Origin of the sequence: Streptomyces sp. NPDC018833 (assembly GCF_044390825.1) — a bacterium.
Taxonomy (GTDB): Bacteria; Actinomycetota; Actinomycetes; order Streptomycetales; family Streptomycetaceae; genus Streptomyces.
Genome location: NZ_JBIRZM010000026.1, coordinates 1 through 85,633, shown reverse-complemented (window position 1 = coordinate 85,633; position 85,633 = coordinate 1). Strand labels below are relative to the sequence as shown.

Genomic DNA, 85,633 nt, shown 5'->3' with positions numbered 1-85,633 from the left:
TAAGTCCCTTCGGGCGTCTCGCCGTCGGGGGGGGGTGGGGGGCAGGGCACAAGGGCGCTCTACCCTTGTGCCCTGCCCCCCGGGTTTGCCAGGCTCCTCTAGCCGGTAAGAAGTCCGGCCAGGATTGCCTTGCGCCCCATAAAGGCAGTGCGACGTCTGCGCGTCTCCTGGACGTCGAAGTCACGGTTCGCCCGCCTCCGTAAGACAACGCCTCCAGAACGGCACCGCTGAGGAGAGCGCTCACCGCGAGTCGGGGCACGGGCAGCAACTACGGGGCAGGGGCACGGCGACGGGCATTGCGGCGTTCTTGGTCGGCTCCCGGTTGCGTGCGAACGGTGCTGTGCGAGCAAGCCCGTGCCCCTGAGCGCCTCGCAAGGAGTCGCTCAGGGGCACGCACGCCAACCCTCTTCGTGTGAAGCCACGTCGGTGAGGTAGAGAAGAGGAAGGGGTGGGGTGAGGCCGGAGTGGCCCCACCCCACCTGTCTCAGTTGGCGGACCAGCTGTCTTGCAGCTTGTCGAGGTCCGCGTCGCTCAGCTCCAGCGACAAATCGTCCGGCGAAACGGGTGCCCACGCACAGCTGTTGAGGACGTGGTCCTCCCAGTCGTCCAGGGAGTGCTCGCTCCCGTCCTGGCAGACAAACACCCCGTCCTCCACAAGGAGATCCTTGACCGGGCTCCAGGCCTGGTCGTCGGTCGCAACAGTGGTGGGGCTGATGGTGGTCATGGCGCTCCCTGCGGGCTTGGTGGAGGGCCCGCTGTGGGGCTCGCTCCGAGCTGTGTGCTGGCGTCGGAGGTCACGCAGGCGCAATAGGGCGGAGTGTCAACCGAGCGCGCTTTTGGCTCGGTTGACACTCCGACCGCGTCTGCGAGGCTGACAGAGCCAGGGCACAGCGGGCCCTCCGCCTGGGCGCGCCAAGACTCGGCGGCCTTCCTGCGGATCGACAGCGGAGGTCGAGCCATCGGCTGCAACAAGGAAAGCCCCCTTGCCGACCGTCTCTTCTCCAGCCTGCTGCCGGGAATCCTTCGCTACTGGCCACCGAAGAGACCCGTAGTGGAAGAACGCTGCCTCCCTCACACCGTGAGGTGTGAGGGAGGCAGCTCGCAGGGGCTAGCTGTCGAGGCCGAGGTCCTTTCGCATCCGGGAGCTCAGCGCCTCGAGCTTCGGCTCGGACTGACGGAGAAGCGCGAGTGCCGTCCCAGCGTTCTCATCCTCCCTGGCCTCACCCTTCTCCAGCCGACAGATCGCTCCGTAGGCGTGGGCGAGGAACCGATTGAGGTCGCGGGAAGCCTGCAGCACGGGCTCTGACGCCACCATCTGCGCATCGGCATAGCCTGCACGGTGAGCATTGCGATGCTGGCCGAGCTGCCAGCTATCGTCGCTGCCGAGGGCGAAGACGCCCTTGTGCAGGTACTCCTTGAGCGCGGTGTGGAAGGCGCGGGTCTCCCGGTTCATCGTCTTGTACGCGGCACGCCTGGCTTCCATGAACCTCTGGTCGCGCGCAGTGGCCGGCGTTTGCTCCCAGTGGCGCAGGACCCTCGCTGAAATGGCCAACGCGGCCATGACGCAGAGCGCCATTGCTGCGATTCCGTACACGCTGGGGTCGTTCACTGTTTCTTCCTCCTTGGTCGGTGCCACCCCGGCAGACGGCATCAGCCGCTTGAGGGGGCTTACGGTGGGGGCGTGCCGGACCCGGTTGCTGCGGGTCCGGCACACCCCTTCTCACGCCGAGTGAGATCGGCGGATCAGGTGGCGGGGCGCTCCGTCAGGCCGGGCAGGCCGTACAGGCGCTTGCCTTCGCCGAAACTGAGGTGCTCGAGTTCGACTCCGGTCACCCGGTAGCGGCGCAGTCGCGTGCCCGAATCCCGCTCGGTGTTCCGCAGGTGACGAGGGTCGAGTTCCTCGATGACGACTGAGTCCCTCGCGCCGGGCAGGTTCTTGCCTCCGCGGATGGACGCCTTGAGGACCTTGTTGTTGATGGGGAAGGGCACCGGGGCAGCCCGCCAGACGGTTCCCCGCAGGCTGGACAGGCTCTCGGCGCCGTAGCCTCGCTCCTGACGGGGTGTCATGGGCTCGTCTTCAATAGTCACCAGCCCCTTGAAGAGGTTCATGGCTCGCCCCTGGTTGACGATCTCGCCGGTGTCGAGCGTGAAGTTCGGCGAGAAGACGGTGGACGCGGGGTACTCGGCGATGCGGACCGCGTTGATGTACGTCTCCACCAGCGGCAGGACATTGACGCGGATGTGACGGGCGGCGGCGCGGTCGAACTCGTCGAGTTCCTCCGCCTTCCTCGCCAGTTCCGCCGTCACCTCGCCGACGGCGCTCCAGGTGGCGTCATCGAACGGGGTGCTCCAGTCAGTCTTTCCGTGCCGCTCCTTGACCTCGAGCAGGGTGTTGAGGAAGGGCCGCGTCGAGTCGGTGTAGCCCGACTTCCGGCTCTCCGTCTGCAGGTAGATGTGCAGCGCGGTGAATCGGCCGTTGGCTGCCATGTTGGGTTCGATGGCGTAGTAGGGACCGTCCCCGTTACGGAAGAGGTAGAGGTCCACCTCTCGTCGCGTGTGCGTGCTCTGGAGGTTGTTGCGAAGGGCGCCACGTACGGTCTCGGCGGTCGGCTCCAGGCTGTCACCGGTCAGGTGGAGGTACTTTCGGGGCAGGTTGGTGAAGCGCGGCTCGTTCCGCTCCCCGAGTCCGGCGACCTTGGTCGTGGGCAGCGGTTCGGTGACCGGGTTGACGCTGATGAGCAGGTGCGGGCCAGCCGCGACGACGTGGTGCCCGTCCATGTGCGTGTCGGTCACTTCGCCCAGGCCCAGCAGAGGGGCGAAGCGCAGTTCCACGGCACCGCTGGCAGCGCCGTGCCCGAGCTGGTCGAAGACCTTCCGGTAGGTCTTCAGGGCGTTGGCGAGGTCGCGAGTGAACTGCTCGCGGCTGGTGTTGGCTCGGTCCTTCCAGCCGTAGGTGTAGGGAGTCAGGGAGATACGGACTCCGTCGAGGACGTCCACATGGTCGTTGACGATGCGCTGGTGCATCGCCACCAGGTGCTCGGATTTCGAGGAGTAGCCGATGCTGGACACCCGCACGCGTGCGCCGAGTGCCTTGTCGGCCAGGTCGAGGTAGGTGTCGAGGTACCGGTAGCTCATGACATCGTTGTCGAGGTACGGGAAGATGGTCCCCGGCCGGTGCGCCTCGCGGCCCATCGCGACCCGCAGGCCGAGCTCCTCCGCAGCGAAGCGGACAGCCACCATGAACTCGGTCAGCCCCCGACGGGTGAACTGCCAGATGTCGAGCCCGGCCGCCTGCGAGCAGAAGTCGCAGCCGTTGTAGCAGCCGATCTGCGCAGACAGGTACTGCAGCCGCGAGAGGGCTTCAGTGGGCAGCTCCTGGAGCTGGGGAACCAGCGCCCGCACCTTGTCCAGCCGTGCCAGGGGGAACTGCTTCACCAGGTCTTCGAGGGTCACGGACATTACTTGGCTCCTTCATTGCAGGGGAGGAACAGTCGGTCGAAGGCACCCAGGAGTGCGCGGCCGTGGGAGGAGAGCTCTTCCGGGCCGCCGAAGGGTGCTGCGGGGCCTGCGGTCAGGCCCTCGAACGTTCCGAGTTCGGCGTTGGCCTCGCAGGTCACGCCGCCGGCCGGGACATTGGCCAGCAGGACAAGCCCGTTGTCGCTGTCGGCCTGGATGGGGTTCGCACCGGGTCCGTGCCAGGTCAGGCGCGTTCCGTCGAACCGGTAGAGGCCAGATCCGCGGAAGCCGGCGGGCGTCTGGACGCGGCGGCGTGCTCGCACCTTCACGTAGTACGGAGCAGGTGTGTTCCCCTGAGCGGACGCAACGGTCTGGGTGTTGAACGCCCCCGCCTCGGGAAGCCAGCGCACCGGGTGGTCGAGCATCGTGGTCAGATGCGCGACCACCAGCGGGGGGTAGCCGGCGAGCAGCTGATTGACCCCGGAGACCTCCGTGGTGCCCTGCATCCGGGCGTTGATCTCGTTGATGACCGGGCCATCGGGCGTCCAGATCGTGTCGATGCCCCACAGGCCCACCAGGCCGTAGTGCTGCCAGGCCCAGGTACCGATGCGGACAGCCGCCTCAACCAGGTTCTCGACGTCGGTGGCCGGGAACGGAGTGGCCCATTGATGCCCTGCTCCCTTGGCCGGGCCGATCCCGAGCTCCGATACCGCCATCGCCGTATGGGAGGGCCGGTCGACGTACACCTGCACGCCGCCCTTACCGTCAGGCAGCGACAGGACCGTGGTGTTGGAGCTCCAGCCCTCGACGAATGCCGAGACCTTCCACGGGCCGCTCATCGCAGCGGCCGGCTCCATTCCCCGCTCGTCGTCGACGAAGACCGTGCCCCGGCCACCACCGTTGTGGCCTGCCTGGATGACGATGCGCTGAGTGCCGACGGCCTGGCGCATCTTGTTCAGGCTCGGCAGTCGGTCCGAGTAGATGGCGGATCGGATGAACAGCTTCGGAGACACCCCCGCACCCCGCAGGATGTCGTCAAGGGCTGTCTTCTCCTCCAGCACGTGACGGACTCGGGCCTGCAGCCCAAGCACGCGTCCCTCAGGGCCCGCGAGGGACCTCAGTTCCCGCGTCTCCCACCAGCCGATGGCGACCGGAGGCCGCGAGAAGCTGCGTGCCACCTGCATGGACCGCTCCGCGATCTCCTGCCACCAACGGTGCTTGCGCTCACCGCTCTGTCGGATGCCCTGCGTACTCTCAGGGACGATCGTGTGCCCAGCTTCGGCCGCCGACCAGGGCTGGTAGTAACCCAGAGCGACGTGCGGTCGAGCAGCGGTCACCTGTGCGGGCCCGGTATAGGCGACGCGTCGGGCACTGGTGTAGCGATCGAGGTTGATGACCGGACGGCCATCCAAGGCAACGGTCAGGGCCTCATTGGCCTCGTCGGCTCGTGCGCCAAGCGCACCAGGACCCGAGCGAATGGGAATGCGCAATGCCCTTCTCCCCTTCATCTTTTTCTGCTCCGGGGAGGGGCTGGCCGCCCTGTTGGCGGCACCGATCGCGGGCCCCTGCCCGGTGATCGACCGACCGCACTGCGCACGGGAGGGGGGCAACCGAGCGGTTTTTGCTCGGTTGCCCCCCGAGTGGGCGTAGTGCAGGCTCGGGCACCGGGCAGGGCTGCGATCGAGCCAACGGGGCGGCCAGTCTGGTTGGCAGAGCAGATGGGAAGAGGGGTCATTGCACGCCGCTACGCTTCCTGTCAGCGTGCAGCGATGACCATTTGCCCAGATGGTGCGGGGCAGCTCATGGATCGGCAGGAAGACAGCCAGCAAGGGCCGTCAGGACTCCCTTACAGTCGCCTCGCCCGTAGTTCGGCGAAAGCGTCCGGGCGTTAGGCTGCTGCGCAACAGCGCTATGTATCGCCTGTGCAGCTCAGGGAGAGTCTTGGTGACTGAGGAAGCATTCCGCCGTATCAAGATCAGGGTGGGGGCTGTGATCTTCCAGGGCGAAGAGGTTGCGCTGATCTGTCGCACGAACGCCCTGGGTACCAAGCACTACACCTTGCCTGGTGGCAACGTTGAGGCCACCGAGGATCTACCTGCTGCGTTGCATCGTGAACTGTTGGAGGAGTTGGATCTGGACCTCTGCGCGATCCCATCGCCGCCACGCTTCACCTGGATTTTGGACTCGATGGTCTCGCGCCCCGGTGGCACTCCCCCACGTAAGGTTCATCTCGTCTATCGCATACAGATCAGCAGCAGCATGCGGACGCGTCTGCGCGTCTACGAGGATGACGAGCACCTCGGGGCCGGGCAGGTCGTCTGGGTGCCTTACCGCCAGACCGCCAGCCTTCACCTGTTTCCGCCAGTCCCACTGGCTCAGCTGCAGGCTCCTGAGTCCGCCGTAGACGCTGCATCATGCCTACTTCCTCCGCTGAGCGACGAAAACTACACCTGGGCCTAACGCAACTGGCAGACAGAATGCGCTACGCGGAGTCAAGACCCAGCTTGGAGGTTTAACGCTCCTCGCCAGGCCTTGCGCACTGCCTACATCTCTAGCGGTGGGAATCCTCAGTCAACCGCGAGATATCTTCGCGCGCGAAACGCCCGAACCTGCCAGGGGAGAGTCCGCGGCGCTCGGCCGTCACCTCAAACCTGCCCACTGACCAGGACAAAAGCTCAGCGGCTTCTTCGCTGGTCACACTGCTCTCAAGCCACGCCTGACGCTCCTGAACAACCCCCGCGACTACTGAGTGCGCCAGCACATCGAGGCCCTCGGTCGCATACAACGGCCACCCACGGAAGTCACCAACTGGCCGCAGGTAACCGCGCTCAGCTAGAAGCTGGACGTCAGATCGATCGATATCCAGCCCAGTACGCTGAGCCAAATGTTCCGCAGCCTTCTCTGAACCCAAACCAGGATGGTCTCCGACGACAGCCAAGATCTCCTCTACCTTGTCGGGCAACGTCTTGGCCAGCTCCTCAGACCAACGGTGATGCTCGGTATCCGGCTCCGGGATCAGCCCACGCTCACGCGCACGCTTCACCTGCCAGTTCTTCAAACCCAGATAACGACCCAGCTGAATCGGCCCAAAGCCCTCTGCGCGCCGCTCCCTAGTCGACTTCGGCTTGGTCTCCGCAGGGGGTTGGGAAGCGGGTTCACGTTCTGTGCCGACCGCGGCCAGGATCTCTCCGACCCGGTCCGGCAGGGTCATGGCCAAAGTCTGGGACCAGCGGTTCTCCTGGACGTCAGGTGGGGGGATCAGTCCACGGTTTTGAGCACGTCGCAGTTGCCACTCTTCGATGCCGAGCCAACGAGCGAGCTGAACAGGGCCGAAGTCGCGTCGGTTCTCACTCACAGGGCGTCCCCTTCGGTCATGGGTGTTGACGGTGCCCGCTCGCCGGCGACGGGGCATCCTTCAGTGTCTCGTGCAGCACTGACAACGGCGCGGGGTGTTCCTGGTGTACCCGCGATAGATGCGCCAACGGCGGCTGCCGCAGAGGCGGCGGCCGCCAGTCGGCCGACATCGGTCCTACGCCCAGCCCCTACTCGGTGTGGCGCGCCGCCAACGCGCTCCGCAGCTCACCCCAGCGCAGATCCTTGGCGACCTTGGATGCGGGCACCCAGATCTGCATTCCCTCCAGGTCTCGCCATTCAGCGAGCGTGAAGGAGTAGCCGTTCATCTGGCCGGTGGAGGCGACGTTCGCCCGCCACAACACCCCCATGGTGTCCAGGGCGTGTTGGAATGCCACCTGTCCCTGTCCTCGGGTCACATCACGGGCAGCCCGTATGCGGGAGCGCAGCTCCTCACGTTCCGGCACCACAGCACCACGCCGTTCACCAGCCATACGTTCGGGGCGGGTGACTTGAGGAGCGATGCGATCGCTGCGCTCCTCAGCGTTGACCAGCCGGTAGGCGCGCTCGATGTCGCGGACGACGGGCCAGGAGCGGTGGTAGTCGAAGGCATCACGCACCAGCCAGCCGGTCCATTCGACGCGGCTGACGGTGAGGTGGATATGTTCCTCGCCGTGTCGGATAGCGACCCAGGGGCAGTTGCCGTAACCCATGCGAGTCACGTAGCGCTCGGCGATCTTGCCCCAGTCGGTGTCGGACAGGATGCGGTCTTCTGGCGCGGTGCGCAGGGCGCAGCGCCAGATGGGGCGGGTTAGATCGGCTCGGCGTGCGGTGTGGGTGTCGATGAGGTGAGCGAGCTGGTCCGTAGTGCCGGGCACATTCCCAGCGACCAGGCGCGGGTTCTCGTGTTCTTCGTGGCGTCCGGGACCGAAGTCGTAGCGGATGGCGCCTGCGGCGCGGCGACCTTTCGTGATCTTCGCGATCATGAGTGGCCGCGTCCCGACGGCTCCGGGGCCGTGGGTAGGCCGCGGACCGCCAAGGCGGCATTGCCTAGATGAGCGACCGCGGTCTCCACGTTCGGAGGCAGCTGGCCTCCCTCACGGGCCAAACCGACCAGCATCCGCAGGGCGTTGGCGGCCTCAACCAGCTGGAGGTAGGCGTCCTCGTTGACCTCCGGCACCCGCGGAATGTCGCCGGGCACGCCCGGATGACCTTGAAGGGCCTCTTCGACCACAGCCCGAACCCAGGCGCCCAGTTCCTTGCGTTCGGTGCCGGCGCGGGCCTGCTGCCAGCGCAGAAGCTCCTCTTCGTTGAGGCGCACGCTCACACAGTGACTGCGCTTACGCCCTGATGTCCCCCGCACCAACTCTCCGCTCCTCTCCCCCACTTGCCTGCACGCGCCTGCTGGCTGCGCATGCCCACCGACCCTAACCGGCCATCCGCAGAGCCTCACCCTGCGCGGGAGCCCACCCCTGCTCGCGAAGCGAGCATCGAGCTCGGCAATAGTGATAAGCGAAGCCCTATTGCATAGCTCGCTCCCCTTCTCCCTCTGGAGGGGGGAGGAGGGGAGCGTCGTACTGCGGCACGTACCGCGCCGTACTGTTCGCGAAGTGGTGCGGCACCAGGCGCCCCGGCACCTCTTCCCCGCCGCCGGGGCCACGAGCGACCCGCACGGTGCGCCCGGCGCCGGGTGACCTCACCCGGCGCAGAGCCGCCCCTCCAGCCCGCCGGCACCGGGGGTTGAGGAACATCGGAACGAAAACCGGCGCTAAGCCTCTGGAGGGCTTGAGAGCGCTTTGACCTGGGGTTCGGCGGGGGCGGAGCCTTCGGCAGTCGTGTTGATCACTGACTGTCTGGAGGCCCGGGGTGCCGGTCGAGTTTCTGACGGATGAGCAAGCCTCGAAGTATGCGGCGTACGACGGGGCGCCGTCCCGTACGGAGTTGGAGCGGTTCTTCTTCCTGGACGACGCGGACCGGGCGTTGATCGAGCCGAAGCGGAGGGCCCACAACCGGCTCGGGTTCGCGGTGCAGATGACCACGGTGCGGTTCCTCGGGGTGTTCCTGGACGATCCGACGGACGTGCCGGCGGAGGTGGTCGACTACCTCGCCGAGCAGTTGGGCGTCGCGGACGCGTCGGCGTTGAAGGCGTACGGCGAGCGGGAGAACACCCGGCTCGATCACGTCCGTGAGCTGCGGCGGGTCCTGGAGTACACGGAGTTCGCCGAGGCGGAGGCGGAGCTGCGGACGTGGGTGGATGCGCGGGCCTGGACGACCGGGGAGGGCCCGAAGGCACTGTTCGACGCGGCAGCGGGGTGGCTGCTTGAGCGGCGGGTGCTGCTGCCGGGGTGACGACGCTGGCCCGGCTGGTGGCCGCGGTGAGGGAGGCGGCGAACCAGCGGCTGTGGGACACCCTCTACGGGCTGCTGAGCACTGGTCAGCGGGCGGTACTGGACTCCCTGCTGACGGTGCCGCCGGGCGCCCGGGTGTCGGAGCTGGACCGGCTGCGCCGGGGTCCGGTGCGGATCTCCGGACCCCAGATGAAGTGGGCGCTGGAGCGGGCGGAGGAGATTGCGGCCTTCGGGATGGGCGACCTGGACGTGTCGGGGATACCGCCTCGGCGCCTGGCGGAGCTGTCGCGGTACGGGGTCGACGGCAAGGCGTCGCTGCTCAGGCGGCACGGCGACTCCCGGCGCCTGGCCACGCTGCTGGCCACTGCGGTCTACCTGACGTCCCGGGCGGTCGATGACGCCCTGGACCTGCTGGAGGTGCTGATCGCGACGAAGCTGCTGGCCAGGGCGGAGCGGGAGACGGCGAAGGAGAAGCTGAAGACCCTGCCACGGGTGGAGAGGGCGTCGGCGAAGCTGGCTGCCGCGTTCCAGATCGTGTTCGACACCACCAGCGAGCAGGTCGACACCAGCACCGGGGAGATCAGCCCGCCCGAGGTGGAGACGCTGGAGGCGATGTGGGAGCGGATCGAGCAGGTCGTGCCCCGGCACGAGCTGGCGGCGGCGATCGCCGCGCTGTTCGAGCTGACCCCGCCGCTCGACTCGGACGCGGACGAGGCATGGCGGGCCCAGCTGGTCACCCGGTTCAGCACCGTGCGGCCGTTCCTGAAGCTCCTGGTGACAGTGGTCGACTTCGGCGCCACACCGGAGGGCGTGGCGGTCCTGAAGGCGTTGAAGTCGGTGCCAGACCTGATGGGACGCAAGAAGGTCGGCCCGGCGGAGATCGACACCGGCCTGCTCACCGGGTCGTGGCGGCGCCTGGTGCTCTCCGCGCCGCACCTGGAGCCGGGCACGGTCGACTGGAAGGCGTACACCTTCTGCGTGCTGGAGCATCTGCACCGGATGCTGCGGAGCAAGCAGGTGTTCGCGAAGAACTCCTCCAAGTGGGGCGACCCCCGCGGGAAGCTGCTGGACGGAGACGCATGGAAGCAGGCCAAGCCAACTGTGCTTGCCTCGCTCGGCCTGCCCGCCGGGGCGGGTGAGCACCTGGCGGCGCAGGCCGCGCTGCTGGACGGCACCTACCGTGAGGTCGCCGCGCGGGTGCCGGCGAACTCCCAGATCGTGTTCGACGACGACGGCCGCCTGCACTTCGCCGCCCTGGAGCCGGAGCCGGAACCCGCCTCCCTGCGCCAGCTGCGGGAGGCGGTGGAGGCGATGCTGCCCCGGGTCGACCTGCCGGAGGCCCTGCTGGAGGTGTTCTCGTGGACCGGCGCCGACCAGGCGTTCACCTCGGTCACCGGCGGCGAGGCGAGACTGAAGGACCTGCACGTGACGATCGCCGCGCTGCTGGTCGCACACAGCTGCAACGTCGGCTACACACCCGTCATCGGGGCCGCAGACGCCCTGAAGTATGGCCGCCTGTCCCACGTCGACCAGACGTATCTGCGACTGGCGACGTACCGGGCCGCGAACGCCACGCTGATCGACTACCAGGCATCCATCCCGCTCGCGCAGGCGTGGGGCGGCGGCCTGGTCGCCTCCGTGGACGGGATGCGGTTCGTTGTCCCCGTGCCGTCGGTGTACGCGCGGCCGAACCCGAAGTACTTCGGGCGCCGGGGCGGGGCGACCTGGCTGAACATGATCAACGACCAGGCCGCGGGGCTGGGCGGGAAGGTCGTGGCCGGCACCCCGCGCGACTCTCTGTACGTGCTGGACGTCCTCTACGACCGCGACGGCGGCAAACGCCCCGAGATGATCGTCACCGACACCGCAAGCTACAGCGACATTGTCTTCGGGCTGCTCACCTTGGCGGGGTTCACGTATGCGCCGCAGCTTGCTGACCTGCCGGATCAGAAGATGTGGCGCATCGACCGGGCCGCCGACTACGGCGCCTTCCAGGACGCGGCCCGCGGCCGGGTCGACCTCGCCAGGATCGAACGCCACTAGGAGGACATCCTTCGGATCATCGGCTCCATCCACACCGGCGCCGTGCGCGCGTACGACGTGATCGGGATGCTGTCCCGCGACGGCCGACCCACCCCGCTCGGCGACGCGATCGCCCACTACGGGCGGATCGCCAAGACCCTGCACATCCTGCGCCTGGCCGACGAGCCCGGCTACCGGCGGCAGATCAAGAGCCAGGCGAACCTCCAGGAGGGCCGCCACTCCCTCGCCCGGAAGATCTTCCATGGCCGGTCCGGGCAGCTCTACCAGCGCTACCAGGACGGTATGGAAGACCAAATCGGCGCCCTGGGCCTGGTCCTCAATGCCCTCGTGCTGTTCAACACGCGGTACATGGACGCCGCGGTGAATCAGCTGCGTGCGGACGGCTTCGACGTCCGTGACGAGGACGTGGCCCGTCTCTCGCCGTTCGTGCGGCATCACATCAACATGCTCGGCCGGTACTCCTTCCAGCTCCCCGACCTGCCCGGCGGCCTGCGTCCGCTGCGCGATCCCGACGCCACCGACGAGGAGTGACCGGCCCTGGCCTGTGCCGCCGGATGGGAGGAACCTGGAGTCATGGGCGGGAGGTACGTCCGGCGGTGCGGCCAGTACGGCAGGGAGCTGCCCAAGGGCAGCAGGCGGTCGCACCGGTACTGCGACTCGGCCTGTCGTACGAGGGCCTGGCGGGTGAGCCGGGCCCGCTGGGCAGCGGTCGGAGCCGGCGGTGAGGCATACCGGGCCTGATCGAGGGCCGGAGGCACCCGTGGCCCCGCTTACGCTGCCCGGAGAGACGCTGAGTCTGAGACCTCTTCACCCGTGGAGCACCCGTTCCCGCGTGGGTGGAACGAGATCGGACCGGCTGGCGTCCAGCCGCGCCACAACATATCGACCGGCACCGTCTGCCGTCACCGGTGGCGGCAGAACTGTCCGTCAGGCGATAGAAGTCGCCTGCCCCTCCTGTCAGCGGCAAAGCTCGGACCGGAGCCGGGCAGCCAGGTCGACCGCCGCCTCGATCTCCTCGCGGCGGATGGACACGCTCTCGACGTTGAGGCCGAACGGCACCTCGAGCCGTCGGCAGAAGGTCATCAGCTCGCGGGCGGTCGCCAGCGCATGCTCGAACGATGCCTGCAGCGTGTCATCGGCGTGCTGGAGTTCGTTGTGGATCCAGCGGGGCACGTCCACGCCGAGCCACCTCAGGAACTCCAGCGTCTTCATCGACCCGCAGACCGAGAACGTGAACACGATCGGGACGGGCGCCAGATCACGGGCGGCGCACTCGTAGCGGTAGTCCGAAACCAGGTCCTTGGCGGCGTTGACGTCGTAAACGACCTGGGTGACGAAGTAGGAGCAGTCGGCCTCCTGCTTCGCGAGCAAACGCAGGTGCTCCGTACCAGTGCGCGTGTGTCGCTCCGGGATCGCGACGCCGCCAAGCAGTAGGTCGGGCCTGAGTTCGGCCCGCAGCGACTGGGCGCGCGACAGAGTGGTGGCAACCGGCGTCTCCCGCGACGCCGCGCCCACGAAGACCGAGAGGACCCGGTCTGGCTGCTCCGTGAGCCAGCTTCGGAAGTCGCTCTCGTCGTACTTGCCGACCGCCCGGTAGACCACGACCGGCAGGTCGAGCTCTCCGAAGTGCCGGGCGAGGTACTCCGCGGGGTCCATCGTCGGCGTGAACGGGAACGGCCGCTCGGCCGGGTTCCGGTCGCTCTCGTCGTCGATGTCGTAGAGCACGAGCCCGTCGGGCTCCAGGCCGTCGAGCCGCTTGCGGGTGATGTCGGCGATCTCCTGAGCCCGCTCGGGGGTGGTCGTCTGCCTGGGCGGCGTCACCGCGAAGAACAGAAACTCACCTGCCCGGTCACAGATGCGCTGCTGGAGGTCCACGGCAGCCACCCTAACCGGCCGGCTCGTTCCGTCGTGCTCCGAACGCAGCCGTAACGCCTTGCTACTGACAGTTCCCCGGCACCGTGACTACGTCCCCGCGGGTGCGCCGGGCGTCGCCGGGGGCGAGCAAGCTGGTGAGTTCGGCAATCGCCTCGGGCGACGGTTTGAAGTAGCGGCGGACGTTCTCCGGCTTCTTGTGCCGGGACTTCGCCATCAGCATCAGCAGCGAGGCGCCCTGTTCACCAAGATGGGTCAGGGCGGAGTGACGGTACTCGTGCAGGTCCCAGCCCGTGCCCGGTCCGCGCACGGCGGTGTGCTCGTCGAGCAGAGCGCGGGCCTGCCCGTACGACAGCCGGGCCAGTCCGGTGTCCGGGCAGACGTCACGGGGGCTGACGACTTTGCCCGGCCCCGGGCGGCGGTGGGTGACGAATACCGGGCCGTGGGTGCGGCCTTTCAGCAGACGGGGCAGGAGCCGGGCGGTGCCGGCGTCCCAGTACACGGGCTCCAGCACGTAGTCCTCGCGCGCCTGGCCGCGGCGGCGGGCCTTGGTCCGGGCGCCCTTCGCCTTGACCGGGCAGCGGCGCGCGGCGAGGTCGAGGTCCTCGATGTTCACGCCGAGGATCTCCTCGGCCCGCCCGGCGGTTTCGTAGAGCATCCGCCACAGCGTCTTCTCCCGCAGGTGTACCTCGCGCCGTGCGATCAGCCGGTCGACCGCCATCTTCGAGCGGGCTGGGGTCTCGGAGTCCGGCACCGCCAGCCGCTTCGCCCAGGCCGGGACCATCGGCCCCTCGTAGCCGCGCTCCCGGCACCAGCCCAGCCAGGACAGCACCCCCGCCCGGCGGGAGTTCCACGTGTTCACTGCGGCGGTGCCCCACAGCAGTTCCAGGGCCTCGCCGATCTCGTCGTCCGCGACCGACGCCAGCGGCCGGGCCTCGCCGAGTCGTTCCGCGGTCTTGCCCACCCCGATCCCGTAGTTCCGGACTGTGTTCGGGTTGCCGAGCGAGTCCAGGAACACGTCCGCCGCCGCGCGGACGGTCAACGCCTTCCCGGCCGGCAGCTGTTGTGAATGTCCGTAGTTGCCTGCACGGATGAGCTGGGGATTCGCCGCCGCGTGCAGGCAAGTTCGAACTCGCCGGACATCCCGAAGTCACCTGCACTACGGTCGACTTGGCCATAGTCGTGTGCACGACGGGGGGCTTCCGGATGGTCGATGGACCGGTGGCCGAGCGCGGGGTGCTCACCGCGCCAGACGAGCTGTGGGATGCCGCGGTGCGGCAGGCCGAGGTGATAAGGCCGCTCGCCGAGAAGGACACGGTGGGGCTGGCGGACGCGGATAAGGCCGCCGCGATGCTTCAGATCTCCCGGCGCCAGGTGTACGTGCTGGTCGGACGGTGGCGGGCGGGTGAAGGGGTGGTATCGGATCTCCTGCCGGGCCGCTCCAGCGGCGGACGCGGCGGTGGGCGTCTGCCCGATGAGGTCGAGACGATCGTTCAGGAGGTCCTGCGCACCCGGTACCTGACGAGGCAGCGCCGCACCGTCGCAGCGATCTGCCGGGAGATCACACGCCAGTGCCGGGCTCGCGGCATGCAGGTTCCCTCGCGGGGAACGGTGCGGCGCCGGATCGCGCGGCTGGACCCGGTCGCCTCCACCAGCGCGCGGGAAGGAAGCGAGGCAGCCCGACCGCTGCGATCGGCGGGCGGCGTGCCGCCGGAGGTCACCGAGGTGTTGGAGCAGGTCCAGATCGACCACACGCCAGTGGATGTGATCGTGGTCGACGAACAGCACCGGCTGCCGATCGGCCGACCGTATCTGACGGCGGCGATCGACGTGGTCAGCCGCTGTGTGGTGGGCCTGGTGGTGACGCTGGAGGCGCCATCGGCGACCTCGGTCGGGCTGTGCCTGGCGCATGCGGCCACCGACAAGCGGCCGTGGCTGGAGCGGCTGGAGGTGGATGCGGTGTGGCCGATGAGCGGCAAGCCGCGCGAGCTGTACGTGGACAACGCTGCGGAGTTCAAGAGCGAGGCCCTGCGCCGCGGCTGCGACCAGCACGGCATCAAGCTGCGCTACCGGCCGCCCGGTCAGCCGCACTTCGGCGGGATCATCGAGCGGCTGATCGGCACGATGATGGAGATGGTCCACGAGCTGCCGGGCACCACGTTCTCCAGCACCGCCGAGCGCGGCACCTACGACAGCGATGCCAAGGCCGCTTTGACCCTGCGGGAGTTGCAGCGGTGGCTGGCCCTGGCGGTGGCCTGCTACCACGGCCAGGTACACGAGGCGCTGGGCCGCACCCCGGCGGGGGTCTGGGCGGAGATGGCCGCGGTGGCCTCGCCGGTGACGGTGACCAATGAGACCGCGTTCTTGGTGGACTTCCTGCCGGTACTCCGCCGGACGTTGTCGCGGTCGGGGTTCGTCATCGACCACGTGCAGTACTACAGCGACGCGCTGAAGCCGTGGATCGCCCGCCGCGAAGAGCTGGGCCGCTTCGTCCTGCGTCGCGATCCGCGCGACATCAGCCGCATCTGGGCCCTGGACCCGGACCAGGATGCCTACGCGGAGATTCCCTACCGGACGCTGTCGCGGCCGCCGATCAGCGCCTGGGAGCACAAGGCCGCCATCGCACGGCTGCGCGAGCTGGGCCGCGCCGAGGTCGACGAGAACGCGCTGTTCGCCATGGTGGCGCAGATGCGCGAGATCACCGAGGTCGCCGCGGCCAGCACGCGCAAGGCCCGCCGCGATCGCCAGCGCCGCACCGAGGCACCGCCCCAGCCGAGCCCGGCACCTTCGCCCAAGCCGCCTGCCCCGCCGACCGGCTCAGACGGGGAGGTAGCGGCCAGGCCGTTCGAGGTGATCGAGCAGTGGTGAGCGAGGACGGACCGGCGGACTTGTCGCACCTGCACCCGGCCGCGCAGCAGATCGCGCGACTGCCGGACGCCGAGCGGCTGCGGTACATACGGGCGGACCGGTGGATCGGCTACCCGCGCGCCACCGGAGCGCTGGAGCGGCTGGAGACGCTGCTGGCCTGGCCGTCCAAGCAGCGCATGCCGAACCTGCTGCTGATCGGACCGACCAACAACGGCAAGTCGATGATCGTGGAGAAGTTCCGCCGCACCCACCCGCCCATCTCGCACCCGGACCGCGAGGAGATCCCGGTACTGGCGATGCAGATGCCCTCCGACCCGTCGGTAATCCGCTTCTACACCGCGCTGCTGGCCGCGCTCGGCGCCCCACTGCGGGCCCGCTACCGGCTGGCCGACGTGGAGCAGCTGGCGCTGCGGCTGCTGCGGTCGGCCGGGGTGCGGATGCTGGTGATCGACGAGCTGCACAACATCCTCGGCGGACGCGGCGACCGCCGCCGGGAGTTTTTGAACCTGCTGCGGTTCTTGGGCAACGAGCTGCGTATCCCGCTGGTCGGTGTCGGCACCCGGGACGCCTACCTGGCCATCCGGGCCGACGACCAGTTGGAGAACCGGTTTGCGCCGCTGACGCTGCCCCGCTGGGAGGCGGACGCCGACGCCTGCTCACTGCTGGCCAGCTTCGCCGCCTCGTTCCCGCTGCGCAGGCCCTCGTCCATCACCTCGGCAGAGATGACCGGCTATCTGCTCACCCGCAGCGAGGGCACGATCGGCGAGCTGGCCCATCTGCTCACCGACGCCGCGGTGGCCGCCATCGAGTCCGGTGAGGAGGCCATCAACCAGCGCACCTTGCTGCTGGCGCCGTACGCCGGGCCGACCGAGCGGCGCCGGCTGTTCGAGCGCGAGCTGACGTGAACCCGGTACGGCGCTGGCCGCTGCACCCGCAGCCCAGCCTTCTGGAGTCGCTGTCGTCGTGGCTGGACCGGCTGGCATGCCTGTACGAGATGCCGGTGAAGGACTTGCTTACCCGCAACCTCGGCCTGGTCGACCTGGACGTCCCGGCCGACCTGGACTACGACCCGCCGATGGCAGGGCTCACCGCGCTGGCCGAACGTACCGGGGTCGAGCTCGCCCGTCTGCGGGCGATGACGCTGGCCGGCTGGGAGCCGTGGCTGTTCGACAAGCTCACCGTGCCGATACAGGCCACGCAGCCGATGTTCGACGCCTACGTCCGGGATAACTCCGTGCTCCTGGCCCCCGGGGAGGCCGGCACCAACCAGGTCAACCGCTGGAAGCGCTGGCCGGGACCGTGGCTCGGATACTGGCCGCTGCACCGGGCCTGCCCCGTGTGCGCCGCCGACCCCGGGCGCGGGCGGACCCTGCTGTGGCGGCTACCGCTGATGACCGGCTGCGTCGAGCACGGGTTCCGCCTGGAAGACGCCACCGCAGTCGAGCTGCAGGTCACTCTCGGCGGCGAAGGACCGGCCCCCGTGCCACTGGAGGAACCGCTGGCCACCGTGGACCGCTACACCTACGAAGGACTCACCACCGGGCGGGTCACCCTGCCGGGCCGCAGCGTGCACGCCGGGGTGTGGTTCCGGCTGCTGCGCTGCCTGCTGGACGAGGTCAGCCTCTCCCTGAGCGGCCGAAGCAGCCACGGCCGGGCCACGCTGGAACAGGTCTGGCAGGCCGCCGGCCGCGAAGAACGCGCCGGGCTGACCACCTGGCGGCCCTACGAGCATCTGGAGCCGAGCGTCCAGGAGGCGATGCTGCATGCCGCCGGTACCGCCCTGCAGTTGGTCGCCGATGGGACCGTTATCGCGTTCGGGCGCCTCGCCTCCACATTGCGGCGGGAGCACCGGCACGTCTACGACGGCGACCGGCCCTCCCCGCACCGCAGCTCCTGGCAGGAGGCCATGGCCGAGATGGAGGCGGCCCTCGTTCTGGCGCGGACCGACCGTGACGCCGCCCGCCAGCTCTTGATCCTGCTCACCCTCGGCTGCCGCACCCTCGACCGGTTCGAGGAGGAACGCGCCTTCCTGTTCGGCGTCGGCGTACCTGCCGAGTTCATCCCGAGTGCCCGCGAACTCGGCCGCACCGATCTTGTCTGACCCCGCGTTCCACATCCTTGGAAGTGGAACAGGACGCCCGATGCCCCGTCAGGATGTCGGCGTCCTGCGGCGATCAACCCGGCGACCGTTCCGCAAATCGTTCCACAATATATGTTCCAAAAGGCCTTTACGGAGACGACTTCCGGTACGGTACGGCCATGCCAACCGACCAGCGGCACCCCGTCCAGGGACTTGAACTCGCGTACGCCCGCGTCTCCACCACCAAACAAAGCCTGGAACGCCAACTCGATGCCCTCGGGGCAGCGGGCATCCCGGACGAACGGATCTACGTCGACAAGAAGAGCGGCGCCACCGTCGAGCGCCCGGGCTTGACCGATCTGCTCGCCTACGCCCGGCCCGGCGACACCATCGTCGTGCACACTCTCGACCGGCTCGGCCGCAACCTGCGCGAAGTCCTCAACCTGGTCCACGACCTGAACGAGAAGCACATCGGGGTGCGCTCGCTGGCCGACCCGCTGCCGATCAACACCGCCGACGAGGGCATCGGCCGCGTCGCCTTCCTGCTGCTGGCCCTGTTCGCCGAGATGGAACGCACCTTCACCGCCGAACGCGCCGCCCATGCCCGCGCTGTCGCCGAAGCCGCCGGCCGCCGTATCGGCCGCCCTGTCGCCCATCCCGCCGAAAAGATCGAGTACGCGCGACTGCTGAAACAGCAGGGCAGCAGCCTCGGCGAGATCGCCGCCAAGACCGGCATCCCGAAGACCTCCCTGCACCGCTACCTCCAGGGATAGCCCGTGCCGGAGCCGATGATCCGCCGTCAGTACGTGCAGGCGGCTTCGCAAGCCGACCGCGGCGATGAATGTCGGCATGCGACCGTTGACCGACACTCCACCAACAGCCTCTTCGGCATACCGGGCAGTTGAGGCGGTGAAGGACCAAACGGGTTCGCCGGAGCATCAGCGTGGCGTGCCGTCGGGGCTGATGCGAGTGAAGCGTCCTACCGTCATCTCGATCTTCGTTCCGGGTTGCTCGGTGGAGGTGGCGATGAGGCTCCTGGTGCGGCGCTCGCGTGTGCGGACCGGTATGGCAGCCGGGCTGGTGGCCGCGGTGCTCTCGGTGGGGTTCTCCGCTCCCTCGGCACAGGCAAAGGATCCGGTCTCGCGCTGGATCGTGGTGTTCAAGGACTCCGTCCCGGACCCGGGCAAGCTCGCGACGGCGCAGGCCGCCCCTTACCGCGCGAAGGTGAACCACGTCTACGACGTCGCCGCCGGCGGACAGGCCCTCAAGGGCTACACCGTCGACGCCACAGCCGAGCAGATCGCAGCCATCCGCACCGACCCCCGAGTCGACTTCATCGAACCCGACCGGGTAGAGCAAATCCCGGAACCCCCCAAGGCTGCGGCCACCACAACCGGACACAAGCCGCCGCCTGGGCGGCACGGGCGTGGCGGCGTACCGTTCGCCGGTGACCCGCTGCGCGCCGAGCAGTGGGGACTCTTCCAGATCGGCGCAAGCACCGCGACCAGGGTTCCGTCCCCGCCACGTGTGGGCGTGGCAAACCTGGACACCGGCGCCGACCTCAACCACCCCGACCTGCGCGTGGCAGGCGCACTCAACTTCAGTGATAGTCCCACCGCAGGGGACCTCAACGGCCACGGCACGCATGTCGCCGGGATCATCCAGGCGCCGAACAACGGCATCGGCGTTGTGGGGGTGGCCCCGGGCGTCAAACTGTGGTCGGTCAAGGTCGTCAACGACGACGAGTCCTTCGAGTTCTCCGATGTCGCCGCGGGTCTGGCCTGGGTGACCCACAACGCGAAAGCGAAGAACATCCGGGTCGCCAACATCGAGGTGGCCACCGCCACGGACAGCCCGGTACTTCGCAAGGCCGTCCAGGTAGCTGCCGCGGCCGGGGTCATTCTCGTAGCCGCCGCAGGAAACTTCGGCACTACCCAGTTGCAGTACCCGGCGGCCTATCCTGAGCTTCTCGCCGTGGCCGCAACAGACCAAGACAACCAGCGGGCCGACTTTTCCAGCTACGGTGCAAACTGGGTGGACATCGCTGCCCCGGGGGTCGACATCTGGTCGACGGGACCCACATACCCAAACAGCCAGGGACTCCTAACCTACGACACGCTCAGCGGCACCAGCCAGGCCGCGCCCTTCGTCGCCGCAACCGTCGTGCTGTGCCTGTACTCCGGCCACTGCAAGGGCGACTACCGGCGCGTCTTCGACCGAATCGGCCGGGACTCCCTGCCCATCGCCGGGACCGGCACCGAGTACCGGTACGGTCTGGTCCAGGCCACCTGCTACTGGCAGAAGAACGCACCTTCCTGCCGCCACCGATAGGGCCCAGCAGCCCGGCGCGCGTAGCCCCAGGACACCTGCCCTACGTCGCCAGGTCGAGGCAGCTGTTCATGTCGACGCGGAAGGTGCCGTAGGCACCCCCACGGCAAGGTGCGACTGAACATGTCCCGGCGCTGTGCAGCCGACTCCGGTCATCCGCGCAGCCGACTCCAGAATCTGACAGCTGTACGACGGGGGGCACCGCTTCCCCCTTGCCACAGATAACAGGGCCGCTTCACGCAGCGGCCGGAGAACGTCACCGCAGGTGACGCATCAAGCTACCGCAGATATTGGGGTGTTATCCGTGGGACGACTTCAGACCGGTCCCACGACCGACGCTCCCTCAGCCGCCCACCAGGGGCGACGGAGGCTTAGCGCCGGTTTTCGTTCCGATGTTCCTCAATCCCCGCACCCGGCTCCCCCGGAGAGTCCGACGACATGCCCGCCTCGCGGAACTCGGCGCAGAGCCCTGCGGCTACCTGGACCGGACCGAAGAGGCCGGCCACAAGGCCCCTGACATGGGAACGGCTCCTGCGGCACGGGATGCCCACCGCCGAAGAGACGCAGCTGCTTGAGATGTCACGGCAGTTGCCGGTCCGGCAGCAGTACACCGCCAGGCGCCCCGCACCGGACCTCCGAGTCGCCGGAGGTCACGGTGGCCGTCATCCCTGGCAACCGTCTAGTACGCCACCAAGTGCGGCGTGACGGGGACGACCCGCCGACCGGTGGAACCATCGCACCGGCCCTTCAGTCCTTCGACGCGGGGGCTGACCTGACACAGGGCCAACTCTCGTGCCAGCACAAAGACTTCGTCACCCCTGCGGCACACCCGTTACGGTGCGTGTGGTCGGATAGGGACGACCCAGGAGGAGCAATCCTCCCGTGAAACACAACAGGCCCCACTGGGGCCTGTCGGTCCGTTACCCGGGTGGCCGCCCGGAACAGCGGACGCACACCTGCATCTACGACGGGGAGGTGCGCTCAGTGAGCAGCGTACGGGTTCTGGCGATACCGCCACAGCATTACCGGGTCCACGCCGCGGCCAGCGTCACCACACGCCGCCAACGCCCCGGCTCCCCCTGACATGACTGCGGCCGCCCCTATCGGCACAGGGAACGGCCACTTCACGGACTCTCGCCCGAGTCATCTCACCACCAGAGATCAGGAACTCAGCCCAAACGCTGAAGGTGCTTCAGCAGGCGTGTGCAACCACGCCGCCAGCCGCAAGCTCGAGTCGTACGACCTCCGACCGGCCGTCACGCATCGCTGCGGCACTGAAGCCCTTTCGCTCACCTGAAGGGGGCATGCCACGTGCAGTACCCGCTTGATCCCGCTCGATCCGAGGAGATCGGCACGCGACGGCCGTCCCCCGCCGGGAACGACGCCCGGGCCCGAAGTATCGCCAGGATGCTGGCCACCATCCGCGCCCAGGACACCGATGTCGATCCTTTCGAGGTCCAGGCCGAGGACGAACTGCCCTACGTCCAGCTCGGACACTGGATGGGCCTGGCCGACGTGAGCGCGACAGCGAAAGAGCTGTACTGGATCCTCGCCATGCACCTGAACTACAAGCGCGGCGACCGGTACGTATGGCCGAGCACGGAGATCCTCGCCATGCTGCTCGGCTACTCCCGGGGCGACAAGATCACGCCCTTCACCCGCGAGCTGGAGAGCATCGGCGCGCTCACCGTCATCAAGGTGCCCGACGGCCGAGGACCGCAGAAGAAGAACGTCTACAAGCTCCGCCGCACCCCGCCCGAGCACTACACCGGCCCGCGCTCGCTCGGCGAGTTCTACGAACGGCTCGGCAAGGCATACGACGGCGCCGTCCTCGACGACATCCAGCACCTTAACTCGATCGAACCAGGAGGTCAGACCGTGTCCCCCGAACCTGGGGGACACGTCTCCCCTCGATCGGGGGGGCACGTAGGCCCCGAATCGGGGGCATACGTAGGCCCTCAGTTGGGGGCGGTAACTACAAGAAGCATTAACAAGAAGAAAGACAACGAGGGAGCGCCTTCGGCGCGTAGCGCCACTGACGCCCGGAGGGCTTCTACAGGTAGTAGCGCGCGCGAGAACGGCGGCTCCGCCGCGTCGACCGGCGCCAAGGCGCCGAAGAAGTCCCCCTCCGCCAAGAACCAGGTCCGCATGACCCAGCAGCAGGGGGCAGACGTACGGACGGTGGAGCAGGGCTACCCGGCCGAACTCGCTGCCTGCATGCCCGGCTACCGCCCGCCCGCTGTCCGCGACGCCATCCTGGCCACCCTGGGCCGCGCTCCCTCCCAGCGCACCGCTGAACAGCTTGCCGCCCGTGTTGAGCGGCGCTGGTACGCGTGGGGCTTCGACGAGAAGCACCGCGAGGGCGCGATCCTCAGCTACCCGGGTGTCGTCATCAGACTGATCAGCCTCCAGCCGTGCGGCAACGACCGGTGCGAGGACGGGCAGGTCATCGACACAGGCGACCCGTGCCGTGCCTGTGCGGAACGGAAGATTGATCGGCGCAGTGACCGCCGCAATGGTGTACCCGTACAGCGGACCGCGGATCCTCGGCCGGCACCCTCCTGGTGGGAGTGCGGGCAGTGCCGCCGGCCGGGCCGCGACGGCGCACCTGCCGACGGCCTGTGCGGTTCGTGCCGCAACGAAACCGAAGACGCGGCGCCCTCCACCGCTCATCCGGCGGACGAACCGGCCCGTGGAGACAGACTGCGGAAGGAAGAAGCCGCAGCATCCTGGACCCTGACACTCCAGGATGCCTACGAGGAGCACGAGCAGCGGGGGCACGAAGCAGCCCGGCGCCACGAGCGAGTGGCTGCCGCGGCCGCCCGGCGGGCAGCTGACGAGGAAGAGAGCCGCCTCCTGCGTGACGAGCTCACTCAGCAGTACCCCGAGCTCGCCTCCTACCGACAGACCTAGCGAAGGCGGAAGTGCTGTGACCCGATGGCCACCAGAGGGGGCGCCGGGCCTCGAGCCGGCGCCGTCGTGGCCCCTATTGACTTCGCTCGGACCTTGCCGGCTCGAGCATCAGCATTCTGAGGGTGTCTGATCTCAGCGGTCTCGTCCGTGGACACCTGCGGACCGTACGTCCCAGGGGCCAGCCCCTGGACCCCGCCAGCGCCCAGGCCGCGCTGGACCGGCCATGGCATGGGGGGCTCCTCGCCCCCCAGACCCCCTCGCCAGGCGCTTTGGCGCCCTGGACCCGCCCGCCCGCATGCCCTGCGCGGCCTCCCTGACGGTCGCCCGCGCACCCCTCGGGCGCTGGGCGCCCTCACTGGGCAAGCGGGACCGAGTACGCGGGTTGCGCCTTGGCCGGGCGGGGCAGTCGGCCGAGACCCGCCCCTCCCCTTGCTGCCTGCTGCGTGGCTGCCGTGTTCCGGACCGTACGGGCGTCGACGGTCGCCACCTGAGCTCCGTACCTTCCGAACGGTGAGGAGGCCACAAGAGAAGGGGCACTCACCTGCAGGTAAGAACACGTCCACGGTGCTCGCCGACGCGCACGGCGTGAGCCACGACGATGCGGATGCCGGGCAGCGGGATCCAGCAGCTGGGGTGTGACGTCGGAGGGAAACGCGCGGCCTCTATAAGTAAGAGGAGCCTGCCCAATTATGCCCTCTGACCTGCGGATTCACGTGAGCAAATGTCGGCGGCCGCCGACATTCAGAGGTCGGTAATGTCGGCCGCCGCCCACATTCAGACGTGAAACTTGTGAATGAACGCATGCTTTCACGGAAACTTGCGTCCATTCACAAGTTTCTGCTGGACGGTGCGCCGGCTCAAGGTGCGTCGGCAGCTCTACCCGTTCGGGGTCGAGTGTTGACGTCCGCCGACGCAAAGTTGTGAATGAACGCAACGCTTCGGCGCGTAACTTGCGGCTGCTCGCAACTTTTGCCGTACAGTGCTCAGCACCTGTACGCGAAAGGATCATGAGATGGGCGAACCCGCACGACCGCTACGGCGTCGCAGCAGGGGGCCGACCCCAGCTGGGCGCCCGGCGCTCCAACCAGCCGACGCCGGCAACAACAGTGATCTGGCGCGCCTGATTGCGGAGCAGATCGGCTCCGGCCCGGTGCACGAGGTCAAAGCCGTCGTGTACCGACGCACCGCGCATGACTTCCTCGGTGAAGAGGGGTACTCCCTCGTCAGCAACTACTTCCTGCGCAGGGTGCTGCCGTACTGCCTGACGCACCACATCATCACGCCGCTCCAGGGCGCGATCCTGTCGAACATGATCGGTCGGCAGAAGAGGGGGAAGATCCAGACCACCCACGCCGAGATCGCCGACGAGATCGGGGTGCAGCGCACGAGCATCGGCGCCCCTCTCGACCGCCTGTGCGAGATGAACCTCATCCGTAAGCTGAAGCGGAGCACCTTCGAGCTCAACCCGCGCGTTGCCTTCAACGGCAACGGCAACGAGCAGGCGGACTTCCTGGCCAAGCTGCGCGCCATGCAGCTTGAGTCCAACTTCCCGGACGAGCTCGGCGAAGCACTGACCCTGTTTTCCAGGACTGAGATCGGTTGACCAGAGGGAACTTGCCATGCTGATGACCACTACAGGACTGATGGGCATGCTCCACGAGCTGGAGCTGACCCCCACGGCGATCAATGTGCTCTCCGTGATGGTCAAGTACGCGGAGCCCGGCGGTGCCGTCGACATGAAGCAAGCGGAGATCGACGAGGTTCTCGGCGTGGGACAGGCGTCCATGAGCCGCGCCATGGCTCTGCTCGTGGAGCGGGGTCTCGTGCTGCGGTCGGGCAACGGCCGCGGGCACCGCTACGCGCTGAACCCCGCCATCGCCGGCTACAGCTCGGAGGACGAGTTCAAGAGCGAGATGAGCAAGCAGCTCGCTGTAGGCGGGCCGCCCCCCATCCTGGTGCCCGAGTACCAGAAGCGCCCGCCGAAGCCGGGCTCTGGCAGCCTGCACGCGGTGGCGTAGTGCCCCCGGAACGCAGTGAGGCCCCGGCGGGATTGCCGGGGCCTTCTGCACCTGTACGCGAAAGCGTGTCCTCAGTATGCCGTCCCTGGCCGTACAGAGCCAGTGATCTTCGGCCATGCGGCGTCCTCGGCGTAAGTGATAACAGGCTCACGCGCCCTCCCCTTGTCCGAGGGTATGGGTGCCCGGCAGGCACCCATACCCTCGTCGCGTCCCACTGACCAGGCACGCAGTGCCCCTGGGACGTAGTGGCGCCGTCCCTTCCCGCGCGTGCGTGGAGAGGAGCGTGAGGCACGGAACCGGCCACTCCACGTATGACGGGTCAGGTGGGGAGCACAGCGGAGCGACCAGGGTGGGCTTTCGAGCGCTTGAGCCCGTTATCACTTTGATGCGCGCGGTGGACACTGCAAGTCCCCCGCACTCCCCCGACCCACCGCTGGCAGCTCTCCCCCCTGGAGGATGAGGACGCGCTTCGCGCAGCGACAGCAAAGGAGGGCCGCCTGCATGCACGGTGGCCCTCGCTGCCTCTGGCTTCCGCCACGCTCACCTAGCAGACTCTGAACAGCAGACACCGGGGCCGCCGGCAGTCCACACTGGTAGTGCGCATGAGGAGGTGCAGAGCAGATGAGCGTCGCCGCGATCGAGATCGGCCACACCGGGCCGTGGACCGTCGCCGACGTCCTCGCGCTCCCCGAAGACCGGCGCTTCCGTTATGAACTTCTCGGGGAGTCCCTCGTCATGTCGCCCGCTCCCGGAGTGCGCCATCAGCGGGCGAGTTTCCGGCTGCACGTAGCCCTCGACACTGCCGCTCGCGCGGTGGGAGCACCGGTCGAGATCCTTGAAGCGATCAACGTCATCCTCCCGTCCGGCCTGGTTGTGCCGGACATCGTCGTCGCCGACGCGGGAGCCACCGCAGAGGACGGTGTCAGCATCGACGCCGAAGCGGTACAGCTCGTCGTCGAGCTGGTCTCCCCCGGCAACAGCACCGTCGACAGGCGCTTCAAGCCGCTGCTCTACGCCGAGGCCGGTATCCCTGCTTACTGGCGGCTCGAATTCGAACCCGCCCCGCGGCTCATCATCAGCGAACTGGACAACGGCCGGTACACCGAGCGCGCCACCGCACTGGCGGGAGCCGTCACCACCGTCGACAACCCGTTCCCCTTCGAAATCGATCCTGCCGGCCTCGCTCGCCAGTAACCGCGGCGCACCTCAAGTCGGATGTCTCGACCTGGAGGGCCCTGGGCGGCTACAGACCTCGCTCGCCGGCTCCGCCCGCTGCGCAGGACACACCGTGGGACCCCGGCTCCTCGCGCAGGCCCTACGGCACGCACGGCCCCGGCGGGATCTCACAACAGCTGCGCAGCCGTGAGCAGCTGCGGGTGGTATCCCGCAGCTCCCACGTCGTCCGACGCGAGCCCGGCTTGAGCCAGAACCCGGAGCAGCAACACGTGACCGGCACCGCGCACCCACGCCTCCAGCGTGGCAGCCGCAAGCCGCCCCCTGGCCGCCATGACGGCAGGATCCGCCTCGTCTTCGGCGTCGGCCCGCACCGCCTGAAACTCGCGCACCGCGCGCTCCATGCACCCGAACTCTTCCCGCAGTTGCCCCTCAGGCCGAACGGCCGGGAGCCTCCTGATCGGACGCCACCTCGGATTGTCGGGCTCGGCCTCGGCCTGCTGCGCGATGTACTCACCTGCTCCGCGCCGGAGCTGCTCCATCCTCTTGGGCAGCTCCCACCCTTTTCCACCGTGCTGTGTGAGGGCCTCCTTGAGGGGCATGATCTGTGCCTCGTACGCGCGGGCCAGACCGCGCGCCTGCAGAGGGGTGCCGGGCGGGGTGGCCCCCGCCCCACCGCCACGTGCCGGCGAGTGATGCACAGAGACCCACAGCGCCGCCTTGCCGCCCTGGGTGCCCACCACCAATGCCTGCCGTTCCCCCAGCCAGGCCGCGTACGCGGCCTGTGTACCTGAAGTGGTCGGCCAGATCTCGGTGACGGCCTCACGCGTGCGCCGAGCCTGCGGTCGGCGCACCACCTTCACCGCGGCAAGCGAGGGGGCGAGGCTGTCAAGAGTCTGACTCTGCAGCTCTCCGCCGCGGGCCGCGGTGTCGAGCACCGTGTTCACGATGGCGAGCATCCGGTACAGGCTGAGTATGCGCAGCCTGCTGGTCCGCCCATCGCTCCACGCCGTCGGGTTCTCGAGCAGCGTCGTCATGTGGTTGCGAAAGGCCGCCCGTGCCCAGTTGGGGAGGGTCGGCTTGAGCTCGTCACGCGACATGGAGCGTGCCCCGCAGGGCACCTTGGCCTCCTCCGCGAAGCGGCGCAGACACTTGCGGCGCACACGCTGCGAGGCGTGCGCGGCCTTCCTGGGCGCGCTGTGCTCCTGCCGACGGAACACTCCCTCCCCCGCCAGGTCCAGGTAGGGGTCGGCACCCGGGCCGAGAAGATCACGGAGAGAACCCCCGTATCGCTCCCGGTAGTCCGGCAGCTCCAGCGCCAGCATCAGGTCCCCCTTGACCCAGGTCAGCTGGCGCACGAGAGCGTCGCGGGGCGAGCCCGAGGGCATCGTCCTCTCCACGGCTCGAACGGTCTTCTCGTAGAGCTTTTCGAGCGCTGCGACGGCGGGTGCCGGCGCGCCGTTGTCGTTCACAGTCCTCCTTAGAGCCCGTTATCACTTTCATCATGCCAGAAGCAGTCCGGGGGAAGGTCTTGTCCGGGTGTGAGTAGATGGGGTACAGGAAATCCCGGTGAGAACGATCATGGTCGGCTAGCACACCGTCCTGGGGCGTCGCTGAGGTTCACGGAAAGATCGTCGAGCGGGTGCAGGCGCTGGCTACGGTCTGCCTCGTGCCGGTGGAGTTTCTGACTGATGAGCAGGCCGAGGCGTACGGGACGTTCACCGAGGTGCCCACGCGCCCGGAGCTGGAGCGGTTCTTCTTCCTCGACGATGACGACCGCGATCTGATCGCGCTGCGTCGTACGGACGCGCACCGGCTGGGCATGGCGGTGCAGATCTGTACGGTCCGCTATGTCGGCCGGTTCCTTGGTGAGGACCCGCTCGCGGTGCCGTGGGAGGTCGTGGAGTACCTGGCCGGGCAGCTCGGCATCCTGGATGCCTCGTGCGTGAAGCGGTACGCCGAGCGGCGCTCGACGGTGTACGAGCACGCGGACGAGATCCAGAAACGGTTCAAGTACCGGGACTTCACCGACCGGAAGTGGGGCCGGGAGTTCCGCAGCTTCCTGTACGGGCGGGCGTGGACGCACGCAGAGGGGCCGGTTGCGCTGTTCAACCACGCGGTGACGTGGCTGCGGAAGAACCGGGTGCTGCTGCCGGGCGTCTCGGTGCTCGCCCGGCAGGTGTCCGAGGCCCGTACGGCGGCCGAGCGGCGCCTGTACGACGCGGTGGCTCGGGCGGCGTACCGGGCCGATCCCGTCCTCGCTCCGGCCCTGGCGGAGCTGCTGGTGGTGCCGGAGGGCAGGCGGGTCTCGGAGCTGGAGCGGCTGCGTACGCCGCCGGTGAAGTCGACGGGCACGGCGATGGTGCGGGCGATGGAGCGGGTGGAGGAGATCTCCGCGTTCGCGCTGGGCCGGGTGAACCTGTCGCGGGTGCCGGTGAACCGGCTGTCCGCGCTGGCCCGGTACGGGCAGCTGAGCAAGGCACAGACGATCGAGCGGGCGCCGGAGCCGCGGCGGACCGCGCTGCTGACGGCGGTGGTGCGGCAGCTGGAGGCGCAGGCGGTCGACGACGCGCTGGACCTGTTCGCGGTGCTGATGGCGAACCGGCTGATCAGCCCGGCTCGGCGGGCGTCGGACCGGGAGCGCCTGGCGATGCTGCCGCAGTTGGAGAAGGCGGCCCGGATCCTGGCGAAGGCATCGAAGATCCTCAACCGTGAGCTGGACCTGGTCGCCGAGCACGAGGCGGACCTGGATGTCGCCGCGCTGTGGGCGGCGGTCGAGGAGGCTGTGCCGCGTACGGCGGTGGCCGGCGCGGTGGCGACCGTCGAGGCCCTGGTGCCTGAGGACGACGGTTCGGCCGAGGCGGCGATGCGCGAGAAGCTGGCCCTGCGCTACAACACCGTGCGTCCGTTCCTGTCCCTGCTTGGCGAGTCGGACGCGCTGGACGCGGCCCCGGCCGGGCGGCGCATCCTCAAGGCCGTGCGTCGCCTGCCCGCGCTCTCCCGGCGCCGGGTCAAGGACCGGCCGCTGCTGCCCCGCGAGGTCGACGTCGAGCTGGTGCCGGCGATGTGGAAGCGCGCGGTGTTCTCCAACACCAAGCTGCCGCAGGGCGCGGTCGATCGCGACGCCTACGTGGTGTGCGTCCTGGAGCAGCTGCACCGCGCCTTGAACCGGCGAGACGTGTTCGCCGCCCCGTCGAACCGGTGGGCGGACCCGCGCGCCCGGCTGCTGGACGGGCCGCGGTGGGAGGCGATGCGGGCGGACGTGCTCGCGGGCCTGTCCCTGACCGAGGACGCCGAGAAGCACCTGGCCCAGCTCGTCCAGGCGCTGGACGCGGCGTGGCGGCAGATGGCCGACCGCCTTCAGGAGGCCGGCGCCGACGCGAAGGTGGAGATCGTCGTCCCCGAGGGCGGCGGACGCGCCCGCCTGTCGGTGGACAAGCTCGGCGCGGTGGGCGAGCCGGAGTCGCTGACCTGGCTCAAGGCCACCACGGAGGCGATGCTCCCGAGGATCGACTTGCCGGACCTGCTGTTCGAGGTCCACTCCTGGACCGGGTTCCTGGACGCCTTTGGGCACGTCTCCGAGCGGCGCACCCGCATGGAGGGCCTGCTCGTCTCGCTGGTCGCGTTGCTGGTAGCGGAGAGCTGCAACATCGGCCTGACCCCGGTCATCGACCCGGAGAACAAGGCGCTGACCCGCTCGCGGCTGTCCCACGTCGACCAGAACTACCTGCGCGCTGACACCATCGCCGCGGCGAATGCCGAGCTCATCGCCGCCCAGTCCCGCATCGAGCTGGCCCAGATGTGGGGCGGCGGGTTGCTCGCCTCCGTCGACGGCCTGAGGTTCGTCGTCCCCGTCAAGAGCATCAACACCGGGCCCTCGCCCAAGTACTACGGCTACAAACGGGGCGTGACCTGGCTCAACGCCGTCAACGACCAGGTCGCGGGGATCGGTGCGATGGTCGTACGGGGCACCCCGCGCGACAGCCTCTACACCCTGGACACCCTGCTGAACCTCGACGGCGGGGTGAAGCCGGAGATGGTCGCGACCGACAACGCCTCGTACTCCGACATGGCCTTCGGTCTGTACAAGATGCTCGGCTTCCGCTTCGCCCCGCGCTTCCGCGACCTTTCGGACCAGCGGTTCTGGCGGGCGGACCTGCCCGGCGGGGAGGAGCCTGCCACCGGGTACGGGCCGCTGGAGGCCGTCGCCTGTAACAAGGTGAACCTCAAGCGGATCGCCACGCACTGGCCGGACATGCTCCGTGTCGCCGGGTCGCTCATCACGAACCAGGTCCGGGCCTACGACCTGCTGCGGATGTTCGGCCGCGATGGCCACCCGACGACGCTCGGCGCCGCGTTCGCCGAGTACGGGCGGATCGACAAGACCATGCACCTGCTCGCGCTGGTCGACCCGGTCGACGACACCTACCGTCGGCTGATGAACCGGCAGCTGACCGTGCAGGAGTCCCGCCACCGCCTGGCCCGCGCGATCTGCCACGGCAGCCGGGGCCAGATCCGGCAGGCGTACCGCGAGGGCCAGGAAGACCAGCTTGCCGCCCTCGGCCTGGTCCTCAACGCCGTCGTCCTGTGGAACACCCGCTACCTTGACGCCGCCGTCGCCCAGCTCCGCGCCGAGGGCCACGACATCAAGGACGAGGACGTCGCCCGCCTCTCACCGCTCAAGGACCGGCACATCAACTTCCTGGGCCGCTACCTGTTCAACATCAAGGCCAGCGGCCCCGGCCAGGGCCTGCGCCCGTTCCGGGACCCGGACGCCGTCGAGGACGAGGAAGACGAGGAGTGACGGGCGCGGCGCACCCGACCTGTCGGGCCGCCTGTAGCGGACTGGGGTTCATTCTTCGCGGGGCGTTCGGATGGCCAGGATGGCCATGTCGTCGTGGCCGTCGCTGGGATGGTGGTCGGCGAGGGCGTGCACGAGAGCGTCGAGCGGCTGGGTGGCGTGGGCTGCGGCGAGTTCAGCGAGGGCGTTGAGGCGGTCGTCGATGGGATGATCCGGGTGTTCGACGAGGCCGTCGGAGAACAGCAGCACGATGGCGCCTGGCGGCAGCTGACGGGTGTGGTCGGGACGGTGGATGTCGGGGTCGACCCCCAGTGGGATGCCGGGCTCGGCATGCAGGTAGCGGGCTGTGCCATCGGGGGTCAGGATCAGTGGTGGGAGGTGGCCGGCGGTGCTCCAGTGGAGCATCCAGCCATCGGTGGAGGGCTCGATCCTGACCAGGCATGCGGTGGTGACCGGCAGGTCGGTGATGGCGTGGACGGTGTGGTCCAGCTGGGTCAGCACCTCGCTGGGCGGGGTCTGGCGGTCGTAGAGCAGGGCGCGGAGCATGTTGCGGGCCTGGGCCATGGCGGCTGCGGCGTGCAGGTCGTGGCCGACGACGTCGCCGATGACGGCCGCGCAGGCCAGGTCTGGCAGGACGACGGCGTCGTACCAGTCTCCGCCGACGCTGGCCGGTTCAGCCGCGGCTCGGTAGACCGCGGCCCCGGAGAACGGTGTCAGGTCCGGCAGGGTCGGCAGCAGCAGCCGCTGGAACTGTTCGGCGCTGTCGCGCATGTAGCCGAACAGGCGGGCGTTCTCGATGGCGATACCCGCAGCTCCCGCCAAGGCCCGCACGACCGCCTCGTCGTCCTCATCGAACGGCCGGCCGTCCCGGCGCTCGGAGAGGTAGAGGTCGCCATAGATCTCCCCACGGACGGTAATCGCCACGCCCAGAAGCGTACGCATAGGCGGGTGTCCGGGCGGAAAACCGACCGAGGCCGGGTGCGAGGGGATGTCGGTCACCCGCAGGGGCTCGGGATGGTGGATCAGATGGCCCAGGACGCCACGGCCGTGCGGGAAGTCGATGCCCCCGAGCGCCGCGCGTTCCTCATCGGTGAGGCCAGCCGTGATGAACTGCTCCAGGTGGTCGCCGGACGGGGCCAGGACGCCGAGCGCACCGTAACGCGCCCCGGCCAGATCCATGGCGGTAGTAACGATCCTGTGCAGCACTGTCGGCAGATCCAGATCACCGCCGATCTCCAACACCGCAGACAGCAGCCCCTGCAAACGGTCCTTCGCCCTGGCCAGCGACCGCAGCTGCTGGGCGATGCCCTCCAACTGCTCGTCCAGATTCAGCCGCAACCCAGGCAGGCCCGGTGTACCGTGCGGCTCTTCGCCGGTCGTCACAGCACCACCTCATTCATTGCCGCCCACGGTACGCACGCCGCCACCGCCCCGCCGGGAGCACACACCGGACAGACGACCCTCCCTGGTATCACCAGCCGCAAGACCGTCTACCCCCATCGCCGCCTACTTCACGACGGCCAGGCGCGGCAGAATCCCTGGGTCAGCGGCTGGTGGACGGGCCCGTCGACCGCCTCGACGCGGCACCGTCGCAGCTGAGCAACGAGGAAGGCTGTCGTCACCGAACCTGGGCTGCCCTCCACGCCGGACTCCGCCTGTCGTCAAACGATCGTTTGACGACAGGGCGGCGGTGCGTCCAATGAACCCGTGCAATTCAGGGGCTCGCGGCGGCCCGAATCCAATCAGATCCGATGGTGATTGCTGACAGGATTTGACGACAGATAGGGTCCGATCCTTTGCACGGAAGGGGTCCCACGGTGGCGAACCTGGTCTACAAGCGAGTCTCGACGGACCAGCAGTCCACCACACGGCAGGACCTCGTCCTGGACGAGGCCGGGATCGAGGACCCGGTCGTCTTCGAGGAGGACCCGGGAACCTCCAGCCGCCTCCACCCCCTCCAGCGACCGAAGTTCGGCGAGCTGCTGACGTACGCGCGGCCGGGCGACACCGTGCACATCTCCGAGATGTTCCGCCTCGTACGCGGCACCGGGCACATCCTCGACGTGCTCGACGTCCTCCACCGCGACCGCCTCGCGCTGCGCGTCCACGACGGCGCGTTCTCCGCGATGGACCTCACCGCCCGCCACCCGCGCACCGGCGAGCTGCTGTCCACCGTGAAGTTCATGGTGCAGACCCTCGCCGCCGCCGGCGAACTCCAACGCGACCTCCAGCGCGAGCTGACCTACGACGGCCTGCGCGCAGCCGAGGCCAGGGGCGCGAGGGGCGGGCGCCGCCCCGCCGTCGCAGCCACGAAGACCGCCGACGTGCGCACCGCATACCTCGAAGGCCGCTCCATCGCCGCCCTCGCCCGCGACCACGGCGTCAGCCGCGGCGCCATCCGCACCGCCGTCGCCGACCTCCTGCCCGACCACACCGCCACCGAGGAGGACTCCCCGGCGCCGGAGCTGCCGGTCACCCTCGACATGCCGGGCAAGGTCGCCGACTTCCTCCGCGCCGGCGAGCTGGACGACGTCGAGCGGGCCGCGCTCGACCAGGGCGTGACCGTACGACGCGGCCAGGGCTACACCCTGCGCGTCACCGCCGTCCCGGCCGTGCACCACCGACTCCTCGCCCGCTGCCAGCCGCTCGACGGCGGCCCGGGCACCCCGGCGATCCCGGCCCAGCGCAAGGCCCGCCGCGAGTACGAGAACCGCGTCAGCACCTGCACGCCGAGACCATGATCGTTCTCACCGGGATTTCCTGTACCCCGACTACTCAGGCCCGTTGTCAGGCCGGGGGCCTCCGCAGCGACGTGGACCGGGCAGGCTCAGGAGGACCGGGAATCATGTTCGCTTCTGGGACTGGGCGTTCGCCGTCTTCCTGTCCGCCGACCGTTTCTTCGTGGCACGCCTCTGCGCTCCCAACTCCCCTGCCGCGTGACGCCGTCGTCTCCGGCCCTCTGCAGGAACTGCCACAGCGCGAGCCGGCTCCCCGGAATGCGCGTTCCCGTCCGGGAAGACGGGAACTGTGCGCAGCACCATCCGCCCGGGGGGCGGATCCGCCCGAAAAATGTGCCCAGCAATACCCAAACGGGCGATTTGACAGAATGGCTGCGGAAGGAAAAACGGAAATCGGGTTTCCCCTTTCTGGCGCCCGAGGGAAATTTCGCAATGATGGGGGGAGGCGAGATGTGGAGGGCCATGAGAGCCCAGCGGTGTCGTCGAATCCTCGACCACTGCTGCCCACTCGCGACCAAGCTTGGCAACACAGGGGGATACGTTGAACGCAGCATCCACGCCCACCGGCAGCAGCCCAGCGCCAGGCACGGCGGCATCGCCTCTGGGTACGGAGCCGGCTGCGCTCTGAAATCCGGACCGACCTTCGGTGAGGCGCTGTTGCGACCGGCTCCTCACTGATCTGACAGTCCTTTTCACCTGAACACGAGTATGGCCGCCCCTTTGGTGAAGGGACGGCCACAAGGACTCTCGCGAGTCACTAGCTCCACCAGAAATCGGAACCCAACCAAAACCTGGGGTGCTCTGCCAGGCGTGTGCGACCACGCCGAGCACAGCATAGCTTCGGCTGTTGCCGCGGTCCTGCGCCCGCGCGACGGAGAAGTGCGTGCTGCCGCAAGGGCTCCCCTCGAGGGGAGCCCTTGTGCTTTCTGCCCACCGTCCCGGCTTCGCCGAGACGTTCGTTGTGGCAACTGCTGACGAAGCACGGCCCGCGCACAACCGGCCGGCGCTCACCAGCGCCCCGCAGGATCTCCCGTTTGCCGATCGAGACACCTCGCGACCAGCGGCTCCACAAGCGGTCCGAGGACCGCTCATGCCTCGATCGGCCACCTGACCTGCCCGCTGCCCGGGCCAACTCCCCCGCTCCAGGGCGGGGGCTGTGTACGGCTCAGCCCTCTGCGGCGGTATCAGGATCGGTTTCCTGAGGCGGACGAGAGCTGTGTGACGTCATGCGTCCCCGCCGCTGGCGTACCCCATTCATCCCACCGCGGTGGGTTCCTCACGGTCGGCGTCACTCGGCGCACGGCCTTCAACCACACCTGATCCGTTTTTGCGCCTCTGCGTGGCGCGCACCCTTCGGTGCCCCATATGCGGCTCAGTTCCCAGGAGGTTCCTCCCCCATGTCCACGCTCAAGCGTTCGGTAGCCACTGTCATGGCCGCTGCGGCCGTGGCAGGCGCCGGCCTTGTCACCGCTTCCCCTGCGTCCGCCGCCTCGTACCACTGCAAGACGAGCAAGCAGTCGATCGACACCGCGAACTACAGCGGCCCTTGGGCCGACCAGTGGGATGTCACCACGAAGCTGTGCGCCAAGAGGTCCGGATCGTACGTGTACGCCTACGCGCAGGTTTCCTGGGACGGGCCGGTCTTCGCAGAGATCGACGACTCCGCGATCTTCGACGGCGCCCGTTTCAGGCTCCAGGTCAAGAAGTCCCAGAGCGGGCCCGACCCGGTGAAGGCGTCCAAGGACTTCTACGGCATCGAGGGGCAGCTGGAGAACTCGGACGGTATGGGCAACTACAACGGCTCGTACACCACAGGAACGATCCGTTGGAATGCCGGCAGCTCCAGGGGGCTCGCGGACGGCGAGCTCCAGCTCGACTGGCACAGGTGCTGCGGCGGATACAAGAGTCACGGATTCACCGCTTCCCCGGTGGTGTAGGCGCCCTCCTCGCCATTTGTGCCCGCCGGCCGGCGGCAGCCGTGCGCCGTGATCAACCCTCTTTTCCGGTCTGCCCGTGCCTTCCTGCCTGGCCGACCGGTCAACGGCCGAGGCGCCGTGCACCGTTCGCCCCCTGAGCGCTGTCGGCCCGAGCCCGTCCGTCACCACTGCAGGCGGGCCGCCTCGGACCACGGGGGGTGCCGTTGTTCCCCCGACGGCACCCCCTCGCCCATTTCCCTCTGACGACCGGCCTCCTGGGCGCCACCCTGTGCCTGCCGCTGAAGGCGCTGATCGCCGATCCGACACGGCCTGCCCGACCGCCGGTCCCGGAAACCGCCCGATGAACCGCCCCGTCGGGACCGCCGCCAGGGTGCGGCTCCCGCGAGAACCCGACAGCTCACCGCATCAGACAGATCGGATGAACCACATGTTCACCAAGGCCAAGGCCAAGGCCGCGGTCGTAGCCGCCGCCACCTCCCTCACGGTCGTCCTCGGCGGCGTCGCCATGGCGCCCGCGGCCTCCGCCGCCGGCGCCCCCGGCTGCGACTGGGAATGGCAGTGGCCGCAGACCCAGAAGACGAGCAGCACCATCAACCTCCGCACCGGCTCGGGTACCGGCTACACGTCCAAGGGCCTCCTGGCCAAGGGCGTGAAGTTCCAAGAGCACTGCAACAAGCAGTTCAAGTGGTCCTACGGCAAGGTCCTCACCGGCGCAAACGCGGGTAAGTGGGGCTGGGTCTCCACTCAGTACCTCACGTTCTGAGGGGCGCCCGCCTGGCGTCGGCTCGGGGTTGGCCTCCGCGCGCCAGGCCCAAGCCCCCAAGTTCACCTGCGACGCGCTCCGGATGCCTCCGCTGGGGCATGTGGCGGCGTGCTGGTCACACGAAGACCCACGTGGCTCGCTGGAGCGTCGTGGCCTGATAGCCCTGGTGCGCCTCGGTGACTATGTGGGCGTAGGTCATTTTTCCGGTGCGCGGGTCCAGAACGGGGCGCGGGTCGGCGTTGACGGCGATGTCGCCGTGCTCCACGATCCAGCGCGGCGCATCGCGATATGCGCGTCGGACAGCAGGTCGGCTGCTGATGTCCCGCTCGATTGCCAGGAGCCGCTCGTCAGCCGGTCGCTGCTGCAGGGTGGCTGCAAAATTCGCGAGCGCGGGCATGAGCCACATCTCACGAAACGCCTCGCTGTCCCCGCCGCCCAGCATCAAGGGGGCGTCCGGATGAAAGAGTATGTACCGCGTGGTGTTCCGGGTGGGGTGAGCCGTCTCATGCGGGCGCACTCCTCCGAAGACGTCCCAGAAGCTGCGGTTGTAGAGGACGACGTCCCAGGCGTAGCCGTATACGACGGACGGGTGAGCAAGTCCCTCAATCATCTTCTGGTACACGGCCATCTCCGGAGTGCGCTTCAGCTCCCCGACCGGCGGCGCCGGCGGCAACAGCCCCTTCAGGATGTACGGGTTGGCCCGATTCGATGCGCTCATCCCCAGCGCGTATGCGAGCCTTTCCACCTGGCTGGGGTCCAATTTCGAGGGCTCCAGCATCCAGTTGCGGAGCGAGCGGGGGGTGATGCCAAGTGCTGCGGCCAGTTCCTTCTGGAGCGGCAGTCGGGCTGTCCGCGCTCCGAGCATCCCCAGGACAGCCCTCCGTCAGATCGCCCAGCCCCCGACACGAACCGCTTCGACCCCGGCTGATGGCTCCCGGAGCAGCGCGCCCACCTGCCGCGTGAGACTGTCGGGTCGTCCGGGGTGGGCAACGCAATTGCATCGGCGACGCTTTCGCCTGGACGGAAGCCACCATCGCCCTGACCAAGTCCTCATGACCGCAGTGCTTCACAGCACCTGACCGCCCCGCGAGCGCGCATCCGCTGCTGGGTCTCGGCAGGAGCAGCGGGATCCGCTGAGCCCCCATCGTGAGCTGTGGAACCAGCTCTCTGGCACTCGCACAACCGAAGACGGCTGCGGCCGCCCCTTCGGCGAGGGAACGGCCGCCCGGACTCGCCCGAGTCTTCACACCACCAGAGATCGGAACCCGGCCCAATCACTGGGGTGTTCCGGGCGGGTGTGCAACCACCCGCCGTGAGCCAGCATAACTCTGCCCTGACAGGCGCAGGATTACTTCGGCACAACGGTGCGAAGTGGTTGCTCGGCGCCAAAGCTCCCCTGGTTGAGAGGAGCTTTGTGCTGCTTCTCAGACTGCCTGGACAAGCCATCGGCCGTACAGGGCACTGAAGTGGTCCACGCCGTCAGCGGCCTGTCGGGCCTTGCGCCGGACGTCGTCCCGGCGCTGGATGTACGCGAGGGTCGTCGCCGGATCCTCGTGATCGGCGAAGGCCTGGATGTCTTCGAGTTTCTCTCCGGCGTCGTGCATGTGGGTCAATCGGCTGGCGCGCAGAACGTGGGGTGTGACGTCTCGGCCGGCCAGGACGTCGGAACGCCTTCCGAGCCGGGTGAGGATGCGGTCGACATCGTGACGGTCCAGCCGCTGTCCCCGGGAATCGAGCAGCAGGGGCCCGCTGGTACGGCTGTCGATCAGCTTGACGAGGAGCTCGGCGAGGAGCGGGGGCAGGGGCCACTGGCGGCCCTTGTTGCCCTTGCGGGTGAGGTCGACGACGGGGCTGCGGCCGTCGCGCAAGTCGGTGACGTCGGCTGCGCACCACTCGGTGACCCGGCCGGCGAAGGTGTAGACGAGCGCGGTGACCACGACGTCGCGCAAACATTCCGCCCATTCGTACAGTGCGCCGATGTCGTCGAGTTCGAGGACGGGCGTGGAGGTGGTGCGGTCGTGGCGGTCGATGCGGATGCGGTCGTGGCGGGTCACCGGGTTGGGAATGTAGATCTGCGCTTCCTCGGCAGCGAAGATCGTCAGCGAGGACAGGGCGGACATCCGGCGGTTGATGCTGCGCGGGGCGCTTCCGCGTCTCTCCTCGCTGAGCCGGTACTCGCGTACGTCGCCGCGGCCGATGCAGCCGATGCTGAAGCGCTCGTAACCGAGTTCCTGCGCGAGCCCCCACCAGTGAACTCTCAGGTCGTCCGCATAGTTGCGCTTGGTGTTGATGCTCGGAATCGTCGAGGAGCTCAGCCAGTCCACGGCGATCCGGAACGTCGCGTGATCGCACATCTGCGAGAGCAGGGCGAGGCGGTGCTGGCGCGGCCCGAGCACGTTCGTGACCGGGTCGCGGGGTGCCACCAGGCCCAGGTCGTCGCGGATCTTGGCGTAGGCGTCCTCGGCCCGGGTGCCCGGTCGCTCGATCGCGCCGCCAGCGCGCTGCCGCAGCCCACCAGAAGTCGTCACGCCCTGCACTCCATCGTCCTCGGTGGTGGTCCCGGGCTTGTGGCGCGGGCCTCCCCCGACGCTAGCTCACGGCCTCGGACCGAGAATCGCTGTCGACCTGTGTTGTCGGACGCCCCGATGGCACGGCCGACGCAATATGCACGGGGGCCGTGCGGTGCAGGCATTGCTGCCACAAGTCGGCCATCGCCAACCGGATTCATGATCGTCAAGGCCGCTCATAATTCCGGTTATGAGTGCTGATCAGATCGAGGGATTTGATCATGTGCATGCCAGTCCCATAGTGTTTCCCAAGTTGGGAAAAGCCGAGTTTCGGGAGGTAGAGTCGAAGCCTGCCTGACCGGTCCTGACGCCTCGCCAGGCACCCCATGCCTCACACTTGTTGCATGAACGTGCAGGCCAGGAGCCATTTCCGCTGACAGTGAGGGAGCCACAGCCAGATGATCGTGCGCCTCAACTTCTCGCTTCCGGAGTGACGCCGTGAGCCGCCCGAAGAAGAAGTACCATCCCCCGCTGACGCGTGAACGACGTCCTGCGCAGCGGCTGATCGGTGTCGACCCGCACGCGCTCTCGGCACGGCTCTACGGCATCCATGAAGCCGCAAGCAAGCGTCCGGGAACAAAGGACTCGGTACGGGAGGCACTTGCCCGCTGGCCCGGCGATGCGGCGCTCTACAACGTCCTTTCCTGGGCACAGCAACACGCTGCCGACCTCGTCGGCCGGGAAGCCCAGGAGGCCGCCCTGCTCCGAGTCCAACTGGCCCAGTGCATACGGGAGCGCCTGGACCCGCTGCAGCTCCGGGCCATCGAGGACGCCCGGTCCGCCGGAGCATCGTGGGAGCGTTTGGCACCTGCGGTTGCGGTGGACTCCGCAAACGGCGCCTACAACAAGGCGCGCCGACTGGCCGTTGCGGTGCGCGGCTCGGCCGAAGACCGCCGCAGCCCAGAAGCAGCCCGGGACCTGGAGACACGGCTGGCCGCCGAAGCCCTCGAACGCCGGCGCCGGGAGGAGGCCGCGGATGCTCGCTACCCGACCATCGACGCGGCCGCCCGCCGGCTCCTCCATCACTACGAGCGAGACGAACTGTGTTCCGGTCCAGAGGACTTCTGGATCACCGAGCTTGCAGCCGTCATCGACGACCGCACCAACCCTCTGGAACGCGCAAACCTGGCGCTCTTCCTTCGGAGGGCTGTGGGCGAGGTGCGGGAGAATGCCGCGGAGACGGGCCGGGCAGCGGCAACCACGCAGGTGGCACTGCAGGCGCTGGATCACGCGGCGTCAGCGTCAGCAAGCGCGGCAGAGTGATGGCCAGCGCGCCGTGGGCCCTCCGGAGCCGCCGGAGCCTGCATCGTGGCGCGCTCCAACGGATGGTCCGCACCACGCGAATGCGGGCATTTGGCAAGTACCGTCCAAAAAGCGACCCGCAGAATGGCCCCGCACACGGCCGATCTCAAGGTCGCCGGTAGGGCACGACGTTTGATTGTGTCCTGAGCCGCCTGACGACGGCTCAGCCAATTTCGGCTCCTCGCGAGCGTCATCGCCGAGCCGAACGGAGTCCACCTGTCAGACGGTGCGGTCGGTTCATACGGCTATGGCGTCCGGTGGCGAATGCCGGACGCCATAGAGCCGGAGTTGAAGCGACGAGTGATGACGGGGCGTTCAGGTCATCCCATGTCCTCATCGCGAAGGAGGGCGACAAGCCTGTCCCGGCCGTCGGCTGACATGCGCTTGCGTAGCTGCTCGGCGAACCACGCCGGATCACTCCACGGAAGCGCCTCGATGTCGATGGCTCGCTGTTGAGGCATGTGAAGGGACGACTGACCGGTGTTGTCCGCGGACAACACGGGGGGCACCTCACTCTCAGGCGCCACGAGCGAACCGCCGCGACCGTTGTCCGCGGACAACACCGGTTCAGCACCCCCGTCCACCAAAGGACCCCCAACCGAACCAGAGCCGGCCGCCCCCCGAACGTTGTCCGCGGACAACACAGGAGCCACCTCACCCCCAGGCGCCACGAGCGAACCGCCGCGACCGTTGTCCGCGGACAACGCGGAGGAGGCCGGCGCCGCCGCCTGCTGCGTCGCTGCTCGCAGCAGCGCCCGACGTGCTTCCCGCTCCTGCGCCTCTCGCTCCTTCGTGGACCTCAGATACTCAATGAGTTCCGCAGCGCCCAGATCGGGATGCTTCTTGATGTGACGGGCGAGCAGGCGTCCGTCCCGCTCCGGGATTTCGCCGGCGCTCAGCATGAGCTGGATCTCCTCCGGCAGGATAAGAAGGTCGAGCTGGTTGGTGACCCAGGACCTGTCCTTGTTGAGTCGCTCAGCTGCGCGGGTCTGGGCGCCCTTCCCGGAGTCGTTGCTGCAGACGGCCACCATCTGCTGGACGCCGCGTGCCCGTTCGATGACGTCGAAGTCTTCGCGCTCAAGGTTCTCCTTGAGGAGGTGGTTGACGAAGTCTTCCTTTGTGGCCGCCAGGTCGTCACGCACGACGAAGTCCAGAGTCTCCAGACCTACGTGATGAGCACTGCGGTACCGGCGCTCCCCGTTGACGAGCACGAAGCGCGCCGCGCCGATCAGGCCGTCGTGCTCGGGCCACAGCTGCAGATAGGCGCCTCTGGTGACGACAACGCAAGCAGCCAACTGCGCGGTGCGCAGCTCTTCGCCGAAGCGCGTCTTCTCGTCATCGGTGCCGAAGTTCCTGCGGGGGTTGAGCGGAGTGGGGGAGACCTCGTCCAGGTGGATCCGGACGAGCTCGTAGGCCGGCACGTCCCCCTGTGTCACGGCCTTTGCCCGTCCACGGGCGCTGCGGCCACGGGGTACTCCGCCGAATGACGAACCGGTGCCCAGACGGTCGGCGACGCTCATCCGATGATCCTTCGTGCGAGGGTGCGCATCACTTCCGACTGTTCGCACTCGGGTGCGTAGGTGAGCAAGGGCTGCTTGAGCCGGACGGCCTCACGCTGTTCCTTCAGCTCGGGGAGGACGGCGACAACCGGCGGCTCTCCGATCTCTTTCCACTGGTCCAAGGAGGACGTGGCGATGTAGCCCTTGCGGCTGTCGTACAGGTTCACGATGAAGCCCAGCAGAGCGATGTCGACTCCCATGTCCTCGACGAGGTCCTGGATCTGGTCGTACAGCATGTCGTAGGCGTCAGCGGATGAGTCCTCGGCAAGGACAGGAATGTAGACGCCGGAAGTCTCTGAGTCTTCGCCGTCGCGAGTGCGCGCGTAGTACAGCGCGGTGTCCATCGTGTAGCCCAGGCTCGGCGGGCAGTCCACGACGACGAAGTCGAACTCCGCCTCGAGCGGTTCCATCGCCTTCTCCAGAGCGGTCTCCTTGATGCGCACGCTACGGCTCGTGGCGAGCTTGGCGTCCAGGAGGAACGCGTCCTTGCATGCCGGCAGCAGGAAGAGCCGTCCACCGAATCCGCCCTGCTCTATCGGTACGAGCAGTTCGCGCAGTTCACCTCTGGACTCGCCCAGCATGAACTTGGCCAGGCTCGGGTCGTCGATGTCCAGCATCGGGTAGCCCAGCTGGCGCGTCAGGTGGCCTTGGGGGTCGAAGTCGATCAGGAGAACCCGCTGCCCCTGCTCAGCAAGGGCTTGAGCAGTCCCGGCCGAGGTAGACGTCTTGCCTACGCCGCCCTTCTGGTTGCCGAAGATGATGCGGCGGGCTCCGGAGGAACGGGGGATGCGGCGAGGGGAGGGGTGGGCGTCCAGCCATAGGCGGATCGACTGCGCGATGCCCTGGTTGTACGGAAGGTTGCCACGGTCGGTGCAGTCCTTCTTGAACTGCCCGTACAGGCCTGCGGGCAGGTAAGTGGAGAACGAACTGCCGCCGGATGTGTCGACGAGAGGACGGGGGGCTCGATCGGCTCGCCAGGCATGGACACCTTCAGTGACGGCGTCCTTGATGTCCACGCCCAGCTCAGCAGCACGAACCTTGAGTTCCTGCCGGAGCGCGGCTGGTAGCTTGGCGACTACCTTTTCCCGATCTTCGGGATCGTACGGGGCGGTCATGTGGTTACCTTACTCACCGAAGGGTGCCAGGGCTCGGAGGCCGTGCGTGTCGCTTGCGAAGAGCAAGCCGCAAGAGGTTCCGAACCGGTACAACTCGCGCGCTGCTTGGCCGAGTCCCGGCACGTCCGGTCGCGGGATCGTCATGCCGGAGCAGCACAACTCAGGCTTCCGTGCTGCGGACCGGAACAAGATCGGACATCACTGAGCACCTCGCATGAGAGTGTGAGGGGCAATCACACGACAGGAGGGCAGGACCACGGTGGCGGGGGGAACAACTAAGCCTGTGGTGCTGACGCGCGCCCATCGAATACTGATCGCGGTGGTGGTAGCCGGCGCCCTGGTCATCGCCGCGATCGGCTTCGCCGGCTCATACGCCGCCGTGCGCGAACTCGCCGAGCGGAAGGGCTTCGGCGACTTCTCCCTCGTCTTCCCTATCGGCATCGACGCGGGCATCTGCGTGCTGCTCGCACTGGACCTGCTGCTGACGTGGATGCGGATCCCCTTCCCGCTGCTGCGCCAGACGGCCTGGATGCTGACCTTCGCGACGATCGCCTTCAACGGCGCCGCTGCCTGGCCCGATCCGCTCGGCGTCGGCATGCACGCGGTGATCCCGGTGCTGTTCGTCGTCGCCGTCGAGGCAGCCCGGCACGCGGTCGGCCGGATAGCCGACATCACGGCCGACAAGCACATGGAGGGCGTGCGCCTCACCCGCTGGCTGCTCTCGCCGGTCCCCACGTTCAAGCTGTGGCGCCGGATGAAGCTGTGGGAGATCCGCTCGTACGAGGAGGCAGTCCGTCTCGAGCAGCATCGCCTGGTCTACGAGGCTCAGTTGCAGGCCCGCTTCGGGCGTCGGTGGCGGCGTAGGGCGCCCGTGGAAGCCCGGATGCCGCTGCGCCTTGCGAAGTACGGCGTGCCGCTTGCCGAGACGGCACCTCACGTCCTGGAAGAGGCCGGCCTCGTCCTGTCCGCCTCTGCGCTGCAGCGCGACCGCCACCCGGCAGCCTCCCTGCTGGGCGACGAGGCTGTGCCCCAGCAGGAGAATGTCCCGCCGGTGAACTTCGCAGATGCCTGCCGTGCCTACGTGGCCCTCACGGGCGTCTTCCCGGACATCCAACAGTTCGATCGCTTCCTCACTGAGTCGTACGGCGAGGTGGCCGATCAAGAAGGCGGCCACCCGCTCACTGATGCCCAGTTGGAGATGGTTCTGGCTGAGCTGCGGCCGGTACTGGCCGAGTCGCTGGCCGACGGCCAGTCGGCCACTTCCTCGCCGGCCGACGTGGCCGACGTGGCCGACGACCGAAGTGTCGTCACCTTGGCCGATGCCGGCCACCACGCAACGGAGCCGCACCCCTTCTCCGGTGCGTCCGTTCCGGAGAGCTTCCCGGCCGAGCCGGTTCCGGCACCTTCGGCGGCCGTCGGCCACTCGGCCGACACCACAGCCGCAGACCCGGCCGGCACGCGAGCGCCTCAGAAGACTGGCGTGGATGTCTCTGCGTCGGTCTCGGTGTCGGAGACCGACGGTGCTGGTCCGACCACAGGGAAGGCGACGGCCGCCGACGCCAGGGCTGCAGCGCAATTGCCGGCGCAACAAGCTCAGGAACCCGCACCGGACCCGATTCAGCAGCAGATCGTCATGGTGACCGAGTGGCTGGCCGAGGCCGAGGATGCCGGGGAGAGGCTCTCCGGCGCAGAGGTCGCCCGTCGCCTCGGGGTCGCCCCGCGCACCGGCCAGCGCCGACTCGACAAGGCCCTTGCACACCGCGAGGAGCAGTCGAGGCAGCGAAGCCGCACCCACCTGCGGCCGGTCAGCCGGTCGGTCGCTCACCGCTAGGGTCAGCCGTCGGCCACGTATTCACTGCTCGTCGGCCGTGGCCACCCGGGAGACGGCCGATGGCCGAGTCGGCCATCGGCCATGGCCGGTCCGGCACTCGTCGAGCAAGTTCCTTCAGCACAGCGTGGACCTGCTCAAGCGCGTACCCCCCAAAAATGAGGTCCGTCGCAGTAGGGCCCCGGCCGCGAGGAGCCCGGAAAGGCCCGACGATCTGCCTCGGCTCCTCAGCTTCCGGTCGCACACGTCTACCGCATGTCCGGCCAGGCGTGCCCGTGAGGGGAGGCCGAGAATCCCGTTCGCCGCCCCAGGCCCTGGTGCTGACCGCTACCGTGATCGTTTGACCGCACGCTGACGGACGGGGACAGGATGAGCCGCACGCCGCTGAGCCGACGGGCTCTGCTTTCAGGGATCGCGGCTGTGACGATGCTGAGCGCCGTGACCGGTTGCACGGCCACGGCCGACCGGTCCGACAACCGCGCCCCGTCCTCCGCCACCGAGTCGAAACGCCCGCCCCGCCCCGTGCACGATCCCCCGCAGAAGTTCGCTTCCGACGCAGGCACGGCGATGCCGGCGGAGGCGACGTCGGGCCGGCTCACCGTCGGCGGCACCCTCACGGCAGGTCTGCCGGTGGCGCTGCACAAGCAGTTCGCGTTCGTCGGCACGCCGCAGAGTGTGCTGGTCACCGATACGGGCACCGGAAAGGTCGTCCGGCGCGTCCCGCCCGACGGCACCCCTCTGCGGGAGGAGGCCGGCACGACGGGAGATCTCAGCTCGGCCCAGGCCCCCCTGCTGGTGGAGGTGGACAGCACCCCGCTCATCGTCGCGGCTTTCCTCGTCAAGGTGACCGGTACGGGAACCCAGGCCGACCACACGGCCCTGGAAATCACAGCGATCGACGCGAACAAGGCGAAGACCCTGTGGCGGCTGCCCGTCCGGCTCCCGTCCTGGAGCGACAACTCCTACAGCGGCGTGACCTCGGCCGTCGTCGGGGCCTTCGAGGACACCGCGGTCGTGAAAGTCGCCGATGAGGACCACGCCGTCTCCTTCGGTATCGACCTCGCGGCGCGTCGCGCACTGTGGACCAGGGAAGACCTCAGTGCGGTAGCGGTGGCCGGCGACACGATGGTGGGTGTAGCCGTGGAGGACGGCGTCCACCAGCGAGCGGTCGGCCACGACGTCGGTTCCGGCCGGCGGAAGTGGCGTGGCGACGACAGCTACGAACTCGAGGTGCACGCGGCAGGACCGCATCTGGTCACCGCCCAGGGACGTGACTACGACAGCGGAAACGGGTACTACCGCGTTCTCGACGCCCGTACCGGAGCGGTCAAGAGGAATTTGTCCGCTCTTGTCGACTCCGTGTGCCGGTACGACGACAAGGACACCGTTGTCTGCGGCGGCCGGCGTACGACCGAGGACGTCGCCTACGCGATGGACGCGAAGAGCGCGGCTGTGCTCTGGCAGCTGCCGGACAAGCGGGCCGACCGGATCGCTCCCGACGTCACCACCGCCTGGCACGGCCGTGTCTATGGAACGACGTCGAAGGGCCCTGTGGTTCTCGACGCCCGCTCCGGCGACGATGTGGCGACGCGACCCGGCATCGCTCCTGTCGTGGTCAACGAGTCGGCCGGACTCGCACTGGACGACAGCGGCGACCGGCTGATGGCCTATCCCACTTCCGGATAGAACGCCGTCGGGGGTGGGCCCCGTGCTTCGCAGAAGGCCCGCAGCCGCCGTCCGGCGAGGGCTCGTCCGGCAAAGCTCCCAGATTGCTGCGGATCGGGCGCGTGCCTCTACCGGCTGAATGGACTGTCGGCCCACAGCAGGGCGTCCGAGGGCTCCAGGGGAAGGGGCTGGTGCGGGTACGGAGTGTGCCCGTCGGTCGGAGAACACGCCGAGAACGGACCCGTGTCCGCGTCCATCAGCGCGTTGAGGTGGGGGTCGCAGTGGTAGAGCCACCAGGTCGACATGCCCAGGTTCCGATCGAGGCTCAGGTGCTCCCAGGCACGCCACAGAGCGTCCAGGCGGGAGACGGCCTCAGCGTGCTTCCACCAGGCCGGACACCAGGTGAGCATGGTGCCGTTGACGCGTCGGCGGATCAGCTGGGCGAGGTAGTCCGTGACGAACTCGTCGAGGGAGGAGAACACCGGCTCCGGCTCGGCGTCCTCCCAGGGGTCGCTCACGCGCGCACCCCCGGATCATGTACGGCCAGGGAGGCCTTGACGGCGTCGGCGTGTGTGGACTCCCACCACGGAACGGTGGCCACCAGGACCGGTGGAGTGCCTGAGGCCAGGACGAGGGCGCGGCCGGGGGGCATGGAGCCGAGATCGGAGACGTCCAGCACGCGCTCGCGCCGCGAGGTGTGACTCGTGGAGCGGTTCGAGAACAGACCCATGCCCTGCTGAGCAGGCTGATAGGAGACCGAGACCGTCTCGGCCTCGAACTCCCCGGCCAGCTGCGACAGGTCACCGAGGAAACGGGTGTCGGAGACACCACCCCCATAGACCCGGATGTTGGCCGCGGACCAGAGTTTCTCCATCCCCTTCTCACCCCAGACCTCGATCCCCTGTGCCCAGGACTGAAGGATCGTCATGAGGATGATCCCGCGCGAGCCGTAGTGGGAGTACAGGTCGGGCAGGTCGGCCCAGCGGCAGACGTTGGCCGCCTCGTCGAGCACGCCGAGCAGGGGCACTTGGAGCCGGCCGCCGGGCTGGGTGGTCGCCGCTTCTTCCGCAGCCTCCACGACGGCCACGGTCAGCGCCGTGACGAGCGGGCCGGCGGAGTCCTTTCCCTCACGGGACAGGGAGTAGAGCGTGCCGAGGTCATCCCGCACGAAGTCCTCGGGGAGGAACTCGGGACGCTTGGCCAGGCCGCTGCCCTGGGTGATCCAGGGATGAACCGCGGGGTTCACCAGGCACGACGCCATCTGCATCGCGGTGCCGTAGATACCGCCGCGCTGCTTCTCCGGCGCGGTGACCACGCCTTCCACGGAGTCCGCCGGAAGGATGTGCCCATGCGTGCGCAGGATGCGGACGGGGGCGTCGTCCTTCGGCTTGGTCAGCCACGTGTAGACCTGGGTGATGGGTGCCTTGGACTCGGCCGCCGCCAGGAGCAGGTTGGCGAGGAGGTCCTGGCCCGCGGGCTCGAAGAACGCGTCGGTCCGGGCGCCGTGGTCGCGTGACCCGAGGGCGAAGTGCGCGGCCATCTTGCGGGCTCTGGAGACGTCGGTGACGTAGGACAACGGATTCCACCACCAGGTGGGCGGCTCCCCCGCGCGGCCCTGCGGGTCGAAGACCCACACCTTGCCCTTGGCCTCCCGGACGCCGCGTGTGGCGTCGACGACGTCTCGTTTGTTGGAGGTGACGAGCACCGATCCGGGAGCGTCGCAGATGGCAGGGATGGCGCGCCTGGTCGTCTTGCCGGTACGCGGGCCCCAGATGTCGATGTGCATGTCCTCGAAGCTGCCGTACATCGGCCGTCCGCCGGTGAGCGTACGGCCGATGAACACGCCGGGAAGGTCGGCCTTCGTCCCGAGCCGGGCGGCTGTCGCGGCCGCGCCGGCGGCGCTGAGTTTGTCGAGGTCCTTCCCGCGGCCGAGGTGGCGTGCGGTCCGGTCGATCTTGGGCCTCGCGCTCCGCTTGAGTACGGCCCGTGTCACGAGGAGCGCGAGGACGAGCACGAGGAGGCCCTCGCCAGCGGCGATGGCGCTCGCGGCGGTGCCGGGCCAGTGCGTCTCTCCGCCGGCCAGTCCGATGACGTACACGAAGGGGTTGGCGGCCGGTGTTTCTCCGCCGCTCAGTGCGGCTCCGGCGGCCGCCGCCCCCCAGCAACCGAGGATGCCGAGCACAGCCGTGAGGACCGCGCCGAGGAAGAGAAACGGGCCGATCTCCGAGGCGGGGCCCCGCTTGCCTTCCGTGGCGGTCACGTGGTCCACCTGCGGTTGGTGTCGTTGACCGAGAGCTCGGCCTCGGTCAGCTCCACCTGGAGCGGGATACCGGGGCGTCCGCCGACCTTGATGAGGAACTTGCCCCGTCCCGGTGGAGGCGCCTCACGCCCGGCGGCAGAGTCCCAGGCAGGCGGAGTCGACCAGCCTGTGATCATCTCCTGTTCCACGTGCGACATCGCGACAACCTGGTTGAGGTCGGGTATTTCCGCGCCCGGCAGCCCGCCGCAGATCACCATGCCGGCGCGCTCGACGAATCCCTTGGCCTTCATCCGGTCTTCCTCTGCCGTCAGCGCAAGCAGGTCCGACATGGTGTGGGTGATCATGGCCATGCCGACGCCGCGCTGCCGGTTGAGGCGGGTGAGGGCGTCGACCCGGTCGACCAGGCCACGTCCGGCACGCAGCACACGCCACAGCTCGTCGAGGATGACGAAGTAGTGCCGCTGCTGCTCGAGGCCGGCGTCGGCCAGGGCTTGAGCAGCAGCGACCGCGCTGAAGCCGTAGGTCCAGCAGGCCAGCAGTGCGGCCGCCTGCAGGAGCACCTCGGAGTCGTCGATGGAGGAGACATCGAAGCAGACGGGGCGGTCGGTGTGCATGGGGACCGAGGTGGGGTGGGCAAACATGTCGCCGAGCCGCCCCTGTCCGAGGAGTCCGGTGAGGGAGGACTCCAGGGGTTCGGTGATGTCGCGGTAGCGGCTGAGGCTGCCGCGGTCGAGGGCTACGGAGCGTACGAACTCGGGCGCATCCTTGATGACTTGCAGCAGGTCGGACATGACGGGAGTGCCGCCGTGCCTGTCGTCGAGGATTTTCAGCGCGGCGGCGAGGAGGGTCTCCTCGCGGTCGGTGGGGGGTTCGCCCCGCAGAATGGTCAGCAGGGCGGAGACGGCGTTGAGCCTGCGGCCGTGGGCGTCGGCGACGATGGCGCGGCGTGCTTCGCCCGTCAGGCGGGCGGCCGCCGAGGTGGCGATGGAGGTGTCGAGCGGGTTCAGATAGCCGCGGCCCCGGCCGAGGGTGATGACCTGACCGCCGAGGGCCTCGATGAGGTCGGCGTAGTCGGGTTTCAGGTCACCGAAGACCATGGGGTGGACGCCATATCCGGCCAGGCCGAGCGCTTGGCGGCGTACCACCGTGCTCTTGCCCAGGCCGGGCTTTCCCAGCACGAAGGCCGACGGGTTGAGGAGGAGGTTGGCGCGCTGAAACCAGCTGATCGGGTCGCAGCACACGGCCGCGCCCGAGATGAGGTTGCGGCCCAGCGGCACTCCGATCATTGGCGTGCCCGAGCCGGCGGCGAACGGCCACATCCCACACACCTGGACGGTGGTGCCGCGCCATTCAGGTGCCGCCTCGACGTATGCCGCCGAGCCGCCGCCTCTTCCGGGCCAGCCCCGCCAGCCCGGGCGTCGCGGTCCCGGGGTCTTCTTCTGAGCCATTGCGCCCCCTCGTTACATGGCATCGCGTACGGCCTGCGGTACGCGCAGATGGTGCGGCAGCACGAGGCCGAGCGGCAGCGCGGCGGCGAACGCAGAGGCCTGCGCCCCGTACACGCGGCGCAGCGCGACCCTGGCGGGGGCGGAGATGTTGCCGATGGCGGCCGCTGCGCGGTCGAGCTCGTCGCGTTCGGTCACCGTCGCGGTGACCAGCATCCCGAAGCGGACGACGCCCGCGCCCGTGGCCTCTTCGCGTGCCGCTTGTTCGGCGGCGCGTACGGCGATGGAGTCCCGGGCGTTACCCATTTTGGCCTGTTGCGCCTTGAACAGTGAGTCCTTGCGGTCACGTTCGACGACGCGGGCGGCGGAGGCCGGGTCGTGTGGCCGGTAGAGCAGGGTGACGCGCTTGCGGCTGATGTCAGGGTGCGGCAGCAGCAGGGAGGCCAGTACGGAGGAGAACACCTCTCCGCGGGGCGCTTCGCTCATCGACCAGGTGATGGAGAAGGCGCCGTCGTGCCGGTAGTGGCCCCAGGCCTCCTCCGCGGCGATCGGGCCCGCCTCGTCCCAGGTGATGCCGGAACCGCCGGAGCCTCGTGCTTCCTCGACCAGGACGGCGACGGACGGGTCATAGGCGACTCGTACCGCTTCGGCGAGATCGGACGCTGTCATCGGGGTGGCCGGGCCGGCACCGGTCATGGACAGGTTGGAGGCGAGCCCGGGCAGGCGCAGTCCCAGCTCGGTGCCCATGGCCTGCGCGTCGCGCCGTTTCTGGCCCGCCTGTGCCGCGCCGGAGTAGGTGAGGGCGACACGGGTGGTGAGGGTGGCCGAGCCGGCCGGGTACGTCTGTACGACCTCACGCAGTACGGCCTGGGCGAGGGGGGGCGCTTGGGGATCGATGTTTCCGCTGACCTCGCGCTCCAGGCGGATACCGGGATCGGGGGCGGCTTCGATCGTCACCGAGCAGGCCACCAGGTTCGGTTCGTACGCGAGCGCCGCCAGCCATTGCCCCCAGTAGGCGACCCAGGTGTCGACCTGGTCGCTGTCGACGAGTGAGGCGCCGTCGGCGTCGCACTGCAGCACCGCAGTGTGGTGGTTGGCAGAGGGGACCGATAGCAGGGCGAAGGGGCGGCCATGGGCGTCGGTGGCCTCGGCGAGTGTGGACTGGGCGGCAAGGCCGGGGAGTTGGCAGGTGCCGGACGCGGTACGGCCGAGGGGGCCGGAGCGGTAGACGTTCTTGCCCGCCTTGCGCCCGTTGCGGAAGGCGAGACGGGCTGTGGCGCGCTGCAGTCCGTTGCGGCCGTGGGTGTCCCTCAACAGCAGCGGCAGGAGTGACAGGCCGACGCCGACGGCGACGAAGATGGCGAGCCAGAGGGAAATGAGCATGGAGAGGACGACGAGTACCAGGCCGCCGAGCAGCCCCATCGTCCCGGCCATGCCGAGTCCGTGGATGCCCGGCGAGGTGGGCTTTCGCCAGTTGCCGTAGGTGCGCGGCCCGCTGATCTCACTTGCTGCCACTGGGTCCCCCGCCGTCTGCCGCGTCGTTCACGGCGTTCTGTGCTGCGTTCTTCGCGCCCTTGGCGGCCGCAGCCACGCCGGCGATGACGACGCCTACCGGGCCTGCGGCCCCGGCTGCTGCGGTACTGCCCGCAGCTGCTGTGGAAGAGCCTGTCGCGGCTCCCGCACTACCGGTTGTCGCGGTACCACTGGCAGCGGTACCCGGGCCACTCGCCGCGGCCCCGGCCTGGGGTGCCGCGGAGGCCTGGCCTGCGCTGCCGGCCGGGCTGCCGCCCTGCCCTGAGGAGCCGGGTGAGTTGCCCCCGCCGGACGAGGGCCTCGGTGCGGGACGGGCGCCGGAGGGCGAGGAGTGCCCGCCGGACGAAGAGCCCGATCCGCCGCTTTCGCCGGACTGCTGGTTGACCATGGAGCCGACCTTCTTGGCACCCATGGCCAGGGCGCCGCCCATCCCGGCCGCTGCACCGCCCCCTGAACCACCCGATCCCATGGCCTGGACGAGTGGGGTGGCGAAACGCATCAGTGCCGGCAGCGCGATCACGGACAGGACCATCAGCATGATGCCGCAGATCGATGTGAGGAAGGTGGTGCCGTCCGCGTTGCCGTCCCCGATGGCCGCCGTCATGCGGAAGGCCATCGCGTAAATGATCGCAGCGGCGGGTTTGTAGAGGAGGAACGCCAGCAGCCAGGCGAGCGACTTGCGGAACCATGCCTGGCCGGCGGCCGTCATGGTGGACGCCGCGGCGAGCGGGAGCATCCCGCACAGCACGAACAGCATGATGGTGCGCACCATCATGAGCGCTACCTGCACGATGCAGGCAATTGTGGCCATCAGGGTGAGGACGAACGTGAGCACTGGCCCGGCTGCGCCCATGAGGTGGCTCAGGGCCAGCCAGTCGGCGATGGCATCGCCGAATTCCTTCCCCTTGTAGGACTCCTCGATGATCCATTCGGAGAACGCGTCGGATGCCTGGAGGAGGAGGCTGATGACGCTCAGGCCCATTCCCGTGACCATCGTCAGGGTCAGCATTCCCTTGGCCGCTTCGATCGCCGAGTCGCCTCGTCGCGTGAAAGCCATCTTGCCCGCCGCGATGAGCAGGCCCAGTACCGCTACCCAGGTGGTGATCCACCCGGTGTGAAGCCAGATCCAGGCGACTGGCGAAGTCTTCGGGTTGTCACCGCCTCCGGCCGCCAGGTCGGGGGTGGGGATCTGCACCCACCACGTCATCACGGTTCCCACGAGCTTTCCGAGACCTCTGATGGCACCCTCGACGATGACGACGAAGATGTCAGCGCCGGTCTCGGCGACCTTGTCGGTAGCGCAGTCCCCCCAGTTGAGCGGATTCCAGCAGGAGCCCATGTTCGATCACCCGGCCGGGAACAGCGTGTAGCCGTCGGTGTTGAACCGCTTGGACACCGACTCGGACTGTCCGCCCTCGGGCGACATCTGCTGCTTCCAGTCCCCTTCGTGCCAGCGCGCGGTCAGCAGCATGGTGAGCACCGTCCCGCTCGGGTCCTCGAATGCGAGGTCCAGGACAGCGGTGTCAGGCGTGTAGGAGACCATCTTGTAGCCCGCGAGGCGGGGGCTCGACGCGGACGGGTAGTCCGAGTTCTCGTCACTGTGGCTCGCCGCGACGCCCTGTTCGAACGCTTCCTGGGCCTCGTCCGGATACACCTGCTGGTCAACAACCTTCCGCCAGTCGGGTCCGTTGGAGGAGCGGACGGAGATGTTCGCCAGGGCGAGGAGAGCGCCGCGGGGCGTATGGGCGTAGCAGCGGGCCACTCCGCCCTTGATGACGGCGGGCCCAGCGTCCCTGGAAGCAGGGAGGTTGACCGGACCGAACCTGTTCCACGTGAGGCCGATCGGGGCCAGGTCGGCGACGCTGGCGGTGTCGGTCGTCGTGTCCTTCAGCGCGGGACAGGACGGCTTCGTCCCCTCGCGCCCCGGGGAAGAAGAGGCGGTGTTCCCTGCGGGCGGCGTCGCGGCCTCGGCACTGCCGGCCACGGCCGGCGCGTTCTCGTCCGCGGGATCGTCTTTGCCGCCGGTGAGAATCAGGACGGGTATCAGGGCGACGATGAGCGCGATGACCCCTGCCGAGGCAATGAAACCGGGCTTGGTGTACGGGTTCTGCGGCTCTTGTCCGGATGCCGCGGTCTGCCGGTCAGCGCTCATTCTCGTCCCCCAGGTGCTTGCCGACGCCGGATCCGCTATTTGGCGGGGGCAGCGACCAAAGTGCCCACCAGTCCGGAGGCGATACCGACCAGGACGCAGGCTCCCAGGACGTAGGCGAGGCCGGTGGCGTGCTCACCACCCTGCCCGCGCTGATGGGAGACGGCCATGCGGCCGGCCACGACGAGGACGCCCGTGACGCAGAGGGCGAGGACCACCCATGCGACCCATTGGACGACCGTCTTGAGCTTGCCAGCGCCCGGCGGTTCAACACCCTGGGCCGGGTCGACAACGGCAGCCAGGTAGGTACCTGTGTTGTGCGCGGAGTCCCCTGCAGCAAGGAGCAGCTCATGCATCATCGGATTCCCCCGTCGCCGTGTTCGCGTGCGTCCCAACTCATGGATCGGCACGTTCCAACTAGCGACGATCATAAGGGCGTTCGAGTATATGCGCCCCAAGAATCTGATGCACAGGCCAAGTTGTGGTGTCCACGGGGTCCCAGATCCCCCTGGGCACCCAGTGGCACGGAACACATGCGTTGTACGGATGTGCCAACTAGTGTGCTGGATCTGATCACATGGTCATAGTCACGGGGGACGAAGGCGTCGGATGCAGGGGGCGGGGAAGGTCGGCATAGGGTGCGGAGGCGGGTGCCTCGGTGCCTTCGTCTTGGCTCTCGTGCTGCTCGGGGGACTGCTGGGCGGCGGTGAACCGGCTCAGGCCGCCGGCGAACTCAAGGAAGGCGCCGTCCCGGCGGCCTACCGCGCGTGGGTGCTCAAAGCCGGATCGATGTGCAAGGAGATCACCGCGCCCGTGATCGCCGCTCAGATCCAGCAGGAGTCCGGCTGGGACCCCGATGCCCAGTCCTACCAGTATGTGAAAGACCCCGAGACAGGACGCACGATCAAGGTGCCTCTCGCTCAGGGAATCTCCCAGTTCATCCCCGGGACGTGGAAGACGTGGGGCAGGGACGACGACAAGAACGGGCGGATCAGTCCCTTCGACCCGGGAGACGCGATCATGGCGCAGGGGCGGTTCGACTGCGACCTGGCACGGCAGATGAAGGGCTACGTCGAGGACGGGGCGGCATCCGGCGACCTCCTTGACCTCACCCTGGCCGGCTACAACGCGGGGCCCTACGCCGTGAAGAAGCACGGGGGCATCCCGCCCTACACCGAGACCCGCAACTACGTGAAGTCGATCAAGGCGCTCATGGCCAAGTACACCGAAGATCTCGAGGAGGGTGGGGGCGGGACCATTCCCGCAGGCCAGAAGCTCGCCGCCCCACTGAAGGGCAAGCCGGTCATATCGTCGCCGTACGGGGTGAAGCGGCCGAGCAGCGCCTACGGCTATCACACGGGCATCGACTTCGCGGTGGCCACCGGCACACCCGTGTACGCGGCCGATGCAGGAACAGTGACATTCTCGGGGTGGAACAGCGCCTACGGAAACCGCGTCGTCATCAAGCACAAAAACCGGGGCGGCGAGAGCGTGGAAACGACGTACAACCATCTGAGCTCCCGGAGCGTGGACAAGGGAGCCACGGTCAGCGTGGGGCAGCGTGTCGGAAATTCCGGCAATACGGGCAACTCCACTGGGCCTCACCTCCACTTCGAGCTGTCGGTGGGCGGGCAGTTCACCAACCCCGCACCGTGGATCGGACTGTAGACGTGCTTCGCCTGCGCATAACAGCCTTGGTCCTCGGGATCGCTGCGGCATTGGTGGCGTGTGGCAACAACGGTACGTCCACGCCCGCTGCGAGCAGCAGCCCTGTGCCGTCCGCGAAGGCCCCGTTGCCGGCGCTTCGTCCCACCGACTCGGGCGCGCGTCTCCCGCATGCCGAAGAGATCGACGAGCGTGATGCGAGCGCGGTCGCTGTGGAGTGGGCCCGGCTCGCGTACGGCTACGACACGGTCTACGACACCCATCCGCATGCCGGGGTGCTGCGCGCGTCCCGCTATCTGACCGCTGAGCAGCGCAGCGCCGAGCGCGAGTACACCCCCGCCTCAGCGGCGGGAGCACAGTGGAACACCTGGTCGTCACACGAGGCCTGGACCACCGCCCATGCCGGGCTGGCCGACCCTGATGAGGACGCCCCCGCCGACACCGCCGTCCTCGCGTACCGGACGGTCTCCGTGGAAGGCACGGCTCATGGCCGTGACGGCTGGAGAGGACCTGGCCCGCGGCTGCATGCCGGTCTCACCCTCACCCGAGGTGACGCGTCGTCACCGTGGCGAATCTCCCAGGTGATCGTCGACCAGGCCACTGACTGAAGGAGTTCCCATGGCCGCATCCGGTGACCAGCAGATCCCGGGTTGGCCGCTGCTCGACATCCGTCTCACTGCGGATGGCGGCGCGAGTGTGGACGGGACGGTCGTTACCGTACCCGCCGGGATGGAACCACGCGCAGCCGCCCTCTCCCGCGCGGCCGAGACCGCAGCACGGGTGGGACGTCCCGTGCGCGCCCGGCTGACCGAGGCGGAAGGAGCACAGTGGCTGCTCGCCGTTCACCCCGACGGCGACAGCACCGTGTTGCAGGCCCCGGCCGCGACGGCCCGAAAGGGCCGCAAGCGGCGTCCGAAGGCCCAGCCGCGCGAGGCTGTCCCGCCGCAGGCCCCACAGCCGCCCGCCCAGCCCACCGTCCCTGTGCAACACCAGGAGCCACCGGCTCCGCAAGCCGTCCCGTCCCAGGCCCAGCAGCCATTCAGTCCTCTTCAGGAGCTGCTGCCTGTCGAGCACTCCGCCCCGGCGGAGCTGGAGTCGCTTGCCGCGGCTGTCGAGCGCCAGGACTGGCCTGAGGCACTCGCCCTGTGCGAGCGGCGGTTGCGGGAGGCCTCCGGAGAGGACGTCGACCGGCTTCGCGGGATGCAGGCCCGGCTCACGGTGGCGTCGGGCGACGTCGAGACGGCCTACCTCCTCTTCCGTTCTCTGGCACAGGACCGTGCCGACCGTCACGGCCCGGATGACCTCCAGGCCGTTGCGGCCGCGGACGCGGCCCAGGAGCAGTGGACGGTGCTGCCCGCCGGGGACGCGGCCGACTTGCTGGCCCTGCGCTCGCGGATCCCCGGGCCCGGAGGTGAAGGGCTCACCCGCGCGCGCAAGCAGGTGGTGCGCAGCCGGCTCCGGTAGCCGCCTTCCGGGGAATCCTCCGCTCGCCCCGGCCGTGACGCGTGCTCAGGGAGGGGCCGGGCGGCGGGCCAGGTCGGCGAGAAGCGCGGAGGTTTCGGGCTGCATGTCGGTGCCGAGTGACTGGGTGACGGCGTCGACCTGGGCGGCGTACGTCTCGACGGCTTCCCGGTCTCCCATGGCGTTCGCGGCTTGGATGGCCAGTCGGTGCAGTTGTTCGGCGGCAGGATCGGCCCTCAGCCCGCGGTCGGCGGCGGCGCGGGCGGCGGCGGCGTCCCCTTCGGCGAGGTGGAGTTCAGCGAGACGGACGGCGGTGTCCACGACAGCGGTTGTCATCTCCTGGCGTGTGGGGTCGGCCCAGATGTAACGGCGTGGTGGTGTGCCGTCCAGCGGTCGTCCCTCGACGAGGTCGAGGGCGGCGCTCAAGTCGCCGCTGCGCAGGAGGAGATGGAAGCGGTGCCAGTCGGTGCCGATGTCTCCGGTGAGGGCGTAGCTGTCACCGCTGCTGATCTCGGCGCCCAGCCAGCGGCGCAGTGCGGAGAGCTGGGCCGTGCGGTAGGCCGCTGACACTCCGCCGGGCCACAGGGCTTCGGTGAGCGCCTCGTTGGAGGATCCCGGGTGCAGGGCGATCCACGCGGCGATCTCGGTGAGCCGTCCGGCGGCCGCCGGGGCCAGTTCTTGCGCAGTGCCCGTGATCTGTGGGGTGCCGAGCAGGCGGATCCAGGTCGTCGGCCGACTGGCGAGTTGCTGTTCTTCCTGCGCGGACAGCGGTTCCAGGACGGGAGGCTGAGCCTGGGGCGGCTCGGCTGTGATGTCGAACAGGCCGAGGAGCGCCGTGTAGTCGGCGTCGTTGATGTGCTGGGGAACGATGTGGATGTCGGTTCCGGCGAGGGTGACTGTGCCGCCGGCGAGTCCGGGCAGACGTACGGCACCGGGGACGGCCGTGTCATCGGCTGCGACGACGAGGGCGGCGCAGGCGGGGGCGTCGAGGATGTCGCGCACGGCGTCCGTTGTGGCGGCGGGGATGGTGTCCGCGCACAGGGCGATGCGGGGGGTCCAGGCGTCGGCGCCGTAAGGCCGGGTGCGGGCGGCCCGTACGGAGTCGGCGCCCGCGTCGGCGAGCGCGGTGCGCACTGTGCGGGCCCAGTCGCCCACTTCGCTGATGGCGGCCTGGGGATCGGTGATCATGGTCAGGCGGCCGAAGCCTTCCTCGATGGCGGAGATTCCGGAGTCGAGGCCGGAGAGGAGTACACCGAGATCGTCGCTCCAGGGGGTGGTGGCGAGTTCGGCGGCGAGCGCCCGTACGACCGGGAGGACGGCGGTCGTTTCGGAGGGCAGGAGCAGGACGCCGAGCGCCTCGAGGTCCGCGAGGACGAGGGCGCCTTGGGGGTCGCGGCCAAGGGTCGCGAGTGCCGGATAGGGAGCGCACACCTCTCGGCACTCGTCCGCGCTGAGGAGCCCGTCCGTACCGGCGGGGAGCACCCAGCGGGTGGGCCGGGCGGGGGCGGTGAAGGGTCCTACGGGCTCCGCCGGTGAGTCCAGCCAAAGCTCGAGGGCGGCGGGAGTCAGGCGCACGGCGACGAGTTCGGGAAGGGGGCGTCCGGCGGAGGCGAGGTGGTGGGCGAGGGTGCGCAGCGCGCGGTCGATCAGAACTGCGCCTTCGGGGTTCTCCGTGGCGCGCATGCGGCGTTCGAGGTCTGCGAGGTCCGGTGGGTTACCCGTCCCGGAGATCTCGGGAACGGCAGTCTCAGGCATCGGGTGGTGGGGGACGGCCGGGTTGGGCGGGAGGGCGATGGCCTCTCCGGTCCTGCGGCCGCGGCGCTGCAGCATCCGCTTGATCGCGAGAACGGAGAGGAGTCCGGTGGCGAGCAGGCCGCCCCAGGTCGCGATGGTCGCGACGTCCAGGAACTGGCTCTCTTCGGAAACGGGTTCGGCGCTGTCCTGCCGTGGGGTGGAGGAGGCGTCAGCCGGTGCGGAAGGCGGCGTCGTCGCGCCGGTGGAACCGCCAGGTGTCGCCGACGGCTGTCCCTGGGCGCTTTCTGCCGGGCGCGGCCCGGATGACGAAGGCGACGTCTCGTCACTCGGTTCGGTGGACGGTTTCGCCGTCTGCGACGGTGACGCCGGGGGATTGGCCTCCTGCGACGCGCCAGCGCCCGGCCCGGAGCCCTCGGCCGTCTTCGACGCGGACGGCGAAGGCGTGGCCTCCTGCGAGGAAGCGTCGTCCGGCTTCGAACCATCGGCCCTCTGCGACGGGGACGGGGACGGGGACGGCGGAGCCGTGTCCTCGGGGGCGGGTGACCTCGGCGTTTCGGGATCGGGCTTTGACGGCCCGTTGGTGTCCCCGGCCTGTGCGGGGATCTCTACCTTCCAGCCGGGCTGGATCAGGTCCGGGTCCGTGAGATGTCGTCCGGCCCCGTCCATGGCGTGGCCTTCGTTCGCCGCGAAGATCTCGGGGTAGCGCGTCGGGTCGCCCAGTTCCGATCCGGCGATCTCCCAGAGAGTGTCCCCGGGGTGGACGGTGACACTCTCGTCGCTCTGCGGTGCGGCTTTGCCGGGCAGGAAGAGTATCCACCCGGGCTGTATGGGGTCGGCCGCGTGGAACGTGCGACCGCCGGGCATGGTGCGGCCCTCGTTGAGGTCGGCTATCTCCGTCCAGCGTTCGCCGTCGCCGAGCCGCTGTTCGGCGATGCTCCACAGGCTGTCGGCGGGCCTGGTGTCCCGCACCGTGTAGGTCGGGTGGGATGCCCCGGAGCGCTTGGCCGTGTCGGCGGACTTGTCCGCGGTCCCGTCCTGGCCGGGGGTGGCGGAGGCCGTCACGGAGGGCCGGGATACCGCAGTGGATGGGGGCGCGGGCTGGGCGGCCAGCGCGCCTCCCGCCGTCGGCAGCAGGACGAGTACACCGCCGACCAGGCCCGCGGCCATGCGCTGGTTCCAGCGCAGTCCGCGCAGTCGGGGGGCCGTGCGGCCGCGCAGCTGGGCGGGGATTTCCAGGAGTACGGAGAGCGTGAAGCTCGCCCAGCCGATCCAGCCGACAGCGGTGAGGACGAGGAGCGCGACGGCGCCGGTGTCCTGCTGGGTGAAGAGGTCGCTGACCGATCCAACGCTGTCCAGGCCGAGGGGGAACAGGGCGCGTCCGGCAACGTAGAGCACCGCAGGCAAGCCTATGAGGAGCGCGGCCAGGCTGATCAGGCTCAGCAGACAGCGCAGCAAGTCGGCAAGGAGGGACCTGCGGCGGGCGGGACGGACGTTCATCAGTTCTCCGGGGCGTCGACGCCATGCAGGAGGGTGGCGCTGCCGTGTCCGGTGACGGACATGCCGGTGACGCCGATGACGGGCAGGAAGCGGGTGCGGTATTCGCCGTCCACGGTGATGGTGAGGGTCTTGCCGTCGTCGGAGACGGTAACCGTTCCGCGGGCTCCGGCCTGCCGCAGGTAGTCGAGCGCGGCGGCGCGGGCGGCTGTCGGGTCGACGGCGATCCTGTCGGCGGTGATGGCGTCCCCAGCATCCAGTTCCTGGCCGCCGGCACGGGCCGCTTCCTGCGCCAGGGCGTCGGCGCGTTCGGTGGCGCGCATCTTCCCGCCGCCGTCGACAGCGATACCGATCATGACGATGAGGCCGACGAGGACGATGGCGGCGTAGATGGAGATGCTGCCCCGGTCGTCCTTGACGCCGGACGGTGAACGGCGCGCCTTGTGGTGTCGGGTCATCAGCGCTCCACGTACTGGTCGACCGTACTGGTGAAGCTGGACGTCATGGTGCGGGTGCCGGGGACGCCGGGGAGGGCGAGGTCGGCGAGTTCCACCCGGCAGGTGACGGTCGCGGTCACGGTGCCCGCCTCGCCGACGGCGGCGCCGAGGCCGCTGGTGTCCAGTGCGATGTCGGTGGAGGCACAGTGCAGTCCCTGACCGTCCAGTGTGGCGCGGGCGGCGGCCAGGGCACTGTCGTGCGCCTCGCCGGGAGAGCGCGTGATGGATGCCTGCCTGGCCGCGTCCTCTGCCGCCGCGTCGACGACCTGACCGGCCATCACGATGCGGCCGGCCGCGATCGCCAGGAGCAGGAACAGCAGGAGGCAAGGGGTGATGACGGCGGCCTCGATGGCTGCGGAGCCCTCATCGCCATGTCCCGTCCGCCGCCTCATGGCTTCACCGTCCAGCGCTCACGGGCGCCCGATGCGCTCTGTGTGATGGTGATGCCGTCGACGCCGGGCAGGAGCGACGGCGCTCGGCCGGTGACGGTCACGGTGACCCGCTCCGCGCTGCTGCCTGCCGTCGACACCCCTGGGTCGAGCAGGGAGTCACCGGCGACCCTGTCGAGCACGACACGGGCGCGCGCGCTGCCTGCCCCGTCCGTGGACTGGTAGGCGGTGGCGGCCTGTACGCCTTCGCGGGCGGCGGTGAGGGCGATCTGCTTGGCGTAGTACCAGACGCTCGCTTGCACAACCACGAGGGTGAACAGGACGACCACCGGGAAGATGATCGCCATCTCGATGGCGGCATCGCCCCGGTCGTCGCTCCACCGCGGTCGTCGTCGGCGAAGGGCGGCACCCGCGAAGCGTTTGAGTCTCACAGGCCGCCGAGCTGCTTGGCGTACTTGCTGTACAGGGTGACGCCGATGATCGTCGCGATGCCGACGGCCACTCCGATAACAGCAACCCAGATGATGACGGTCGAGATGCTGACGTCACCTCGGTCGCCGTTTCGCCGTACCTCGCGAAGTCGCGCGCTGAGAAGGTCGAGCACCACCATCATCGGGGCCATCTCACGCAGCTTGTTCTTCATGAGTCTTCCGTTTCTCCAGTTGGTCGATCGGGGCGGGAGCCGTCAGCCGGTGAGGATGCGGATGACGGCTGGGAAGCCGATCAGCAGCATCATCAGAACGGCGAGCAGGGCTCCGGGGGCGGTCATCCGTTCGCTGTTGGCATTGGCCTCTTCGGCGTCCTTGCTCATCAGCTCGGTACGCAAGGACTTGGCCCGGGCCCGCAGAGTGGTGTAGACGGCGGCTCCGTCGTGTGCGGACAGCCGCATGATGTCTGCGACGTCCTGCAGGACGGGCAACTCCAACTCCTCGGCGAGTGCCTTGAGCGTGTCCCACGGGGCGACCTTGTCGACGCGAGCCCGCTGCAAGGCGTCCTGGAGACGACGGAACGCCCATCCTCGGCCGATGGCGGCCGCTCGCTCGAGTGCTTCTGTCGGGCCGGCTTCTCCGGCTCGTTCCAGGGCCACCAGGTCCAGGTACGCGGCGATCGCGTGGCGGAATTCGTCACGCGCGCGTCGTGCGGTGTCGCGCAGTGCCAGGTCGGGGACGTACCAGAGGAAGAAGGCGAGCCCCAGGCACACCACGGTGGGGATGACGAAGGAGAGAGACAGGCCGAGGACGGACCAGACGGTGAAGAAGAAGGCGGGCAGGAGCAGCCCGGTCATGGCCAGGGCGGCCTTGGTGAGGATGAACTTCGCCGGGGACTGGCCGACGAGAGCCAGGTCGGTGCGCGGGACGCGCACTCCGGGCAGGCGGGTCAGCCGCGGCAGCAGCCAGCCGCCCCAGCGCTCGTCCGGAGAGAGGACGGGCCGGTCGCCTGGGAGGGGGCCGGTCTGGTGGAGCCTTTCCAGCGTTCCGGCGAGGTCCGGCTGGGGGCGGACCAGGGCTCGTACAAGCAGGGCGAGTCCACCACCTACGGTGGCTCCGCTGAGGATGGCCATGGTGGGGATGCTCATCCAGCGGCCTCCGTCCGTACGGGAACACTGCTGCGGCGGTCGGGTTCCAGGAATCGGGGGGTGGGGCGGTAGGAGGCGAGTGAGCGCATCCAGGCAAGCGTTCCGCCGAAGCCGAGCAGCAGCAGGGTGAGAACGAGCTGGCCGAGGACGGTGCCGTAGGGGGCGACGTATTCCGTGCTGAAGGCCCCGAACCCGACCACGCCCAGGGTCATGAACGTCATCCACCGCACGGTGGTGCGCGGCTTGGCGCGGTCGGCCTCGATCTGCCGGCGCTGGCGGACTTCTTCCCGCACCGAGTCGGCGAGATCGGTGAGCGCGGCGGCGAGACCCGGCCCGCGGTCGGCGCTGCGCAGGATGAGTGCGGCGGCGACCTTGTCGGCTGTGGAGTCGCCCAGGGAGTCGGCGAAGGCGCGCAGCGCCTCCTCGGGCCGCCAGCCGGACAGGAGCCGTGCCGACAGCTCGCCGACCTCGGTCGCCAGGACGGCGGGCGCTGTTTTGCGGCTGGTGATGATGGCCTGTTCCAGGCCGGTGCCGAGCAGCAGTACGTCGGACAGCCGGCGGGTCCACTCGGCGAGGGCATCGAGCTGCTCGATACGAGCGTTGGTCGCCTTGGCCGGGGATATCAGCCAGGGGAGCCCGACGGTGAGCGCGACGAGCAGCAGGCCGAGAACGAACCATCCGGTCACGATCCACACGACGAGGCCGGCCGCCGCGGCGGCCGCCGCCCTGGCGCGGATCTGAGCGCGCTGCCGTACCTCCGCCGAGTTGCTGGCCATGGCCAGGCGCCAGCGGGACACCGGTCCGGCAGTCCTGGGTTCGGTGGTGCCGACGATGCCCGCGACGAGTGCGACGATTCCGCCGGCCAGGCCGAGACCCGCGAACAGGCCGATGAGGAGCTGCGTCATGCGGCTCTCACCTTCAGTTCCAGCGGCGCCTGCCAGGAGCCGCGCGACAGGTCGAGGAGGTGGGCGGGAAAACCCACACGCATGAGATCGGGCAGACAGGCGGGGTGCATCAAAGGCACGGCGCGCGGCTCGTCCAGCTCGGGCCTGGGGCCGAAGACGGTGTTGGTGGCGGGGCGGCCCATCTCGCCGGTGCCTGTGACCTCCAGGACATGGGAGACGAAGCGGTGACGGCGTCCACCGATCGCGGTCTCGTCGACCATCTTCACGAAGACGATGAAATTGATGCCGTTGGCAGCCTGCTTGTAGGCGAGCGACTCGGTCATGTTGCCGCCGTATTCCATGTACAGCTCGGCGATCCGGTCGAAGACCATGTGGGGCTCACGGGCGTGCAGGGTACACAGCGATCCGCCTTCGCCGTTGGTCATCACGCGCAGCATGGGGACGACTTCCGGGCCGCGGACCTCGCCGACGACCATCCGGGAGAGGGTCATGCGCAGCGCGGGGTAGATGAGGTCGCCGACGGTGATCTCGCCGACGCTGTGCCCGTCGACGCGTTCGCCGTTGCCCAGGCGGGATTCCATGGGGACGATCTGGCGGTGGTGGCCGTTCTCGTGGAGGAACAGCTCGTACTCCGTCTCCATGGTGCCGATCCGCTCGTCCGGCGGGATTTCGCGGGCCATGGCACGCAGCAGGCTGGTCTTGCCCACCCCCTGAGTGCCGACGATCATCACGTTCTTCTTGGCACGGATGAGCGCGCCGAGAAATGCGGCGAGCGTGGTGTCGATGGAACCCAGTTCGACAAGACCCGGCAGGTCGACGTCGCGGACACGGTGGCGCCGGATGGTGACGTAGGTCTTCGGGGTGACTTCGGTGATCGCCTGGAGGCGCGAGCCGTCTTCGAGGCGCAGGGCCAGGAACGGGTTGGCGGTCGACAGCGTCCGCTCGCTCTGGCCGGTACGGCGCGCGAGGTCGCGCAGCAGCTCTTTGAGGTCTTCGTCGGACTCGGCGACCGGGGGAACGGGGACGCGGCGTGCGTCGCCGTAGTCGACGCACACATCGTCGTGGCCGTTGACGAGGATGTTCTCGACACGTGGGTCGTCGAGGTACTTCTGCAGGCGGCCGGCTCGGAAGAGAAGGTCGTAGACGGCTTCGGCGAGGTGGCGGTCCTCGGCGGGGGTGGTGGAGCGGCCCCGCTCGATGGCGACGGCGTCCGCCCAGACGGCGACCGCTTCGTTGATCAGTGCGCGGCCGCGCTGAGCCTGGGCCTGCGCGCTCATGCCGGGGCTGTCTTTCAGCAATTCGGCAAGCTTCTCGGCGACGGCCTTCTTCAGACGAGTGGCGACCGAGTAGTCGACGCTGTTCTGCGTGTCGTACGACGGCCCTCGCGGGTCGCGCTGCGTGGAAGGGTGCGGCGGGGGCGCAGCGGCTCGCCAGGGCAGCGGGTCGACGGCTGTCTGGTGCTGAACGGGCTGGACCACCGGGTCGGGGTGGAGCGGCCTACCGTGCATGCGCGTGCTCCCCGGGCATGAGGCGGGCTCGCCGTCCGCCGATGAGTTGGTGGATCTGGTCGGCCCCGGAGCGGGCCGCGCGCAGCAGGTCGGAGCGCTTGAAGCCACGGCCCCCTTCACGCCCGTCCGACAGGACGGCAGCGGCCTGGGGGGAGTGGGGAAGCCGCATGACCACGGGTGCTTCGAGCTGCTCGGCGACTTCCGATGTGGAGTACAGGCCGTTGTCCACGACGACGATGCCGAGGCAGTCCGCTCCGGCGCCGGCTTCTTCCAGATCGGTGCGCAGTGCCCGCACGCGCGGCTGTGCGGCGTGTATGCCGCGCAGCGTGGGCCGTACGACGATCAGGACCGCGTCCGCCTTGTGCACGAGGGGGGCTGACGCGCCGAAGGCTCCGGAGCGGCCGAGGTCGATGATGACGTCGTGCGAGGGCTCGGTGCGTTCGATGCCGGCGAAGAGCGCGGCCAGCTTCCCCCAGGTGTAGGCGAGGCTGGAGACCTGTGCCGGATCGGTGAGTCCGGGCAGCAGGAGCCGGTCCATGCCCTCGTCGGACAGGTCGATGAGCTGGCGCCAGAAGGCTTCGCCGAGCTGTCCCTGGCGGTCGGCGACCGCCAGATTGCGCAGCCCGTAGGGACCGGGGGTCCGGCCCGCGAGTGCGCCGGCGAGGACGGCGCCGCCGTCCGGGTCGCATTCGGCGAGGATGACCCGGCGGCCTGCCTGGAGAGGCCACGTCAGCAGCAGCGCGAGCGCGGTGGTGGTGACGCCGGGGGCACCAGGGCCTCCGGCGATCGCGACGACTGCCATCAGCTGTCGGCCTTCTGGGGCTCGACGACAACGGCGATGTCTCCGGAGGCCGCCCGGACGGCGAGAGTGGGTCCGTCGGTTGCGGCGACCGCGACGTCGAGGGTGAGACTGCCGCTGCTGTCCGCCGCACCGACATTGATGACGGTGGCGGGCAGAGTCTTGGGCAGCTCGGTGTCCTGCGGCTTGGACGTGCCGGAGGCAGCGGTGTCCTTGCCGGGGGTGGATACGACCAGCACCTTCATGCCGGGGGAAAGCCTGCTGGCGGGCAGCTGCCCGGGCTTGAGCCTGAGCCCCACCAGCTGCTGGTTGTCGCCGATGAGCGGTTCGCCGGTCACCGAGCCCTCGGTCACCAGCGCTCCGGCTTTGAGTTCGGTGGTGGCGCGCTGCCCGACGATGCTGCTCTTCTCCGCGGCCCTGACCGGCTTGAGCGCCGGGTCGAGGCCCACGGAGACGACGACGAGATCGCCGGCGGTCACGGTGTGGCCGTAGGGGACGTCCTTCGCCACCGCCAGAACCTGCGTCTTCTCGCCGCTGGTCAGCACGGTGAACGCACCGGCGAGCCCGCCCGCCGCGATGAGCGCTACGGAGAGCCCGATCAGGGCCGGCCTGCGCCGCCGGGTGGTGAGCGAACGCGGTGGTGCGGCAGGCGCATTGGCCTTGGGCACGGCAGGCCGGGCCTCGGTGGTGCTCACGTACAAGTGTCCCTTCCCCAAAAGAACTGCGCCTGCGACCGTCAGTCGACGACCTGGACCTCACCGATCCGTGCGGTGGTCTGCGAGTCGCGGGTGACCGTGATGTCCCCCTGCTGGCCGCCACCGGTCCAGTGGACGTTCCAGGTGGTGGTCGCGGTCACGGTGAACTTCTCACTGGCCTTCGTGTAGACGTGCCCGCAGGTGGGCGACGCCTTCTTGCCGTACGACTTCTTGTACGGGGTGCCGGCGTTGTTGCATGTCACGCTGCTGCCATCGCCCATGTTCCAGACGATCTTCTTGGCGTTGGCGGTTGCGGTGACGGTCAATCCGGGCACGGAGGCGCTGGCAGAGTTCGGTCCCCACGTCTCGGCAGAAACCTCGGTCCACATCCATACGGGCATGCCGACCACGCCGGTCCTGCCGGGTTCGGGAGCCATGCCGATGTCCGGGCCCCGAAGGGTGAGCTTCTCCAGAGCCTGCTGCGCAAGCTGCGCCGGCGTCACTTGCGGCCCGTTCGGCGGGGTCTGCAGCCAGATCCAGCCCTGCGAGGTGATCGCCTCTCCGTCGAGGCACACCCGCATGTAGATGGCGCCCCCGTCGGGGCGGCCGTCGAACGCCGGGTCATCGGCCGGGGGCTGGGGGTCGAGCGCCTTGGCGTAGCAGCCGTCCCCCATGTACCAGCCGAACGTTTCGATCTGGCAGGGGACTTCCTTGCCGTCGTCGAGGCAGGTCTTGGGCCCGCCGGAACCGCTGCCGCCGCCGTTGCCGCCACCGGGTCCCTCGCCGTTGCCGGGAATCGTGGGCTTGGTGGCGCCGACCTCACAGTCCTGGATGTCGGGCGGACACTCGACAGGAGGGGGATTGGGGGGATCGTCCGCGGCCGAAGCCTGTCCACCGGCCACAAGACCGGTGAGCAGCGCACCGGTGAACACCACGGCTCGCAAGGGCCTCAGCATGACCGGCTCCGGTCTATCTCGTACTCGCTGATCAGCCATCGGTCCCCCACAGTGACGGCTTTGGCCGTCACGGGCTTGCGGCGCGGCTCCTTGGAGTCCTTCTTGATGGCCGACTTGCCTGTCGTCTTGTACACGGTGTCCGACTTGGAAGTGTCGAGGCAGTCGGACAGGACGGCCGTCCTGGGCTTGGCCTCAAGGTTCACTGCAGTGACTTCCGGGGCGAGCTGCGGCTTGCCGACGACCTTCAGTCCACGCTTCTCGTACCAGGCCACAGCCACCACAACGCCGCTGGCCGCCTTGTCACGGGCGTATTCCTGCAGCTTCGCGTTATCGACCTTTCCCGTGCTGTACGCCTCGGATCTCACCGCGCTCAACCCTCGGTACGCGGCAAGGACCTGCTCCTTGGCCTTGTCCTCTGCGGACATGGACGGCGGCGCTTTCGGCGAGGCGGTCCCCTTGGGGGTGGAGTCGGCCCTGGCCGGTTCACCGGAGGACGAGCAGCCCGCGATGGTTCCCAGGAGCAGTACGGCAGCGGAAGCAGCCGAAGCCATTCGCAATCGTGATTGTTGCGCACCGTGAGGCGGATGCACGGAATCCCCCTGTCCCCGTCTGTCAGTTGACAGCACAGACACCAGACTAGATCGATTCAGCAACTCGAAGCATCTCTTTTCGCAACTCCACTGGCCGATCTTGATCGCTTCACCCCTGCTTGTGCTGCATTGCGAATGTGCGCGCGAGACCTGGTTCCACCTCGCTCATGGTCATCCGATGCCAGAGCTCGCCGACGGAACGCGGGACCGCATGGGCGGCGCCTGAGGCACTCCGGCGGCCGCCGGCCGCCCGCGCCTGAGTCGCGCGGACCTCTGCAGCCCGGCACCAGCAACCCTGATCGCCCCAGCGCCTTCCGGGTCCATCTCACCGGAGGCCCCGGACGTCTCTCTCACGGACGATTCAGGGGCTGTTCCCGGGGAGGGAGCGGGCCCGGCACCGGAGGAAGGGACGGCCGCTGCTGCAGCGCGGCTTGCGGACACGGTGAGCTTCTCGACGGAGGCGGGATCAAGCTCGTGCCCGAAGCGCTGCCTGAACGCCTCACGCAGCTCCTCGGGTTCGATCTCCATGTTCCACTTCTCCGCCTGCGCGTCGGCGGTTGCCTCGAACCGCTCGGCCTCACCACCGGCGGAGACGGCCTGTGCGCTGTACAGGTAGGACTGCCCGGCAGCGACAAGGGCCTGGTTGCGTTTGTCTTCGGCCGCACGGAGGTCAGCACCCGGCAGGGCTGCCATCTCGTCGGCCTCGCGCGTGAGGCGAGCAGAGTCCGTCGCGGCGTCAGCGCTCTTCCTGAAGAGTTCTTCGGCCTTCGCACGGGCATCGGCAGCCCGATCGGCGTACGTCGCCGCGGGCGTGTCGCTCTCGGCTCCACCGAGCAGTTCGGCGACGGCGTCGGCCGGGGTGGTGCTCTCCAGGTCCAGACCGTGGCGTACGAAGAGGTGATTCTGCAGGAGCTGGGTCGTCTCCCTTTTCGCCTGGCTGTCCGGCCATCCGCCGACCTGGCTCCATACTCCGGCCACCTGTGAGGCGGTCGCGGTTCGCCACCACTCGTCAGCCGCCAGCTTGGAACGCAGAGTTGCTCCCTGGTAGACGTGCCGGGGCTCCTCGCCGCGCATCTCCGCCTCTACGGCCCGTGCCTGAAGGGCCAGCCGCGCTGTCGCCTCGCGCAGGCCGTCGTACCCTTCGGTGCCCTCGCCGAGGAGGCGAGCGGCGTCCTCGGTGCGGTCCCACTCCGCCAGCACGGCGTGGTGGACCTCCTCGAGGCTGCCCTTCTCCTCGCCCGAGACGAGGCGCCGCTGCCACTGGGCTTCGTCCTTGATGAGCGCCTCCGCACGCTCACCTGTCACCTGCGCCGCGGCGCTGCCGCCGCCCGGAGTGCCGTCGTTCGTGACGGCCTCGATCCCGATGGTGCCGTCGAGTTCCCGCCCGTGGGTGCGGGCCCACTCCTTGAGCTCGCGGGCGGCCGCGGCTTCCAGGCGCTCGCCGGGGACCGTACGCAGTTCGCCCTGATGCAGAATCTGCTCGGGGTCGTTGGGGTCACGGATGACGTAGAGGCTCGAGGTTTCGCCCCAGCGTTCGGCGTCTTCCCGGGCGACGGCAGCCTCGGCTCGCAGCGCCGGTGCCCCGAGGGCGAGCGCCTTGGACAGGTCCGCGACGTTCAGTTGCACGTCGTTCGGGACCAGGCCGTAGCGGTCGGCGAGTTCTCGGCGCATGTGGTCGAGTACCGCGGCCGCTTCCGGATCGGACGGGCCCCATTCGATGGCGGTCTGCCAGGCCCGGCCGATGTCCTGCGGGGTCGGGTCCTTCCAGAAGTCCTCATCCAGGGCAGCGCGCAGGACGGGTTCGGCCCGTTGCCGTTCTTCCCAGATCTTCCGGGCCGCGTCCTTGCTCGCCTGTTCCCACTGCTGCTGGCGGCGCCGGGCAACTTCTTTCGCGACGACCTCGGCGATGACCAGGGCGACACGTACCGCTTCGATCCACAAGTCGCGGCCCGCGCCGGTGATCTCGTCTGTGGTGTGTCCCAGCTCCTGACCGTCGAACTCCCCTGGAGCGAACACGACACCCCCGTTGTGTTCCGCGACGAATTACGCATCCATGTGAAGTGATCGTCCCATGGTTCGCCGGTTGCTTCCCCCGGTACTCCCGTTCTCTGCGCGGATCTCGTCCCGGCGTCGGAGCAGGCGGGCCGGCCCTGGTCGCATGCCGGCGCGGGCGGAACCGACGGCGCAAGATCACGGAGGACGCAAGGAAAATAGGCTGTCAGTTCAACAGATCATGGGACGATCCCGGTTGGGTACACGGGGTCGACTCCGGGGGCAGTGTGCCGTCCGCGAAACCACCGGCCCGAGATCCGAGTCGCCGGATGCTGGATCAGCGGACGATCCCGTGGTCACGATGAGTCGTCCTTGGCCTGCTGCAGAAGAGCCTCGTCCGAGGTCCGTTCACGGGAGTTTTGTATGTCTGAGCCTTCTAACGATCCTCTGTCCGACCCCGCGTCGCTGTGGCCCGACCCGGTGGACGAGCCGATGGAGACGTCAGCCCCGTATGGCTGGGTCTGGACCGCCATGGCGCCGGGTGAGCGGTACACGAGGATGCGCGAGTTGGCCCGGTGGGTGGATTGGCTTGCCTCCGCCTTCGAGCTGCGTGATCAGATTCCGCCGTGCTGGTACCGGCATCCAGCGGTCCTTGAACATCTGACGGCCCTGTATGTCTCATGGGTACGGGTCTACTGCCGTCCGGCGGGCGGCCCGGACCTCGCGGAAGCGAAGTGGATCTCCACTCTGCACGCGTTCAAGCCCCACCTGCGGGTCGCCGACTGCGCCGATGGCACCCACCATGAGCCGCCCATGCGTGTCGTCCCGGGCGCGGACTCCGGCGAGGGGCTCGAGGAATTTCTGACCGGTTCCGCCTTTGGCGCGGCTGACGCCGACCACCCGGCGGAGGCGGAAGCCGCACGGCAGGCAGCCGATCCTCTGCTGTAGCACCTCGAACACGTCTGATCCACGTATCGCGCTGGGAGCATGAATGGCGAACGAGCCCATATCCTCCGCCGAAGAGATCGAAGAAGCTTTTCAGCGGGCAAGAAGTGCCTGGTACCAGACTCGGCCCAGGGGACTTGCCGGCGACTTCGACGGGGTCCAGAAACAACTTGATCTCCTGGGGAAAGCCTGGCAACGGGCAGGTCAGCATCCAACGGTTCCTCGCCCCGTGGCGGGCGTGGAGAACCCCCTCGAAGCGGTGGGCAAGGCCCTTCGAGCCGTCGATGGCCATGCCTCCGTGCTCGCCGGGCAGGATTTGTGGGCTGAGCTTCGAGAAGCGCGTGCGGCCACGAAGGCCGTCCGCAACACGGCAACAAGCCTGGCCGGCGACGCGTTCTGGGGGCAGCTTCGCAACAACCAGGAATGGCGGACCTTCTGGCACCGTGCCGAGGCGAACTCCAGCGCCGCTTATGCCCGCTTGTCCGCCGCCTTGGCCGATCGGCTCGAAGGGACGTCGAGCGAGCCACGGACGCAGGCAGCGGTGGCAGCCCTTCGAGACCTTCAAAACGCCGCAGCCGAGTACAGCACCCGCCTGCGCGAGGCCGACCCCGACAAGGCGATGGCCGCCGAGGCCAGCAGCGAACAGGTCAAGGCCGACCTCGACAGGATGCATCACCCCTACACCGGCTACGGCCCGCTGGGCGGGGCAGCGCACTCGCAGGAGGACCTGAGAAGGATTCACCGTGAGGTGGTGCAGGCTTCCAGGAAGGTCACAGACCGGTACAGCGAGTGGATAGCGACTGACAGCGGCAAGTCGGCTCTTCGCAGCAGCGCGTCTGTCGTGCGCGCCTTCCGGCAAGCGTGGAAGGACCTTCCTCCCGAGAACCACCCGGGCGGTCCGACAAGCCTCTGGGATGCTGCCGGGCGGTACGGGAAGGTCGCGGCCACGGCGCACGCCATGGCCCAGGCCGTCCGGCACCAGAACAGCGTTCCGGCTGCCGAAGTCGCGCTCCTGGACGCTCTCGCCGATGACGCCCATGCACACGCCTCGCGCCTGGTACGCACGCTTCCGCCTGGCAACGACCCGTCGGCACGCGCGTACCGTTCACCGGGCGAAGCGCTGGAGACCGGTCAGGATGTCGCCGGCGACTTCCGGACCTGGCGCGGGAGCGACATGGCGAAGAAGCTGCTCCAGCACCCCAATGACCCCAGGGTCCGGGCTTTCGGCAGTGCCTGGCGTGGTCTGCTCAGAACGCCGAATCACTCTGCCGCGTTCGATGCGCGGTCTGCCGCTGTGGCGTACGCAGAGGCGGCCAAGCAGACACGCCTCATCGCAGAGGCGGCCGAGAAGAGCGTCCGCTACCCGTACAAGGGCTCGGACATCGAGGAGTTGCGTCGGGTCGCGGCAGCTGCCGAGAAACATGCGGGCCGCCTTGCGGCGGGTTCGCCTCCCCACTCGGTGGTGCCCTCCAGCCCCGCGCTCGAGCGCCGTCGGGAGCAGTCCGCCTCACTCGGTGCGGTCACTCCCGGCACCCCTCTTCCGGACCGGCCGGGCGCGGTCCGGCCCGGTGTGAAAGGTGCGGGACTGGGCTAGGTCCCCGGACGGGCGGCCGGCGGCCGGAGCCGGCCACGCCCGGGGCGGTGTCACCGCGGCGTCCTACGCTGAACGGCAAGCGCACTGCACGACCTGGCGAGGATGACGAATGGCGCGTGTCTGGCTCGATGTCCCCTTCGCGCAGAAGGACGAGGCGAAGGCTCACGGGGCTCGGTGGGACCCGGAGGCGAGACGCTGGTACGCGCCCCGGCCTCACATGCCGGGCCTGGACCGATGGGCCGCGCTCCCTGATGTTCCGGATCTGCTGCCCGGGGAGGACCGCTCCTTCGGGGCAGGCCTCTTCGTGGATCTGGTGCCGCAGTCGTGCTGGTTCACCAACGTCCCCAGCTGCGTGAGTCCGCAGGACTGGGAACGCCTGCGCCGGATGATCAACGACCGGGCAGGTCAGCGCTGCGAAGCGTGCGGACAGGCCGAGGACCGGGAGGCCCGCCGCTGGCTGGAGGCTCATGAGCGGTGGGACTACGACACCGCTGCCGCAGTGCAGCGGCTGCGCCGACTGGTCTGTCTGTGCACGGACTGCCATACCGCGACGCACTTCGGGCTGGCAGAGGTGAAGGGCAAGCGGGACGCGGCGCTGTCCCATCTGCGGGTGGTCACAGGAATGTCGCCCGACCAGGCCGAGGACCACGTGCGTGCCGCTGTCGCGGTATGGCGAGAGCGCTCCGCCCGTACGTGGACGCTGGATCTGAGCGTGCTCACCGACGCCGGTGTCAGCGTGGTCCGCCCGCAGGCGGCGGAGGAAAGGAAGATCACCGCGCAGCGGACGACGGCCCGTGAGCGTGGACCCGCCCCGGCCCCCGGCGCTGCCCTCTCCCCTTCCCCGGCATCGCCGTCGCGTACGTCCGCGCCGGATCCGCCCCGGGAGACGGTGAGCGGTACACGGCTGGACGAGGCCTTGCGCAAGGTGTTCAGCCGCCCGGCTGCCGGTGGCGGGGTGCAGTGGATCGCGGCGCCTCATTGGACGTGGTTCTGCCGCATGTGCGACAGCGATGTCCGCCCGCCGGACATCGCTGTCGCCTCAGTGCGCGAGACGCCGGGCGAGAACTGGGAGATCGTGTGCCGGCCGTGCGAGTGGGCGCACATCGTGGACGAGGTGGGGCTGTCCGACGCGGAACACCGCTCGGTGATGGCCGCCGCGGCGAAGGCGCTGGCCGTCCCGGGCACCGCCGTTTCCTGGGACATCCACGAAGGCCGGTTCCGGGTGATCAGCGGGCGTCTGGTCGACAAGCAACCGGAGCGCCGCCGCCCCCTGTGGTGAGAGCCCTCCCCAAGTCGACACGCCTCGTGTCACCGGACACGACGCGGCCGCCGGCCGCTCCCGGTCAACCCCGCGCGGCCCCTGAACTGTCGGGAAACCAGGGTGAGTGGCGGGTGCCGGTTCCTCCGTCACGGAGCAGTCGCCGTGCTCGGCGCCGAGCACGGTGTCCCACGCCGGCCGGAGTGCGGCTGCCGTGAGCAGATGCCCGCCCGATGCCCCCTCGCGACCGCCGCGAGCGAGGCTAACGCCCCTGTCCCGGCATGTCGCGTGAGGCGGTACCGGGCCCCTGCGGAAGGGAGCCGGGGCCGGCTTCCGGCGTGCGGGGCCGCTGCGGCGCACGCTGTCGTTCCGCCTGTTCGGCGGCGCGCCGCTCGTCCGGCAGGACGGCTCGCAGGCCGGCCTCGCGGCGCATGGCGGCGGCGTTCTCCCTCAGTTGACGCGAGCGCTCCCGTAGGGACTGTGCCTCTGCTGCGGCGGCCGCCGAGCCGTCGGCAGCGGTGGCGCGGGCGCGTCCGAGGGCCGCAGGAAGGGTGCCTCCGGACTGCCGCCAGTCGTCGAGGACCTGCTGGTGCCGGCGGGTGTCGCCGGCGGTGATCTCGGCCTGGTTGCGGCGCTGCTCGGCGCTTGTGACCTCTTGGTTGAGTCGGGCGGCCTGAGCGGTGAGGCGGGCCAGGGCCCCTTCCATTTCGTTCCGTTCGGCCCCCCGCAGGACCGGCAGGCCCAGGCGGGTGGTGGCGTCGAGCCGAGCGGTGACCGCCTCACGCCGGGCGGCGATCTCGGCGGCCCGGCGGGCCGCCTCGTTCCACTGCTCCTGGGCCGCGCGCATCTGAAGAATCGCTGTGACCTGTGCGTCCAGCGCCCTGACCGACTGCTCGATGTGGCCGCCGGGCGCGGCCGCCGCGGTGAGTTCGGCCGCCTGTGCCTCCAGCGCGTCGGCCCTGCCCCCGGCGGCATGTGCGGCATCCAGCGCACGCTGGTGCGCCTCATGCAATTGTCCGTCGAAAAGCCGGCCGTAAGGACGCTGCTGCCAGGCGGCGATCTCGCTCCCTTCCGGCCGCGCCGCCTCCTCTTCCCTCGTTCGCGGAACGCGCCGTGCCAGCTCACGGCGGGCGTCGCCACCGTGCCGGGCCCGCTTGCGGTCGGTCAGCATCTCCGGGGCGAGTGCGACCAGGAGCTGCCGGGCATCATCGGCCAGCCGGCCCTGAAGACGAGCCTCTTCCTCGGCCGCAGCGGCTTGCCGGGTCAGCTCCTGGATCCGCTCCATCTGCTCGGGGGTACGGGCCTTCCTCCGCAGGACCTCGACCCGGTTCTCGGCATCGCGGGCAGTCTGCTGGGCCGCGTCCCTGGCCTGCTCGGCACGGTGCAACCCGGCGAGGGCGTCCTGGGCCCGCCGGGCGCGTTCGGCCGCTCTGCGGCCGCGCTGATCGGCTTGCCGCAGAGCTTCGGAATCGAGGTCGGCCACAGGTGTGTGGGGCCCGGATCCGGCACGCCAGGCAGCGATGGCGGCACTGGCCGTGTCGTAGTCGGCGGCCGCGATGGGGTCGGCGGGCCGCTCTCCGAGCGCGACTGTTTCGTGTCCGAACTCCCACAGCGTGCGATACGCGGAAGTGGCGCCGACGGCACGGTCCCACAGGGCTCGGGTGGGATCATCGGCCGGCGGTCGGGGGCCGAGCGCGTCGAGCCAGGCCGGTCCGGCGGCCGCCAGCTCTGCGGCTCGTTCGGCTGTGTCGGGCAGCGCCTGGGCGGCGCGCCACAGACCGCGCAGCTCGGCCTGTCCGCCGCCCGCGCCGGGGGCGGGTCCGGTGGGCGCGGGGCCGTCGTGGCCGGCGAGATCGCGGTAGACCGCGGCTGCGGCGATCTGGTCACGCCAGACGACGGCCGCCTCGGCGTCGTCGGGTTCGGGGCCGTAATAGGCGGCCCATCCTTCGCCGGCTTCGGCATCCAGCCGGGCCGCTCGGGCCAGCTGGGACGCCCGCTGTGTGGCGGCGGCGGCCAGCTCCCGGGCGACCTGGAGAGTCTGCGGGTCGTCATGGGGCCCGGGCTCGGGAACGGCCAGCCCGAGCGCGGCCAGGACGTCGTCCCCTCGTGCCTGCGGCCCGGTGAGGAACCCGGGGGCGGTGGCGGACCGGGGTGCGTCATCCGCGCGCCGATATGCCTCGGGGTTGCCTTCGTCCGCGTCGATCGCGCGAGCGTTCCGGGCATGGACGACGGCGGCGATGTCATGGACGGGAACGCCGTTCTCGTCGAGGAAGCCGCGGGCGTTCCAGGTCGCTGCCAGCAGTCGGTCGGTGTCGAATCCGGCGTCGGCCAGGCGTCCGAGCTGGATGCGCAGGGCGGGCCAGGCCGGGGCGCCCGTGAGCTGTCCGGCGGCGTGTTCCCCGAGCACGCCGGCGACCGCGTGGCGAGCACGGTCGTCGGCGATCTGGTCCAGCACAAAGGCGAGGCGACCGGTGTGGGTGCGCACCGAACGGGAGGCCTCCCGCAGGCGGCGCGCGGTCATGGTGGCCGAGTGCTGGCTGCCGTCGCGACGCAGGATGGCCTGCCAGACCTGGCGGGCGGTCAGCTCCTGCCCGGGCTCGCCGGTCTCGGCGTCGGCGTCCTGCGCGGTGACCAGATAGGCGTGGTTGGTGTAGCGGCCCCGGGTGAGTGCCGGATAGGCGCCGTTACGGTCCAGGGAACCGTCGAACAGGGCGTGCCCGGCCTCCACGGTGACGCCCTGGGCCCGGTCCTTGGTGATGGCATAGCCGAGCTCCACCGCGCCGTTCACGTAGTCGGCAGGGAGGGTGATACGGCGTCCGGTGCGGTCATGGCGGGCGGTGACCGCACCGTCGTTCTCGACGGCCTCGACCGTCCAGGTGTCGCCGTTGCGTACCCACTGGCGTCCGTCGTGAGTGCGCAGACGCCGGTCGTTGGCACGCGTGACGACACGGTCTCCGGCCCCGGCCCGGTTGCCGTCCGACAGAGTGGCTTCTGCGCGGGTGTCGACGTCCCCGCGGGCGATCAGGTCGGCGCGGGCGCGGGCGTTCAGCTGGGCCACAAGCGCGTTGTTCGAGGCGATCATGATGGCGCTCAGGCCGTCGTCGCGATCCCTCTGCCATGCCTCGTACAGAGCGTCGATCATGTGGGAGGCGCTGCCGTGCCGGATCCGGTCGCGCTGCGCGTAGGCGTCGAACGAGGCGTCCGCGTCCCCCTGGGACAAGGCTGCGGCGGCGTCGACCTCCCAGCGGCGGATGGTCTTGCCGACGTCCCGGAAACGTCGTACTTCGGTCAGGTACTGGGCTCCAGCGTCGGCCTCCACCAGCTCCAGTGCGCCACCCGCACCGGGTGATCCGAGCTGGCGGGGGTCTCCGACCAGCAGGAGGCGTCCTCCGGCGTTCTCCACCTGGCGGGCCAGTGCCTGCAGGTCGGGAGTGGAGGCCTGTCCCGCCTCGTCGACGATGACGATCTGGCCGGGCCTGAGCGACCACTGGGGGCCGCCCTGGCGTTCGCTCATGAACCGCCAGCGGGCTATGTTCTCCGCCCTGATACCGGCCTCTTCGGCCAGGTTGTCGGCCTGGACCTGTCCGCCGGCCAGGCCCAGCACAGGTATGCCGTGCGCGTCGGCGGCCTCTCGTACCAGCTGCATGATCGTGGTTTTTCCGGTGCCTGCCGGGCCGATGACGGCGCTGATGCGCACATCGGATCCGAGCAGGTTCCGGACCACCTGGCGCTGTTCGTCACTGGGGCGGAAGTCCCGGTCGGTGTCGCCGGCGGCAAGGGCCTCGTCGACCTGCCGCGCGGTCAGGATCCGCACCGGTGCCGGGCGGGTGGCTCCCTCCACCAGCTCCTGCTCGGCAGCCAGCAGAGCGTGCGAGGTGAACAGCCGTCCCGTGGCCACCGGCTCGAACACGGACGCCCCGCTGGCCCGCCGGAACCGTTCCGGCAGCGCCACTGCGTCCGGCGCGTCGAGGCGCATGCACCGCCGCGGATCGAGCACCGCGTCGGTGACCTGCTCCACCGCCGATGTGAACGCCGCGTCATCCAGACGTACGTGCCAGCCGCTGGCCACCAGCTGGCGGTAGACCTCCGCCGCGGCATTGGACCGCGTCCAGTGGGCGCGCTGTCCCTCCAGGACTTCCAGGACCCGGTCCGGCACCTCGCCCAGCGCGATTCCGGCTTCCTGAGTCACGGAACCCGCTTGCCGCGAGGCCTCCCGGGCGTAGCCCATCCACTTGTCCGGGCGCTGTTTTCCCTGCCTCCTGGCACGCTGCCGCCAGGCGCGCCGCTCTTCCTCGGCCGTGGTCGCCTGCTTCTCCGGCCGGGCCGTCAGGGCAGCCGACTGGGCCAGCTTGTAGGACTCGGCACGGGACGGCTCGCGTCCCTCCCGGGTCATGAAGTCACGCGTCAGCGTGGCCAGGGCCTGCTCGGTGCTGCGGCGGCGTTCGGAGAAGTGCCGGACCATCTCCGCGTCCACGCCGAGGAACTCGCGCACGGGCCGCTTGGCGGGGCGGATGGTGTCCTGACGGGCCTCGGCAAGGATGCCGAACTCGGCGGCCATGCCGCGCTCGAGCTCGGCGGTGTACTGCTCGGAGAACTCCACCACAAGGGCGTGCAGCGGCCGGGCGTCCAGGGCCAGCCAGCGCCCGTCCTCGGTCCGCACCTTGGCACTGATGGCCAGGTGCCGGTGAAAGTCCGGGTCGCCCGAGCGGGAGCTCCGGTGGGCGAACGCGGCGGCGACGAAGCCCGTCGCCGGCACCTGCACCTGAGCGGCCGCGGTGGGGCCGACGCGGGTCCAGCACGCCTCCTTCTCGATGCGGTCGAAGACCTTCTCGAAGGCGGCGCGCTCGACTTCCTCGAGCCTGGCACGCTGCTCGTCGTCGGCGGTCCCCCACAGGATCGAGAAGCTTTTGACCGGGGAGAACACCATCTCCCAGCCCGCACGTGCGGTCCGGTTGCCTTCCCGGTCGGCCTTTTCCCGTAGCTGCTGCCGACGGGCCTCGCTCGCCTGCGGTTCGGCCTCCAGGTACCCCGCGTACAGGTCGTCGGCGGGGGTGTAACGAGGCCAGGTGCGGCCCATCTTCTGACCACTGACGGGATCGACGGCGTCCTTGAAGACAGCGTCCGCCGCCTCCTGCGTGACACGCCCAGTCAGCCCCATGGACCGGGCCTGGGCCCCCAGCCACTCCCCCGGGGTATCTCCGCCGTTGGACCAGTAAGCCGTCAGATTCTTGATGCCGGCCTTCACGTCGTCCCCGGCGACCGTCGACATGAGGTAGTCGATTCCAGAGCCGGACGAGATCGGATGCAGCGTGATCAACGCGGCCTCCTGTGATCCCAGCGCATCTTGACGGTGCGTGAGATCAGAGAGGTTGTCGCTGCTGACATGACACCATTTCATCGGAGTGCAGGTTGAATAGCAAGAGGTGTGCTTCAAAACAGCCCTCAGTACTGCGGAGAGATCGGGAACCTCTGACGGCACGTTCCACGCAAGCTCTCACACGAGCCGGCCCGGTGCCGCCACACTGTGGCGGCACCGGGCCGGCTCGCCGGACTCAGCGGTTCTCCGCACCTTCGGCGAGCTCCTCGGCGTCCTGGCTGGCCTCGTCGGCAGCCCGCTGGGACTCCTGGTACTCCTTGATCTTCTCGTCCGACATACCCATGGACTTCTCCTCATCGCCGTGCCGGGCGGTGGCCTCCGTCGAGAGGGAGGTGGGCCGTGACCGGCCCTGCCCGGTGCAGCCGATAGGCGCCGGATATGAGTGGGCGTCAGCCCGAGGTACGAGGGTTTACGCCCACTCATATCCGGCGCAGGCTGCGCGCGGCGGGCAGGACCGACCACGGCCCACCCGAGGACGGGCGGCGGGTGACCGGAGAAGAAGGAACGGCATGCCGGACAAGCGAACGGGGACGGGGGCTTGCGGCCACAACTCAACAGACGGGTAGGAGAGTTGCCTCTTGTGGCACAGGTGAGTGATCGGGAAGCATGCCGAGGTATGACTTCACGACACAACGAACGCCTTCAGGCCCGTCGCCTCGCTCTTCGGGAGCAGCACAAGCAGGAGTTGGAAGAGGCGAAGCGCCGTCAAGCCGCACAGCTGTCCGCAGTGACGACGTTCGATCAGCGCATAGCCAAGCTCGAGGCGGTCGAGCTGGAGGTAGCCGAGTCCGTTGCCGAAGCAGTCGAAGTCTTCGGTGGACGCAAGGAGGCCGCCGATGCACTCGGGCTCACGACCGCCCAGGTACGCGACTACACCAGGAACTGGAACAGCGGGAAGGCTTCGTCATCCTCCTCTGGTGGTCATGAGGATGGCCCCAACGAACCATCAGACGGGCTGGGACAGAGTGATACCAAGGAAAATACGCTGCAGCCTTCGTCTGCTGCAGTACTAGAGGAACAGAGCGACCTCTCGCATGAGGGTGCTGTCGAGCATGAGGCGCCGACGTTGTAGCCGCAGTGCGGTTCAGTCGTCAGATCGTCGCCTCATCCCTGCCAACCGGCAAGGTCCGATAGGGTCGCTAAAACCAGGTGAACGTGTCGAGGAAAGAACGGATCCAGGCGCCGATCCAGCTACGGTTACGGCTTCGCCGAGTGCGGCGAGACATGGACTTACCTCTCCCTGCAATCGATGGCTGGGATGAAGAACTGCGGAGGGGGTACCCGCGGGCACCCCCTCCGGTGCGTCAGCCTTCGTTGACGAGACCCTTCAGAAACTCAGGCGCGGCGACCGGCTTCCCGACTTCCCTGATCCGGACGAACTCGGTGATCATGAGACGGTCGGGGGTGTAGCTCCCGTCCTGCTTCCGCCGGCCGTTCTCGTGGTCGAGGCTGAGGACGGTCACGTAGTCGCCCTTGCTCAAGTCCCTGATCTTGTCGATCCATCCGCGCTGCCTGGTGGCAAACTGGATGTAGTTGTGTTCCCGCTTGGTGTCCTCGTTCCGGTTCGGTACGCGGACGGTGATTGTTGCCCAACCTCCGTCGTTCGCCACGAAGACCCGCTCCACGTGCCCAGTAGCCGAGGTGAGGTACTTGAGCTTCTTGGTGAGCACCTCGAGCGCCTGTCCGACGGTGATCTCGTTCTCTGCCATGGTCTGCCTCCTGCGCGATGCCCGGGAGGGATGGCCGCCTGTGGCGGCCTCGGGGCTCTGTGGTCCCCTTCCCGGTGATCGGCCGTAGGCGCCGCGTTGGGGCGGGGGGTCAACCGAGCGTCTTTTTGCTCGGTTGACCCCCCGCCCCGGCGTGGTGCAGGCTCAGTCATCGGGAAGGGGGGCGCAGAGCCCTCGCCGTTGAACCGGCTGGCCTTCTCGGGCATCGCGCAGGACGGGATGTGGTGGAGCATCCTTCGAGCTCGCCCAGGGATTCATGAGTCCACCCGTCGGATTGCCGCTGTCTCAGAGCGGGGCTTGGGGTGAATCGACATCACACCAGCTCAAACGACGGGACCGAAAGGAAGCTCCTCGGGCCCATGAGCTCATGCTCAGGCATGCGGCGGTCGGGTGTAGGAGTAGAGGCGGTCGACCTCGGTGAATCCCACCGAGTCGTACAGAGCCTTAGCGGCGGTACGGTCTCGCCCATCGCCGGGGGGTGCGTCGTCGTCCACGTAGAGGATCGCTTCCGTCGCGCCGAGCTTGTAGAGCAGATGCAGGGCAGACCCCAGAAGCTTTCGGCCCAGGCCGCGTCTGCGTGCGCGGGTCTTGACGCTGATCCACCACAGCACTCCGACTCCGGCAACTGGCTCACCGATGCGCGCTTCGGCGATCGTCCGCAGGCACCTGCGGATCCGTAGTACTCGCATGGCATCGGCTTCCGTACGCGCCTTCACTCGCGTGGCGCGCTGTGCCTCTGGTGAGGGAAGCGGGGCATGCATGTAGCGCCAGAGATCCTGTCCGCGGAATCCAGCGTCCTCCAGGGCAGATCGAGTGGCCGGGCGGTGTCCGACGGGGAGGCCTTCCAGCCCTCGCGTGAGAGCAGAGGCGAAGTCGAAGGCGTGCATCGGCCGCGGCTTAAGCGCGGTGCACGCGTGAGCGATCAGCGTGGTGGCAAGGTGGCTGTCTTCGTGGCAGTGCAGCCACAAAAGCTGTCCCGTCTGGTCCTTGCCACGCACCGCGTAGGAGATCACGCCCACAATGCGGCTGTCGTCACCGTCGATGGCCACATAGGTGTCAGGCAGATCCAACTGCTCCCACCATCCGGAATCGACTGACGAGCGTCCTGCCAATGCCTCGGCCAACATGGCTGACGAGACTTCGGGCTGGCCGACTAGCCGATCGGCATTGATGAGCTCGAGTACGGCTGCCTCGTCGGCGCCGGCGTAGGGCCGCATCGTTACACCCAAGCTTGAGATCATGATCTTGCTCCTTCCTGGACGTCGCGGGTCCGATTGTCTTCGCCGCGAACTGATTTGGGCAGGAAGTCGCAGGCGGGGCAGCGAGCCCCACCTGCGAGCGGGTTGCGAGTCCTCTGCCGGTCAAGACACCGTGATGAGGCCTCAGAGAATCTGAGCTCCGCACCGCACCGCCCCGGCAAGCCACCTCTCGATGGCAGCCACGTAGAGCAGCACGCCGGTGTCCTTCTCGCGCGCGAGCTGATCGGGATCGACCAGTCCGACTTCGGAGACCAGGAGCTGCTTGCTGGTGTCCAGCGTGGCGGCCTGACGAGCTAGGGCGGAGGTGAAGTACTGCTTGCGTGGCGGCAGCTTGGCCATCGCCCCCGGAAGGAGGTCGATGACCTGTGCCTTGTATCGCCAATACGCGGACGGAAGGTCTGACCGGTAGCGATCGGCGAGCGGTAGTGCCAAGGCCGCCGCCAAGAACGACGGGTGCAGGAAGGGAGAGCCCTCCGGTATGTCACCCGCCGGTGGCATCGGCGTGTAGGGGTACAGGGCATCGAACGCGTCGGCCTCGACCCAGGTGCGATGGGCGACGGCGTGTTCGACTATCTGCTCCCTTACCCATGCGCGCGCCCACTTGGTCGCCTCCGTGCGGTAAGGCTCCGCCAGAACAGCAGTGGCGACCGGTGAAGACCACTCGGGCCAGTTCATCGCCCAGTAGGTCTGAGCTCGCGCCCGTGCCGGAAGAAAGCGAGAGACCAGAGCCGCGGCCTCTCCGAACAAGCCGGGCCCGCCTCGTGCCGCGTCCCTGGAGTACCGCATGGCCGCGCGGATTCCATGGCGTGCGGCTACGGCGCCAGTGGCGTACCGAGGGACGCCGAGCAGTTCATCTGACCCGTCTCCCGACAGCAGCACGTCGACTCCGAGAGCCGCAGCCCTCTCTGCGGCAGCCGCATTCACTTCAGGCATGCCGTCGAAGCGAGGGCCGATCGGTGACCACTGAGGCTCGGCGCGATCGTGCTCGGGCGAGAGCACCACCAGTTCGGCATTCAGGTTGAGGGCACGCATGAGTCGCTGCACCTCGGTGACAGAGCTGCCACCCTGGTCGTCGGTCATGTCGATGGCGAAGGCCACCACACGCCGTCCCTCGGCGACGTCACACGCATGGACAAGAGTGGCCAGCGAGTCGAGGCCTCCAGAAACCTTCACCCCGATCACCTGCGCGGTGGCGGTCATCTCTCGTACAGCCTCGGTGAAGGCAGCACGGAGCCCGTCGGGCCGCAGGCTCGGTATAACGGGTTCTGGGTCCAGGCGCTCGATCCCACGCCACATGCTGACGGGCATGAACTCACCCGACAGCGCGGGTGGGGCCATCAAGAGCCCCACCGAATGCAGGTCCACCCCCGGAACGGGGCCGGCCAGCACCAGCGGATCTACCGCGGTGTGACCGGACCCGTCCCGAAAGCGCGCGAGGCGATCGATCACTTGGTGGCCGAGGTCCTCATGACTCGCACCAGGCTGGACGCGAACTCGGTCAGGCCGCGGCGGACCGCGTCAAACCCGAAGCCCTTCGCGCCCAGGTGATGACCGCCGTCTCCGGGCGTCGACTTCTTGGACATGTTCACCAGCTCCTCTGAGAACTGCGGGCGTCCCGCACGGCGGCGGGTGGCGCCCTGCCGGGTCCTTCCCGGCACGAGCCGCCCGGCAGACGCCTGAAAGAGGGCCGCAAGGCGCTTTCCCTTGCGGCCCTCCAGGCGTCTGCCAGGCTCAAGTGCCGGGCAGGACCCGGCAGGTGCTCGCCGTGGCGGGACAGATCCCGCAGTTCACAGAGCGATGCTGTGTGCCCAAGACCCCTTGCGGGGCCTTGGGCACGAGGGCCTCAGAGGTTGAGGTCCGCGGTACCGACGAGGTCCTCCAGCGAGACGGAGGTGTCCCAGGGTCCTGCCGCCAGCTCTTCGCGCTCCACCTCCGCCAGGACCGCCGCCAGCTCGGGAGAGAGCTGGCCGCCGTGGTCGGTTGTCCACAGCGCCGGGATCGCAGGCTGATCCCACGGCGCGGTAGCGGTCGGCTGCGTGGTAGAGGGGCTGCTCGATGCCATCGGTGGCTCCGTTCCTGGCGGAGGTCCCGGTGTGGGATCCGCCGTAGCTGGTGTTCCGGTGGCGGAGGTCGCGCAGGCGCAATAGGGCGGAGTGTCAACCGAGCCCGCTTTTGGCTCGGTTGACACCCCGCCCGCGTCTGCGAGGCTGACAGAGCCGGGGCGCCTGCGGATCGCATGACGGGACTCACCTGGAGCGGGGGGAACGTTGCCCGGCGAGCACAGGTGCGCGCGTAGCTTGCTGCGGCTTCGGGATGCGATCAGCAACTACGGAGACGGACTCCTCGCCGGCGGATGCCGTCGCGCGCACCTATTTGGCACGTAGCTGTGCAGGAAAACAAACGCGCCGCACAGCGTCTGCGAAGCTGCCCGGTTCAAAGCGCAGCGGACTCAACCACAGCACGGTTCCATCTGGAATGGCAGACACTCGGATGGCGAGGCAGGGAACAGCTTCATTGGCAGGCCTGCACTCGAGACGACATGGAGATGGCCCGCCCCATTCGGGGCGGGCCATCTCCATCGCTCACCGCTTGTCGCCGACGTCGAACTTGTTGTACTCCTCAACACTCACGCACAGGCTTCCGGTCTCGCCGTCCTTGGCCTTCAACGTGAGCTTCCAGCACTCGCTCTGGAAGATCTGCACGGTGCGGTGACGACCCGTGTTTACGAGGCGGCAATTTGCGCCCCTGTAGTCGCACTTGCGGGCCTTGATGGGCTGCTGCTGGTAGATGTAGCCCTGCGGCCTGTGGTGCTTGTCGATGACGGTGCCGTGCTCGACCTTGTCTCCATCACAGGCGGTGGTGAGGAACAACCCGGCCACCGTGAATGCTGCGGCGGTGATGCGGACGGTGCGCTGGCGCATGAGCTCTCCTGTATGGGGATCCCTGGCAGGCCGGGGCCTGGCCGGAACTTCCTTCCGGCGTAGAGCCGACAGGCGGGCGTGGGGGGCAGGGCACAAGGGCGCTCTACCCTTGTGCCCTGCCCCCCCGGTTTGCCAGGCTCCACTAGCCGGGCAGAAGT

The 85,633-nt window shown here is 68.9% G+C and carries 66 protein-coding genes and 1 pseudogene; 25 read left to right on the top strand and 42 right to left on the bottom strand.

Translation table 11 applies throughout. The annotated features are described in order from the left end of the window. Positions 1 to 484: 484 nt before the first annotated feature. The 4 genes from ACH5AF_RS34010 to ACH5AF_RS33995 all read right to left on the bottom strand — a co-directional run bounded on the left by ACH5AF_RS34010 (position 485) and on the right by ACH5AF_RS33995 (position 5,285). Positions 485 to 724 carry a hypothetical protein gene (locus ACH5AF_RS34010; protein WP_398907248.1) on the bottom strand — a complete coding sequence of 80 codons (240 nt, stop codon included), beginning with the start codon at positions 722 to 724 and terminating at the stop codon, positions 485 to 487. A 384-nt stretch (positions 725 to 1,108) separates the two neighbouring features. After that, complete coding sequence (locus ACH5AF_RS34005; protein WP_398907247.1) at positions 1,109 to 1,609, bottom strand: hypothetical protein; 501 nt, start codon at positions 1,607 to 1,609, stop codon at positions 1,109 to 1,111. A gap of 134 nt (positions 1,610 to 1,743) precedes the next feature. Further along, entirely contained in the window at positions 1,744 to 3,459 is a 1,716-nt protein-coding gene (locus ACH5AF_RS34000; protein WP_398907245.1) for a hypothetical protein, read from the bottom strand. Beyond that, the gene (locus ACH5AF_RS33995; RefSeq protein ID WP_398907243.1) at positions 3,459 to 5,285 is read right to left on the bottom strand and encodes an ATP-grasp domain-containing protein; all 1,827 of its coding nucleotides are present in this window, start codon (positions 5,283 to 5,285) and stop codon (positions 3,459 to 3,461) included. Before ACH5AF_RS33995 ends, ACH5AF_RS34000 begins: the two co-directional genes overlap by 1 nt. A 115-nt stretch (positions 5,286 to 5,400) precedes the next feature. On the opposite strand from ACH5AF_RS33995, the gene ACH5AF_RS33990 reads away from it, so the two are divergent. Continuing rightward, entirely contained in the window at positions 5,401 to 5,916 is a 516-nt protein-coding gene (locus ACH5AF_RS33990) for an NUDIX hydrolase (RefSeq protein ID WP_398907241.1), read from the top strand. A gap of 91 nt (positions 5,917 to 6,007) precedes the next feature. Here the strand turns inward: ACH5AF_RS33990 and ACH5AF_RS33985 are convergent, their stop codons facing one another. The 3 genes from ACH5AF_RS33985 to ACH5AF_RS33975 all read right to left on the bottom strand — a co-directional run bounded on the left by ACH5AF_RS33985 (position 6,008) and on the right by ACH5AF_RS33975 (position 8,128). After that, positions 6,008 to 6,811 (bottom strand): hypothetical protein, encoded by an 804-nt coding sequence (locus tag ACH5AF_RS33985; RefSeq protein ID WP_398907240.1) that lies wholly within the window; start codon positions 6,809 to 6,811, stop codon positions 6,008 to 6,010. A 187-nt stretch (positions 6,812 to 6,998) separates the two neighbouring features. Continuing rightward, positions 6,999 to 7,793, bottom strand: a complete 795-nt coding sequence (locus tag ACH5AF_RS33980; RefSeq protein WP_398907238.1) for a relaxase/mobilization nuclease domain-containing protein — start codon at positions 7,791 to 7,793, stop codon at positions 6,999 to 7,001. Next, positions 7,790 to 8,128 (bottom strand): hypothetical protein, encoded by a 339-nt coding sequence (locus ACH5AF_RS33975; RefSeq protein ID WP_398907236.1) that lies wholly within the window; start codon positions 8,126 to 8,128, stop codon positions 7,790 to 7,792. The genes ACH5AF_RS33980 and ACH5AF_RS33975 overlap by 4 nt, the downstream gene beginning before the upstream one ends. Before the next feature lie 545 nt (positions 8,129 to 8,673). Here ACH5AF_RS33975 and ACH5AF_RS33970 point away from each other — a divergent pair. Then, positions 8,674 to 11,729, top strand: a pseudogene (locus ACH5AF_RS33970) (Tn3 family transposase). 426 nt (positions 11,730 to 12,155) lie between these two features. On the opposite strand, the gene ACH5AF_RS33965 reads toward ACH5AF_RS33970, so the two are convergent. After that, positions 12,156 to 13,073 (bottom strand): methylenetetrahydrofolate reductase, encoded by a 918-nt coding sequence (locus tag ACH5AF_RS33965; protein ID WP_398907234.1) that lies wholly within the window; start codon positions 13,071 to 13,073, stop codon positions 12,156 to 12,158. Between the two features lie 61 nt (positions 13,074 to 13,134). After that, positions 13,135 to 14,112 (bottom strand): tyrosine-type recombinase/integrase, encoded by a 978-nt coding sequence (locus ACH5AF_RS33960; RefSeq protein ID WP_398907233.1) that lies wholly within the window; start codon positions 14,110 to 14,112, stop codon positions 13,135 to 13,137. Between the two features lie 164 nt (positions 14,113 to 14,276). Between ACH5AF_RS33960 and ACH5AF_RS33955 the strand changes: the two genes are divergently transcribed. The 9 genes from ACH5AF_RS33955 (at position 14,277) to ACH5AF_RS33915 (ending at position 26,471) form a co-directional block, all read left to right on the top strand. Continuing rightward, entirely contained in the window at positions 14,277 to 15,938 is a 1,662-nt protein-coding gene (locus tag ACH5AF_RS33955; protein ID WP_398907231.1) for a Mu transposase C-terminal domain-containing protein, read from the top strand. Then, positions 15,935 to 16,843: a TniB family NTP-binding protein gene (locus ACH5AF_RS33950; protein WP_398907229.1), complete on the top strand. Its 909-nt coding sequence runs from the start codon at positions 15,935 to 15,937 to the stop codon at positions 16,841 to 16,843. Before ACH5AF_RS33955 ends, ACH5AF_RS33950 begins: the two co-directional genes overlap by 4 nt. After that, positions 16,840 to 18,039, top strand: coding sequence for a TniQ family protein (locus ACH5AF_RS33945; RefSeq protein ID WP_398907227.1), 1,200 nt, complete (start codon positions 16,840 to 16,842; stop codon positions 18,037 to 18,039). Before ACH5AF_RS33950 ends, ACH5AF_RS33945 begins: the two co-directional genes overlap by 4 nt. A gap of 158 nt (positions 18,040 to 18,197) precedes the next feature. Continuing rightward, positions 18,198 to 18,791, top strand: a complete 594-nt coding sequence (locus ACH5AF_RS33940) for a recombinase family protein (RefSeq protein ID WP_398907225.1) — start codon at positions 18,198 to 18,200, stop codon at positions 18,789 to 18,791. 64 nt (positions 18,792 to 18,855) lie between these two features. Next, entirely contained in the window at positions 18,856 to 20,349 is a 1,494-nt protein-coding gene (locus tag ACH5AF_RS33935) for a S8 family serine peptidase (RefSeq protein ID WP_398907224.1), read from the top strand. Between the two features lie 1,404 nt (positions 20,350 to 21,753). Continuing rightward, positions 21,754 to 23,259 carry a hypothetical protein gene (locus ACH5AF_RS33930; RefSeq protein ID WP_398907222.1) on the top strand — a complete coding sequence of 502 codons (1,506 nt, stop codon included), beginning with the start codon at positions 21,754 to 21,756 and terminating at the stop codon, positions 23,257 to 23,259. Positions 23,260 to 24,271: 1,012 nt separating this feature from the next. Further along, a complete protein-coding gene (locus ACH5AF_RS33925) occupies positions 24,272 to 24,862 on the top strand; it encodes a replication/maintenance protein RepL (RefSeq protein WP_398907220.1) in 591 nt (196 codons plus the stop codon). Positions 24,863 to 24,878: 16 nt separating this feature from the next. Beyond that, on the top strand, positions 24,879 to 25,277 hold the full coding sequence (locus tag ACH5AF_RS33920) for a MarR family transcriptional regulator (protein WP_398907218.1): 399 nt from the start codon (positions 24,879 to 24,881) through the stop codon (positions 25,275 to 25,277). Between the two features lie 621 nt (positions 25,278 to 25,898). After that, the gene (locus ACH5AF_RS33915; protein WP_398907217.1) at positions 25,899 to 26,471 is read left to right on the top strand and encodes a Uma2 family endonuclease; all 573 of its coding nucleotides are present in this window, start codon (positions 25,899 to 25,901) and stop codon (positions 26,469 to 26,471) included. Between the two features lie 149 nt (positions 26,472 to 26,620). On the opposite strand, the gene ACH5AF_RS33910 is transcribed toward ACH5AF_RS33915, so the two are convergent. Further along, positions 26,621 to 27,922, bottom strand: coding sequence for a hypothetical protein (locus tag ACH5AF_RS33910; protein ID WP_398907215.1), 1,302 nt, complete (start codon positions 27,920 to 27,922; stop codon positions 26,621 to 26,623). Between the two features lie 197 nt (positions 27,923 to 28,119). Between ACH5AF_RS33910 and ACH5AF_RS33905 the strand changes: the two genes are divergently transcribed. Beyond that, positions 28,120 to 31,254 carry a Tn3 family transposase gene (locus ACH5AF_RS33905; RefSeq protein ID WP_398907213.1) on the top strand — a complete coding sequence of 1,045 codons (3,135 nt, stop codon included), beginning with the start codon at positions 28,120 to 28,122 and terminating at the stop codon, positions 31,252 to 31,254. 48 nt (positions 31,255 to 31,302) lie between these two features. Here ACH5AF_RS33905 and ACH5AF_RS33900 read toward each other — a convergent pair whose 3' ends face one another. Continuing rightward, a complete protein-coding gene (locus tag ACH5AF_RS33900; RefSeq protein ID WP_398907211.1) occupies positions 31,303 to 32,634 on the bottom strand; it encodes a SpoIIE family protein phosphatase in 1,332 nt (443 codons plus the stop codon). A 434-nt stretch (positions 32,635 to 33,068) separates the two neighbouring features. Here ACH5AF_RS33900 and ACH5AF_RS33895 point away from each other — a divergent pair, with 434 nt between their 5' ends. The 3 genes from ACH5AF_RS33895 to ACH5AF_RS33885 all read left to right on the top strand — a co-directional run bounded on the left by ACH5AF_RS33895 (position 33,069) and on the right by ACH5AF_RS33885 (position 36,689). Continuing rightward, positions 33,069 to 33,992, top strand: coding sequence for a recombinase family protein (locus ACH5AF_RS33895; RefSeq protein WP_398907209.1), 924 nt, complete (start codon positions 33,069 to 33,071; stop codon positions 33,990 to 33,992). Positions 33,993 to 35,386: 1,394 nt separating this feature from the next. After that, entirely contained in the window at positions 35,387 to 35,926 is a 540-nt protein-coding gene (locus tag ACH5AF_RS33890; RefSeq protein ID WP_398907207.1) for a hypothetical protein, read from the top strand. A gap of 418 nt (positions 35,927 to 36,344) precedes the next feature. Next, the gene (locus ACH5AF_RS33885) at positions 36,345 to 36,689 is read left to right on the top strand and encodes an SH3 domain-containing protein (protein ID WP_398907205.1); all 345 of its coding nucleotides are present in this window, start codon (positions 36,345 to 36,347) and stop codon (positions 36,687 to 36,689) included. A gap of 115 nt (positions 36,690 to 36,804) precedes the next feature. Here the strand turns inward: ACH5AF_RS33885 and ACH5AF_RS33880 are convergent, their stop codons facing one another. Both ACH5AF_RS33880 and ACH5AF_RS33875 read right to left on the bottom strand, forming a co-directional pair. Further along, complete coding sequence (locus tag ACH5AF_RS33880) at positions 36,805 to 37,554, bottom strand: hypothetical protein (RefSeq protein ID WP_398907203.1); 750 nt, start codon at positions 37,552 to 37,554, stop codon at positions 36,805 to 36,807. Positions 37,555 to 38,113: 559 nt separating this feature from the next. Continuing rightward, entirely contained in the window at positions 38,114 to 39,217 is a 1,104-nt protein-coding gene (locus tag ACH5AF_RS33875) for a tyrosine-type recombinase/integrase (protein ID WP_398907201.1), read from the bottom strand. 477 nt (positions 39,218 to 39,694) lie between these two features. Between ACH5AF_RS33875 and ACH5AF_RS33870 the strand changes: the two genes are divergently transcribed. Then, complete coding sequence (locus ACH5AF_RS33870) at positions 39,695 to 40,519, top strand: hypothetical protein (protein WP_398907200.1); 825 nt, start codon at positions 39,695 to 39,697, stop codon at positions 40,517 to 40,519. A 359-nt stretch (positions 40,520 to 40,878) separates the two neighbouring features. Here the strand turns inward: ACH5AF_RS33870 and ACH5AF_RS33865 are convergent, their stop codons facing one another. Both ACH5AF_RS33865 and ACH5AF_RS33860 read right to left on the bottom strand, forming a co-directional pair. Beyond that, complete coding sequence (locus tag ACH5AF_RS33865; protein WP_398907198.1) at positions 40,879 to 42,078, bottom strand: ParB/RepB/Spo0J family partition protein; 1,200 nt, start codon at positions 42,076 to 42,078, stop codon at positions 40,879 to 40,881. Further along, on the bottom strand, positions 42,075 to 43,232 hold the full coding sequence (locus ACH5AF_RS33860) for a ParA family protein (protein WP_398907196.1): 1,158 nt from the start codon (positions 43,230 to 43,232) through the stop codon (positions 42,075 to 42,077). The genes ACH5AF_RS33865 and ACH5AF_RS33860 overlap by 4 nt, the downstream gene beginning before the upstream one ends. 283 nt (positions 43,233 to 43,515) lie before the next feature. Between ACH5AF_RS33860 and ACH5AF_RS33855 the strand changes: the two genes are divergently transcribed. Continuing rightward, positions 43,516 to 45,063, top strand: coding sequence for a DUF2637 domain-containing protein (locus tag ACH5AF_RS33855; protein WP_398907194.1), 1,548 nt, complete (start codon positions 43,516 to 43,518; stop codon positions 45,061 to 45,063). A 417-nt stretch (positions 45,064 to 45,480) separates the two neighbouring features. Beyond that, positions 45,481 to 46,746 (top strand): hypothetical protein, encoded by a 1,266-nt coding sequence (locus tag ACH5AF_RS33850; RefSeq protein ID WP_398907192.1) that lies wholly within the window; start codon positions 45,481 to 45,483, stop codon positions 46,744 to 46,746. Positions 46,747 to 46,853: 107 nt separating this feature from the next. Here ACH5AF_RS33850 and ACH5AF_RS33845 read toward each other — a convergent pair whose 3' ends face one another. From ACH5AF_RS33845 to ACH5AF_RS33815, 7 genes are read right to left on the bottom strand one after another with little or no spacing between them, the layout of a single operon-like run. Further along, entirely contained in the window at positions 46,854 to 47,243 is a 390-nt protein-coding gene (locus ACH5AF_RS33845) for a DUF4913 domain-containing protein (RefSeq protein WP_398907190.1), read from the bottom strand. Continuing rightward, the gene (locus ACH5AF_RS33840; RefSeq protein WP_398907188.1) at positions 47,240 to 48,985 is read right to left on the bottom strand and encodes a type IV secretory system conjugative DNA transfer family protein; all 1,746 of its coding nucleotides are present in this window, start codon (positions 48,983 to 48,985) and stop codon (positions 47,240 to 47,242) included. The genes ACH5AF_RS33845 and ACH5AF_RS33840 overlap by 4 nt, the downstream gene beginning before the upstream one ends. Continuing rightward, the gene (locus ACH5AF_RS33835) at positions 48,982 to 50,433 is read right to left on the bottom strand and encodes an ATP/GTP-binding protein (protein WP_398907186.1); all 1,452 of its coding nucleotides are present in this window, start codon (positions 50,431 to 50,433) and stop codon (positions 48,982 to 48,984) included. Before ACH5AF_RS33835 ends, ACH5AF_RS33840 begins: the two co-directional genes overlap by 4 nt. A gap of 12 nt (positions 50,434 to 50,445) precedes the next feature. Next, entirely contained in the window at positions 50,446 to 51,945 is a 1,500-nt protein-coding gene (locus tag ACH5AF_RS33830; protein ID WP_398907185.1) for an SCO6880 family protein, read from the bottom strand. Continuing rightward, positions 51,932 to 53,302 carry a hypothetical protein gene (locus ACH5AF_RS33825; RefSeq protein ID WP_398907183.1) on the bottom strand — a complete coding sequence of 457 codons (1,371 nt, stop codon included), beginning with the start codon at positions 53,300 to 53,302 and terminating at the stop codon, positions 51,932 to 51,934. The genes ACH5AF_RS33830 and ACH5AF_RS33825 overlap by 14 nt, the downstream gene beginning before the upstream one ends. 6 nt (positions 53,303 to 53,308) lie before the next feature. Next, on the bottom strand, positions 53,309 to 54,115 hold the full coding sequence (locus tag ACH5AF_RS33820) for a hypothetical protein (RefSeq protein WP_398907181.1): 807 nt from the start codon (positions 54,113 to 54,115) through the stop codon (positions 53,309 to 53,311). Between the two features lie 35 nt (positions 54,116 to 54,150). Further along, complete coding sequence (locus ACH5AF_RS33815) at positions 54,151 to 54,471, bottom strand: hypothetical protein (protein ID WP_398907180.1); 321 nt, start codon at positions 54,469 to 54,471, stop codon at positions 54,151 to 54,153. A gap of 319 nt (positions 54,472 to 54,790) precedes the next feature. Between ACH5AF_RS33815 and ACH5AF_RS33810 the strand changes: the two genes are divergently transcribed. From ACH5AF_RS33810 to ACH5AF_RS33800, 3 genes are all read left to right on the top strand, one after another. Beyond that, positions 54,791 to 55,780, top strand: coding sequence for a peptidoglycan DD-metalloendopeptidase family protein (locus ACH5AF_RS33810; protein ID WP_398907250.1), 990 nt, complete (start codon positions 54,791 to 54,793; stop codon positions 55,778 to 55,780). A 104-nt stretch (positions 55,781 to 55,884) separates the two neighbouring features. Continuing rightward, positions 55,885 to 56,385, top strand: a complete 501-nt coding sequence (locus tag ACH5AF_RS33805; RefSeq protein WP_398907178.1) for a hypothetical protein — start codon at positions 55,885 to 55,887, stop codon at positions 56,383 to 56,385. A 10-nt stretch (positions 56,386 to 56,395) separates the two neighbouring features. Further along, positions 56,396 to 57,241 carry a hypothetical protein gene (locus ACH5AF_RS33800; protein WP_398907177.1) on the top strand — a complete coding sequence of 282 codons (846 nt, stop codon included), beginning with the start codon at positions 56,396 to 56,398 and terminating at the stop codon, positions 57,239 to 57,241. Between the two features lie 45 nt (positions 57,242 to 57,286). On the opposite strand, the gene ACH5AF_RS33795 is transcribed toward ACH5AF_RS33800, so the two are convergent. The 13 genes from ACH5AF_RS33795 to ACH5AF_RS33735 form a co-directional block, all read right to left on the bottom strand. Further along, positions 57,287 to 60,490, bottom strand: coding sequence for a BTAD domain-containing putative transcriptional regulator (locus ACH5AF_RS33795; protein WP_398907175.1), 3,204 nt, complete (start codon positions 60,488 to 60,490; stop codon positions 57,287 to 57,289). Beyond that, entirely contained in the window at positions 60,490 to 60,945 is a 456-nt protein-coding gene (locus tag ACH5AF_RS33790; RefSeq protein WP_398907173.1) for a TadE/TadG family type IV pilus assembly protein, read from the bottom strand. Before ACH5AF_RS33790 ends, ACH5AF_RS33795 begins: the two co-directional genes overlap by 1 nt. Beyond that, a complete protein-coding gene (locus ACH5AF_RS33785) occupies positions 60,945 to 61,376 on the bottom strand; it encodes a TadE/TadG family type IV pilus assembly protein (RefSeq protein ID WP_398907171.1) in 432 nt (143 codons plus the stop codon). The genes ACH5AF_RS33790 and ACH5AF_RS33785 overlap by 1 nt, the downstream gene beginning before the upstream one ends. After that, the gene (locus ACH5AF_RS33780) at positions 61,373 to 61,804 is read right to left on the bottom strand and encodes a TadE/TadG family type IV pilus assembly protein (protein ID WP_398907170.1); all 432 of its coding nucleotides are present in this window, start codon (positions 61,802 to 61,804) and stop codon (positions 61,373 to 61,375) included. Before ACH5AF_RS33780 ends, ACH5AF_RS33785 begins: the two co-directional genes overlap by 4 nt. Continuing rightward, positions 61,801 to 62,016: a hypothetical protein gene (locus ACH5AF_RS33775; protein WP_398907168.1), complete on the bottom strand. Its 216-nt coding sequence runs from the start codon at positions 62,014 to 62,016 to the stop codon at positions 61,801 to 61,803. The genes ACH5AF_RS33780 and ACH5AF_RS33775 overlap by 4 nt, the downstream gene beginning before the upstream one ends. A 42-nt stretch (positions 62,017 to 62,058) precedes the next feature. Then, on the bottom strand, positions 62,059 to 62,949 hold the full coding sequence (locus tag ACH5AF_RS33770) for a type II secretion system F family protein (protein ID WP_398907166.1): 891 nt from the start codon (positions 62,947 to 62,949) through the stop codon (positions 62,059 to 62,061). Then, complete coding sequence (locus tag ACH5AF_RS33765) at positions 62,946 to 63,854, bottom strand: type II secretion system F family protein (RefSeq protein ID WP_398907164.1); 909 nt, start codon at positions 63,852 to 63,854, stop codon at positions 62,946 to 62,948. Before ACH5AF_RS33765 ends, ACH5AF_RS33770 begins: the two co-directional genes overlap by 4 nt. Next, positions 63,851 to 65,362 (bottom strand): CpaF family protein, encoded by a 1,512-nt coding sequence (locus tag ACH5AF_RS33760; protein WP_398907162.1) that lies wholly within the window; start codon positions 65,360 to 65,362, stop codon positions 63,851 to 63,853. Before ACH5AF_RS33760 ends, ACH5AF_RS33765 begins: the two co-directional genes overlap by 4 nt. After that, complete coding sequence (locus tag ACH5AF_RS33755) at positions 65,352 to 66,164, bottom strand: hypothetical protein (protein WP_398907160.1); 813 nt, start codon at positions 66,162 to 66,164, stop codon at positions 65,352 to 65,354. Before ACH5AF_RS33755 ends, ACH5AF_RS33760 begins: the two co-directional genes overlap by 11 nt. Continuing rightward, on the bottom strand, positions 66,164 to 66,856 hold the full coding sequence (locus ACH5AF_RS33750) for an SAF domain-containing protein (protein ID WP_398907158.1): 693 nt from the start codon (positions 66,854 to 66,856) through the stop codon (positions 66,164 to 66,166). Before ACH5AF_RS33750 ends, ACH5AF_RS33755 begins: the two co-directional genes overlap by 1 nt. A gap of 41 nt (positions 66,857 to 66,897) precedes the next feature. Further along, positions 66,898 to 67,812: a hypothetical protein gene (locus ACH5AF_RS33745; protein ID WP_398907156.1), complete on the bottom strand. Its 915-nt coding sequence runs from the start codon at positions 67,810 to 67,812 to the stop codon at positions 66,898 to 66,900. Beyond that, positions 67,806 to 68,363 carry a hypothetical protein gene (locus ACH5AF_RS33740; protein WP_398907154.1) on the bottom strand — a complete coding sequence of 186 codons (558 nt, stop codon included), beginning with the start codon at positions 68,361 to 68,363 and terminating at the stop codon, positions 67,806 to 67,808. Before ACH5AF_RS33740 ends, ACH5AF_RS33745 begins: the two co-directional genes overlap by 7 nt. Positions 68,364 to 68,573: 210 nt before the next feature. Next, entirely contained in the window at positions 68,574 to 70,418 is a 1,845-nt protein-coding gene (locus tag ACH5AF_RS33735) for a hypothetical protein (protein WP_398907152.1), read from the bottom strand. A gap of 399 nt (positions 70,419 to 70,817) precedes the next feature. Here ACH5AF_RS33735 and ACH5AF_RS33730 point away from each other — a divergent pair, with 399 nt between their 5' ends. The 3 genes from ACH5AF_RS33730 (at position 70,818) to ACH5AF_RS33720 (ending at position 74,212) form a co-directional block, all read left to right on the top strand. Beyond that, positions 70,818 to 71,342, top strand: coding sequence for a hypothetical protein (locus tag ACH5AF_RS33730; protein WP_398907151.1), 525 nt, complete (start codon positions 70,818 to 70,820; stop codon positions 71,340 to 71,342). Positions 71,343 to 71,385: 43 nt separating this feature from the next. Next, positions 71,386 to 72,933 (top strand): hypothetical protein, encoded by a 1,548-nt coding sequence (locus ACH5AF_RS33725; protein ID WP_398907149.1) that lies wholly within the window; start codon positions 71,386 to 71,388, stop codon positions 72,931 to 72,933. 109 nt (positions 72,934 to 73,042) lie between these two features. After that, positions 73,043 to 74,212 (top strand): DUF5710 domain-containing protein, encoded by a 1,170-nt coding sequence (locus tag ACH5AF_RS33720; protein ID WP_398907147.1) that lies wholly within the window; start codon positions 73,043 to 73,045, stop codon positions 74,210 to 74,212. A 241-nt stretch (positions 74,213 to 74,453) separates the two neighbouring features. Here the strand turns inward: ACH5AF_RS33720 and mobF are convergent, their stop codons facing one another. Further along, positions 74,454 to 79,508 carry a MobF family relaxase gene (mobF, locus tag ACH5AF_RS33715; RefSeq protein WP_398907146.1) on the bottom strand — a complete coding sequence of 1,685 codons (5,055 nt, stop codon included), beginning with the start codon at positions 79,506 to 79,508 and terminating at the stop codon, positions 74,454 to 74,456. A gap of 676 nt (positions 79,509 to 80,184) precedes the next feature. Here mobF and ACH5AF_RS33710 point away from each other — a divergent pair. Next, the gene (locus ACH5AF_RS33710) at positions 80,185 to 80,640 is read left to right on the top strand and encodes a hypothetical protein (RefSeq protein WP_398907144.1); all 456 of its coding nucleotides are present in this window, start codon (positions 80,185 to 80,187) and stop codon (positions 80,638 to 80,640) included. A gap of 232 nt (positions 80,641 to 80,872) precedes the next feature. Here the strand turns inward: ACH5AF_RS33710 and ACH5AF_RS33705 are convergent, their stop codons facing one another. From ACH5AF_RS33705 to ACH5AF_RS33680, 6 genes are all read right to left on the bottom strand, one after another. Beyond that, positions 80,873 to 81,277, bottom strand: a complete 405-nt coding sequence (locus ACH5AF_RS33705) for a hypothetical protein (protein WP_398907143.1) — start codon at positions 81,275 to 81,277, stop codon at positions 80,873 to 80,875. A 389-nt stretch (positions 81,278 to 81,666) separates the two neighbouring features. After that, the gene (locus ACH5AF_RS33700) at positions 81,667 to 82,536 is read right to left on the bottom strand and encodes a GNAT family N-acetyltransferase (RefSeq protein ID WP_398907141.1); all 870 of its coding nucleotides are present in this window, start codon (positions 82,534 to 82,536) and stop codon (positions 81,667 to 81,669) included. A gap of 141 nt (positions 82,537 to 82,677) precedes the next feature. Beyond that, a complete protein-coding gene (locus ACH5AF_RS33695) occupies positions 82,678 to 84,003 on the bottom strand; it encodes an asparagine synthase-related protein (RefSeq protein WP_398907139.1) in 1,326 nt (441 codons plus the stop codon). After that, entirely contained in the window at positions 84,000 to 84,137 is a 138-nt protein-coding gene (locus ACH5AF_RS33690; RefSeq protein ID WP_398907137.1) for a hypothetical protein, read from the bottom strand. The genes ACH5AF_RS33695 and ACH5AF_RS33690 overlap by 4 nt, the downstream gene beginning before the upstream one ends. A 260-nt stretch (positions 84,138 to 84,397) precedes the next feature. Next, complete coding sequence (locus ACH5AF_RS33685; protein WP_398907135.1) at positions 84,398 to 84,616, bottom strand: hypothetical protein; 219 nt, start codon at positions 84,614 to 84,616, stop codon at positions 84,398 to 84,400. A 520-nt stretch (positions 84,617 to 85,136) separates the two neighbouring features. Continuing rightward, positions 85,137 to 85,475, bottom strand: a complete 339-nt coding sequence (locus tag ACH5AF_RS33680) for a hypothetical protein (RefSeq protein WP_398907134.1) — start codon at positions 85,473 to 85,475, stop codon at positions 85,137 to 85,139. Positions 85,476 to 85,633: the final 158 nt, after the last annotated feature.

What these genes read in the sequence shown, in the direction of transcription:
- ACH5AF_RS33860 (WP_398907196.1), bottom strand. Translation starts at nt 43,232, where the DNA reads ATGACCGCCCCGTACGATCCCGAAGATCGGGAAAAGGTAGTCGCCAAG.
- ACH5AF_RS33925 (WP_398907220.1), top strand. Translation starts at nt 24,272, where the DNA reads ATGGGCGAACCCGCACGACCGCTACGGCGTCGCAGCAGGGGGCCGACC.
- ACH5AF_RS33835 (WP_398907186.1), bottom strand. Translation starts at nt 50,433, where the DNA reads ATGGCTCAGAAGAAGACCCCGGGACCGCGACGCCCGGGCTGGCGGGGC.
- ACH5AF_RS33760 (WP_398907162.1), bottom strand. Translation starts at nt 65,362, where the DNA reads ATGCACGGTAGGCCGCTCCACCCCGACCCGGTGGTCCAGCCCGTTCAG.
- ACH5AF_RS33725 (WP_398907149.1), top strand. Translation starts at nt 71,386, where the DNA reads ATGGCGAACGAGCCCATATCCTCCGCCGAAGAGATCGAAGAAGCTTTT.
- ACH5AF_RS33690 (WP_398907137.1), bottom strand. Translation starts at nt 84,137, where the DNA reads ATGTCCAAGAAGTCGACGCCCGGAGACGGCGGTCATCACCTGGGCGCG.
- ACH5AF_RS33755 (WP_398907160.1), bottom strand. Translation starts at nt 66,164, where the DNA reads ATGGCAGTCGTCGCGATCGCCGGAGGCCCTGGTGCCCCCGGCGTCACC.
- ACH5AF_RS33865 (WP_398907198.1), bottom strand. Translation starts at nt 42,078, where the DNA reads ATGAGCGTCGCCGACCGTCTGGGCACCGGTTCGTCATTCGGCGGAGTA.
- ACH5AF_RS33720 (WP_398907147.1), top strand. Translation starts at nt 73,043, where the DNA reads ATGGCGCGTGTCTGGCTCGATGTCCCCTTCGCGCAGAAGGACGAGGCG.
- ACH5AF_RS33730 (WP_398907151.1), top strand. Translation starts at nt 70,818, where the DNA reads ATGTCTGAGCCTTCTAACGATCCTCTGTCCGACCCCGCGTCGCTGTGG.
- ACH5AF_RS33800 (WP_398907177.1), top strand. Translation starts at nt 56,396, where the DNA reads ATGGCCGCATCCGGTGACCAGCAGATCCCGGGTTGGCCGCTGCTCGAC.
- ACH5AF_RS33775 (WP_398907168.1), bottom strand. Translation starts at nt 62,016, where the DNA reads ATGAAGAACAAGCTGCGTGAGATGGCCCCGATGATGGTGGTGCTCGAC.
- ACH5AF_RS33685 (WP_398907135.1), bottom strand. Translation starts at nt 84,616, where the DNA reads ATGGCATCGAGCAGCCCCTCTACCACGCAGCCGACCGCTACCGCGCCG.
- ACH5AF_RS33745 (WP_398907156.1), bottom strand. Translation starts at nt 67,812, where the DNA reads ATGCTGAGGCCCTTGCGAGCCGTGGTGTTCACCGGTGCGCTGCTCACC.
- ACH5AF_RS33940 (WP_398907225.1), top strand. Translation starts at nt 18,198, where the DNA reads ATGCCAACCGACCAGCGGCACCCCGTCCAGGGACTTGAACTCGCGTAC.
- ACH5AF_RS33915 (WP_398907217.1), top strand. Translation starts at nt 25,899, where the DNA reads ATGAGCGTCGCCGCGATCGAGATCGGCCACACCGGGCCGTGGACCGTC.
- ACH5AF_RS33815 (WP_398907180.1), bottom strand. Translation starts at nt 54,471, where the DNA reads ATGATGCATGAGCTGCTCCTTGCTGCAGGGGACTCCGCGCACAACACA.
- ACH5AF_RS33920 (WP_398907218.1), top strand. Translation starts at nt 24,879, where the DNA reads ATGCTGATGACCACTACAGGACTGATGGGCATGCTCCACGAGCTGGAG.
- ACH5AF_RS33980 (WP_398907238.1), bottom strand. Translation starts at nt 7,793, where the DNA reads ATGATCGCGAAGATCACGAAAGGTCGCCGCGCCGCAGGCGCCATCCGC.
- ACH5AF_RS33710 (WP_398907144.1), top strand. Translation starts at nt 80,185, where the DNA reads ATGACTTCACGACACAACGAACGCCTTCAGGCCCGTCGCCTCGCTCTT.
- ACH5AF_RS33770 (WP_398907166.1), bottom strand. Translation starts at nt 62,949, where the DNA reads ATGAGCATCCCCACCATGGCCATCCTCAGCGGAGCCACCGTAGGTGGT.
- ACH5AF_RS33680 (WP_398907134.1), bottom strand. Translation starts at nt 85,475, where the DNA reads ATGCGCCAGCGCACCGTCCGCATCACCGCCGCAGCATTCACGGTGGCC.
- ACH5AF_RS33935 (WP_398907224.1), top strand. Translation starts at nt 18,856, where the DNA reads ATGAATGTCGGCATGCGACCGTTGACCGACACTCCACCAACAGCCTCT.
- ACH5AF_RS33790 (WP_398907173.1), bottom strand. Translation starts at nt 60,945, where the DNA reads ATGACCCGACACCACAAGGCGCGCCGTTCACCGTCCGGCGTCAAGGAC.
- ACH5AF_RS33785 (WP_398907171.1), bottom strand. Translation starts at nt 61,376, where the DNA reads ATGAGGCGGCGGACGGGACATGGCGATGAGGGCTCCGCAGCCATCGAG.
- ACH5AF_RS34000 (WP_398907245.1), bottom strand. Translation starts at nt 3,459, where the DNA reads ATGTCCGTGACCCTCGAAGACCTGGTGAAGCAGTTCCCCCTGGCACGG.
- ACH5AF_RS33825 (WP_398907183.1), bottom strand. Translation starts at nt 53,302, where the DNA reads ATGGGCTCCTGCTGGAATCCGCTCAACTGGGGGGACTGCGCTACCGAC.
- ACH5AF_RS33955 (WP_398907231.1), top strand. Translation starts at nt 14,277, where the DNA reads ATGGTCGATGGACCGGTGGCCGAGCGCGGGGTGCTCACCGCGCCAGAC.
- ACH5AF_RS34010 (WP_398907248.1), bottom strand. Translation starts at nt 724, where the DNA reads ATGACCACCATCAGCCCCACCACTGTTGCGACCGACGACCAGGCCTGG.
- ACH5AF_RS33700 (WP_398907141.1), bottom strand. Translation starts at nt 82,536, where the DNA reads ATGATCTCAAGCTTGGGTGTAACGATGCGGCCCTACGCCGGCGCCGAC.
- ACH5AF_RS33890 (WP_398907207.1), top strand. Translation starts at nt 35,387, where the DNA reads ATGTCCACGCTCAAGCGTTCGGTAGCCACTGTCATGGCCGCTGCGGCC.
- ACH5AF_RS33930 (WP_398907222.1), top strand. Translation starts at nt 21,754, where the DNA reads ATGCTGGCCACCATCCGCGCCCAGGACACCGATGTCGATCCTTTCGAG.
- ACH5AF_RS33705 (WP_398907143.1), bottom strand. Translation starts at nt 81,277, where the DNA reads ATGGCAGAGAACGAGATCACCGTCGGACAGGCGCTCGAGGTGCTCACC.
- ACH5AF_RS33885 (WP_398907205.1), top strand. Translation starts at nt 36,345, where the DNA reads ATGAACCACATGTTCACCAAGGCCAAGGCCAAGGCCGCGGTCGTAGCC.
- ACH5AF_RS33820 (WP_398907181.1), bottom strand. Translation starts at nt 54,115, where the DNA reads ATGAGCGCTGACCGGCAGACCGCGGCATCCGGACAAGAGCCGCAGAAC.
- ACH5AF_RS33795 (WP_398907175.1), bottom strand. Translation starts at nt 60,490, where the DNA reads ATGAACGTCCGTCCCGCCCGCCGCAGGTCCCTCCTTGCCGACTTGCTG.
- ACH5AF_RS33880 (WP_398907203.1), bottom strand. Translation starts at nt 37,554, where the DNA reads ATGCTCGGAGCGCGGACAGCCCGACTGCCGCTCCAGAAGGAACTGGCC.
- ACH5AF_RS33765 (WP_398907164.1), bottom strand. Translation starts at nt 63,854, where the DNA reads ATGACGCAGCTCCTCATCGGCCTGTTCGCGGGTCTCGGCCTGGCCGGC.
- ACH5AF_RS33740 (WP_398907154.1), bottom strand. Translation starts at nt 68,363, where the DNA reads ATGGCTTCGGCTGCTTCCGCTGCCGTACTGCTCCTGGGAACCATCGCG.